This is a genomic window from Thermosynechococcus sp. HN-54, assembly GCF_023650955.1.
In the GTDB taxonomy this organism is placed as follows: domain Bacteria; phylum Cyanobacteriota; class Cyanobacteriia; order Thermosynechococcales; family Thermosynechococcaceae; genus Thermosynechococcus.
On the sequence record NZ_CP098039.1, the window covers coordinates 1,095,263 to 1,208,217 of the forward strand.

General features: G+C 53.1%; 114 protein-coding genes, 1 tRNA gene, 1 other RNA gene and 1 CRISPR repeat array (1 of these 117 cut by a window edge). Of the genes, 65 read left to right on the forward strand and 51 right to left on the reverse strand.

Going from position 1 to position 112,955, the window contains the following annotated elements; translation table 11 throughout:
- Positions 1-253: 253 nt before the first annotated feature.
- The 7 genes from NBE99_RS05230 to NBE99_RS05260 all read right to left on the reverse strand — a co-directional run bounded on the left by NBE99_RS05230 (position 254) and on the right by NBE99_RS05260 (position 5,735).
- Positions 254-856, reverse strand: a complete 603-nt coding sequence (locus NBE99_RS05230; RefSeq protein WP_250683427.1) for a hypothetical protein — start codon at positions 854-856, stop codon at positions 254-256.
- On the reverse strand, positions 825-1,544 hold the full coding sequence (locus NBE99_RS05235; protein WP_250683428.1) for a CHAT domain-containing protein: 720 nt from the start codon (positions 1,542-1,544) through the stop codon (positions 825-827). Before NBE99_RS05235 ends, NBE99_RS05230 begins: the two co-directional genes overlap by 32 nt.
- Positions 1,457-1,789 carry a hypothetical protein gene (locus NBE99_RS05240; RefSeq protein WP_250683429.1) on the reverse strand — a complete coding sequence of 111 codons (333 nt, stop codon included), beginning with the start codon at positions 1,787-1,789 and terminating at the stop codon, positions 1,457-1,459. The genes NBE99_RS05235 and NBE99_RS05240 overlap by 88 nt, the downstream gene beginning before the upstream one ends.
- The gene (locus NBE99_RS05245; protein ID WP_250683430.1) at positions 1,789-2,655 is read right to left on the reverse strand and encodes a transposase; all 867 of its coding nucleotides are present in this window, start codon (positions 2,653-2,655) and stop codon (positions 1,789-1,791) included. Before NBE99_RS05245 ends, NBE99_RS05240 begins: the two co-directional genes overlap by 1 nt.
- Positions 2,616-3,443, reverse strand: coding sequence for a transposase (locus tag NBE99_RS05250; RefSeq protein ID WP_250683431.1), 828 nt, complete (start codon positions 3,441-3,443; stop codon positions 2,616-2,618). The genes NBE99_RS05245 and NBE99_RS05250 overlap by 40 nt, the downstream gene beginning before the upstream one ends.
- Positions 3,440-4,519: a DUF1822 family protein gene (locus NBE99_RS05255; protein ID WP_250683432.1), complete on the reverse strand. Its 1,080-nt coding sequence runs from the start codon at positions 4,517-4,519 to the stop codon at positions 3,440-3,442. Before NBE99_RS05255 ends, NBE99_RS05250 begins: the two co-directional genes overlap by 4 nt.
- A gap of 67 nt (positions 4,520-4,586) precedes the next feature.
- Positions 4,587-5,735, reverse strand: coding sequence for a sigma-70 family RNA polymerase sigma factor (locus NBE99_RS05260; RefSeq protein ID WP_250683433.1), 1,149 nt, complete (start codon positions 5,733-5,735; stop codon positions 4,587-4,589).
- Between the two features lie 284 nt (positions 5,736-6,019).
- Here NBE99_RS05260 and NBE99_RS05265 point away from each other — a divergent pair, with 284 nt between their 5' ends.
- The gene (locus NBE99_RS05265; protein ID WP_250683434.1) at positions 6,020-6,907 is read left to right on the forward strand and encodes an MBL fold metallo-hydrolase; all 888 of its coding nucleotides are present in this window, start codon (positions 6,020-6,022) and stop codon (positions 6,905-6,907) included.
- A 5-nt stretch (positions 6,908-6,912) separates the two neighbouring features.
- Positions 6,913-7,617 carry a triacylglycerol lipase gene (locus NBE99_RS05270; RefSeq protein ID WP_250683435.1) on the forward strand — a complete coding sequence of 235 codons (705 nt, stop codon included), beginning with the start codon at positions 6,913-6,915 and terminating at the stop codon, positions 7,615-7,617.
- Here NBE99_RS05270 and trmB read toward each other — a convergent pair.
- Positions 7,614-8,255, reverse strand: a complete 642-nt coding sequence (gene trmB, locus NBE99_RS05275) for a tRNA (guanosine(46)-N7)-methyltransferase TrmB (RefSeq protein ID WP_250683694.1) — start codon at positions 8,253-8,255, stop codon at positions 7,614-7,616. The two genes, NBE99_RS05270 and trmB, sit on opposite strands and share 4 nt — an antisense overlap.
- A gap of 75 nt (positions 8,256-8,330) precedes the next feature.
- On the opposite strand from trmB, the gene NBE99_RS05280 reads away from it, so the two are divergent.
- Positions 8,331-9,128, forward strand: coding sequence for a glucose 1-dehydrogenase (locus tag NBE99_RS05280; RefSeq protein WP_250683436.1), 798 nt, complete (start codon positions 8,331-8,333; stop codon positions 9,126-9,128).
- A 145-nt stretch (positions 9,129-9,273) separates the two neighbouring features.
- Here NBE99_RS05280 and NBE99_RS05285 read toward each other — a convergent pair whose 3' ends face one another.
- Complete coding sequence (locus tag NBE99_RS05285) at positions 9,274-10,710, reverse strand: ammonium transporter (RefSeq protein ID WP_399370946.1); 1,437 nt, start codon at positions 10,708-10,710, stop codon at positions 9,274-9,276.
- 269 nt (positions 10,711-10,979) lie between these two features.
- On the opposite strand from NBE99_RS05285, the gene NBE99_RS05290 reads away from it, so the two are divergent.
- Positions 10,980-11,843, forward strand: a complete 864-nt coding sequence (locus tag NBE99_RS05290; RefSeq protein ID WP_250683438.1) for a Tab2/Atab2 family RNA-binding protein — start codon at positions 10,980-10,982, stop codon at positions 11,841-11,843.
- A gap of 13 nt (positions 11,844-11,856) precedes the next feature.
- Here the strand turns inward: NBE99_RS05290 and dapB are convergent, their stop codons facing one another.
- On the reverse strand, positions 11,857-12,672 hold the full coding sequence (dapB, locus tag NBE99_RS05295) for a 4-hydroxy-tetrahydrodipicolinate reductase (protein WP_250683439.1): 816 nt from the start codon (positions 12,670-12,672) through the stop codon (positions 11,857-11,859).
- A gap of 89 nt (positions 12,673-12,761) precedes the next feature.
- On the opposite strand from dapB, the gene NBE99_RS05300 reads away from it, so the two are divergent.
- Complete coding sequence (locus tag NBE99_RS05300) at positions 12,762-13,187, forward strand: cupin domain-containing protein (RefSeq protein WP_250683440.1); 426 nt, start codon at positions 12,762-12,764, stop codon at positions 13,185-13,187.
- 84 nt (positions 13,188-13,271) lie between these two features.
- Positions 13,272-15,863, forward strand: coding sequence for a M1 family metallopeptidase (locus tag NBE99_RS05305; RefSeq protein ID WP_250683441.1), 2,592 nt, complete (start codon positions 13,272-13,274; stop codon positions 15,861-15,863).
- On the opposite strand, the gene NBE99_RS05310 is transcribed toward NBE99_RS05305, so the two are convergent.
- Positions 15,829-16,572 (reverse strand): hypothetical protein, encoded by a 744-nt coding sequence (locus NBE99_RS05310; protein WP_250683442.1) that lies wholly within the window; start codon positions 16,570-16,572, stop codon positions 15,829-15,831. The two genes, NBE99_RS05305 and NBE99_RS05310, sit on opposite strands and share 35 nt — an antisense overlap.
- A 274-nt stretch (positions 16,573-16,846) precedes the next feature.
- On the opposite strand from NBE99_RS05310, the gene trpS reads away from it, so the two are divergent.
- Together trpS and NBE99_RS05320 are read left to right on the forward strand one after the other, a co-directional pair.
- Complete coding sequence (trpS, locus tag NBE99_RS05315; RefSeq protein ID WP_250683443.1) at positions 16,847-17,854, forward strand: tryptophan--tRNA ligase; 1,008 nt, start codon at positions 16,847-16,849, stop codon at positions 17,852-17,854.
- Complete coding sequence (locus NBE99_RS05320; protein ID WP_399370950.1) at positions 17,851-19,098, forward strand: hypothetical protein; 1,248 nt, start codon at positions 17,851-17,853, stop codon at positions 19,096-19,098. Before trpS ends, NBE99_RS05320 begins: the two co-directional genes overlap by 4 nt.
- On the opposite strand, the gene NBE99_RS05325 is transcribed toward NBE99_RS05320, so the two are convergent.
- Complete coding sequence (locus NBE99_RS05325; RefSeq protein WP_250683445.1) at positions 19,095-19,712, reverse strand: hypothetical protein; 618 nt, start codon at positions 19,710-19,712, stop codon at positions 19,095-19,097. The two genes, NBE99_RS05320 and NBE99_RS05325, sit on opposite strands and share 4 nt — an antisense overlap.
- A 437-nt stretch (positions 19,713-20,149) precedes the next feature.
- Between NBE99_RS05325 and NBE99_RS05330 the strand changes: the two genes are divergently transcribed.
- The 10 genes from NBE99_RS05330 to NBE99_RS05375 all read left to right on the forward strand — a co-directional run bounded on the left by NBE99_RS05330 (position 20,150) and on the right by NBE99_RS05375 (position 30,225).
- Complete coding sequence (locus NBE99_RS05330) at positions 20,150-22,384, forward strand: bifunctional diguanylate cyclase/phosphodiesterase (protein ID WP_250683446.1); 2,235 nt, start codon at positions 20,150-20,152, stop codon at positions 22,382-22,384.
- Positions 22,385-22,742: 358 nt separating this feature from the next.
- Entirely contained in the window at positions 22,743-24,077 is a 1,335-nt protein-coding gene (locus NBE99_RS05335; protein ID WP_250683447.1) for a CmpA/NrtA family ABC transporter substrate-binding protein, read from the forward strand.
- A 34-nt stretch (positions 24,078-24,111) separates the two neighbouring features.
- Positions 24,112-24,948 (forward strand): nitrate ABC transporter permease, encoded by an 837-nt coding sequence (ntrB, locus tag NBE99_RS05340; RefSeq protein ID WP_250683448.1) that lies wholly within the window; start codon positions 24,112-24,114, stop codon positions 24,946-24,948.
- 9 nt (positions 24,949-24,957) lie between these two features.
- Positions 24,958-26,934, forward strand: a complete 1,977-nt coding sequence (locus NBE99_RS05345) for a nitrate ABC transporter ATP-binding protein (protein ID WP_250683449.1) — start codon at positions 24,958-24,960, stop codon at positions 26,932-26,934.
- A 54-nt stretch (positions 26,935-26,988) separates the two neighbouring features.
- Entirely contained in the window at positions 26,989-27,810 is an 822-nt protein-coding gene (locus NBE99_RS05350; RefSeq protein ID WP_250683450.1) for a nitrate ABC transporter ATP-binding protein, read from the forward strand.
- A gap of 111 nt (positions 27,811-27,921) precedes the next feature.
- A complete protein-coding gene (locus NBE99_RS05355; RefSeq protein WP_250683451.1) occupies positions 27,922-28,161 on the forward strand; it encodes a hypothetical protein in 240 nt (79 codons plus the stop codon).
- Between the two features lie 3 nt (positions 28,162-28,164).
- The gene (locus NBE99_RS05360; protein WP_250683452.1) at positions 28,165-28,881 is read left to right on the forward strand and encodes an ABC transporter ATP-binding protein; all 717 of its coding nucleotides are present in this window, start codon (positions 28,165-28,167) and stop codon (positions 28,879-28,881) included.
- 18 nt (positions 28,882-28,899) lie between these two features.
- A tRNA-Arg gene (locus NBE99_RS05365) sits at positions 28,900-28,972 on the forward strand.
- Positions 28,973-28,991: 19 nt separating this feature from the next.
- Positions 28,992-29,468 (forward strand): DUF4164 domain-containing protein, encoded by a 477-nt coding sequence (locus tag NBE99_RS05370; RefSeq protein ID WP_250683453.1) that lies wholly within the window; start codon positions 28,992-28,994, stop codon positions 29,466-29,468.
- A gap of 40 nt (positions 29,469-29,508) precedes the next feature.
- Entirely contained in the window at positions 29,509-30,225 is a 717-nt protein-coding gene (locus NBE99_RS05375) for a DUF4079 domain-containing protein (protein ID WP_250683454.1), read from the forward strand.
- On the opposite strand, the gene NBE99_RS05380 is transcribed toward NBE99_RS05375, so the two are convergent.
- The 3 genes from NBE99_RS05380 to NBE99_RS05390 are packed head-to-tail and all read right to left on the reverse strand — an operon-like array spanning position 30,226 to position 33,532.
- The gene (locus NBE99_RS05380) at positions 30,226-30,831 is read right to left on the reverse strand and encodes a heme-copper oxidase subunit III (protein WP_250683455.1); all 606 of its coding nucleotides are present in this window, start codon (positions 30,829-30,831) and stop codon (positions 30,226-30,228) included.
- A gap of 19 nt (positions 30,832-30,850) precedes the next feature.
- The gene (gene ctaD, locus NBE99_RS05385; RefSeq protein WP_250683456.1) at positions 30,851-32,512 is read right to left on the reverse strand and encodes a cytochrome c oxidase subunit I; all 1,662 of its coding nucleotides are present in this window, start codon (positions 32,510-32,512) and stop codon (positions 30,851-30,853) included.
- A gap of 33 nt (positions 32,513-32,545) precedes the next feature.
- On the reverse strand, positions 32,546-33,532 hold the full coding sequence (locus NBE99_RS05390; protein ID WP_250683457.1) for a cytochrome c oxidase subunit II: 987 nt from the start codon (positions 33,530-33,532) through the stop codon (positions 32,546-32,548).
- 191 nt (positions 33,533-33,723) lie between these two features.
- On the opposite strand from NBE99_RS05390, the gene NBE99_RS05395 reads away from it, so the two are divergent.
- The 9 genes from NBE99_RS05395 (at position 33,724) to NBE99_RS05435 (ending at position 41,152) form a co-directional block, all read left to right on the forward strand.
- Entirely contained in the window at positions 33,724-34,722 is a 999-nt protein-coding gene (locus NBE99_RS05395) for a phosphodiester glycosidase family protein (RefSeq protein WP_250683458.1), read from the forward strand.
- Positions 34,723-34,788: 66 nt separating this feature from the next.
- Positions 34,789-34,941 carry a photosystem II reaction center X protein gene (locus tag NBE99_RS05400; protein ID WP_149818106.1) on the forward strand — a complete coding sequence of 51 codons (153 nt, stop codon included), beginning with the start codon at positions 34,789-34,791 and terminating at the stop codon, positions 34,939-34,941.
- Positions 34,942-35,044: 103 nt separating this feature from the next.
- On the forward strand, positions 35,045-35,902 hold the full coding sequence (locus NBE99_RS05405; protein ID WP_250683459.1) for a Ycf66 family protein: 858 nt from the start codon (positions 35,045-35,047) through the stop codon (positions 35,900-35,902).
- A 25-nt stretch (positions 35,903-35,927) separates the two neighbouring features.
- Complete coding sequence (locus NBE99_RS05410) at positions 35,928-36,713, forward strand: nuclear transport factor 2 family protein (RefSeq protein ID WP_250683460.1); 786 nt, start codon at positions 35,928-35,930, stop codon at positions 36,711-36,713.
- Positions 36,710-37,510, forward strand: coding sequence for a septum site-determining protein MinC (minC, locus tag NBE99_RS05415; RefSeq protein ID WP_250683461.1), 801 nt, complete (start codon positions 36,710-36,712; stop codon positions 37,508-37,510). Before NBE99_RS05410 ends, minC begins: the two co-directional genes overlap by 4 nt.
- A 38-nt stretch (positions 37,511-37,548) precedes the next feature.
- Positions 37,549-38,352, forward strand: coding sequence for a septum site-determining protein MinD (gene minD / locus NBE99_RS05420; protein WP_250683462.1), 804 nt, complete (start codon positions 37,549-37,551; stop codon positions 38,350-38,352).
- Entirely contained in the window at positions 38,349-38,669 is a 321-nt protein-coding gene (gene minE / locus NBE99_RS05425; protein ID WP_250683463.1) for a cell division topological specificity factor MinE, read from the forward strand. The genes minD and minE overlap by 4 nt, the downstream gene beginning before the upstream one ends.
- Positions 38,666-39,871 carry a 2'-O-glycosyltransferase CruG gene (cruG, locus tag NBE99_RS05430; RefSeq protein ID WP_250683464.1) on the forward strand — a complete coding sequence of 402 codons (1,206 nt, stop codon included), beginning with the start codon at positions 38,666-38,668 and terminating at the stop codon, positions 39,869-39,871. The genes minE and cruG overlap by 4 nt, the downstream gene beginning before the upstream one ends.
- 57 nt (positions 39,872-39,928) lie before the next feature.
- Positions 39,929-41,152 (forward strand): methionine gamma-lyase family protein, encoded by a 1,224-nt coding sequence (locus NBE99_RS05435; protein WP_250683465.1) that lies wholly within the window; start codon positions 39,929-39,931, stop codon positions 41,150-41,152.
- Here NBE99_RS05435 and NBE99_RS05440 read toward each other — a convergent pair.
- Positions 41,140-42,423, reverse strand: a complete 1,284-nt coding sequence (locus tag NBE99_RS05440) for a glycosyltransferase (protein ID WP_250683466.1) — start codon at positions 42,421-42,423, stop codon at positions 41,140-41,142. The two genes, NBE99_RS05435 and NBE99_RS05440, sit on opposite strands and share 13 nt — an antisense overlap.
- A gap of 312 nt (positions 42,424-42,735) precedes the next feature.
- On the opposite strand from NBE99_RS05440, the gene NBE99_RS05445 reads away from it, so the two are divergent.
- Complete coding sequence (locus tag NBE99_RS05445) at positions 42,736-43,035, forward strand: hypothetical protein (RefSeq protein ID WP_250683467.1); 300 nt, start codon at positions 42,736-42,738, stop codon at positions 43,033-43,035.
- On the opposite strand, the gene NBE99_RS05450 is transcribed toward NBE99_RS05445, so the two are convergent.
- Positions 43,032-43,460 (reverse strand): hypothetical protein, encoded by a 429-nt coding sequence (locus NBE99_RS05450; protein ID WP_250683468.1) that lies wholly within the window; start codon positions 43,458-43,460, stop codon positions 43,032-43,034. The two genes, NBE99_RS05445 and NBE99_RS05450, sit on opposite strands and share 4 nt — an antisense overlap.
- Before the next feature lie 33 nt (positions 43,461-43,493).
- Positions 43,494-43,826 (reverse strand): DUF760 domain-containing protein, encoded by a 333-nt coding sequence (locus NBE99_RS05455; protein ID WP_250683469.1) that lies wholly within the window; start codon positions 43,824-43,826, stop codon positions 43,494-43,496.
- A 150-nt stretch (positions 43,827-43,976) separates the two neighbouring features.
- Between NBE99_RS05455 and ebsA the strand changes: the two genes are divergently transcribed.
- The gene (gene ebsA / locus NBE99_RS05460) at positions 43,977-44,351 is read left to right on the forward strand and encodes a type IV pilus biogenesis protein EbsA (protein ID WP_250683470.1); all 375 of its coding nucleotides are present in this window, start codon (positions 43,977-43,979) and stop codon (positions 44,349-44,351) included.
- A gap of 57 nt (positions 44,352-44,408) precedes the next feature.
- The gene (locus NBE99_RS05465; protein WP_250683471.1) at positions 44,409-45,476 is read left to right on the forward strand and encodes a phosphotransacetylase family protein; all 1,068 of its coding nucleotides are present in this window, start codon (positions 44,409-44,411) and stop codon (positions 45,474-45,476) included.
- Here NBE99_RS05465 and NBE99_RS05470 read toward each other — a convergent pair.
- The 3 genes from NBE99_RS05470 to corA all read right to left on the reverse strand — a co-directional run bounded on the left by NBE99_RS05470 (position 45,473) and on the right by corA (position 48,859).
- Positions 45,473-46,540 (reverse strand): esterase-like activity of phytase family protein, encoded by a 1,068-nt coding sequence (locus tag NBE99_RS05470; RefSeq protein WP_250683472.1) that lies wholly within the window; start codon positions 46,538-46,540, stop codon positions 45,473-45,475. The two genes, NBE99_RS05465 and NBE99_RS05470, sit on opposite strands and share 4 nt — an antisense overlap.
- Before the next feature lie 9 nt (positions 46,541-46,549).
- Entirely contained in the window at positions 46,550-47,446 is an 897-nt protein-coding gene (locus tag NBE99_RS05475) for a Tic22 family protein (protein ID WP_250683473.1), read from the reverse strand.
- Between the two features lie 222 nt (positions 47,447-47,668).
- Entirely contained in the window at positions 47,669-48,859 is a 1,191-nt protein-coding gene (gene corA / locus NBE99_RS05480) for a magnesium/cobalt transporter CorA (RefSeq protein ID WP_250683474.1), read from the reverse strand.
- 168 nt (positions 48,860-49,027) lie between these two features.
- Between corA and NBE99_RS05485 the strand changes: the two genes are divergently transcribed.
- Positions 49,028-49,894 (forward strand): 4-hydroxybenzoate solanesyltransferase, encoded by an 867-nt coding sequence (locus NBE99_RS05485; protein ID WP_250683695.1) that lies wholly within the window; start codon positions 49,028-49,030, stop codon positions 49,892-49,894.
- Here the strand turns inward: NBE99_RS05485 and NBE99_RS05490 are convergent.
- The 4 genes from NBE99_RS05490 to ribBA form a co-directional block, all read right to left on the reverse strand.
- Positions 49,884-50,618 carry a 2-phosphosulfolactate phosphatase family protein gene (locus tag NBE99_RS05490; protein WP_250683475.1) on the reverse strand — a complete coding sequence of 245 codons (735 nt, stop codon included), beginning with the start codon at positions 50,616-50,618 and terminating at the stop codon, positions 49,884-49,886. The two genes, NBE99_RS05485 and NBE99_RS05490, sit on opposite strands and share 11 nt — an antisense overlap.
- A 19-nt stretch (positions 50,619-50,637) precedes the next feature.
- The gene (gene psb32, locus NBE99_RS05495) at positions 50,638-51,324 is read right to left on the reverse strand and encodes a photosystem II repair protein Psb32 (protein WP_250683476.1); all 687 of its coding nucleotides are present in this window, start codon (positions 51,322-51,324) and stop codon (positions 50,638-50,640) included.
- Between the two features lie 361 nt (positions 51,325-51,685).
- Positions 51,686-52,756, reverse strand: coding sequence for a hypothetical protein (locus tag NBE99_RS05500; RefSeq protein WP_250683477.1), 1,071 nt, complete (start codon positions 52,754-52,756; stop codon positions 51,686-51,688).
- 7 nt (positions 52,757-52,763) lie between these two features.
- On the reverse strand, positions 52,764-54,425 hold the full coding sequence (gene ribBA / locus NBE99_RS05505; protein WP_250683478.1) for a bifunctional 3,4-dihydroxy-2-butanone-4-phosphate synthase/GTP cyclohydrolase II: 1,662 nt from the start codon (positions 54,423-54,425) through the stop codon (positions 52,764-52,766).
- Positions 54,426-54,638: 213 nt separating this feature from the next.
- On the opposite strand from ribBA, the gene NBE99_RS05510 reads away from it, so the two are divergent.
- On the forward strand, positions 54,639-55,619 hold the full coding sequence (locus NBE99_RS05510) for a methyltransferase domain-containing protein (RefSeq protein WP_305879892.1): 981 nt from the start codon (positions 54,639-54,641) through the stop codon (positions 55,617-55,619).
- Here NBE99_RS05510 and NBE99_RS05515 read toward each other — a convergent pair.
- Positions 55,597-56,232 carry a YqiA/YcfP family alpha/beta fold hydrolase gene (locus NBE99_RS05515; RefSeq protein ID WP_250683479.1) on the reverse strand — a complete coding sequence of 212 codons (636 nt, stop codon included), beginning with the start codon at positions 56,230-56,232 and terminating at the stop codon, positions 55,597-55,599. The genes NBE99_RS05510 and NBE99_RS05515 overlap by 23 nt on opposite strands.
- A 380-nt stretch (positions 56,233-56,612) precedes the next feature.
- Here NBE99_RS05515 and NBE99_RS05520 point away from each other — a divergent pair, with 380 nt between their 5' ends.
- A complete protein-coding gene (locus NBE99_RS05520; RefSeq protein ID WP_149819488.1) occupies positions 56,613-57,032 on the forward strand; it encodes a photosystem I reaction center subunit II PsaD in 420 nt (139 codons plus the stop codon).
- A gap of 227 nt (positions 57,033-57,259) precedes the next feature.
- On the opposite strand, the gene NBE99_RS13430 is transcribed toward NBE99_RS05520, so the two are convergent.
- Positions 57,260-57,556: a dynamin family protein gene (locus NBE99_RS13430; RefSeq protein ID WP_250683480.1), complete on the reverse strand. Its 297-nt coding sequence runs from the start codon at positions 57,554-57,556 to the stop codon at positions 57,260-57,262.
- Positions 57,557-58,115: 559 nt separating this feature from the next.
- On the opposite strand from NBE99_RS13430, the gene NBE99_RS05530 reads away from it, so the two are divergent.
- On the forward strand, positions 58,116-58,418 hold the full coding sequence (locus NBE99_RS05530) for a DUF3181 family protein (protein WP_250683481.1): 303 nt from the start codon (positions 58,116-58,118) through the stop codon (positions 58,416-58,418).
- 2 nt (positions 58,419-58,420) lie between these two features.
- Here NBE99_RS05530 and acsF read toward each other — a convergent pair whose 3' ends face one another.
- A complete protein-coding gene (acsF, locus tag NBE99_RS05535) occupies positions 58,421-59,485 on the reverse strand; it encodes a magnesium-protoporphyrin IX monomethyl ester (oxidative) cyclase (protein ID WP_250683482.1) in 1,065 nt (354 codons plus the stop codon).
- A 274-nt stretch (positions 59,486-59,759) separates the two neighbouring features.
- Here acsF and NBE99_RS05540 point away from each other — a divergent pair, with 274 nt between their 5' ends.
- The 3 genes from NBE99_RS05540 to NBE99_RS05550 all read left to right on the forward strand — a co-directional run bounded on the left by NBE99_RS05540 (position 59,760) and on the right by NBE99_RS05550 (position 62,849).
- Positions 59,760-60,491: a heme oxygenase (biliverdin-producing) gene (locus tag NBE99_RS05540; protein ID WP_250683483.1), complete on the forward strand. Its 732-nt coding sequence runs from the start codon at positions 59,760-59,762 to the stop codon at positions 60,489-60,491.
- Positions 60,492-60,528: 37 nt separating this feature from the next.
- On the forward strand, positions 60,529-61,911 hold the full coding sequence (gene hemN, locus NBE99_RS05545; RefSeq protein WP_250683484.1) for an oxygen-independent coproporphyrinogen III oxidase: 1,383 nt from the start codon (positions 60,529-60,531) through the stop codon (positions 61,909-61,911).
- 89 nt (positions 61,912-62,000) lie between these two features.
- A complete protein-coding gene (locus NBE99_RS05550) occupies positions 62,001-62,849 on the forward strand; it encodes a fatty acid desaturase (protein WP_250683485.1) in 849 nt (282 codons plus the stop codon).
- On the opposite strand, the gene NBE99_RS05555 is transcribed toward NBE99_RS05550, so the two are convergent.
- Entirely contained in the window at positions 62,841-63,590 is a 750-nt protein-coding gene (locus NBE99_RS05555) for a DUF928 domain-containing protein (protein ID WP_250683486.1), read from the reverse strand. The genes NBE99_RS05550 and NBE99_RS05555 overlap by 9 nt on opposite strands.
- 357 nt (positions 63,591-63,947) lie before the next feature.
- On the opposite strand from NBE99_RS05555, the gene NBE99_RS05560 reads away from it, so the two are divergent.
- The 7 genes from NBE99_RS05560 (at position 63,948) to NBE99_RS05590 (ending at position 71,823) form a co-directional block, all read left to right on the forward strand.
- Positions 63,948-65,633 carry an alpha/beta hydrolase gene (locus NBE99_RS05560; protein ID WP_250683487.1) on the forward strand — a complete coding sequence of 562 codons (1,686 nt, stop codon included), beginning with the start codon at positions 63,948-63,950 and terminating at the stop codon, positions 65,631-65,633.
- 15 nt (positions 65,634-65,648) lie between these two features.
- Positions 65,649-67,130, forward strand: a complete 1,482-nt coding sequence (locus NBE99_RS05565) for a cobyric acid synthase (protein WP_250683488.1) — start codon at positions 65,649-65,651, stop codon at positions 67,128-67,130.
- 96 nt (positions 67,131-67,226) lie between these two features.
- Complete coding sequence (locus tag NBE99_RS05570) at positions 67,227-67,580, forward strand: hypothetical protein (RefSeq protein ID WP_250683489.1); 354 nt, start codon at positions 67,227-67,229, stop codon at positions 67,578-67,580.
- A gap of 27 nt (positions 67,581-67,607) precedes the next feature.
- Positions 67,608-68,627: an anthranilate phosphoribosyltransferase gene (gene trpD / locus NBE99_RS05575; RefSeq protein ID WP_250683490.1), complete on the forward strand. Its 1,020-nt coding sequence runs from the start codon at positions 67,608-67,610 to the stop codon at positions 68,625-68,627.
- Positions 68,617-69,483, forward strand: a complete 867-nt coding sequence (gene nadC, locus NBE99_RS05580; RefSeq protein WP_250683491.1) for a carboxylating nicotinate-nucleotide diphosphorylase — start codon at positions 68,617-68,619, stop codon at positions 69,481-69,483. Before trpD ends, nadC begins: the two co-directional genes overlap by 11 nt.
- 43 nt (positions 69,484-69,526) lie before the next feature.
- A complete protein-coding gene (locus NBE99_RS05585) occupies positions 69,527-71,170 on the forward strand; it encodes an iron ABC transporter permease (protein WP_250683492.1) in 1,644 nt (547 codons plus the stop codon).
- Positions 71,171-71,241: 71 nt separating this feature from the next.
- Positions 71,242-71,823, forward strand: coding sequence for a DUF1997 domain-containing protein (locus NBE99_RS05590; protein WP_250683493.1), 582 nt, complete (start codon positions 71,242-71,244; stop codon positions 71,821-71,823).
- A 20-nt stretch (positions 71,824-71,843) separates the two neighbouring features.
- Here the strand turns inward: NBE99_RS05590 and NBE99_RS05595 are convergent, their stop codons facing one another.
- Together NBE99_RS05595 and NBE99_RS05600 are read right to left on the reverse strand one after the other, a co-directional pair.
- Positions 71,844-73,019: an aldehyde dehydrogenase family protein gene (locus tag NBE99_RS05595; protein ID WP_250683494.1), complete on the reverse strand. Its 1,176-nt coding sequence runs from the start codon at positions 73,017-73,019 to the stop codon at positions 71,844-71,846.
- A 13-nt stretch (positions 73,020-73,032) separates the two neighbouring features.
- Positions 73,033-73,452: a hypothetical protein gene (locus NBE99_RS05600; RefSeq protein WP_250683495.1), complete on the reverse strand. Its 420-nt coding sequence runs from the start codon at positions 73,450-73,452 to the stop codon at positions 73,033-73,035.
- Between the two features lie 202 nt (positions 73,453-73,654).
- Here NBE99_RS05600 and NBE99_RS05605 point away from each other — a divergent pair, with 202 nt between their 5' ends.
- Entirely contained in the window at positions 73,655-74,557 is a 903-nt protein-coding gene (locus tag NBE99_RS05605) for a polyphosphate kinase 2 family protein (protein WP_250683496.1), read from the forward strand.
- Here the strand turns inward: NBE99_RS05605 and radC are convergent.
- The gene (radC, locus tag NBE99_RS05610) at positions 74,554-75,303 is read right to left on the reverse strand and encodes a DNA repair protein RadC (RefSeq protein WP_250683497.1); all 750 of its coding nucleotides are present in this window, start codon (positions 75,301-75,303) and stop codon (positions 74,554-74,556) included. The two genes, NBE99_RS05605 and radC, sit on opposite strands and share 4 nt — an antisense overlap.
- 455 nt (positions 75,304-75,758) lie before the next feature.
- On the opposite strand from radC, the gene NBE99_RS05615 reads away from it, so the two are divergent.
- The 5 genes from NBE99_RS05615 (at position 75,759) to NBE99_RS05635 (ending at position 81,428) form a co-directional block, all read left to right on the forward strand.
- On the forward strand, positions 75,759-77,363 hold the full coding sequence (locus NBE99_RS05615) for an iron uptake porin (protein WP_250683498.1): 1,605 nt from the start codon (positions 75,759-75,761) through the stop codon (positions 77,361-77,363).
- A 178-nt stretch (positions 77,364-77,541) separates the two neighbouring features.
- Positions 77,542-77,877, forward strand: a complete 336-nt coding sequence (locus NBE99_RS05620) for a hypothetical protein (protein ID WP_250683499.1) — start codon at positions 77,542-77,544, stop codon at positions 77,875-77,877.
- The gene (rsmG, locus tag NBE99_RS05625) at positions 77,864-78,544 is read left to right on the forward strand and encodes a 16S rRNA (guanine(527)-N(7))-methyltransferase RsmG (protein WP_250683500.1); all 681 of its coding nucleotides are present in this window, start codon (positions 77,864-77,866) and stop codon (positions 78,542-78,544) included. The genes NBE99_RS05620 and rsmG overlap by 14 nt, the downstream gene beginning before the upstream one ends.
- A 208-nt stretch (positions 78,545-78,752) precedes the next feature.
- On the forward strand, positions 78,753-79,043 hold the full coding sequence (locus NBE99_RS05630; protein WP_250683501.1) for a DUF1816 domain-containing protein: 291 nt from the start codon (positions 78,753-78,755) through the stop codon (positions 79,041-79,043).
- Between the two features lie 96 nt (positions 79,044-79,139).
- Positions 79,140-81,428, forward strand: coding sequence for a ComEC/Rec2 family competence protein (locus tag NBE99_RS05635; protein ID WP_250683502.1), 2,289 nt, complete (start codon positions 79,140-79,142; stop codon positions 81,426-81,428).
- Here NBE99_RS05635 and NBE99_RS05640 read toward each other — a convergent pair.
- Genes NBE99_RS05640 through NBE99_RS05650 form a run of 3 tightly spaced genes read right to left on the reverse strand, consistent with a single transcriptional unit; the run spans position 81,425 to position 83,243 of the window.
- Entirely contained in the window at positions 81,425-82,663 is a 1,239-nt protein-coding gene (locus tag NBE99_RS05640) for a GTPase family protein (RefSeq protein ID WP_250683503.1), read from the reverse strand. The genes NBE99_RS05635 and NBE99_RS05640 overlap by 4 nt on opposite strands.
- Complete coding sequence (locus tag NBE99_RS05645) at positions 82,602-82,883, reverse strand: DUF2973 domain-containing protein (RefSeq protein WP_250683504.1); 282 nt, start codon at positions 82,881-82,883, stop codon at positions 82,602-82,604. The genes NBE99_RS05640 and NBE99_RS05645 overlap by 62 nt, the downstream gene beginning before the upstream one ends.
- Positions 82,884-82,919: 36 nt before the next feature.
- The gene (locus NBE99_RS05650) at positions 82,920-83,243 is read right to left on the reverse strand and encodes a DUF2605 domain-containing protein (protein ID WP_250683505.1); all 324 of its coding nucleotides are present in this window, start codon (positions 83,241-83,243) and stop codon (positions 82,920-82,922) included.
- A gap of 635 nt (positions 83,244-83,878) precedes the next feature.
- On the opposite strand from NBE99_RS05650, the gene NBE99_RS05660 reads away from it, so the two are divergent.
- Complete coding sequence (locus tag NBE99_RS05660) at positions 83,879-84,328, forward strand: nucleoside deaminase (protein WP_250683506.1); 450 nt, start codon at positions 83,879-83,881, stop codon at positions 84,326-84,328.
- 6 nt (positions 84,329-84,334) lie between these two features.
- Here NBE99_RS05660 and alr read toward each other — a convergent pair whose 3' ends face one another.
- On the reverse strand, positions 84,335-85,486 hold the full coding sequence (gene alr / locus NBE99_RS05665) for an alanine racemase (protein WP_250683507.1): 1,152 nt from the start codon (positions 85,484-85,486) through the stop codon (positions 84,335-84,337).
- Positions 85,487-85,795: 309 nt separating this feature from the next.
- On the opposite strand from alr, the gene murI reads away from it, so the two are divergent.
- A complete protein-coding gene (gene murI, locus NBE99_RS05670) occupies positions 85,796-86,689 on the forward strand; it encodes a glutamate racemase (RefSeq protein ID WP_250683508.1) in 894 nt (297 codons plus the stop codon).
- An 88-nt stretch (positions 86,690-86,777) separates the two neighbouring features.
- A complete protein-coding gene (locus NBE99_RS05675) occupies positions 86,778-87,500 on the forward strand; it encodes a Bax inhibitor-1 family protein (RefSeq protein ID WP_250683509.1) in 723 nt (240 codons plus the stop codon).
- Here the strand turns inward: NBE99_RS05675 and aroC are convergent.
- The 6 genes from aroC to rimI form a co-directional block, all read right to left on the reverse strand.
- A complete protein-coding gene (gene aroC, locus NBE99_RS05680; protein WP_250683510.1) occupies positions 87,497-88,588 on the reverse strand; it encodes a chorismate synthase in 1,092 nt (363 codons plus the stop codon). The two genes, NBE99_RS05675 and aroC, sit on opposite strands and share 4 nt — an antisense overlap.
- Positions 88,589-88,603: 15 nt before the next feature.
- Positions 88,604-88,942, reverse strand: a complete 339-nt coding sequence (locus tag NBE99_RS05685) for an iron-sulfur cluster assembly accessory protein (protein ID WP_250683511.1) — start codon at positions 88,940-88,942, stop codon at positions 88,604-88,606.
- Positions 88,943-88,953: 11 nt separating this feature from the next.
- Complete coding sequence (locus tag NBE99_RS05690; RefSeq protein ID WP_250683512.1) at positions 88,954-89,892, reverse strand: TIGR01777 family oxidoreductase; 939 nt, start codon at positions 89,890-89,892, stop codon at positions 88,954-88,956.
- A gap of 9 nt (positions 89,893-89,901) precedes the next feature.
- The gene (locus NBE99_RS05695) at positions 89,902-90,342 is read right to left on the reverse strand and encodes a hemin-degrading factor (RefSeq protein WP_250683513.1); all 441 of its coding nucleotides are present in this window, start codon (positions 90,340-90,342) and stop codon (positions 89,902-89,904) included.
- Between the two features lie 78 nt (positions 90,343-90,420).
- Positions 90,421-91,596, reverse strand: a complete 1,176-nt coding sequence (locus tag NBE99_RS05700; RefSeq protein ID WP_250683514.1) for a transaldolase — start codon at positions 91,594-91,596, stop codon at positions 90,421-90,423.
- An 85-nt stretch (positions 91,597-91,681) separates the two neighbouring features.
- Complete coding sequence (gene rimI / locus NBE99_RS05705; RefSeq protein WP_250683515.1) at positions 91,682-92,224, reverse strand: ribosomal protein S18-alanine N-acetyltransferase; 543 nt, start codon at positions 92,222-92,224, stop codon at positions 91,682-91,684.
- Between the two features lie 61 nt (positions 92,225-92,285).
- Between rimI and NBE99_RS05710 the strand changes: the two genes are divergently transcribed.
- From NBE99_RS05710 to ald, 6 genes are all read left to right on the forward strand, one after another.
- Entirely contained in the window at positions 92,286-92,663 is a 378-nt protein-coding gene (locus NBE99_RS05710) for a DUF2996 domain-containing protein (protein WP_250683516.1), read from the forward strand.
- Between the two features lie 7 nt (positions 92,664-92,670).
- Positions 92,671-93,147, forward strand: coding sequence for a peroxiredoxin (locus NBE99_RS05715; RefSeq protein ID WP_250683517.1), 477 nt, complete (start codon positions 92,671-92,673; stop codon positions 93,145-93,147).
- 100 nt (positions 93,148-93,247) lie between these two features.
- Positions 93,248-93,976, forward strand: a complete 729-nt coding sequence (locus tag NBE99_RS05720) for a DUF928 domain-containing protein (RefSeq protein ID WP_250683518.1) — start codon at positions 93,248-93,250, stop codon at positions 93,974-93,976.
- A 7-nt stretch (positions 93,977-93,983) separates the two neighbouring features.
- An RNA gene (gene rnpB, locus NBE99_RS05725) (RNase P RNA component class A) lies at positions 93,984-94,348 on the forward strand.
- A 78-nt stretch (positions 94,349-94,426) separates the two neighbouring features.
- A complete protein-coding gene (pheA, locus tag NBE99_RS05730) occupies positions 94,427-95,281 on the forward strand; it encodes a prephenate dehydratase (RefSeq protein WP_250683519.1) in 855 nt (284 codons plus the stop codon).
- A 7-nt stretch (positions 95,282-95,288) separates the two neighbouring features.
- Positions 95,289-96,380 (forward strand): alanine dehydrogenase, encoded by a 1,092-nt coding sequence (gene ald / locus NBE99_RS05735; RefSeq protein WP_250683520.1) that lies wholly within the window; start codon positions 95,289-95,291, stop codon positions 96,378-96,380.
- Positions 96,381-96,639: 259 nt separating this feature from the next.
- A CRISPR array of direct repeats spans positions 96,640-98,310; the repeat unit is 36 nt; unit sequence ATGCTGAGACCTGTTCTCAGTAGATTGAATGGAAAC.
- Between the two features lie 89 nt (positions 98,311-98,399).
- Here the strand turns inward: ald and NBE99_RS05740 are convergent.
- Positions 98,400-99,257, reverse strand: coding sequence for a phosphatidate cytidylyltransferase (locus tag NBE99_RS05740; RefSeq protein ID WP_149821646.1), 858 nt, complete (start codon positions 99,255-99,257; stop codon positions 98,400-98,402).
- A 251-nt stretch (positions 99,258-99,508) separates the two neighbouring features.
- Between NBE99_RS05740 and NBE99_RS05745 the strand changes: the two genes are divergently transcribed.
- Together NBE99_RS05745 and NBE99_RS05750 are read left to right on the forward strand one after the other, a co-directional pair.
- The gene (locus NBE99_RS05745; RefSeq protein ID WP_250683521.1) at positions 99,509-100,174 is read left to right on the forward strand and encodes a sigma-70 family RNA polymerase sigma factor; all 666 of its coding nucleotides are present in this window, start codon (positions 99,509-99,511) and stop codon (positions 100,172-100,174) included.
- Between the two features lie 41 nt (positions 100,175-100,215).
- Positions 100,216-100,746 (forward strand): anti-sigma factor, encoded by a 531-nt coding sequence (locus NBE99_RS05750; protein ID WP_250683522.1) that lies wholly within the window; start codon positions 100,216-100,218, stop codon positions 100,744-100,746.
- On the opposite strand, the gene NBE99_RS05755 is transcribed toward NBE99_RS05750, so the two are convergent.
- From NBE99_RS05755 to proB, 8 genes are all read right to left on the reverse strand, one after another.
- Positions 100,736-101,662, reverse strand: coding sequence for an NAD(P)H-dependent glycerol-3-phosphate dehydrogenase (locus NBE99_RS05755; RefSeq protein ID WP_250683523.1), 927 nt, complete (start codon positions 101,660-101,662; stop codon positions 100,736-100,738). The genes NBE99_RS05750 and NBE99_RS05755 overlap by 11 nt on opposite strands.
- Positions 101,663-101,674: 12 nt before the next feature.
- Positions 101,675-101,995 carry a hypothetical protein gene (locus NBE99_RS05760; protein ID WP_250683524.1) on the reverse strand — a complete coding sequence of 107 codons (321 nt, stop codon included), beginning with the start codon at positions 101,993-101,995 and terminating at the stop codon, positions 101,675-101,677.
- A gap of 119 nt (positions 101,996-102,114) precedes the next feature.
- Positions 102,115-102,969, reverse strand: a complete 855-nt coding sequence (locus tag NBE99_RS05765) for a DUF6671 family protein (protein WP_250683525.1) — start codon at positions 102,967-102,969, stop codon at positions 102,115-102,117.
- A complete protein-coding gene (locus NBE99_RS05770) occupies positions 102,962-103,732 on the reverse strand; it encodes an ABC transporter ATP-binding protein (protein ID WP_250683526.1) in 771 nt (256 codons plus the stop codon). Before NBE99_RS05770 ends, NBE99_RS05765 begins: the two co-directional genes overlap by 8 nt.
- Complete coding sequence (locus tag NBE99_RS05775; RefSeq protein ID WP_250683527.1) at positions 103,733-104,770, reverse strand: serine hydrolase; 1,038 nt, start codon at positions 104,768-104,770, stop codon at positions 103,733-103,735.
- A gap of 26 nt (positions 104,771-104,796) precedes the next feature.
- Positions 104,797-105,549 carry an RNA methyltransferase gene (locus NBE99_RS05780; protein ID WP_250683528.1) on the reverse strand — a complete coding sequence of 251 codons (753 nt, stop codon included), beginning with the start codon at positions 105,547-105,549 and terminating at the stop codon, positions 104,797-104,799.
- A 500-nt stretch (positions 105,550-106,049) separates the two neighbouring features.
- Complete coding sequence (locus tag NBE99_RS05785; RefSeq protein ID WP_250683529.1) at positions 106,050-107,057, reverse strand: GntR family transcriptional regulator; 1,008 nt, start codon at positions 107,055-107,057, stop codon at positions 106,050-106,052.
- 166 nt (positions 107,058-107,223) lie between these two features.
- The gene (proB, locus tag NBE99_RS05790; RefSeq protein ID WP_250683530.1) at positions 107,224-108,333 is read right to left on the reverse strand and encodes a glutamate 5-kinase; all 1,110 of its coding nucleotides are present in this window, start codon (positions 108,331-108,333) and stop codon (positions 107,224-107,226) included.
- A gap of 78 nt (positions 108,334-108,411) precedes the next feature.
- On the opposite strand from proB, the gene NBE99_RS05795 reads away from it, so the two are divergent.
- From NBE99_RS05795 to NBE99_RS05810, 4 genes are all read left to right on the forward strand, one after another.
- Positions 108,412-109,215: an inositol monophosphatase family protein gene (locus NBE99_RS05795; protein ID WP_250683531.1), complete on the forward strand. Its 804-nt coding sequence runs from the start codon at positions 108,412-108,414 to the stop codon at positions 109,213-109,215.
- 34 nt (positions 109,216-109,249) lie between these two features.
- Entirely contained in the window at positions 109,250-109,699 is a 450-nt protein-coding gene (locus NBE99_RS05800) for a DUF29 domain-containing protein (protein ID WP_250683532.1), read from the forward strand.
- 124 nt (positions 109,700-109,823) lie between these two features.
- The gene (locus NBE99_RS05805) at positions 109,824-110,786 is read left to right on the forward strand and encodes a transposase (RefSeq protein WP_399371026.1); all 963 of its coding nucleotides are present in this window, start codon (positions 109,824-109,826) and stop codon (positions 110,784-110,786) included.
- A 972-nt stretch (positions 110,787-111,758) separates the two neighbouring features.
- Positions 111,759-112,955: the 5' end (the start) of an S-layer family protein gene (locus NBE99_RS05810; RefSeq protein ID WP_250683533.1), read on the forward strand. 3,081 nt of this gene lie beyond the right edge of the window; the window shows 1,197 of its 4,278 coding nt (coding positions 1-1,197); its start codon is at positions 111,759-111,761; the stop codon falls past the right edge of the window.

Genomic DNA, 112,955 nt, shown 5'->3' on the forward strand with positions numbered 1-112,955 from the left:
TCACCGGTTAGGGCGAAAGCCCACAGCGGGGAATCTGAGGGAGAGAGGGCAAGAGGGTGCTCGGCATCTTGGACAAACTTTTTCTTCGAGCTTATTGACATTTTTTCTCATCTGATTTAGGCTAAGTTTTAGTGTTCTCCTCTCTGAGGAATCGGCAGGCGGGGTCAGTCATTGCGACGACCCCATTTTTTCTTTGGTCGCTACGGTTGATCTTTAGAAAGTGCTCGATCCCACGCCCCTTAGGGGAAGCTAACTATTGCCAAAGATTTGCAAATTCTTGGTAGGGAATATGGCGGCTACAGTACCACAGCACGGTATAGGGTGGCATCAGGTAGGGTTCTTCTTGCGCCTTGAAAACTGCAATTTTCTGGCAAACCCACGGGATGACTGTGGTTGAGATGTAGGGGGTTAGGGGCTGTTGCAATTCATCGAGAGCTGCTAAGCCATAGTACAAGCCGAGAATATCTTGGGTGTCTTGAGCCTTCACCACTAGCGATCGCAGGGTTTCCAACACAAGCGGATCTTCAGGGGCAATGTGGTGGAGGGCACGCACAGCGGCCATTAGTGTATCTAGATCGTAGGCCTGCTGCTGAATAATTAACCTAAGGGTCTTCAGGGCTTGATCATGGCCAAGACTGACGATGCCAAGGGCGCAGGCGAGGGCAATCTGATGGGACTGCACTGTTGCCAAACCTAAATAACGTTCTAGCCGGGCAATGACCTCCCACTGACGAACCCCTGCAAGGTGTAAACACCGACTGGCAAGAATCACATCCTCAAGGTAGGAGGAGTGACGAAAAATCTCCAAGGTAGCATTCGTGGCTTCAACTGCCCAGTGTCCCTGCGCAGTGATCAAAACAGCGGCAGCTGTGAGTTTTAGGCGATGGGGCTGTTGGGGATGCTGGAGCAACCGCTGTAAAAATTGCTGCAAGCGTCCCCCGGTGGTACTTTGCCAGACACTCTGGATCATCTTGCAGCGCTTGGGGTCTCAGTTGTGCCAGTTCTAGTTGCCAGCGACACCAGTAGAGGAAGTTGGGGAATTCAGAGACTGTTGAAGAAGGGCGATCGCCCCTAGACACATCAACCGTAACAGGATGTGCTGCTGATCGGCGTAGATGGTGCCAGTGGGGGCAGCGCGCTTGGGGGTGACGACAAATTAGGGGCAGCGCCGATGTTCCTGGCAAATACTCATCACAGCGACTCAGTTCTCGCAATTGCGATCGCCCTTGCGCCACCGCAGCGTAGAGATCGGCACCCGCATGGAAACTCTGCAAAAAGTATTTCAAAAACAACTCAGCAGCAATATTGGGAACCACTTCGCGCATGACAATGGCATGGGGTAATCCCAGCTGAATCAAGAACCGCCCAAGAGGAATACTGTCGCAAGAGTTAAAGATGGCCAGTTGCAACCCCTGATCCACCGCATGTTGAAACGTGCGATAAAGCTGCTGGATCTCTAATTGTTTTTGCTCATCGTTGAGATGAAGGCCATTGCCCTGACTGTGCCCCGCATAGAAAAGAATGTCCCAAGACTCTCGCCACATGCAGGGGACTTCAGGGAGCGATACACCATCGGCGAAAAGACGACATCTACATTGGTGTGTTGGCGAATCGGTAACCAATCGTGCCATGGATAGTGCCATAGTTTAACAAAATCTGTCTGAACAAAAATGCGATGTACCTCGCTCATCGGCGGCAAGATAAAGTTACCTAGGCCAAAAAATGAGTTACTCTCCGCTTGGGGAAAACCGATGCGGGTATTGTTCAGCCAAGTGCCAAGGGTGGTCACTAGGGCAGTGTACTTTTGCGACAGCTCATACAGCAGATGGGGTTGCTGAGTGCCAATATTCGTAATTTGGTTACCGCTAGCCCCCAGACGCGCATTGCGCACATAGCCATGATAGCTGCCTCGCCACTGCTGATATTCCTGAGGGAGGTGGGGCATTGCCGGAAACTCCACAGAATACACCCCATACAGAAGTGTTGAATTCTGCAACAAAACTTAATCAGTTGCAAATATCGCAATTTGTCTAATAGCTTCCTGCCAAAGTATTCAGGTATCTCCATTAGCTCTAAAATTAAGTACCCAATCAAAACCATATAAATCTGATTTATCACCCCATTCAAACTCTTCGTAATCAGCTTGTCTAATGATAAATGCATCTTTAGAAACTTCCATAAGTTCTCAATCCCCCACCGATGCCGATACAGCTCACTCACTTCCTCATCACTTAGATGCATTAGATTCGTCGCAATACGAAACTCTGTTCCATGCTCATCAAAAAATTGAACCACTCGGTATCTCTCATGATTGAGCTTCATTCTCATGTTATTCTTGATACGCACAACAAATAAACACTTCCTCTCACTCAGCCGCTCTAAAAATCTCCAACTCGCAAACCCTCTATCCATGATGGCAACGGCATTCTCAGGGATCATTTCTAAAATCTCGTCTTGAAAGCTTAGGTCATGTCTCTCCCCAAAAGAGACTACTGCCTTACCCAGGATGTTCTCTGTTAAATCAAATCCTGTAATTAACTTCACTTGATGGTATTTGTAGAACCAAAAGAGCTTACTCGTCAGGGTAATGACGGTTGAATCAATAGGAAACAGCATCAGACTTGAACAACGATGTCTCTTGCGAGCTTGAGACATGAGATGAGTGTAAATCCTCTCAAATAAGGTGGTTGTTCGAGTTTTGTTCGCCTTGGATAAATTAAGTACCCAATCAAAACCATATAAATCTGATTTATCACCCCATTCAAACTCTTCGTAATCAGCTTGTCTAATGATAAATGCATCTTTAGAAACTTCCATAAGTTCTCAATCCCCCACCGATGCCGATACAGCTCACTCACTTCCTCATCACTTAGATGCATTAGATTCGTCGCAATACGAAACTCTGTTCCATGCTCATCAAAAAATTGAACCACTCGGTATCTCTCATGATTGAGCTTCATTCTCATGTTATTCTTGATACGCACAACAAATAAACACTTCCTCTCACTCAGCCGCTCTAAAAATCTCCAACTCGCAAACCCTCTATCCATGATGGCAACGGCATTCTCAGGGATCATTTCTAAAATCTCGTCTTGAAAGCTTAGGTCATGTCTCTCCCCAAAAGAGACTACTGCCTTACCCAGGATGTTCTCTGTTAAATCAAATCCTGTAATTAACTTCACTTGATGGTATTTGTAGAACCAAAAGAGCTTACTCGTCAGGGTAATGACGGTTGAATCAATAGGAAACAGCATCAGACTTGAACAACGATGTCTCTTGCGAGCTTGAGACATGAGATGAGTGTAAATCCTCTCAAATAAGGTGGTTGTTCGAGTTTTGTTCGCCTTGGAAAACGTGGACATATCCACTGTAATCCCCGAATGATTCAAGCGATAAAATAAGGCTCTCATGCTGGTTAATCCTTGGTCGAGAATGTAGGTCAACCAGATTTTGAAGAACAATTGAGAGTTGAGGACGGGGTAGTCGCAAGGGCTGAACGCAAGCCGTCATCAGCAGTGGTGGCAATCAGATCTTTGAGGAGGGCAACCGCTTGGCGGCAATCTTCGGTTTCTAAGGCTTGGCGTAATTGCGCTTGAGCTTGCATTGCCTGTAATGTGTCGTTGGAGCGCAATGCCCACTCTGGAGCAGTCCACCCTAGTTTCCAACTGATGTAGGGATTGAGCATCGCCCCCTCCGCAAGCAGCTCCTGCACCTCTTGCCACCCTTGATCCACTAGGTTCCGTATCCCCATGGTCTTGGCGTAAAGCCATAGACTCAACCGCTGCGGATGACAGGCCAAAAAGAGATCAAGGCGATGGCGAGGTGAACCAATGATTTGTAACCATTCCTCTAGGGGCAAGGTTAAACGGGGTAGGAGAATTTCACCACTGACGATTTGCTGAAAGGTGGCTGTGGGAATGGCAGTTGCCGCAGGTGATCGAACAGGGATGTGATGGCATGCCGGCAAGGCAGCAAGGAGGGGCACATCTTCGATCATGTCCTCCCGCTCTAGGCTATAGGTGCGACTGAAGGTGTCCACAGTAGCACGATTCACACTGCTGCTAGGGGCGTAGCCCCAGAGCCTGACTTGAGCCGCTTCAGCCAATACTTGCACGCCGAGAATGTAGTCGGGTTTCCATGCGGGAATGTTCAGCCATTCCAGAGGAATGCGGCACTCATCAAGATCTATTGCGGTATCGGGCACACTTAGGACATTTCCTATGGGTGTCTTCAGCAGGGTGCCGTTGACAAACTCCCAAAAGAGCGGCAGCTCAACAGTCGGCAGGAAGGGGTCGGCACTCATGCCCATCTCCGCAAACCAGTGCCGCACAGCTGCATAGGCCATGGCATTCATCTGAACGCTACCGCGACGATAGGCACGGGCAGCTGCGGTGATCTGCTCAATCCACTGGCGATCGCCACAATCGGCTAAATCAAGGTGAACATGTTCTATGTCTTCTATGGGCGCTATCGAGGGCGCATCTATGGTGGTTAGAAACGAAAGTGATGGGGATATCATGGTTCCTTACCCAATACAACAAGTTCTCAAGTTCATAGCGTTTTCAATGAAGGCAAGATTCAAGCCCCTAGCCGCATAACGAGCGCGTTATGTTACTCACCCGACCACACCGCTGACAAGACACTGCTGGCTCTTTATAGCCCTCCTCTAGCCATAGATTTACGACCGCTGTTACCTCCTTGAGGTGTTGAGTATTCGCGGGTTGATTAAAGGCGAGGAGCACTTCTTTCGCCAAATGACCACGAATCCGCTCCAGTTCGCGAGACACTTGATACTGTTTTTCAAACCCCAGTTGCCGGGCAATTTGTTCTTGACTGACCTGCTCGCAATAGTACAGACAAAACACCTGACGACTGGCGTCATCCAGTGCTTCAACCGCATTTTTCAGCATTTCAAAGACCCGTTTGAGGGTTTCCTGTTCTTCCTGTTTCAGGATTGCTTCCCAAGGGCTATTTGCTTCTCCTTCTAGTTCTAGGGTGTCCCAAAACCTTTGCTCAGCAGTATGCACCACCTGCGAGGCACGCAAGGCGGCGATCGCCTTTCGCAGTAGTGTTTCAACTTGGCTAGGAGCCAACGGGGGCAAATCACGGCAGCACTGGCTGTAGGTTTGGGCGAGTTGACCCAGAAGCCCCTGATCCGGAGGCGCAGGCTCAGCCACCAAGTTCTGCCAGAGGTAAACAAGGCGTTCAATTTGGCGGACGTGATGTTCTGGGTATCCCTGTAATTGCAGCGCTGAGGCAAGACGACGGCGGCCTGCCTGTTTGAGCAACCCCCAATCCGATTGCCGTGTCCCTACCAAGGCATCATAAACACGGTCATAGATACGGCGATAGGCATAGGTGGACAGCCGCGTACCGCGCTGGGGATTAAATCCCCGCAATAACTTGAGGGGATCGCTGGTGAGATAGCAGGCCTGCTGAAAACAGTCAGCGAGCTGATGTTCCCGTGCAACTTTGTCCCGCAGTTTCATCGCTACGGACCAACTCGTCTCTTGGAGGTAGCAAAACAGTGCCTGCCGCCAGTAGGGAGCAGCGGGATTATGGGGTTGATTCTGCAAGTTTTGGAAGAGCTGGATAGCGGTTGTGTGGGGTTCTCCTAACTCGTACCCCGCATTCGTGAGATATTTCTCTAGTCTGCGATCGCACAACCAGCGCCGGCGATCGCCAGTGTCCAATTGGAGAAAAGCAACGAGTTTATAGCACGGTTGGAGTGTCATCAATCTCTCATCCAATCTCAAAGGACAATCGTACGGGGAAGCTTGAGCGCCTGTGTTATTCACTGGCTATCCGCATACATCCTCCTGACACAACCCGCCAATGATTTATCCAATGCCGTTGGGGGAAATATGCACTCGTTCTGCCAATTCTAGAAAAATTTTTTTATGAAACTTGGATGATGGCTTGCAACCACTCTAGCAACTCCTAGCGTCACAGGGGAAGCATGATCTACATCACAGGGAAGTGGTGTGTTCTGTGGCACACTACAATCAAGATTTGCGATATGCCCATGTTTAACCCACTCACCATTCGGTTTTGGGGGGTGCGTGGCAGTATTCCCTGTCCAGGTTCCCACACCGTTCGCTACGGCGGCAACACACCCTGCGTGGAAATTCAAGCCAATGGCCAACGGATTATTTTTGACGGCGGCACTGGCCTACGGGTTCTGGGGCAACATTTGATGAGCCAACAGCCAGTGGCGGCACATCTATTTTTTACCCACACCCACTGGGATCACATTCAGGGCTTTCCTTTCTTTCAACCCGCCTTTGTACCGGGGAATCAGTTCCATATCTACGCCGTGCCAGGGAAAAATGGTCAGGGCATTGAACGGCGGCTGAATGATCAAATGCTCCACCCCAACTTTCCAGTCCCTTTGCAGATTATGGGGGGGGATTTGCGCTTCTATGACTTGGAAGTAGGCGAGCGGGTACACCTCGGCGGCGGTGTGGTAGTGAGTAATGAGGCTCTCAATCATCCGGGTGGGGGGGTGGGCTATCGCGTCAGTTGGCAGGGCATTCATGTGGCTTACATCACAGACACAGAGCATTTGCCTGATCGGTTGCATCCGGGGGCGTTTGCCTTGGCCGATCGCGCTGATGTCATCATTTACGATGCCACCTATACGGATGAGGAGTACTACCACCCGCAGCACAGCAAGGTAGGCTGGGGTCACTCCACGTGGCAAGAGGCAGTCAAGCTCGCCCAAGCCGCCCAAGTGAAGCAGCTGATTTTGTTTCATCATGATCCCAGTCATGACGATGACTGTCTGGATCGCATTGGCGAGTTGGCGCGCTCACAATTTCCGCAGACGCTGTTGGCACGGGAAGGACTCACCATTTCTGTTTATCCAAATGTGATACACTTTCCAGCGACTGCCCAAGCAAGCTAGAAGCCGTGTTACCTGTCGTTATTTTGCCGGGCTATTTGGCCGCGGCTGTCGATTACTATCCTCTGCGGGATCACCTACGGGATTTGGGATTTATCGCAGAAGTGGTGCCCCTAAAGGTACGCTCTTGGTTGCCGACCTTGGGGGGGCGATCGGTGGCGCCAATTTTACAGGCCTTGGATACCACCATTCAGAACGTTTTAAATGAGACAGGGGCATCCTCTGTGCATCTGATTGGCCACTCAGCGGGGGGCTGGATTAGCCGCATTTACCTAGGAGATCACCCCTATGATGGCCAAGTTTGGGCAGGACACCAATGGGTGCACACCCTGATCACCTTGGGCACACCGCATCGGAGTCAGGAGCGTTGGACGCGCCGCAATCTCGACTTTGTTAACACCACCTACCCCGGCGCCTATTACCCCAAAATTCGCTATGTCTGTCTGGCGGGAAAGGCAATCTATGGCACACTTGGTGGATCCTTGGCCAATTGGTTTACCTATCAGAGCTATAAACTCACCTGTGGTGAGGGTGCCTGTTGGGGGGATGGGGTGACACCGGTGGCAGCAGCCCACCTCGAGGGGGCAGAGAATCTGGTCTATGAAGATGTGCTCCACGCGCCTCGTAGCCGCTTGCGCGATCGCCCCGATGCCCCTTGGTACGGATCCCCAGCAATTGTCGCTAATTGGCAGCAGTATTTGAAGGTCAGTTAGAGGGCACACCGCTCAAATTGCCAGCGGTAAACAGGTAATCCTTTATTGAGGACACATTTTTCCCGTTCTGTCGCCACCGGCCAAGGACTCTGCGGTAGCCAAGTGTCGCAAGTTGAGATAAAAGCCGCATGGGCACGAAACTGCTGCACCATCGCCTCGGCCACCTCAAAAACATCGGATTGAAGGACAACGCGCCCCTTTGGCCGCAATAGCTCTGCAAGGGTAGCCACAAGTTCGGGGGTAACAACGCGGCGTTTATGGTGGCGGCGCTTGAACCACGGATCCGGAAATTGAATCGTCACGGTGTGCAGGGGGAGTCCCTCTAAAATTTTGCTCAGGTGCACATTGGCATTGCCCCAGAGGTAGTGCAGGTTGCGGAGCTGCTGGCGATCGCGCCGCTCATTGGCCGTTACCACCAGCGGATAGCGAATTTCTAGACCTAGAAAGTTTTGCTCTGGGTAAAGTGCTGCCATTTCTAGCAAGAACGTCCCCTTGGCACAGCCAATATCCAGATGTAAAGGCTGTGAGGGCTGCTCATAAATCGTTGACCAATCGGGAACCGTAATGTCCTGCTGGAATTTGTGACTGAGAGGGTTAACGTGTTGTCGCACCCGTACTGTCATGGCGCGATCGCTCATCCAATACTCCAAAAGGTACTCCTGCCATAGCGTAGCTTATACTAAGTTCAACCCACTGCATCTGAAGTTCATTGAATGCGTTTGCAAGGTAAAGTTGCTCTCGTCACGGGTGCTGCCCGCGGAATTGGCGAAGCGATCGCTAGAGCTTTCGTTGCTGAAGGGGCTTTTGTCTATGTCTCGGATATTGATCAAGACAATGGCTATGCGGTTGCCCAGTCCCTTGGTCATGCCGCCTCATTTGTGCTCCTCGACGTGCGCAGCGAAATGGCCTGGCAAGAAACAACTGAAGCAATTATCCAGAAGCATGGGAAACTGGACATCCTTGTCAACAATGCTGGGATTACGGGCTTGGAAGAGGGCAATGTCCCACACGATCCGGAGCATGCCTCGCTTAAGGCTTGGCGCGCAGTTCATGAAACCAACCTTGATGGCGTGTTTCTAGGGTGCAAATATGCGATTCGCGCAATGCGTGGCTCTGGTACTGGCTCGATCATTAACATCTCCTCACGCTCAGGTCTTGTTGGCATACCGGCAGCCGCTGCCTATGCGTCAAGTAAAGCTGCCGTTCGTAATCACACTAAAACCGTTGCCTTGTATTGCGCTCAGCAAGGGATGAAAGTGCGTTGTAATTCCATTCACCCAGCAGCAATCCTTACCCCCATGTGGGAACCGATCCTTGGCACTGGCTCAGAACGAGAGTCCAACATGGCCATGTTCGTTCAGGATACGCCCTTAAGACGGTTTGGCATGCCTGAGGAGGTTGCTGCGGTCGCTGTCATGCTCGCTGCTGACGAGTCCAGTTACATCACTGGAGCAGAAATCAATATTGACGGTGGTCTTCTCGCAGGCTCCACGGCACTTCCACCAGAGTAGGTTGTTCTTTACTTTTCCACCTGTTGATCGCCAAGAGCGAAGATACGAAAAAAACTGCCCTCAAAGGCTGAGGACAGCAAAAACCACCTAGGGCAATGGGATCGTCCAGCGGCGTGGTACGACCCCAAACTTGTTGACAGGCGAATTACTCCTTCAGGAAACCGCTGTAGGCTTCCATGCCATGCTCGCCAATGTCCAAACCTTTGAGTTCTTCTTCTTCAGAAACACGAATGCCAAGGGTTTGCTTCAACGCCAGCCAAAAGATACTGCTCAGCAAGACAGTGAAGCCGCCCACCGTCAAAATACCAATGATCTGGGCAATCAACTGAGTCACCCCATGCCCTGTGAGCAGGCCGAGATCTTTATCAAACAGCCCGAGGGCGAAGGTTCCCCAAGTCCCGCAAACGAGGTGCACAGAAATGGCGCCCACTGGATCGTCAATTTTAATGCGATCAAAGAAGAGAACAGAATAGACCACAATCACACCACCAATGGCGCCAATGATAACCGCAAACCAGTAGGAAACTGTGGCACAGGGGGCCGTAATGGACACCAAGCCCGCCAGAATGCCGTTAATGATCATTGAGAGGTCAGGTTTGCCGATCGCAATCCAAGCGGTAATTGTTGCTGCAATTCCACCGGCCGCCGCTGCCAAGTTTGTTGTAACAGCAATGTAGGGTACTGCCTCATCAGCCGCCAGTTGTGAGCCGGGATTAAAGCCAAACCAGCCAATCCAGAGGATGAGACACCCCAGCATGGCAAAGCCCATGTTGTGACCGGGGAGGGCTTGAGGAGTACCGTCAGCCGCATATTTGCCAATTCGTGGACCTAAGAAGGCAGCACCCATTAGAGCCGCCCAACCACCGACCGCGTGGACGACTGTTGAACCCGCAAAATCCTTGAAGGCCACGCCTTCCCCAAGGAAACCAATATTGCTGAGAAGGCCACCGCCCCATACCCAGTGGCCAGTGATGGGATAGGAAATCCCGGTCAGCAGCAAGCTGAAAATCAAAAAGTCAATGAACTTAATCCGCTCTGCCACTGCACCAGAGACGATCGTAGCTGCTGTCCCTGCAAAGGCAGCTTGGAAGAGAAACATTACGGGAATTGCCAATCCTTCCGGGAAAGGCTTCAAGCCATAGGTTTCTGGGTTTTCACTGCTGAGGAAAAAGCCCCCTAGACCGATAAAGGCATTGCCCTCGGCACCAAACATAAAGGAGAAACCGATCGCCCAATAGGCAAGGGTAGCCAAGGCAAAGACAATCAGGTTCTTAGAAAGAATGTTGACAGCGTTTTTCTGGCGGCAGAAACCGGTTTCCAACATCCCGAAGCCGGCATTCATGAAAATCACCAGAATTGCTGCAACTAACACCCAAATGGTGTTGAGCACCCCTTGGACAGCTTCAGGGGTGAGGGGTTGATCCTGTGCTTGGGCAGCAACTCCCCAGACAGCAACAATAATTAGCGCTAAGGGAATACAAGCGACGACTGCTGGGGACTTCCAGCGGAAATTGGGCTGCCAGTCGAGGTTAAGTAACGGGCGCTTTTGCCGTCTAGCACGTTTCAGTTTTAACTTGGACATCGCTTTCATTCTCAATGGTTAAAAGTAAAATTGCACATGGGTTGGGCGGAGGAGACATCGCAGTTGCGGCACCCTAGTACCGGAGCGCAATCTAGATCTTGCTGGGTTGGGGCTAAGCAAAGCATTGACCCACAATTAACTTCTGATTCCACCAGTTCTCACAGGCGAAAATCTGTATCAGGTTATACATTTACCTTGGCGACCAAAACCGCCTATCCTAGGAAGGGCAAATAGTAGCGGGTTTGCTGCTGACGTTCCTCTAGGTGTGAATGGATACAATCTGGGAGTTGGATTTTTATTCCCGTCCCCTCGTGGATGAGAACAACAAAAAAATCTGGGAGTTGCTGATTTGCGATCGCCAGCAACAATTTCAGTTCAGCAAAACTTGTGCTGGAGCTGAAGCCAATGCCCGCTGGTTAGAGGCCGCCCTCAAGGAGGCAATGGATCAGTGGCGGCAACAACTCGGTCTCGCAGCAGGGGTGCAACCAGAGCGGGTGCGTTTTTTTCGCCGCGCTATGACCAGTATTATCACGCGGGGAGGAGAAGCCGCCGGCTTAGTTATGGTGCCGAGTCGGCGCACGTTTGCGCTCTATAATTGGTTGCGCGATCGCGCCACGAACCTCTACCCCACTTTGCCCAACTACCAAGCGGATTTAGCAAAGCCACCCCAATTGATTCCCCCTGCACCCCAACCCCTGCCCTCGGCTCTGCGGGGCGATCGCTGGCAATTTAGCGCCCTGCCGCTGGGGGAGATGAAAACGGCTGCTGAATGGGAACTGCCCTTTGGTGAGGTACCGCCTCTGCCCTTTTTGTCCTTAAGCGACGAGACGCTGCTGCCGGGACTCATCATCTATTCGCAGCGGGCACTGCCCTTGGCGGGTTGGCTATCGGGATTAGAGCCGGCCTATTTGAGTTTTGAGGAGGAACCCCAGCCGTTGCTGGTGTTGGAAACGGGGGCGAGCGATCGCTGGGTGCTCATCAGTGGCCGCAATCCCCAAATTCAGAAAGAACTGGCCGCCTTTAGAGACGCCTGCACCGAAAGCCAAGGCCTACATTTCATTGCCGTGAAGGAAAGACCAGACCAAGAGGCTCTGCAAGGCTTTTGGCTGTTGCAGCAAACACCCGAGGTCTAAAGTTAAAGCGAAGTTAAAGCAGCTTCTCCAAGCCATAGATCAAGCGCTTGAGCTGCCGCACTTTGCGAATCGCTAGCAGTACCCCCGGCATATAGCACTGGCGATCGCTGGTGTCATGGCGGAGGGTGTAAATCTGCCCCGGTGCGCCAAAAATGACCTCCTGATGGGCAATGAGTCCGGGGAGGCGGACACTGTGGATGCGAATCTCCCCCTCCGTACATGCCCCGCGGGCACCCTTGAGATGTTCCGACTCCTGCACTTGCGGTGGGTTAAAGGTTTTGCCCAATTCTGCTAGGCGTTGCGCGGTTTGAATGGCAGTACCACTGGGGGCATCGGCTTTTTGGTTGTGGTGCAATTCAATGATCTCCACGTGGTCAAAGTACTGGCTCGCCCGAATGGCCGCTTCTTGGAGCAGCACCATGCCAATTGAGAAATTCGGCGCAATGACCACCCCCATATCGGCCTTGTCGGCAAACTCGGCGAGATCTTCAATTTGCTCTGGACTCAGGCCTGTGGTTCCCACCACCGGATACACCCCGTAGGCGATCGCCATGCGCACGTTCTCATACACCGCTTGCGGGTGGGTAAAGTCCACCATGACCACCGGCTCTTTTTCCTGGGCAGCGGCCACGCAGACCTCCTGCAAGCTGCCGCTAATGGGAATCTCTAATGTCCCTAGGCCTAAGACTTCACCAATATCTTCCCCCACCTGCTTGCGATCGACGGCGGCATAGAGAGCTGTGTCGGGAGCTTGGTGTACAGCTTTAACGACTTCGCGCCCCATTTTACCGAGAGCACCGACAACAATGACCGGGATGGGTGTACTCATTCAAAACTCCGACATAGGCCATTGGCTAGGATAGCGCGATCGCTTAGCGATACAATAACTCCGTGGTCAAGATTTGTCCTGAAAGTACAATGTTGGTTTTCTCTTTTCCTGAGTTGGTTGAGCGCTGTCAAACTTGGACACCCAAACGACCCGGCTATGCCGTTTGTCCATTGGATCACCACAACCCTGAGCTAGCCTCTAGCCTTTACCGCATTGACCCAGGACAAGCCAACTACCCCCACTATCACCATCGCGGCGATGATATTTTCCTGATTGTGTCGGGTGTCGGTGAACTGATTACCTGCCCGATGACCCCGCCTGCCAATTCTGTGGCTGCAACTGCGTTGACTCGTACCCCCGTGGAAACCGGCTCCTATGTCCATGTGGATGCCCAATGTCTGCATTGGCTGCGAAATTTATCCCCTGATCAGCCGCTGTATTACTTGAACATTGCACCCCTGTCCCACGAGGGCGATCGGGTAGATGTCAACATCGAAGGTTGGGCTGTTGATTAAGGGTCATACTCGTCGCCACAAAGTGGTTGAACTCCTCGATTGATGGCCTCTAGACTAGTAGCAAGTGCTGCCCAACCATAACTTATGACTCTTGATGTCACCTCGGCAAAATCCTTTGTCCTCAGTGGTGCACGTCCCCACTACAGTCCCGATCGCCCCGGACGAGTGGAACATATTTTCCTCGATTTAACACTTGATCTAGAGGCGCAAACCTGTTGGGGACAGTGCCATATTCACTTGCGTCCTCTGCACGCCCAAGTGCGCCAGCTGCGCCTCAATGCCGTGGGGCAACAGATCAAGGGGGTGACGGTGCAGCACCACCCCCAAGCCTTCCACTACGATGGTGAATTCCTCGATATTCCCCTCGCTGAGCACCTAGGGATTAGCCCCGATCAGGTGTTGCTGATTACCATTGATTATCGCCTCGAAAAACCCCAACGCGGGCTGTACTTTATCCCCACCCACCCGCCCCAAGCGTGGACCCAAGGGGAAGATGAGGACTCTCGCTATTGGTTTCCCTGCTTTGACTATCCCGGCCAACTCGCTACTTCTGAGGTACGAGCGCGGGTGCGCCAACCCCTACAGGCCATTTCCAATGGTGAATTGCGCGCCTGCTACAGCGAAGGGGACTGGCAAGTCTTTCATTGGTATCAGCCCCAAGTTCATCCCACCTACCTGATGACCCTAGCGGTGGGGGATTTTGCTGTTTTCGATGATGAGTGGCAGGGCAAGCCCGTCACCTACTATGTCGCCAAAGATCGTGCTGCCGACGCCCGCCGCACCCTAGGCAAAACGCCAAAGATGATTGACTTTTTTAGCCGTATCTATGGCTATCCCTATCCCTACCCGAAGTATGCCCAAGTCTGTGTCGCTGATTTTATCTTTGGCGGCATGGAAAATACCTCGACGACGCTGCTCACCGATCGCTGTCTGTTGGATGAGCGGGCAGCTGCCGAAGACTTTCGCAGCGAAAGTTTAGTGGCGCATGAGTTGGCACACCAGTGGTTTGGCGATTTAGTAGTCATCAAGCACTGGTCTCACGCTTGGATCAAGGAGGGCATGGCCTCCTATGCCGAGGTGCTCTGGTTTGAAGAGGAATATGGCGCTGATTTTGCCGCCTACTATCGCCTTGGCGAATTGCGCAACTACCTCAGTGAGGATAGCGATCGCTACCGCCGCCCCATTGTCACCCACATCTATCGCGAAGCCATTGAACTCTACGATCGCCACCTCTACGAAAAAGGTGCCTGCGTCTATCACATGATCCGCCAAGAACTGGGCGAAGAGCTATTCTGGAAAGCCATTCAAACCTTTGTCCAAACCTACGCCCACCAAACCGTGGAAACAGTGGATCTGCTGCGCGCCATTGAAACCGCCACTGGCCGCAACTTACTTCCCCTCTTTGATCAATACGTTTTTCGCGGTGGGCATCCTGACTTCCAGGTCAGCTATCGCTGGGAGGCTGCCGATCACTTGGCCGTGCTCACCGTCAAGCAACAACAGGTGACCGAGGGCGTCACCCCCCTAGAGCGCAACCTTTTTGATCTGCGCATTCCTGTTGGCATCGGTACGGTGGATGATCAAGGACAGGTATCGCTAAAAACCATCCCGCTGCACATTCATGAGCCAGAGCACACCTTCTATCTCCCCCTGCCACAGCAGCCCAGCTTTGTTAGTTTTGATGCCGGCAACCATACGCTAAAAACGGTAACGCTGGAGTACCCCCTGCCGGAGCTAAAAGCGCAGCTTCAGTACGACCCCGATGTTCTCGGTCGGATTCAAGCCGCCATTGCCCTCGGCAAAAAAGGAAACTTAGAGGTCGTCCAAACCTTGGCGGCGGCGCTGCAACGGGAACCCTTCTGGGGAGTGCGGCGTGAAATTGCCAAAGTGCTCGGCACAATTCAACTGGATCAAAGCTTAGAGGCCCTAAAGCTTGCCCTTGCAGACCACCATCCCCATGTTCGCGCAGCAGCCGTGGAGGCCATTGCTGGATTTAAGTCCACCCCAGCCTACGAACTCCTCAAGCCTATTGCCAAGCACGGCGATCCCAGCTATAGCGTTGAAGCGGCCGCCCTTAAGGGAATTGGTGTCATTGCCGCTGCCAAACCGCAGCCAAAACCCAAGCCCGAAAAAGTACTGAAACGGCTGCGCAAAGCTTTGGAAAGACGACAAGGTTGGAATGAAGTGGTACGCTGTGGGGCGGTCGCTGGTGTGGGGGAACTCAAGGATCTGCCTGAAGCCGTGAATTTAGTTCTCGACTATACGGCGGCGGCTGTCCCGCAACCCCTGCGCTTGGCAGCCATTCGTACCCTTGGCACCATTGGCGATCGCCACCATCCCCAACTAAAACAAATTTTGGAGCGCCTAGAGCAACTGAGCCACGAGACCTTTTTCTTTACCCAGATGGCCGTTGTCCAAGCCCTGAGTCAGATAGATCACCCTCAAGTTCTGGGGATTTTGCAACAGGTGGGCGATCGCACCACCGATGGCCGTATCAAGCGACTCGTTGATGAAGGAATCGCCAAAGTTCAGAAAGCCATTGGCAGCGATGACCGCCTCAAGACCCTCGAAACCACCCTTAGCGACCTGAAAAAAGAAAATCAAACCCTGAAAAGTCGCCTTGAAGAGTTGGAGGCACGTACTAAAGCGACCAATCAGGAATCAGCGCCAAGTTAGCCATATCGATCGTATAGACCCCTGCGGGCACCAAAGCCGTCGGTCGCGCACAGATCACACTGTCTGCCGGACCAAGAATGACCACTAGATTAGAAGTATTGCTGCAAGGCACCTGTACCAGTTCATAGCTACTGAGGAGTTGGCCGCCGGGGCTATTACTGACGACCACAACTTGGGGAGAATTGTTATTGGCAATACTACCCGCAATTGCACCGGCTACCGCCGCAGAAGTTAACCCAATCGCCAAATTGCCCCAGAAGCCCCCACCCCAATAATTGGGTGTTGGATACCATGGACGACTGCCATTCCACCACCAAGTGTTCCACCTTGGCCGCCAGCGCGGATTCACAATGATGTTGTTGTTATTCCAGCGATTATTTTGCCAGCCGCGGTTATTCACGTTATTCCAGTTACGGTTACGGCGGTCAATGTTGGCGTTGTTCCAATTGGGGCGGTTGATGTTGGCATTGCGGATATCGCCACGATGAATATTTTGTTCGCGGTTAGGACGGTTAATGTTACTGAGATTGCCGCGATCAATGTTGCGAATGGTGTTGGGTCGGTTGTTGCGATTAATGTTGTCGCGGTTGATCTGAGTCCGGTTGACGCGATTACTGAAGCTCCGCTCGCCATTAAAGGAGCCGCCACGCCTGCGATTGGCAAAGGCCGGCAGGGGATTCGCAAACGCTGCCAACAAGAGTGTAACCAAGAGTCCCCGCGTAACGGGGTGTTGCAGTGGAGAAAGTGAGGGATGGATATAGTGATTCCGCCGTATTGCCTTGGTTCAGGGTCTTCTGTTCCACTCTAGCTGATTGATCCCAGCGTCACTGCCCTGCTCCCGCCCTCTGTGATATTTCGACACAGGGTCATGTAAATGTTCATAATTGGGGACAGATAGGGGAGGGTTTGCACAGTTTTGAGTATGTTCCATCCACAGGAAAAGGGCTGTAGCATAGATAGGAACAGGATCAGAGGAGGTTTGGGTGACCAAAAAACGGGTGCTTTCGGGAGTACAGCCCACAGGTAGCTTGCATTTGGGAAATTACCTCGGCGCGATTCGCAACTGGGTGGCCGGTCAAGCAGAGTATGAAAACTACTTTTGCGTCGTGGATTTACACGCGATTACGGTGCCCCACGATCCAGCAGAACTGGCTGCCAATACCTATACGGTTGCTGCGCTCTACTTGGCCTGTGGTATTGACCCGGCCCACGCCACCATTTTTGTGCAATCCCACGTCAGCGCCCATGCCGAACTCACTTGGTTGCTCAACTGCATTACCCCCCTCAACTGGCTGGAGGACATGATTCAATTCAAGGAAAAAGCCGTCAAGCAGGGGGAAAACGTAGCGGCAGGACTACTGGACTATCCTGTTCTCATGGCAGCGGATATTTTGCTCTACGATGCAGATCTTGTCCCTGTCGGGGAAGATCAAAAACAGCATTTGGAACTGACCCGCGATATTGCTGCCCGTGTAAACTACCTCTTTGCTCGCAATCAGCCGCCGATTTTGAAGCTGCCGGAACCCTTAATTGCCAAGGCAGGGGCACGGGTGATGAGTCTTACCGACGGCACGAAGAAAATGTCGAAGTCGGATCCATCGGAACTGAGTCGTATTAATCTTTTGGACTCCCCCGATGAGATTCGCAAAAAAATCAAGCGTTGCAAGACCGATGCCATCCGCGGCCTGACCTTTGATGACCCCAACCGTCCTGAAGCCAACAACTTACTCAGCCTCTATCAAGTGCTAACGGGAAAAACCAAAGAGGCGGTGGCAGCAGAATGTGCCGATATGGGTTGGGGACAGTTTAAGCCCCTACTGACAGATGCGGTGATTGCCACCTTAGAACCGATTCAACAGCGCTACAACGAGATCATGGCGGATCCAAGCTATCTCAAGGATTTGCTGAAAAAAGGGAAAGAGCAGGCAACGAGTGTGGCCAATGCAACATTAGAGCGGGTGAAACTCGCCTTTGGGTTTACCCTCCCATGAATGTGACAAGACGGCTGGGACATTTCTGGCGGGCATTTTGGCGGCGATCGCGCCTTGTCAATAAGGAACCCCTGAATCGGGTGAGTCTAATTGTCATTATTTTGGTGGACATTTTTATCCTCATTAATGTTTTTAGTGGCCTCAGCGAAATTAGCAATTGGCCCTTAAGTCCCAGTCAAGCTCAGCCCTGCTATGCCCCTTGGTACGCCTATCGCCAAGATAAAGGGAGCGATCGCGCGATGCGGTTTCTAGAGCAACAGATGACTTTGGAGCAATCGCCCCAGAGTTACGTAGAACGCTTAGAGGAGAGTGCTAAAGGAAAGCTGGGAACCATCTCATCCCTTTGCTTCACCTATGCAGAGTACCAAGATGCCGTCAATCGCCCCACCAATCAGCAGCGACTCCAGCAACGGCAGCAGAAACAGGCGCAAATTCAAACGCTAGAGGCCACCAATGCCCGCATTCGCCAAGAGTATGACTCGACGCTGTTGGAGCAGCTGGCGGGGCAACCCCCGGATCAATCCATCAACTTGGTGGAAGCCGCTAAGGCGAAAGCTACCCTTGAGGCCAACGATCGCCAGATTGCCGCTCTGAAAAATGAAATTGCTACCCTTGAACAAGCGATTCTCCAAGAACCCGATAGCCAAGCCTTCCTCAACTTTCTAGAGGACACCACGAAATTTGCCCAGCTTGAAGGCGAATATCGGCACTCTCAATTTTGGTATCCCAGCCTGCAATTTATCCTACAAGCCCTCTTTTTACTCCCCCTAATTGGGATTGCCCTGTGGGTGTATCGTTTTGCCGATCGCCGGCGCTATGGCCTCCTCGCCCTCATGAGTTGGCACCTATTGGTGATCTTCTTCATTCCCTTGGTGCTGAAGATCTTTGAGCTGTTGCAGGTGGGGGCACTCTTTAAGTGGCTCTCCAATTGGATTCTTGCCCTCTTTGGTGGCTTGCTCTTTTTAGTGAGTTATGTTTATATCCTGCTGATCCCAGCCGTCGGGTTTGGCATTATCAAGGTCGGCCAAGCCCTTTTCCTCAATCCGCAGCGACAGGCGGCAGGGCGCATTCAAAAACAACGCTGTGTTCAGTGTGCCAAGCGGCTGCGGGAGTTGGATCAGTACTGTCCTCACTGCGGTTATTTACAGTGGCTGCCCTGTCCCAATTGTCAGCAGCCCACCTATCGCCACCTACCCTATTGTCGCCACTGTGGTGCCCTAGTCCACTCCAACTCCAAAGCTTAGTCCTTGCTGGGGCGGTTGAGCCAGTCCGCACACTCCCGCTGTAATCCCTGTAACGTCATATTCGGTACCCGCTCAGCGGCAAAGGCTTCAGCTTCAATAGGAATGTCATTGGGGTCATAGCCACTCTTGCGGTAGAGATCGGCCACTAGACTGGGACTGACGCGAATGCCCACGGGTACCAAGGAATCTAGATCTTGTTTGGCGGCAAAGCAGGCTTGAACAACATGCCAGCCCTCATGGCGCAGGGTTTCGATAAAAATCGGCCAATGGGCAAGGGCGCGGGGGCGCAAGATCAAGCGATCGCGACTAAAACTGTAGGAACCGTAGTTATCATCTTGGCGTTGACGGATATAGAGGGTCGTGCCCGTGCCCAAAATGGTGCGAATCAACTGATAGGCTTCTACCTCAGCACTGTTTTGCAGCCGAAAACGCGCAGGATCGCGGCGGGGATAATAGACCAAGTCAAACAGTAGCTGAATATCCTCATCGGAGCCATCAATGGGGATCAAATCCCGCTGGGCTAGACTTGGGGAGGGGGAAACAAAAAGGGCGATCGCGACCGTCAATGGAGATAGAGAAACTAGCAGCCAGCCTCGAAGTTGTTGGGTGAACACAAGGATACCCCCCTTCCTTTGGGGAATGCTGATTCTAAGCTAGCAACTTTCATCAAGGCCGAGACGTGTTCTAAATCACGATCCCGTAGCGATCCCCGTCAGGGGTTTCAACCTGTTTCATAGCGATGAATTGCCGCTAGAAAACCTCAAAATCGCTCTAGGGGATCATCCAATGACGCAGCACTCCCAATATCTTAGAAAAGGGCTGTATCATGGATTTAGAAAGAAGGAGTAGATAATATTCATTTATAAATTTTTGTAGAATTCTTACTTTTAATGTGTCTAACAATGCTTTGCCAATGATCGAAAAACTCCTTGTATTATCCACTGTTGATGACTCCCCTCAGCAATCGCTGGCCATTGTTGAAGCAGGGGCGGAGGATTCTTTGAAAAAAAATTCTCAAAAAAAGTGTGCATTGCCCTCCATAAATTTATTAGTGATTGAAAACATCACCCAATCAGGTGAAATTTTATATCCCTACCTTGCAGAGATTGATCACGTTTACTATCAAGTTCACACCTGTCGTTATTCTCACTTAACCCCCGGTGTGGTTGCTCAGGCTAAACCGCATCTCTTGGTTTTGATGGCTCAAGGGGATGGCCTGCTCAACACTGTCCAGACTCTCCAACAGCGTTATCCCCAGTTGCCCCTAGTCGTGATTGACACGAGCGATCGCCCTGAACTAGGGACGCAAGTGCTCCACAGTGGTGCTCAGGACTATCTGACTTTGGGTGAACTCAGTCCCAATTTGCTGGCGCGCAGTTTTCGCCATGCCATCGATCGCCATCAGGTGGAACAACAACTTTTGCGCCAAGCCCAGTACGATCGCCTGCTGGTGCAGATCACGCAGCACATTCACCAATCCCTTGATCTGGCCACAATTCTCGAAAATGCCGTCAAGGATGTGCGAGAACTCTTGGGGTGCGATCGCGTGCTCATTTATCGCTTCCTCGATGACTGGCGCGGCATTATGGACGTTGAAGCCGTGGTGCCGCCTTGGTTGTCAGTTCTTGGTGATGTCGTGGGGGATTCCTGCTTTACGGAACGCTATGTCGAGGCCTACAAGCGCGGTCGCATCCATGTGGTCAACAATTTAGACACCGCCTCTCTCGTTCCCTGCTATCGGGATTTGCTGGCGCATTATCAGGTCAAGGCCAATCTAGTGGTACCGATTGTTGTCGAAGGGCGACTCTGGGGGTTGCTCATTTGCCACCAATGTAGCCATCCCCGCGACTGGCAAGATAGTGAAATTGAACTGATCAAGCAAATTTCTACCCAGTTGGCGATCGCCATCCTCCAGGCAGAACTCTATCAAAAGGCGCAAGCGGAAATTCAAGAGCGCAAAGAAATGGAAGCTCAACTCCTTTACCAAGCTCGCCATGACCGCCTCACCCATTTACCCAATCGCTGGCTGTTTGAGGAGAAGTTGCGCCTCACCCTCAATTATGCAGCCGAGCATCCCAACTACCACTACGCCGTTCTCTGTTTGGATTTAGATCGCTTCAAGACCCTCAATGATAGTCTCGGGCACTCCACGGGTGATTTGTTCCTGCAAGCCTTTGCCCAGCGGCTGAGTCGGTGTGTGAGTCCCCAGGATGTAGTGGCTCGCCTTGGTGGCGATGAATTTGCGGTCTTGCTCAGCGATATTCAGGGGATAGAACACGCCCAAGCCATTGCCCAAAGGCTGCGCGATCGCCTCAACCATCCCTTTGAAATTGATCACTACACCCTCTACAGCACGGTGAGTATCGGTCTTGTGATGGGTGTTCCCCATTACACCAGTAGCGAGGAACTGCTGCGGGATGCCGACATGGCCATGTACCACGCTAAAACCAAGGGGCACAATCGCATTGATGTTTTTCACCCCCTGATGCTGCAACAGGTGCGCGATCGCCTGCATTTAGAAGTGGAACTGCGACAAGCAATTGAACGGGGCGACTTTGCCCTCCACTATCAGCCCATCGTCAAGCTCCGTAGCCAATCTCTCAAAGGTTTTGAGGCACTCCTCCGCTGGCAAAAAGGGGACACCCTCATTTCCCCTGGAGTCTTTATCCCGATTGCTGAGGAAACGGGTCTGATTTTTGAACTCTCCCGCTGGGTTTTGCACCATGCCTGCGAACAGTTACAGCGGTGGCAACAGCGCTATGCCAAGCTCCAGTCGGCGGCGTTTACAATGAGCATCAATCTTTCAGCCAATCAATTTTCTTTGCCCACCCTTGTGGCTGAGATTCAACAAACCCTTGAGCATTACCATTTAGCAGGGCACTTTCTAAAGATAGAAATTACTGAAAGTACGTTGATGCAGCACTTGGATTCTGCCCGCGAAATTCTCGCCGAACTCAAACCCATGGGCGTGCGCATTGACATTGATGACTTCGGCACGGGCTACTCCTCCCTGAGCTATTTGCGCAATCTTCCCCTCGATGGCATTAAAATTGACCGTTCCTTCATTTCCCAGATGGATCGCAGCCAAGAAGACCTAGAGGTAGTACATGCCATTTTGGTTCTGGCTCGCAACCTCCACCTCGACTGCATTGCCGAGGGCATTGAAAACACCACTCAACTGCAACTGTTGCGATCCCTCCGCTGTAACTATGGTCAAGGGTATCTTTTTGCCCCCCCATTGCCTCCTGAAAAAGCTGAGGTTTATCTACAGGAGCATATCCCCTAAAACCTTAGTTGCAAAAAATTAAGGAATCAACGCAGACGCTGACCATCAATCAATTAATGAACGTACGGAGAAGTTACTGAATTAGGCTACTTTCCTTGGGCGTTCCCCCAATCAAGGACAATCTTTCTAGTCAGGTAAGGTTTGAATAAAATTAGCTGGACTTATTTATTGAATAAAAAAAATTATCTGCGTTTATAGTATAGAGCCATATCTTTTCTGGCTACTTGAGTGATAGAGTTCTCTTAATCCAAGTTTCGGTCTTTCATCACCGTGAATTGGAAACATTGCCCCCAGACTCGGTGTTGGGGGTACAGGTTCTTTTGTTAATGAATTAGTTCTTCTCGATATAGGTTCCGCTATGTCTCAATTGTCGCGTCGTCGCTTTTTAATGACTGCCACTGCTACCGCCATGGGGGCGATCGCCCTCAAAGGATGTGCGCCTGCTCAAAATCCCCAAGGACAGCAACAGGGCGGGGGTACGACCGGTGAAGTAGAAACCGACACGATTAAATTAGGGTTTATTCCGATTGTTGAATCAGCCCCCCTGATTATTGCTAAAGAAAAAGGCTTCTTTGCCAAGCATGGCCTCACCAATGCTGAACTCTCGAAGCAAGCCAACTGGGCTAGTGCGCGGGACAACGTGGTGATTGGTTCTGCCGCCGGCGGCATTGATGGGGGTCAGTGGCAGATGCCCATGCCCTACCTGATCAGCGAAGGCATTATCACCCTCAACAACCAGAAAGTGCCGATGTACGTTTTGGCACAGTTAAATACCCAAGGGAACGGCATTGCTATTTCTGGTGCCAACAAGGGCAAGGGGCTACACCTGAAAATCGCCGATCCCGACTACATTAAAGGGTTTGCTGCCAACAATGGCCGCAAGTTCAAAGCCGCCTACACCTTCCCCAATGCCAACCAAGACCTGTGGATTCGCTACTGGTTTGCCGCCAATGGCATTGACCCCGATCGCGACATCGAACTCCTAGCCGTTCCTCCCGCTGAAACGGTTGCCGGCATGCGCAATGGGACAATGGATGCCTTCAGTACCGGTGATCCTTGGCCCTTCCGCATTGTCAGTGATGATATTGGCTTTATGGCCACCCTAACGGCACAGATGTGGCCCTATCACCCCGAAGAGTACCTAGCGGTGCGCGCTGACTGGGTAGATCAGCATCCCAAGGCAACCAAAGCCCTCCTCAAAGCAGTGATGGAAGCTCAGCAGTGGTGCGATGACAAAGCCAACCGCCCTGAACTCATTCAAATTTGTGGCCGCCGCGAGTATTTCAACATTCCAGGCAATATCCTCACTCCTCCCTACGAAGGCACCTACACCATGGGCGATGGCCAGCCGAACTTCAACGACTTTAACGTTGGCCCGCTCTATTGGCGAGATCCCAATGGCAATAGCATCTCCTATCCCTACAAGAGTCATGATCTCTGGTTCTTGACTGAAAACCTGCGCTGGGGCTTCAATGCCGACAAACTCAAGGATTTCGACAACATCAAACAAATGATTGGTCGCGTCAACCGCAGCGATCTCTGGCAAGAGGCTGCCAAAGAATTGGGGGTACCGGCGGCTGAAATTCCCACCACCGACTCACGGGGTGTAGAGACCTTCTTTGATGGCATCAAGTTTGATCCCGATAACCCCCAAGCCTATCTCGACAGCCTCAAAATCAAGGTCAAGCTCTAGCCATTGTTATTGTGATCTAAATTAGGAGACTTCCATGGCTGTTGCATCTGTGCGCCGTAATGGCAATGTCAATCCGCTGATAAAGTTTCTGCGCCAGCGGGGTGCGGATTTTTACCTACCAATTATGGGCGTGATCGGATTTCTCGTGGTTTGGCAGATTCTGTCGTCAACAAAAATCCTGTCGCTCCCTGGCCCGATTCAGGTGTTTGCCGATGAGCGTAGTCGCTATCTGATCTTTCATCCCTTTTACTACAACAGCCCCCTTGATCAAGGGTTGGCACGGCAGACGCTGATTAGTTTGACTCGCGTTGCCCAAGGCTATGGGTTGGCTGCCGTTGTCGGAATTACCCTTGGCATTTTGGTGGGCACGAGTAAAGTGCTGAATAAGTCCCTCGACCCCATCTTTCAATTTCTGCGCATGGTAGCACCCTTGGCGTGGGTTCCCATCTCCCTTGCAGCTCTGCGCCAAAATGAACCCGCCGCCATCTTTGTGATCTTTATTACCTCCATCTGGCCAATTCTCATTAACACCGCTGTGGGGGTACGGGAAATTCCCCAAGACTACAAAAATGTGTCGCGGGTACTGCGGCTCTCGAAGAAGACCTTCTTTTTGAAAATTCTTCTCCCCTCGGCACTGCCCTACATTTTCACGGGCTTGCGGATTGCCATTGGCTTGGCATGGCTGGCGATTATTGCGGCGGAAATTGTGATGTCGGGGGTGGCGGGCATTGGCTTCTTTATCTGGGATGCCTACCAGCAAAACTACGTCACCGAAATTATTGTGGCAGTGGTCTATATCGGCGCCATTGGCCTGATGTTGGATCGCTTGGTGGGCTTTCTACAAAGCAAAATTGCACCGGCAAATCGCTAGGAGGACATCATGGGCGTTTTTGTGGCTGTGGATCAGGTGGAGAAGGTCTTTGACCTCGCCAATGGGGGGCAGTATCTTGCCCTCAAAGGGATTGATCTGACGATTCAAAAGGGGGAGTTTATCTCGCTGATTGGTCACTCCGGCTGTGGCAAGTCCACGTTACTAAATATGATTGCCGGTTTAGACCTGCCCACCTCAGGGGTGGTGACGTTGGAGGGACAGCGGGTGCGCCAACCAGGCCCCGATCGCATGGTGGTGTTTCAAAACTATTCCCTACTGCCGTGGTTGTCGGTGCGGGACAATATTGCCCTTGCTGTAGATGAGGTTTTGGATCATCTCACCCCTGCTGAGCGGCGGCAAATTGTCGAGTCCCATATTGATTTGGTGGGGCTGCGTCCCCATGCTCACAAGCCACCGACAATGCTCTCTGGCGGCCAAAAGCAACGGGTGGCGATCGCCCGCGCCCTCGCGATCCAGCCGAAGCTACTGCTGTTGGATGAACCCTTTGGTGCCTTGGATGCCCTCACACGGGGCAATTTGCAAGAACAACTGATGAAGATCTGTGAAGCCCAGCAGGTGACGGCGGTGATGGTCACCCACGATGTGGACGAGGCGGTGCTGCTCTCGGATCGGATTGTCATGCTCACCAATGGTCCCGGCTCCAAAATTGGCGGCATTCTCGAGGTGGATATTCCCCGGCCGCGGCAGCGAATGGCCGTTGTCGAACACCCCAGTTACTACAGTCTGCGCAGTGAAATCATCTATTTCCTCAACCAGCAAAAACGGGTGAAACAGTTGCAGGCGCGGCGCAAACCGGCCATTGCCCGCCATGGTCTCGAAAAAACGAACTTGGAAATTGGCTTTGTGCCCTTGACCGCCTGCGCTCCCATTGCCATTGCCTACGAAAAGGGGTTCTTTGCCCACCATGGCCTTGAGGAAGTCTCGCTTGTGCGGGAGAGCAGTTGGCGGGGAATTGTGGATGGGATTGCCGCAGGCTACCTCGATGCCGCGCAAATGCCGGCGGGGATGCCGGTGTGGTTTACCTGTGGCGGTCATGAAGAGCAGCCGCTGCCTGTGGTCAGTGCCCTCACCCTCAGCCGCAATGGCAATGGCATCACCCTGAAAAAGGAATTTGCTGAGCAGGGGATTCGGACGCTCAATGACTTTCACCGCTACTTGCTGCAAACGCGCGATCGCCCCCACCGTTTGGGGATGGTGCATCCCTCCTCCATGCATAATCTCCTATTGCGCTACTGGCTAGCGGCAGGGGGTATTCACCCCGATCATGATGTCCACCTCCAGACGATTCCACCGGCACAAATGGTGGCGGATCTGCGCTCTGGCAGTATTGATGGCTATTGCGTCGGTGATCCTTGGAATCTGCGGGCGGCTAAAGAGGGGGTGGGCTTTACGATTGCCAGCGACATTGACATTTGGGCAGGACATCCGGGGAAAGTCCTAGGCGTGCGCGAAGATTGGGGGATGGCCTATCCCAATACCCACATTGCCTTGGTCAAAGCCCTACTGGATGCCTGTCGTTACTGTGCCGACCCTGCCCACAGTGAGGAGATTAAGCAAATCCTCAGCCGCAAGGCCTATGTGGCCACCAACCCTGAGTATTTAGAACTGGGGGTGGATCAAAATGGTGGGCCTGTGCATCATCTGTTCTTTGGCGACGGTGTGAATCGTCCTAGCCGCACTGAGCACCTGTGGATGATGACCCAGATTGCCCGTTGGGGCACGATTCCCTTCCCACGCAACTGGGTGGAAATTCTCGAGCGGGTGTGTCGAGTGAGTGTCTTTAGTACAGCGGCGCGGGAGTTGGGACTCTTGGATATTAAGTATCGCACTGGGCCGATCCAACTCTTTGATGGCACCACATTTAATGCCGATGACCCCATTAGCTATCTCAATAGCCTAGAGATCAAGCACGAGGTGTATATGGCAGAAATTCCCTTGAATTTGCCCCTGCCACGCGCCGCCTAAGCCCAATATGTCAGACGATTGGAGTTACCCATGATTAGCCAAGGAAACCGAGCCATGACTACCCCCGTTGCCGTAGTCTCCCCTGAATCCTTTTTGCGCCTAGAGCAGGTGAGCAAAGTCTATCCCACCCAGAAGGGGCCTTTTACCGTGCTGACGGATATTACTCTCGATATTCAAGCGGGGGAGTTTATCTGCGTCATTGGTCACTCTGGCTGTGGCAAAACCACCTTACTCAATATGGTCTCGGGCTTTGTGCGTCCCACCACCGGGGAAGTACGCCTCAAGGGACAACCTATCAAGGAGCCGGGGCCTGATCGCATGGTGGTATTTCAGAACTATGCCCTCTTGCCGTGGTTAACGGCCGCTGAAAATATCTATCTGGCAGTGGATGCTGTCTGGCCGCAGAAGTCTCGTCCGCAAAAGATGGCGATCGTCCGTGAGCACTTGGCAATGGTGGGCTTGGCGGAAGCGGCCAATAAATATCCGGCGCAGTTGTCAGGGGGGATGAAACAGCGGGTGGCGATCGCCCGTGCCCTTGCGATTCGACCCGAGATCCTCATTCTGGATGAACCCTTTGGTGCCCTCGATGCCATCACCAAGGAGGAACTGCAAGAGGAATTGCTCAACATTTGGCAGGAACACCGCTGCACCGTGCTGATGATTACCCACGACATTGATGAGGCGCTGTTTTTGGCCGATCGCTTGGTGATGATGACCAATGGCCCTGCTGCCAAAATTGGTGAAATCATGACCATTCCCTTCCCACGTCCGCGCGATCGCGAGCGCATCCTCGAAGATCCCACCTACTACCAACTGCGCAACGATGCCCTTGACTTTCTCTATCGTCGTTATCATCTCGACGAAGAGGCAGAGTAGATCTTTTCTACCTGCCCTGCAGGAAGGAAAGAAAACAAAAGTCTGCGCCACCACTGGCCATGGGTGTGCGTATAGGATTTAGGATAGTGGCAGTGCTCTTGGATTTCTCAGATGGCCAGCTTATTTGACCAAAACTTTCGCTATACCGATCGCGCCCGCGCCATCTTCAAAGAACTGCAACGCAATCTCTATCCTATCTATATGGAGCTACTCGAAGAAGGGTTCTCTCCTCGGGAAATTACTGCCCTCGTCACCAGTGCTGCTGCCCAAACCGAAAATGCCGCCATTGCTGAATGGGAAGAGGCGAGGGGTGGCTCCCCCGAACCGGAGGAATCACAGACCACGGCCTAGGGGATGAGTTCTCAAGCGCGCATTTTGGAAATTGAGTCCCTGAGTGTCCACTACGGTGGCATTTGTGCTCTGCGCGAGGTGAGTCTGGCCATTGAAGCCGGGGAGTGCATTACCCTTGTGGGTGCCAATGGTGCTGGCAAAACTACCCTCCTGCGAGCCATCTCTAAACTGGTTCCCAGTAAAGGCATTATTCGCTTCGCCGGCCAATCCATTGCAGGGCGATCGCCCCATGAATTAGTGCAGTTGGGCATTGCCCACTGTCCAGAGGGGCGTCAGGTACTCGCTCGCCAAACTGTGCGGGATAATCTCCTCCTTGGTGCCTACTGCCGTCGAGATGAGGCCGAAATTTACAAAGACCTAGAAGAACAACTCACGCGCTTTCCCAGACTACGGGAGCGGCAACACCAACTCGCAGGCACCCTGAGTGGCGGTGAACAGCAAATGCTGGCGATCGCCCGTGCCCTGATGAGTCGTCCTCGCTTACTGCTCCTTGATGAACCCAGTTTAGGCTTAGCACCCAATTTAGTGCGGGAAATTTTTGCCATCTTGGCTGAACTGCGGGAACAGGGGATGACAATGTTACTGGTCGAGCAAAACGCTCACCTAGCCTTGCAATTGGCCGATCGCGGTTATGTCCTTGAAGCGGGTCAAGTGACCCTCAGCGGTAGTGCAGCAGATCTCCTGCATGATCCACGGGTTCAGCAAGCCTACCTCGGTTAATGCTATGATTAGAGGGTTGGACGTGTGGCTCAGTGGATAGAGCATCAGATTCCGGTTCTGAGGGTCGGGGGTTCGAATCCCTCCACGTCCGTTAATCAAGCATCAGCATCATGACTGAACCCGTTACCCGTTCCGAATTGAGCCAAGTCTTGGATGCTATCCAAGGAATGCAAGGGAATTTGCAGTCAATGCAGGCTGCCATTCAAGCTATAGACAAAAAGCTGGATATTCACATCGCCACTAGTAACGAGAAATTCCAAAGGCTTGAGGACAAAATTGATACCGTCGAGGCCAAACTTGAACAGCGTATCAACGCCGTTGAAGCCAAACTTGAGCAGCGCATCAATGCTGTCGAAGCCAAGCTGGAACAACAGATGAATGCTGTGGAGGCCAAACTTGAGCAGCGTATCAATTCCATAGAGGTACAGTTAGGGCAGCGGATTGATACGGTAGAGTCCACATTGCAGGACATTTCTAAGCGACAAGCGGGCACGGATGCACGGCTATGGGGATTCCTAGTGACTCTGTTGGTGGCCACGGTTGGATTACTGACAAAAGTGCTGTTTTTTGATTTGCCTCGCCCCTAGATTCGTTACCTTAAAGCTGGCCTTATCGTTCTTAGCCAGTATGTTTCTCAACCTCAAAGACATCATTTTGCTGTTGCATCCCATCTTGGCTTGCACATTTGTCTTCCCCGTAATTGGTATCACGACGTTCTTTGCCCTGCAAACGCGGCAGCGTCGCCTCAAAGACACCACCTCAATTCCTGCCACAGTCGGCAGTTTGCACGTGAAATTGGGCAATCTCTTAGCCGCTGCCGTCATTGGTATCACATTGGTTGCCTTGGCCTATTCAGTGGTGTTTGGATTTCAGGGCTTCTTGATGCAGGCGGAGAATCAGAGACTGCAACCACTCTCTGTTGTTCTCGTGGCGTTGATGTTTATTGTCACCATTGCTGCAACGGTGCTTCTGTATCGCGCTCAATCGAAGCTATGGCGTGCTGTTTTTGCCACGCTCTCAGGGATGGGGGTGATCATTCTGGCCTTTCAGCCGGGGGTCTTTCGCCGTGATGATGAGTGGTGGGTGTCCCACTTTTACTTTGGCTTGGCGGCTGTGATGCTGATGATTTTTTCTGTGGCCATTGTGCGAGAGATTTACCAAGATCGATCGCTCACGTGGCGGCGAATTCACATTGGCTTGAATTCCCTTGCTTTGGTTCTCTTTTTATTGCAGGGGATTACGGGTACCCGTGACCTCTTGGAAATTCCCTTGAGTTGGCAAGCACCCGTGGTCTATCAGTGCAACTTTGATCCGCGATCGCCCCAGTTCAAGACCTGCCCTTAACTAAAAGCGCGTGAGGATGTACAGCAGTGTGAAGAGGATAATCCAAATCACATCGACAAAGTGCCAGTAGATCTCAGCCATGGCCACCCCCGTATGCTTGTGGGCGTTGTAATGTCCGGGGCGGCGCGATCGCCAGATCACCCCCAAAATCAGCAAAATCCCCACAAAGACATGGAGGCCATGGAAGCCCGTCATCACATAGAAACAGTTGGCAAAGACATTCGTGCGTAGGCCATAGCCAAGGGTGAGGTACTCATAGATTTGACCACCCAAGAACACCGCTCCCATCGCCGCCGTGATCCAGTACCACTTGCGCATGCCCCGCACGTCATTCTTTTTGATGGCGACATCACCGTAGTGGATGACAAAGCTACTGGAGATGAGGATGATCGTGTTAATGGTGGGCACAAGAAGTTCCACCTCAGTGCCTTCCGGTGGCCATTGCTCATGCATCCCCCGCAGGAGGAGATAGGCGGCAAAGAGACCCCCAAACATCAGGGATTCAGAAATCAAAAAGACCAGTAACCCCAAGACCCGAAAATCAGGGTGCTCATGGACATTCTCGACGGTGATAGCCGTCCCTTGAGAGTCAACGGTACCTTGCATGGCTTGCTCCTAAAGTGTCCTACTCTTCCTCATCCTCATCCTCATCGGTGCTTTCCTTGCGCTGCTCAATGCCGTAGTCGTAGGGACCTTTGGTGACTACGGGGAGCACTTCCCAGTTTTCAATCAGCGGCGGTGAACTGGTCGTCCACTCTAAGCTCAGACCGCCCCAAGGGTTATCACCGGCAATTTTGCCCTTGTTCCAACTCCAGATGATGTTAATCAGGAAAGGAATGATTGAGAAGGCCAAGACAAAAGCACCAATCGTGCAGATCAGATTAATTGGCTCAAACTGGGGGTCATACATCGCTACCCGGCGGGGCATCCCTTTGAGGCCCAACTCATGCATCGGCAAAAAGGTCAGGTTCGTGCCAATGAACGTCAGTACAAAGTGGAGAATCCCCAGCCGCTCATCGAGGAGCCGTCCCGTCATTTTGGGGAACCAGTGGTAAATCCCCGCATAAAGACCAAACACCGAACCGCCAAAGAGCACATAGTGGAAGTGTGCCACCACATAGTAGGTATCGTGGACGTGAATATCCACAGGAGCAGTCCCCAAGGTCACGCCACTGAGGCCACCGAGGACAAACATTGACAGTAGACCAATGGCAAAGAGCATGGCACTGTTGAGGCGAATTTTGCCGCCCCAGAGGGTGGCGACCCAGCTAAAGATTTTCACGCCCGTCGGCACGGCCACAATCAGCGTCGAGATCGTGAAGAACATCCGCATCCAAGGGGGCGTACCGCTGGTGAACATGTGGTGTACCCAGACAAAGAGACCCACGCAGCAGATGGCCAAACTGGAGTAGGCGATCGCCTGATAGCCAAAGATGGGCTTACGGGCATGAACCGGAATCACCTCAGACATAATGCCAAAGATCGGCAAAATCATCAGGTACACCGCCGGGTGAGAGTAAAACCAGAACAGGTGCTGGTAAATAACAACGTTCCCACCGGCATCCGGTTTGTAAAACGAGGTGCCAAAGTTAATATCAAATAGCAGCAAAATCAGCCCCGCCGCCAGCACGGGAGTTGACACTAGCGCCAGCAGGGAGGTCGCTAGCATCGCCCAACAGAATAGGGGCAATTGATTCCAGCGCATACTGGGCACTTTCATTTTCCAGATGGTGACAATGAAATTCACCGATCCCATAATCGAGGAGGTGCCCACAAGGACGATCGCCAGAATCCACATACTCTGAGCAGTGGTGGCCGTGATCGTACTCAAGGGGGGATAGGAAGTCCAACCCGCTTGGGCACCCCCAAACAGAAAACTGGCCAAGAGTAAGGCTCCCGCCGGCGGGTTCAGCCAAAAGGCTAGGGCATTCAAGCGGGGAAAGGCCATATCCCGCGCCCCGATCATCAAGGGCACCAAGTAGTTGCCAAAGCCACCAATGGCGGCGGGCACCACCCACAGGAAAATCATGATCGTGCCGTGGTTGGTGAGGAAGGCGTTGTAAAGATTCGGGTCAAGAAAATCAGAGTTTGCCGTTGCTAGCTCCGTGCGCATGGCCACTGCCATCAGGCCGCCAATCAAGTAAAAAATAAAGGCAGTGACCAAGTATTGAATGCCAATCACCTTGTGATCAACATTGAAGGTGAAATAGTCGTACCACTTCCACACCTTGGGATGCTCAGGGAGCGACAAGGGGGTATCTACTAGCGGCAGTTGTGCTTGCGCCATAACTCTCTCAAGAATGCAACAGTAGGAAGAAAACTAAAACTTTGCCGGAGACGGGTGGTGGGTCATTGCTTGCACCTGTGCCACCAATTGGGGGGTTACCCCCATCTCCTCAACGTGGCGATCGCTCAGGGAGGGGACCACTGGAGCCGTTGCGATCGCTTGGTTTTGACTGCGCCACGTTTCAAAATCATCTGGAGTATGCACGATCACCTGCGTGCGCATGGCACCGTGGTAGCCACCACAGAGTTCAGCACAGACGACGGGGTATGTCCCCACTTTAGTGGCCTTAAAGCGCAGTTCAGTAGGCACACCCGGAATCGCATCCTGCTTCAAGCGAAACTGGGGCACCCAAAAGGAATGGATCACATCCCGCGCGGAGATATTTAATTGAACATCCTTGCCCACTGGGATATGCAATTCGCCGGAGACAATGCCACTGTCGGGGTAGGTGAAAATCCACGCATACTGCATGCCCGCCACGTCCACCACTACATCTGGGGCTTTGCCTTGAACATCAGGACTGGCACCAATGCCAATTTCAGGGGTTTGCGCTGCTGCTAAGAGGGCAGTTGCATCGCTCGTGGTTTTCGAGGGAGCCTCGGCCACAACCGCCACCGCTGGTTTGGGCGTATGCATTGAGTGCATGGCATGATCCCCTGGATTCAGTCCCCCCATGCGCTGGAAAATATCCACGCTGTAGATACCAAGGAAGATCACAATCAGGGCAGGAATTGCTGTCCAGAAGGCCTCTAGGGGTAAGTTGCCCTCTACGGGTAGGCCATCCCCTTCCTCACCGGCACGGCGGCGATAGCGAATGACAAAGAGGATGATCGCACCCTGTACCACCAGAAAGAGGGCAGTACCAATTGTGAGCATAATGTCAAAGAAGTTATCCACCAAGGGAGCCTGCTCAGAGGCCTGTTCCGGCAGCAGGCCATGGTGATGTCCAACCCAAAAGCTAATCAGGGTGACAACAACGCCAGCGGTGAGTGTCCAAATTGAAGCGGGTATTTGTTCCATGGTGCCAAAGCGTCCAGAAAATCCCACCCTGATCCTAGGCAGATTCCCTGAGGATGTGGGTTAAAAGAATCTAAAGATTTATGTTGATTTATTCACTATCCTTAAAGCAGCTTGGGGATAGAATCAACTGTTTTTGCGTCCTAAGTTAGAGATAGCCCACTGAAACTGAAGGCTGTGCCGGAGGAAAATAGATGCTGAGTGTGCTGCCTTGGGTTAGCGTCTCATTAGCCACTGTCCAGTACTCGACCCATAGAGTGGATCAAACGCAGGTATACATGGTGGCTGCGCCGATGGCGGACTATCGGGTCGTCATGACAGAACCGGCACCCAATGGCCAAGATACCTATTTAGAAACGACAGCAGCTTTTGCGCGGCGGACGGGAGCTGTGGCAGCGATGAATACCAATTTTTTCCGCTGGTTGCATGCTCAATCCCTGCCCTCTTTTCAGGATTATCAAAAATGGATCATGGGGGAGTCCCATCCTGAGGGCATTAGTTACCGAGCACTGCGGCAAACATGCTTGAGCGGTCGAGGCAGTATTCCAGCGGGGGTTCTCGGAGCCTACATCGTGAATGGTCAGGTGGTGCGTCCCTATGAGGGGGGCTATTCAGGAGTGGTGCATTTTCCTGCCCAAGGAGGGATTGAGTTTTATCACGGTAGGTTGCCAGAGCAGCCCTTTAATGTGGTCAGTGGCTCGCAGCAACTTTTAGAAGGCGGCAGGAAGCTACCCGTCGATGGGAGCGATCGCACGTCGCCAAAGGCGATTCTCGGCAGACGGGGCAATGAATATATTTTCGTCGTCAGCGATGGGCGGGGCAATGGCGGTTCGCCGGGGGTCTCCTTTCCCCAGCTTCAGGCGTTTTTACTGGAGCAGGGTGTAACTGATGCAACGGCGGTGGATGGTGGCGAATCAGCAACATTGGTGGTGCAGGGACAAGTCAAAAATCATCCCCGCGATCGCTACTGTGAACTGGCTCGTTGGCTCCCCGCTCCCACGCTCACGTGGGTCAATCCGGAGGAAGAGGCTCGCGAAGCGGCGATGGCCATGGGGCGATCGCTCAGACCTGTTGGCGCCAATATCGGCTTAGTCCCACGAGAACAAACCCGAGGTGCCCTTTCCTTTGCGTTTTGGGAGCGGATTCAGCAGCGGCTACTGACGCGATTGCGGGCTTGGCGGCACTGGGTCTAATTCCTGAGAAGGGAAGCCAGATTTTGTTAAAATCCTAGTGTTCACTTTGACCTGCAAGCAACAGCCATGATTCACTCTGCGTACCCTCTACTGTTGACGATTACCCCTTCCCTCAAAGGGTTCTTTATTGGGCTATTGTCTGGCGCAGTGGTTTTGGGTTTAACCTTTGCTGCCTTGATCACCATTAGTCAAATTGACAAAGTGCAGCGTTCTTCCTAGGCGTTAGACCAACGGGTGCAGTTGCGCATTGTCGCTAGAATAGGGTCATGGCCATAGAGCTGTGACTCTGGCTTTTATTTTGCCCCTTCAGTCAATGGGTTAAATGACTTATCTTTTTTTCTCCCCTCTCCTTGGTCAAATTGTTAATGTCGGGCTTGGGCCTGCGGGCATCTTGGGAATTGGCCTAGCGGTTGCTGGAGCGCTCCTCTATTTTCTGCGCTCGATTCAGCCAGAATTAGCCCGAGATCACGATATCTTCTTTGCGGCAGTGGCGCTGCTCTGCGGTGGGATTCTCTTTTTCCAAGGGTGGCGCCTTGATCCAATCCTCCTGTTTGGCCAGTTTTTGCTGACGGGCACCGCTGCCTTTTTTGCCTACGAGAGTATTCGGCTGCGACGGGTGGCCACCGAGCAGGCACGGCGAAATACCCCGATTGTGGATGAAGAGCGACCCGTAAGCCGTAGCTACACCTACCGTGCAGAAATAGAGGAACTCGAACCCTACGAGGAGGAAGAGGAAGAGGAGGAGGATTACCCCCCGCTGCGGCGAATTCGCGGTAGCCGTGATGTGTCGCGATCGCGCTATGAAGACGAGGATGTAGAGGATACCCCCCCGGTAGGACGTTTACCCTCGCGGCGCAGTAGCCCACCCCGTCCTGAACCCCCTAGCCGTCCCAGTGTACGTCGTCCCCCTTCAAGGCGTCCGCGACCGACCCCACCACCGGCAGATGAGATTGTGGATGAACCCTATCGTCCGCCAACACCAACCACTCGCCGGCCCACCCGCCGACCCCCGCCGCCCATGACGGAAACCGCAGAGGTGAGCGATCGCCCGGTTCGACGGCGACCTCCTCGCCCCCGTCCGGAAGGAACAGCGGATAGCAGTGAATATGTCCCCTATCAACCCTTGGATCGTCCCCCCACTGACGAGCAGGATAACTCCGCCAATTTTGATGATGAATAGACCCTAGGAGCAAAGGCGGTTCACAATGCGTCGCTATTTTCTGGTTTCAGTCCTTGGCTTGGCAGCCATTTGTGGAGATGTGCCGGGACAGACTTGGGCGGCTCCCCTAGCGCAAGGTACTCCGGCTGTCTTGCCGCAATCGGTGCAAGCAGTGGTCAATGGCTTGGATACAGCCGCTAGTCAAAAGAATTTAGACGCCGTCTTAGCGTTCTATGCCCCTGAGTTCAAAACAGGGGATGGCCTCACCCTTGAGATATTACGCAAACAACTGCCGACATTTTGGCAACCCTATCGCGATATCCGCTACCGTACAACCGTCAACCGTTGGCAACAGCAGGGCGATGAGTGGCTTTTAGACATTAGCACCACTATTGAAGGCACGGGCGGCACCAGCGATCGCCCGCAAAACATTCGTGGCAACCTGCAAGCCACCCAAGTCATCCGCAACGGCAAAATCGTCCGCCAAGATATTACCAACGAGAAAACCACGATCACCATTGGTGCAACACCACCCACAGTTCAATTTTCGCTCCCCCAAACGGTGCGTACGGGTGAAGAGTTTAGCCTTGATGCCATTGTTCAAGAACCCATCGGCAATGCCATTCTCCTCGGTGCCGCCAGCGATCAGCCCATCAATGCCCAAACCTACGCCAATCCCAGCCCCGTGAAATTGGAACTTCTCTCTGCGGGTGGCATTTTTAAGGTGGGACGTGCCCCCAAAGAACCTGGTAACCGTTGGGTCTCTGTGGCCTTAATTCGGGATACAGGCATGGTCTTGATTACACAGCGACTACGGGTGGAAAAACCATGAGTGAGGCGGAGTCAGCCCCTGTAGAGGAACCTGCCTCGGAAGGTACTGAAAGCTCTGAGGTGACTCTTGAGGTTGAGCAAAGCACACTAATTGTCAGCGGCCTTGCTTTAGAACACTGTGAAGGGCGTTACCGACTCACGTTGCCCCCTGATTTGGACTGGATTGATCTGTGGCCACAGTTGCAACTCTACCTTGTCGGTCAAGAACACCTCTGGTCAGAGACCTTATCCGTAGATTGTGCCTGTGGACAGCGGCTCTTAGATCAATCCCAACTGCAACAGTTGGCAGAAGCACTCAGTGAACATCAGTTGCGGCTCGATAAAATTATTACCGAACGACGCCAGACGGCGATCGCCGCCGCTACCCTTGGCTACAGCGTCCAGCAGGGAGAAGTGCCGCCTTTAATTGCCAAGGACACGGATAACAACCCAGAATCGACGGCCAACCCCCTCTACTTGAAAACAACTCTGCGATCGGGCATGGAAATTCACCACGAGGCCAGTGTGGTGATTGTTGGCGATGTCAATGCGGGAGCCAGTATCATTGCTGCCGGGGATATTATCGTCTGGGGGCGCTTACGCGGTGTCGCTCACGCTGGTGCTACGGGCAATCGGGGGGCACGGATTATGACCCTTGAAATGGCAGCCACCCAGTTGCGGATTGCTGATCTGTTGGCACGTACCCCCGATCCCCCAAATCCCCCCTATCCAGAGGTTGCCTACGCCACGAGCCAAGGCATTCAGATTGCCCCCGCCTATACTTGGGGACGATCTTTCGCTGTATCCGAGGCGCCTTGAGATAATCTATTCTAGTAAGCCAATTCCTAGGGAGTTCAATGGGGCGCACGATTGTCATTACCTCGGGGAAAGGGGGCGTGGGTAAAACTACGGCCAGTGCCAATATTGGTGTTGCTTTGGCTAAATTGGGGCGATCGGTGGTGCTCATTGATGCAGACTTTGGCTTACGCAACCTCGACCTACTACTCGGCTTGGAAAATCGGGTCGTTTACACCGCCATTGATGTGCTGACCGGGCAATGTCGCTTGGATCAAGCCCTTGTGCGCGATAAGCGCCTCAATAAATTGGTATTGCTGCCCGCCGCCCAAAGCCGTAATAAGGATGCCATTACCCCAGAGCAAATGCGACAGTTGGCCTCAGCCCTGAGCAAGCACTATGATTACGTGCTCATTGATTGTCCAGCGGGGATCGAGGCGGGATTTCGCAATGCCATTGCCCCCGCTCAGGAAGCCTTGGTGGTGACCACCCCAGAAATTGCCGCAGTGCGGGATGCCGATCGCGTGATTGGCCTGCTGGAGGCCTACCGCATTCGTAATAGCCATCTCATTTTGAATCGGTTACGCCCCGCAATGGTGGCAGCCAACGACATGATGTCCGTCGAAGATGTCCAAGAAATTCTTTCCATTCCCCTGATTGGCATTGTGCCGGAGGATGAAAAGGTAATTGTTTCCACCAACAAAGGGGAGCCTTTGGTCTTGGCAGAATCGCCGTCACTGGCTGGGCAGGCATTTATGAACATTGCCCGTCGTTTGGAGGGGGAAACGGTTGAGTTTCTCGATTTAGAGGCAGCAAGCGGGGGATTATTTGGTCGCATTCGACGCTTGTTTGGGGCAAAGGGATGATCAGTGAACTGCTAGAGCGGTTGTTTACGCGCACTCCCCCCAGTCGCACCACCGCTAAAGAACGCCTGAAGTTGGTGTTGGCCCACGATCGCACCGCCCTGACACCCCAAATTTTGGACAATCTGCGGCGCGATATTTTAGAAGTGGTTTCCCGCTATGTCGAGCTAGAAACGGAGGGGCTAGCGGTTTCCCTAGAGTCGGATCAGCGGACAACGGCGTTGATTGCCAATTTACCGATTAAACGGCTGAAACTGTCTCCAGAGGAGCTTCCCCCCCCCGAGAATTCCCCATCAGAGGACGAGGCAGAAGAACGTTGAGTACCCTTGCAGTTGGGCTAGCAGCGATCGCCAGCGGCGTGATCGTGATACAGGCACCTTGGGTTGCCATTTTAATCGCACGCTTAGGGTCGGGTTGGAAACGACCATCTCTCCTAATCCCCCAGCCTTCACGCCCAGAAAACTTGGCCAAGGTGTCAATTGTCGTGCCCACCCTCAATGAAGCCCAGCGGTTACAACCCTGTTTAGAGGGGCTAATGCGCCAAGGCTACGAGGTGCGGGAAATTCTGATTGTGGATAGCCATTCCCAAGATGGCACGGCTGAGATCGTGCGGGCAGCGCAACACCGCGATCCGCGCCTCCGCCTTGAATTTGATCCACCGCTGCCGCCGGGTTGGGTCGGTCGGCCTTGGGCATTACATACGGGCTTTTGTCGTGCCCATCCTGAGAGTGAATGGATTTTAGGGATTGATGCCGATACACAACCGCAGCCCGGCCTTGTGGCTAGCCTTTTGGAAACAGCGGAGCGGGAGCAATTGGATCTGATTTCCCTCTCACCTCGCTTTGTTCTCAAGACGGGGGGTGAATGGTGGCTGCAACCAGCGTTGCTCTTGACGCTAATCTACCGCTTTGGCGCAGCGCGTGCCGTGGAAAGTCAGCCCGAACGGATTCTGGCCAATGGTCAGTGCCTGCTGATTCGGCGATCGCGCCTCGAGGCGATTGGCGGCTACCAAGTTGCCGCTTCTTCCTTTTGTGATGATGTGACATTGGTGCGAGCCATAGCGGCTGCGGGGGCACGGGTGACCTTTCGGGATGGCTCAAAGGTGCTGAAGGTGCGCATGTATGAGGGCATGGCGGAAACATGGCGAGAATGGGGGCGATCGCTCGACCTCAAGGATGCAACTCCAGTAGCCCAGGTGTGGGGCGATGCCTATTTCCTCTGGGCAGTACAGGGATTACCGTTGCCCCTGTTGGTTTTGGGCTTGATGGCACTGGCAGTGACTACTCCCACCCTACCCCTAGAGATGGCGACATTGCTCAATGGTGTGCTGGTGCTGATCCGCTGGGGCATGACACTGGCGATCGCCCCCGTGTACGATTGGCAAGTGGGTCAAGGGCGCTGGCTCTTTTGGCTGTCTCCCCTTGCGGATCCCCTAGCCGCACTGCGGATTACCCTTTCCTCTTGGCGACGCCCCAAGCAGTGGCGGGGACGAACTTACGGTGCACCCGCTCAGGGTTCCTAGTTTAGGATTGGGTTGGTATTCTCTATTAGCAGCGCTGGCTCGATTACTGGTCTCAACGTGAAAACATCACTCTTGACTACTGCCCAAGAAGCACTTGCCTCAACGTTTGCCGAAATTGATGGCCGTGTCAAGGCCAACTTGCAGCGGATTTTGGGTGCCTTTCGTCAACAGCGGTTGGGAGTGCATCACTTCAGTAGCATGACGGGCTATGGCCACGGCGATCTAGGGCGCGAGGTACTGGATCGGGTGTTTGCGCAGGTGATGGGGGCTGAGGCGGCTTTAGTGCGGGTGCAATTTGTCTCTGGTACCCACGCGATCGCCACTGCACTATTTGGTGTGCTCCGCCCCGGTGATGAACTAATTTCCCTTGCGGGTGCTCCCTACGACACCCTAGAAGAGGTGATTGGCCTGCGGGGTCAAGGACAAGGCTCCCTCAAGGACTTCGGCATTCACTATCGCGAGATTCCCCTGCTCCCCATGGGTGAACCCGATTGGGGGGCGATCGCCACCTGTGTCCAACCCCAAACCCGCATGGTGCTGATTCAACGCTCCTGTGGCTATACGTGGCGCCCTAGCCTCAGCCTTGCGGACATTGGCAAGATGATCCACCTGCTCAAGGCACAGAATCCCGCTGTGGTGTGTTTTGTGGATAACTGCTACGGCGAATTTGTCGAGACCCAAGAACCGCCCCATGTCGGCGCTGATTTGATTGCGGGTTCCCTGATTAAAAATCCCGGCGGCACGATCGCCACAGCGGGAGGCTACTTAGCGGGACGTGCTGATCTCATTGAGCAGGCCAGTTATCGCCTGACGGCACCGGGGATTGGCCACGAAGGGGGTGCCACATTTGATCAACATCGCCTCCTCTTTCAGGGGCTGTTTCTAGCACCGCAAATGGTCGGCGAAGCCCTCAAGTGTGCCCATCTACTGGCCTATGTTTTTGATCAATTGGGCTATCCCGTCAACCCCGCCCCCCTTGCCCCCCGTCGTGATGTCATTCAAGCGATTCAATTGGGCAGCCCTGAGAAGCTGATTGCCTTTTGCCGCACGTTGCAACGTTATTCCCCCGTGGGTTCCTACTTGGATCCGGTGCCAGCACCAATGCCTGGCTATGCCGATGATCTGGTGATGGCTGGGGGCACGTTTATTGATGGCAGCACGTCGGAACTGTCTGCCGATGGCCCTTTGCGTCCACCCTATATTGTCTTTTGTCAGGGGGGAACCCACTGGACTCATATGGCCTTGATTTTAGAGGCTCTCCTAGAGGATCAGGCTTTTTGAGGCCAGCCGTAGGCTTGGGCAACCGCTTCCCATTGGCATAAAATGCTCTGCTCAAAGGCGTCCTGCCACGTGGGGCACGTCCCTTGGGTGATCCGGTGTGCCTGTGTCCCCATCCGCTGGCGATAGTGGGCATCGTCTAACAGTGGGGTGATGGCGGCTGCCCAATCTTGGGGGTTGCGACTGTAAACCACTACCCCATCCGCCCCTGAGGTTTGGACATATTTGCGTCCGCCATCAAAACCAGAAATAACGACGGGTAATCCCGCTGCCCGTGCTTCCACCACCACATTGGGGCCTGTTTCCGACTCTGAGGGAAAGACAAATAGATCACTGCTGGCATAAATCGCCCCTAATTTTTCTTGGGGTACCTTGCCTGTGAGGGTGACGCGATCGCCCAAAAGATCTTTGACAAGGCTAGCCTGTGCCCCTTCCCCTACTATCAAGACATGGAACGCCTTTCCTTGATTGGCTAACACTTGAGCCGCCTGTGCCAACAGGAGCACATTTTTACTGGCATCCACCCGACCGACAAAAAGCACGATCGGCACCTCTGGTAGGTGATACTCCTCCCGTAGCCATTGGGGATTGCGAAAGCGTGGATGAAAGCGATCGCGATCAATGCCCCGCTGAAACCACGCCACCCGCTCAGGGGGCAAAAACGTGAGCAGCCAATCGGCATCCTGCTGCCGCGAGACCAAGACGCGATCGCTAGCACGCATAAAGCTCGCTAATTTACGTTCGGCTCGGTCACCAAACCACTGATCCACTTGCAATTTCTCCAGCCATAGCCAGCGCCAAAACTCCCGCCCCCAACTGCGGCCACTCATGCGCCAAATAATTTCCCGCGAATAGGTGCGGGTCAATAACGGCAAATCCGTGTGAATCGAACTGAGGAGCGGACGATGGTACTGGCGACAAAAGCGGCGCACCGTTTGAGCAAAGCTAAAGGTATCCGTAATGTGAAACACCTGATGTTGAGGTAAATAACGGCGCAATGCCCAGTGAAAGGGAGCCACATCGGTCATGCCTGCCCCTTGGCGCATAATTTCCAGTGAGTGCGTGCTGAATTGAGGCGGGAGCAGCTGGTAGCGAACATTGCCTGCTACCTCTAGGGTTTGCTGGTTTGCACCAAGGAAGTAAAGGGTCAGGTCAACGCGGTCTGGGTAGTGGCTGGCAGCTTCAGCAAAGCGTTCCCAACATTTGACATGTCCGCCCGCAGTAGGTTGCCATTCAAGGCAAATAAAGACAGCAACGGATAGGGGCTGTGGCAAACCGAACTCCTCAAGGTTGCATTTGCTAAAGAGTACCCCAAAAGCTGGGTCTAAAGTCTTGCCCTTCGGGGCTACCTTAATATTTAAGGGCAGATGGACGCAGGCAATATATTCAACCTAGATAAAAACCTAGCTCTCTAACCGACAGACCCACGTTGCACTCGGGATATAGCGAATTCTGGGTGAGAAGGCTCGACAGGTAAACTATCCGAGGCTGAACTAGAGATGCAAAACAGTAATATATTGGAGAATCTTCGTCGCTTGCAGCGAAGTGTAGGTCATATAGCATTGTACGGTCATTCGTGGTTTTAGATGGTGGGTTATCGTAATCGCGCGATCGCCATTCTCTTGGCATTGGCAGGCATCTGTGTCCCTGGACTTCATAAGTTTTATTTGCGCCAGCCTTGGTGGGGCGGCGTTTACCTGCTGCTAGGGCTACTCTTTTCAAACGTCCCCCACGGTTCCCTTGGCAGCATTGCCCGCGTTGCCTGTGTGATTGAAGCCGTGTGGTATTTGTTTCAGGGGGCCGATGCCTTTGATGCCACCTTTAATCCGCAAATTAGTGCAGTGGTGCCGAAGCTTTCCTCCCCTACACCTGAAAAATCAACTTAATACCGCCAGTAGCGCCGGCCTTGCCAAAAAATCCCAATGGCTGACCCAATGAGGAACACGTCTGTGAGGGGGAAAAAGACTGCCCGCAGTCCTAGGGCTGCGCTAAAAAAACTCAAGACCCCACTGGCCACTAGGACACACAAAAACAATGCCCAAAGGGTGCCGCTGTAGATCGGTGCCGGATTAAACCATGCCTCAAGGGAGAGGACTGCCACCATGCCAAGGCCCATACTGAGGCCAAGGCGGATCAATAGCGCTAAAGGCGGCTGAAGCAAAATGATCAGCACCTCCCGCACCGCGGCAACCGTACTGGCAATATAGTAAATCCCCGTGTCAAATAGCGCTGCCATCAGGGCGACAAGAACACCCGTCGGCACTAGCGATCGCCAAGGCAGTGCCTTAAACTGTTGCCAAGGATCGGACACAAGCAACACTCATATCAAGTATGTTGGCAGAACCTAGAGCGTGGGCAGATCGCCGAGGCTCATTTCCAGTTCCATGCGCTGCTCCATCTGGCGCAGAAAATACCCCGTCATCATGGCTGAGGCCAATAACCCCGCAAGGTTGTCGCGATCGGTGGCAATTTGGACATTAAACTCCTCGGAGGGAAGGCCACCCACCAGACCTTGGACATTTTGGCTGATAATTTGGCGAATTTCTGGACTCACGGAACGGGCAATACGGGTCAACACCTCTGGCGATTGGCTTTGCAGGTACTTCAGCAGCAGATTGGGCTGCCCATCCTCCGTAGAAGACTGGTAGAAATTAGCGTTTCCAGGATCAAAAACCATAGGCATTGCTCGTTGGTTATGTTAACTATTATGTTACCAAAACGAAATGCACTCCTAGGAGGAGATGCAGCTAAGGTGACTGTGCTACGTGCTCTAACTGTAGAATAGACTTCAGCATTCGGTGAGACTGAATACACTAAGGATTCTTGCATGACCGCCCTCGATCAGCTTCAGCCTGCTAACCCTCGGGAAGTCAATATCTTTGCCCCCTATATGCGTGCTGAGAAGCGTCCGCTCCTGCCCTTGGGCATCGCACTCTACCGTCTGGGGAAGTTGGAGGGACAACGGGGGATTGAAGGCGGTAACAATGTTGATTTTGTTGCCACATGGACGATCGCCAACCTGCCCGCAGATCTATCCCGCTGCACAGTGACGTTTGACAACTCTCCTGATCTCCAGTACGAAATTTCCATCACCACGTTTGAACTGGTGGATCATCTCATTGACGTCATCATTAATTATAAAAAACATCATATTGCTGATTTCTCCAAAGCGTTTTATCGTAAGCTGTTACGGCTTGAATAACGCTCGAATAAAGTATAGGGTGTTTCGGGTTGGGGTTGCGGGAGGAGTAACTGAACGGTGGCAAAGCATTTATTGATTGGTTCAATTGTGCCCTATAGTGGCAAGTCAGCAACGGTTTTAGGCTTGGCCAAGCTCTGCCGCGATCGCCATCTGCGCATTGCCTACGGTAAACCCTTGGGCACGTACCAACCTGCAACCGACAGCGAAGAAATTGAAGCGGATGTTAGTTTTTTACAGAAAACCCTCAACCTAGAGAATGTGCGACCCACATTGCTCACGCTGACACCCGATGCCATCAAAGCACGGCTCACAGGCACAGATCAGCAAGATTATCGCCAAGCCCTAGCCGCCTACCACACCATGGACAGCGAGGATTTGGTGCTCCTCGAAGGCCCCGCTACCTTAGCGGAGGGGCAGTTGTTTGACTTGGGGTTAGCCCAAATGGCGGCAGTGCTGGATGCACCGATTTTACTGGTGGTGCGCTATGAGTCGCCCTTGGTGGTGGAATCGCTTCTCCTAGCTAAGTCGGAATTGGGCGATCGCCTGCTGGGGGTGATTCTCAATGATATTCCTCAACCAGAAACGCAACCGTTAGCGGCAATTCGCCACTATCTGGAAGCACACCAGATTCCTGTTTTTGGGATGTTGCCCCGCAGTCAGTTGCTGCGCAGTGTCAGTGTCAAGGAATTGGTCCGCCAGTTAAATGCTGAAGTCCTGTGCCGTCCGGATCGCTTGGATTTACTAGTGGAGGAACTCACGATTGGGGCGATGAATGTCAGTGCCGCCCTGAAGTATTTCCGTAAAGCGAACAACATGGCCGTGATTACCGGCGGCGATCGCACCGATATTCAATGGGCGGCCTTGGAGACCTCCACCCACTGTTTGATCCTCACGGGACATTTGCCGCCTTCCCCGGCCATTCTTGCCCGTGCCGAAGAGTTGGAAATTCCCATCCTCTCGGTGGATCTGGATACGCTGACGGCAGTGGAAATTGTGGATCGTGCCTTTGGTCAAGTGCGCCTCCATGAAGTCGCCAAGGTGAAGTGCGTCGAGCAGATGATGCAGGAGTATGTAGAGGGCGATCGCCTGCTGGCTCAGTTGGGACTCTTGACGGTTGAGGCCTAAGGTTTAGCGGTCAAGGCAAAAATCAGTACTTGGGTCGGCGTTTTGCCATCAAAGTTGTTATCGCCAATGATGTAGAGCGATCGCGCCCCATCGGCCAAGGGTGGGCCAAAGCTCATCCCCTCCAAATTGGTGAGGGGAATCCCCAGCGTCTTGAAATCCAAAATTAAACGTTTTTGCACAGGGCGGATTGGGCGCAGATCAGCTGGTAACGTGGCCATGCCAAGGGTATCTGTCGCCCCTGCTAGGGAGACCTCAAAAAGCTTGATGCCATGCCCCATATCCGGACTATAGGTGCGCTCCAAGCTGAGGAAATGGCCGCCGTTGTCAAGGGCGAGTAGCTCCACGAGGCCATTAAACACAGCCTCTGAGGGATCCAGTGGATACAGGTGCTCCGCCAACAACACCGGCGCTACATCCCCCCGCAGGTAGTGGAGGAGGCGGCAGTAAAGGGGGACATTGGGGCGGACATCTTGGGCAAGGGCAGATTCAACCCCAACAAACAGGCGATCGCCCGTCGGAGAAAGTGTCAGTGCCTCAAAACCGAGATTATTGCGAATGCCCTGCTGAGCATTGGGGAGATAGTACTTGGGAATAGGTAGAGCTGCAATGGTTTGTCCATTCTCGCGCTCAAACTCTTTGATCCAAGGGGGGCTAGCCGTCGCCGTTACCCCCTCACTGCTAATTACAAGCTGCCCCTCAGCCGTCAGCGCAATTCCCTCAGTGTCGGCAGTGTTGAGCGGATACACCTCACCATTAGGCTGCTGGAGAAAGGTCACCCCCTTGGGGGCAATGGTGTCAGGCGTAATCTCTAGGGTATAAAACCGAGGTTGCTGGCGATCGTCGCTAATGGCATAGAACTGTTGTTGACGCGGATCGTACGTCAAACCCGACAGCCCTCCCACCTCGGTATTTTGCCACTGGCTGCCGGCGGGTAATTGGACTTCGCCACGAAATTCCACCCCGACATTCAGAAACAAGCGCTCCTCTGCTCGCACTTGAGGAAGAGCACATCCCCATAGAAAGCCGAGGAGCAGAATTCCTGTCAAGAGGCGTCGCCAAGGCATGGGTGTGTCTTAGCGGTTGCGGTTTGTGCCTTGACCACCCCCCTGTTGATTGGAGCGTTGGGGAGCAACGGGTTGATTGGCTGGATTCGGACGTTGGGCACTACCACTCTGTTGCACGGCAAATTGAATGGCTTCGGGGGTTTGCACCAGTTGAATTTGACCAGCCACGGGATCGTTGGTGCTCAACATGGTTGCTACCAAATTATCCAGCATGACGACGCGAATCCCCGTATCCTTGGCCAGTTCAGGACGCTGCTGGCGGGCTTGATCCACTTCTCGTTGCAGTTGCGTTTTATCAAAGTAAAAGGGAATAAACCGCTGGGTGCGGGTCTGACCGTTTTCGCGCATTTGGGCTTCTACGGCGATGGGGTTGCCTGTTTTGCTATCTGCTAGGAAAAAGAGGGGGGTACCGCCCATAAACGGCCTACCATCCTTGGTGAGAATTTTGCCATCGCGCTCGACTAGATCGCCACTTTGTTTGAGCAGATTCACCGCTGCTTCCAGTTGCGGTCTGGAGGGGATAATGTCCACACCAATGGCAGGATTTTTTTGGCTTTCGAGGGCAATTTTCACCGCCCCACTGAGGGCGGCTGCGGAGACCCGAGCCACGCGACCCACATCCGGCTGTTGCGTTTTAATGGTGTTAAGCGCCGTTTGGGCATCCTGCTGATTGATAAAAAAGGTAAAGACTTGAATCTTCTTGTTTTGGTCTTGAGGATTGGGAATTTCAAACGTTAATGGCTCCCCCTTGTCGTTGGTGATCATAAAAACGGGCACATTGTTGAGAATGCGCAGCACTTGTTCTTCCGGCAAGGCGGTGGCAGTGTCATAGCGGCTGATGGCGGGTGCTAGCCACAGGCTACTCACTAACCCAGCCAAAACACCCAAGTGTGCCAATTTTTTCATACCGTCTCCTAATTCATGCTTTATTGCAGTTAAGTCAACTCTCCGAATCCCATCCTTCACTTGTGGAGAGGGGGGGCGATCGCAATGTAGTACCTAACTCACACCGAAACTTATGCACTTAGCAAGTGAGTATTTTTACATATGAAGTACTCCCTTTGCTTTCCCACCGTAAGCCAATTTGACGCAATGGACAAGGGGCAAGTTTCTATACCCTTTTGGGAACTAGCGTTCAGTCTCTAGGGAGTCTAAGCTGGTGGTGCTTTTGAACCAGCCCTTGCGCCAGAAGAAGAAAAATAAACTACCCGCTACTGTTAGCATGACCGCCCAGCAGGCCGGATAGCCCCAATACCACTCGAGTTCCGGCATATTCCAAGGGGAGGCGTCCGGATCAAAGTTCATGCCATAGATACCGACAATAAAAGTTAGTGGTATGAAAATCGTCGAAATGATCGTCAGAATTTTCATAATTTCGTTCATTTTATTGCCGACAGAAGAAAGATACACATCCATCAAACTGGCTGCCAGTTCACGGTAGGTTTCCACCATATCTAGTACCTGAATGGCATGGTCATAGCAATCGCGTAGGTAGATGCGCACTTCCTCGGAGAGAAGGGGACTAGGATCTCGAATCATGGCATTGATGGCATCCCGTTGCGGCCAAATGGCACGGCGCAGCGCCAGTAATTCGCGGCGCACTTGGTGGACTTCTTCGAGAATGGCGCGACTGGGACGGGTGACCACAGCATCCTCTAGCTCTTGAATGCGTTCGCCATAGTTCTCCAAGACAGGATAGAAGCCATCAATAATCGCATCAAGGAGGGCATAGGCTAGATAATCGGGGCCGTAGCGGCGAATAATGCCACGACTCGTCCGAATCCGCTGCCGCACCATGTCAAAACAGTCCCGTTCGGGTTCTTCTTGGACAGTGAGTAAAAAATGTTGCCCCAAGACGAAGCTCACCTGCTCGGTATAAAAGCCGTGTTCATTTTCTTTGGGAGTGACCATGCGGGTAATCAGCACCATGTAATCGTCATGGTCTTCAACTTTGGGACGCTGCGGAACGTTGACAATGTCTTCAAGGACAATGGGGTGCAGGTGAAAAACTTGGCCAAGTCGCCGCATCACGTCTTCATCGCCAATCCCTTGAACATCTATCCAACTGATGGAGGGACTGCTGAGGTAGGGTCCACATTCTTCCGGCGTTTCTAAAATGCGACGGCTGGCCTGATCCGGCTGATAGTCAATGAGAATGATGGTCGGTGGTGGCGCATCAGCCTCGATGCTGAGGGTACCGGGCATGGCGCCGGGTTGATCAAAAAAGTAATCTTCGAGATAGTTATCTTCTTCCTCGGCAGGGGGTGTGGGGTTTGGCGGGGCGGCACTCCGGAAAAAGTGAAAGGGTTTTCTGGCCATAAAGGGGAGATATACACAGCGTGCAAACGGGCTACTAGAAACCTAGGGTAAATGGGGCGGCAACGTCCCAAAATCGCCTCAAAAGTTAAGATTTTTAAGTGTAGTGGCATTCACGGTGGGAGCGGTGTGGTGAATTCTCAAGTCTCGAGAACCTCAGTGCCAACTTGGATGGCGATCGCCCAACTGTTGCGGTGGCATAAGCCTGCGGGTCGCTTGATTCTCCTCATTCCTGCACTGTGGTCGGTAACCTTGGCCAGTGAGGGCTTGCCGTCGTTGAAGTTGCTCCTAATTATTACGGTGGGGGCGATCGCCACCAGTGCCGCGGGCTGCATTGTCAATGACTGTTGGGATCGCAACATTGACCGCCATGTGCAGCGGACTCAAAACCGCCCCCTAGCCAGTCGCCGCCTTTCCCTCGGTGTCGCCTTGGGCTTGATGGTGATTGCCTTGCTCTGTGCTTGGGGATTGACGTTTTACCTCACCCCCTTGGGGTATTGGCTAGCGGTGGCCGCAGTGCCGGTCATTCTCCTCTATCCCTTGGCAAAGCGAGTGTTTCCGATTCCGCAACTGGTCTTGGCAGTAGCTTGGGGGTTTGCGGTACTCATTCCTTGGGCAGCGGTACAGGGACGCTTAACTTTGACCACCGCGTGGTTGTGGGCGGCAGTAGTGATGTGGACATTGGCCTTTGATACGGTGTATGCCATGCCCGATCGCCCTGACGATCGCCGACTGGGGGTAAATTCCAGTGCCTTGTTTTTCGGTGCCGATGCGCCCTTGGCGATCGCCCTGTTTTATGCGCTGACGGTGGTGTTCCTGATCATTGTTGGCTGGAGTGCGGGACTCACTTGGCGATTTTGGCTGGCTTTGACCGTGACCACCTACTTTTGGCTGCGCCAATCCCTACAAATCTATACCCATGAACGCCGTGATACCCAAACAACAACACTCCCCATTCAGGCCTATGGTCGTTACTTCAATGAAAATGTCTGGTTGGGCTTTTTGCTCTGGGTGGGGATGTGGTGCCCTAGGCCTTAGTCAAGAGCTTGGGGGAAACCTGCCACGGCACAATGGCCAGAATATCCACTTGGGCACAATATTTGAGATCAGCTTCATTGCCAAGGTTGAGCAGGCGCTGCCCGTGGCTGGAATGGTGAAAGAGGGTCAATAGATCGTCTTGATAGTAGCGGTACAGAGCAGTGGCAGCAATCGTTTCGTCATTACCCGCAAGGGTTTCGAGGGGGGCATCCTGCTGACCCCAGAGGTGATGAATCAGTGCTCCAGCACAGACGGTATCTTCGAGGGAATAGCTGCCTTCCCAGCCTGAACCAACAATCCAGATGGTTTCCGGTTGATGTTTTTGGACAAACTCGGCAACAGCAGCACGATTGACAAGGGCGGCGGCGAGAACGAGGGGACTCGCTTGAATCCGCTCAAGGGAACGGGTGCCATTGGTGGTGCTCATAAATAAGCGGCATCCTTTGACCCGCTCCGGTAAGCACTCAGCAGGGGAATTGCCCATGTCGAAGCCTGCAACTTTCTTGCCCCCCCGTTCACCGACGCGAATCCGCTTGGCTGCCGGCCACTGCTGACTCACTTGTTCGAGTTCTGCTAGATCACTAAAGACTTGAACGGCTTCTGCGCCAGCAGCAAGGGCAGTGGCGATCGTGGTGGTTGCCCGCAAGACATCAACCGCAATGGCGCAGTCAGGTTGCCAGTCGGCTGGTACACGCTCTGGTGTGTGGTAGGTATAGATTTTCATAAATGAAAGGGGAGCTTGGCTACGATGATCCTTGATACATAAAGTATGTCACCATTGGGATCACTGTAGCGGCGATCAGCAGGGCAACCACGATAATCGTGGCGGAGCGATCGTCTGTCTCCTCTTTGCTCTTGTAGGTTTTTTCGACAACGGCTTCCCGAATCACCGGTGGTCCCGGATCAGGCTCACCTTTGAGGACTTTAGCGAGGCGATCGGTAGTATCGAAAATGGACTGATTGTAGTTCCCTTCCCGCAGAGGCACCCGCATTGTTTCTTGGACAATACTTTCGGCAGTTTCAGGATTCAAGCGTTCGGCCACGGCCTCCCCATAACGAATCGCTGTACCGTTGGTAACAGTATCGAGGGCAATGATCACCTGATTTGCTTGCGACTGCGGATCGGGAAACCACTGGTTAAAGAGATCATCAACAAAGCTCTGGGGCGTTTCGCCATAGTCAAGGCGGTGCAGGGTTACAAAATGAACATTGATGCCCGTTGCCTCAGCCACCTCTTGGAGCGATCGCCGGACACTGCCTTGGGTCACGGCGCTGAGAACATTGCCCTCATCAATGACACCAACCTCACTGCCTGGAAATGGGATGTCGATCGCACTGGTTGCCCAGACGGGGGTGATCCAGAATGTACTAGCGAGCAGTACCAGCAAAAGATAGCGAATGCCATTTTTCCAAGCCACTTGCCAATGCATGTGTTCCTAGTCCTGTGTGTTTTAATGCAATTTTCTCAGATGTTGCCTGCAAAAATGAATTTCCTTCTAAAAAATCTTAATAATGATTCCCATGAGACTGCTTTACCAAGGAGCGCCTCGAAGGGTAAACCCTGCTCACAAGTAAGGCTCTTAGAATTAGGGATTTCTGAGTGTGAAGTCTAATTGACCGTGCTGCAACGCAGAAACTTAGCTATAACAGCGGTGTAAATGCTCATAACAATGCTGTAAAAGCAGTTCTAGAGGACTACACCAACGTCACCAACCTGTGGAGCGCTTTTGGCGCCTGAGTACAAATCCGTCGCAACATCAGCAGACTTTAGCTCTGCGCGGTCATTGTTAATCAAGCTCCATATTCGCCAATTCGCCATTGAAGCGTTTTTTTAAGAGGAGACGTAGTAACTTCCAATGCCATTTGAATAATTTTGTTCATTGATTGATGATTACAGTTCGTACCTAACCACCAGCCGGGGATAATTTGCTCACAATTTCCCTTTATTAAATCTGGACGCCCTGGGTAGAGGTCTGTTTTGTTCCGGGCAACGTACCGACGCTTACGGCCATGCTCTTGAGCAGCGAATCGTTCCAAGAATTCAGGGTCATGCGTCGCCAGTAGTTGGAAGACTCTGAGCATAACTTCTCGTCCATGTTTTGCAGGATAAACTTGACCTTGAGACTTAACCCAGAATTCTCCATTGTGTATTTGGCGATGAGTAGATGGGGGCGTAATTACAGGTTGTGGTCGCTCAGATGAATTGCACATTTTTCTGATGAATTTCTGGCAAGTACCTAGATCTGGACGATGGCCACAAAGACTCTTTGTTTTGTCTGCAAGTAGCTCAACCAGTAGTTCATCGGGTTCAGCTAGCAGTGCCTCCCAAGCTTGGGGTAATGTTCCAAGAATCTGGCGATCGCGGGCAACATGTTGATAATCACTACGAGCTGCCTTTAAGGCCTCTCCAGAGGACACACGCTCATATTGGAGATAGCGAATAAAATGCTCAACCACTGTCTTAAGATCGGACTCTAATAAATTGAACTTGCAAAAGCAGCATTCTTCATAACGGCTCTGCTCATTGAGCACGTAGAGGCTGCACTGACTTCCATCAGTGAAAATCACCATCGGCACGCCATGATACAAAGTATTTTCAAGCAGCTGATAATCAATTGTCCCAAAGCTATTTAGTTTGACTTCAATAAAAATACTGGGACGTTTAGCCGGATGGCAAAGGGCAAAACTAACAAGATGACCGGCAACGGAATACTCAGGGATCACAACTTGAGTATCAAACACTGGCCAGCCCAACGCCTGAAGTGCCGGTAAGAGAATCCCTTGAGACACCATTGCCTCTGAGGTAAATTCTCCTTGCCGCAAGCGATCGCGAACCTGCTGCAAGTGTTCCAAGATTTTCATTAATCCTCTAACCTGCTACTGCTGACCATGAATAAATGAGATGGGGTTGCCATTCACTGGGAGACTCTTGGTTATAGGCTTGGCGATCGAGGTGCATGGGTAGGTTCAGCATTGGATCGGTACCCGTGGCAACCAGAAACTCAAATCCCCTGAGATTCGGCCATTGGCAAAATTGGCGTAGCAGGGTTTGCACCGCAAGGACGTAGGGATGTTCCGGCTGCTGATACCACTGGCGATCGGCCAAATCCGGTTGATCAAAGCCAAAGTGAACAATGAGATCCGGATGACTAAAGACCGCTTGAGCCACAGGGCGGGCTTCCTCGCGCACCAGCAAATGGACACCTGCGGCCAGATGACGCAGTTTTTCTAGCCGTTCATAGCGATCGCTGGGGTTCAACTCCGACTCCCGCCAGCGAAAGGCCACGGTCATCAGATAAGTCTGTAGCAGCAAATGCCCCAGTTTCTCAGCCTTGGTCGTTAGATAGGGGGTGTTGTAGGGGGTTGCTTCAATCAACAGCGGTACCCGATCCACGACTTCGAGGCCATAGCCCTTGAGGCCAGCAATTTTGCGGGGGTTGTTGGTAATCAGGCGAATCTGCTTTACCCCCAAGTCATTGAGAATTTGGGCGCCAACGCCATAGTTACGCAAATCTGCCGGGAAGCCAAGGTGCTCATTCGCCTCTACCGTATCCATCCCTAAATCTTGCAGGGAATAGGCGCGTAGCTTGTTGACTAAGCCAATGCCTCGACCCTCTTGGCGCAGGTAAACCACGACCCCCCGCCCGGCGGCGTTAATCATTTTCAGCGCCGCTTGCAGTTGCATGCGACAATCGCAGCGCAGTGAACCAAGGGCATCACCCGTCAAACATTCAGAGTGCACGCGCACCAGCACGGGTTGCTCGCTAAAGGTGGCAGGAGCCCCTTTGACAATGGCAACGTGCTCCGATTGATCGAGGGAATTGCGATAGCCATAGATTTGAAATTCACCGAACTCCGTCGGTAGCTTGGCCACGGCCTCACGGCGCACAAACCGCTCATGCTGGAGACGATAGCTAATGAGGTCAGCAATGCTAATGATTTTGAGCTGGTGGGTGCGGGCATACTCCATGAGTTGGGGCAGCCGCGACATAGTGCCATCGGGATTTTGAATTTCGCAAATCACCCCCGCTGGATACAACCCTGCCAATCGGGTGAGATCCACTGCGGCCTCGGTGTGGCCGGCGCGCTTAAGAACCCCCCCAGGGCGCGATCGCAGGGGAAACACATGGCCGGGACGACGCAAATCTTGAGGTTGAGTGGTTGGATCAATCAAGGCTTGAATGGTGCGGGCGCGGTCTTCGGCAGAAATCCCTGTGGTTACCCCCCAACGCGGGCCGGCATCCACACTGACCGTAAAAGCGGTTTGGTTGCTATCGGTGTTTGTTGTTACCATCAAGGGTAGATCCAGTTCATCCAAGCGATCCCCCTCCATGGCAAGGCAAATCAGGCCTCGGGCATGAACCGCCATAAAATTAATCATGGCTGGGGTTACTCGTTCGGCGGCACCAATGAGATCCCCCTCATTCTCACGATTCTCATCATCTACGACGACAATGACTTCACCCCGCCGCAGGGCATCTAACGCAGATTCAATCGAGTCAAACACAGGCACATCCGCCAAGTCAGTCATTTGTAGAACTATTAAGGCTTCTGATTACTAAGTTACCGCCTTTTTCACAAGGATTGGGTACTGGCGGCATTGGCCAACATATCACACCAGTTTTTAGTGGCAATATCGAGCCACTGCTCTCTTGTGAGGAAACGCCTCGGCAATTCTTTACCCTTGTGAAAACGCTGAAAATCTCGTCATCATAGTGAAAAGTTTCGCCCGCAAATCCTTGGCATGTTGAATCTGTTTCTCATACTGGTTGTGGCTTTGGTGGCGATCGCCCTCTTGGGGGTGGTGCTTTACCTGCTGTTTCCGCGCAAGTACGAGTCTGCCCGCTCCGTTGCTGATTCCTACGACACTTGGACCAATGATGGCATTCTTGAGTTTTACTGGGGTGAGCATATTCACCTTGGTCACTACGGCTCGCCCCCTCGGCGCAAAGACTTTCGCCAAGCCAAAGCAGATTTTGTCCATGAAATGGTGCGTTGGGCCGGTCTCGATCGCTTGCCGCCGCGAACCACCGTTTTGGATGTGGGCTGTGGCATTGGTGGCAGTGCTCGCATGCTTGCCCGTGACTATGGCTTTCAGGTCACGGGAATTACGATTAGCCCTGAACAGGTGCGCCGTGCCCGTGAACTCACCCCCCCTGACCTTAATGTGCAGTTTCAAGTGGATGACGCCCTTGCCCTCTCCCTTCCCGACGCTAGCTTCGACGTAGTCTGGTCGATCGAAGCCGGCCCCCACATGCCCGATAAGCAGCAGTTTGCCAAGGAGTTGCTGCGGGTTCTTAAACCAGGGGGCATTCTTGTCGTGGCCGATTGGAACCAGCGGGACGATCGCCAGCACCCCTTGAACTTCTGGGAGCGACTGATCATGCGGCAACTGTTGGATCAATGGGCACACCCCGCCTTTGCCAGCATTGAAGGCTTTGCCGAAGCGCTTGCGGCCACCGGTTTAGTGGCAGGAGAAGTCATCACCGCCGACTGGACTCAAGAAACACTGCCCTCATGGTTGGATTCGATTTGGCAGGGAATCGTGCGGCCAGAGGGGTTAATTCGCTTTGGTTTACCAGGGCTAGTGAAATCGTTGCGGGAAGTGCCGACCTTGCTGCTGATGCGGATTGCCTTTGGCATGGGACTGTGCCGCTTTGGTATGTTTCGAGCCGTGCGGGCGGAAATTCCTGCGGTGTCTCTCAAGCCGACTGCTGATAGATGATCGGGTACATCATGCCCCAAATCGCCGGCTGTACCTCCTTGAGGGCGTGATCACTGTCTAATTCCACCCGACTCACCCAAAGGCGACCTTCACAGTAGCGACGAGTAGCGTCAATGGGAATCACTTCATCTTGAATGCCATGGAAAATCAGGGTGGGTACAGGGCGCTGGAGCTGGCGATCGTCATACTCCAGTAAATCCTTGGCAAAACCATAGCTGAGGGGGAGCAGGCGCTCTTCAGTGTAGTGATAAACCTCCAACACCCCTGTTTCTTGCCAGCGGCGATATTGATCGCCCAAACGCGGCAGCCAATGGATCGCGAACTCAAAGGCAGGCGCGAGGAGAAACAGTTGCACCACTTGAGGATGCTTTTCGGCTACCCAAGCAGCGGTCAAGCCACCAAAACTCGAACCAATCAAAGTCACGGGTTCATCCGCAGGGAGCAGTGCCTCTACCTGTTCAATTTGGCGACTTAGGGTCAAATGAAAAAAATCCCCTTGATTGAGATCAGGAATGAGTAGCGGTTGACCGAGTTCTTCAAAGCGATCGCGAAAATACTGAGCCTTAGCAGAGCGGGGGGATGAGGCAAATCCATGGAGGTAGAGATATTGCATTGCTCAACACTTCCTTGTGAGGAGTGGACATATTTTTGTTGCACTTTGTCAACAATCTTAACAAATCTGCCCTGCAGGCAGGGGTCTAAGACCACCCACAATTGAGGAGAGCTGAGGATTTCTATGGAAAAACCTTATGACGAGCGCTCATCTTGACAGAACTGTTACAGTTTCTCACAACTCGCATCAACCCAGCGATTTCAGTGCTACGATGCCGTTGAATCTGGCTACAGCCCTTTTCGCAAGGATGGCAAACGCTCAAAACTGCGAAGGCCCCTATAGGAGAGGATTGCATCCCCTTGATGTATCCCATATCCAAGAAAAGGGTTGTATCTAGCCAATCTTAAGGATGAAAACGTGAGAGATTGAGGATCGAACGCATGACAACACTCACTGGGCAACCTCCGCTCTATGGTGGCAGCACCGGCGGCCTCCTCAGCGCAGCGGATACCGAAGAGAAATACGCCATCACTTGGACAAGCCCCAAAGAGCAAGTTTTTGAAATGCCGACGGCTGGGGCTGCTGTTATGCGTGAAGGTGAAAATCTCGTTTACCTTGCCCGTAAGGAGCAGTGCCTTGCCCTCGCTGCCCAACAACTGCGTCCCCGCAAAATCAATGACTACAAAATCTACCGCATTTTCCCCGATGGTGAAACGGTGTTGATCCATCCCAAGGATGGCGTTTTCCCTGAGAAAGTGAACCAAGGACGCGAAGCGGTTAACTCTGTGCCCCGCTCCATTGGCCAAAATCCCAATCCCTCCCAACTGAAGTTCACCGGCAAGAAGCCCTACGATCCATAGGTCGGTGCTGAACTATCTCTTGGTGACCCCCTGTGGATCAACCATGGGGGGTATTGTTTTTAGAGCAATTTGTGATTGAGCAAGGCAGCTGTGGAGTGCTTCAATTCGTGGCGATTGAGCCGTGCTGCCGTAGAGGCCTTTAACTCTTCATCGGTTTGGCGAAGGGTTCTCAGGTTCTGCGCAAGGGTGAAAATCGGCTCAATCGCTGCCTTGGCATCGGCATATCCCTAAGCTTGCAGGGCGGCAATGCGATCGCCCCGAAAATCGAGCAAGCTCTCTAGACTTCCGAACAAAAGAGTATTTGAGGTATTGAGCAGTGCTTGCGGTCGAATTTCAATGATCGTTAAGTTAGGAAACTCATAGCGATTCCAAGGCACCCCATCCTCAAGGTGAATGTTGATATCTAGAATAATTTCTGTTGCGATAGCGGTCATGGCAGTATTGCGGGCTGGTAGAAGCGGCTGACCGACAATTGCATTGATAATCGTGGATTTGCCTGCTTTGATCGGGGCGACCACGGCCATGCAAAGGGCCATTTCCTCAACATAACTAGGGCTTGCTCAATTAAGCGTGCAGCCGAAAATTCTGTCTTTTCAGAAGGTTGGCCACTGTCAGTGTGCTGATTGAGAGCGTTGTGGTGCCTAACAATCTCAACGGCCTGCTTCAGAGTATGAATGACATCCCGACACAAATCTTCCATCAGAGTCTGACTAGGCTTAACGTCTTCGGGAGTAACCGTGGCCATGGAATGAGCAGTTAGCAGTTACAATAGCATAAAAAATAAAAAGTGTTGGCACTCTACAGTACAGCCTTTTCCTAAAAAAAGGGTAAATGCTCCCTGTAAACATTGATCTTGGCTGCTTTGAGCGCATTCAGGACTTGGCGGAAAAGCCTGTTGGGATTTTGCGTCTTAACAAAATTTAATGACCAACTCTCTCTGGACTAGCCCTCAAGGGGAGGAGACTGACGCCTTGTCCACGGGTCTTTACCAGCTTTCCATAAACAGGGTCATCCTTGGCCTGTTCTAGCGATCGCCCCCCTTGGCTGATACAAATAGAGTGAGTGAAAAATCGGTAACCTTCGATGAGTCGTACCCCTATAGTTGAACGCCTTGCCGCTGAAATCGGTCGTGATATCTATATTGATGTGGCCAAATGGCATCTTTATCTTGCTGATGCCAAGCTGGCAACCCCCCTTGCCGAAGCCTTTTTGCCCCTCTTGGAGCAGGGGGAGGTGAATTCGGCTCAAGTCACGAGTGTCTTGCAAGAGGTTTCAGTTCCCCTTGGCGGGGGTCAGCAGTCTCTTTCCCTCGATCGCCTGATTCCCAAAGCCAACCAAGCGTTGCTGGTAGAACTGCTCAACCGTTTTCGCCAAGAGGAGTTTTAGCTTTAGTGGACGGTGCCCCATGCCTGTTGAGCATTGACCGGCGGCAAGAGATAGAGGCGCAGCAGATGGCCGGCGATCGCCAACTGATGGGGAATTTTCCGTAGTGCTTTTAGCCACTTGGGTTGATTGCTGGCTTCAAGGGCTTGGAGTTTTTTATGGATTTCGACACAACGTTGTAGCCGCGGATAAAAGTCGGGGTGATCGACATTGAGCACCACAGAGAAGGTGCGAGCCGCCGTTTCATTGGTTTTGGCAATGACCTCGCGATCGAAGGCCGTCGGATCAAGACCTAAGGCTTCATAGAATTTGCCCCGCTCATGCACCGTCAACGTATGGGTCGCAAACACCGTCAGCAGGAAGAAGCGCATCCATAGTTTGGCGCCCCAGCCTTGAATCAATTGGGGTTGGGAGTGGATCAAGGCCTTGAAAATGTCGCCGTGGCGGTTTTCGTCCTGACACCAGCTTTCAAAGTAGTTAAAGAGGGGATAGAAGGAATGTTCGGGGTGTTTTTCCAAATGGCGATAGATGATGATATAGCGCCAATAGCCAATTTTCTCCGATAGATAGACGGTGTAAAGCACCCATGGCAGAGGGAAAAAGGTGTACGTGCGCGCCTTGGAAAGGTAGCCCAAGTCCATGGGATGGCCAAAGTCCATCATGGCTTTGTTGAGAAACCCTGCGTGCCGCGCTTCATCCCGCGCCATCAGGTGAAAGATTTCTGCCAAGAGAGGGTTGCGATTCTTCAGCTTACGCGAGAGTTCCTTGAAGAGCAAAAACCCAGAAAACTCAGAGACACAGGAGCGTTCGAGGTAGTCAATAAAGGCCTTGCGGGTGTCTGCATCCAATGTGTCCCATGTACCTTGGAACGACTCATCGCGGACAAAGTGATGGCGGTTGTAGTCTGCCCGCATTTCCGCCAGCATTGCCTCTAACTGTTGCTGCTGCCGGCTAAGGTCAAGTTTTGCTGCCTGTTCAAAATCTGTTGTGTAAAAGCGGGGGGTTAAAAGGTTTTCACGAATGGTTTTAACGCTCTGGCTGGAATCGGGATTGGGGGCGATCGCCACCATAAGCTGTTCACTCCTATAGAACTAAACCTATGCAGGTCATACCGTTTTACTATACTATATTCCTCAGGATGGTCAATAATCACCTTGACGATGTTGCAAAAGTAGGCAGTTTTGTAATGTTTTTTGAAGTTTCGCTTGACACCCATATGGTTAAAAAGTAATACTCACCCTTAGTTTGTCGTTCTGCCACCATTCAGCCCACGGACATGCCCCGTTGGTAGAGTGACTTTATTTCAAAAAGGATTGTTAAAAATTGATGTCAGGAGTCAGAGGTATGACAGTGCTCTCCCTTGCGCTGCGTGAAGGAACTGCCGAGGCTCACACCTTGGCCGAACACACCGCCTTCATGAAATGTTTTGTACGTGGATTCATTACCCCTAGCCTCTTCCGCCAGTTTTTGGCCAATCTGTACTTTGTGTACACCGCTCTCGAAGCCGCCTTAGCCAGTGCCGCGAGCGATCGCCTGCGGGCGATTTACTTCCCCGAACTCAACCGCAGTGGCCAGCTGGCAGAAGACTTGGCCTTCTACTATGGCGAGGATTGGCGGAATCAGATTACTCCCCGCACGGCCACCCGCGTTTACCTCAGTCGCATTCATGACGTGGCCAACAGTGATCCTCTGTTGCTCATTGCCCATTCCTATACTCGCTATATGGGCGATCTCTCTGGGGGGCAAGCCCTCAGCAAAATTGTGCGTTCGCAGTTGAGCCTCCCCGACGGCAAAGGCACTGCCTTTTACGAGTTTCCAGCCCTGCCAACCCCAGAAGACAAAAAAGCATTCAAGCAGCGCTATCGGGAAACCTTGGATAGTCTTGGCCTCGATGAGGTCGCGATCGCCCGCATTGTTCAGGAAGCCAACTTTGCCTTTGCCCTCAACTGCAACCTCATGCACGCCCTTGAACCCGAGTTAAAAGCCACCGTTGGCGATCAGGTGTGGCAGTCCGTGGTGATTGAGAACCAACCGAGTCGGCGGGAGCAACCCCGTCCCGAAGCCGTTGCCGTCTAAAGCCTACTCTTGACCTGTTAGGAGCTTGCAAAAACCCATGAGTGTGGTTCAGCCAATTCAATTTGATGGGGCATTGCTGCAAAAATACGATCGCCCCTTGCCCCGTTATACCAGCTATCCCACGGCTGCCGAATTTACTGCCGATTTTGATAGCCATTGTTTCCAGCGGGAGCTACTGCGGAGTAATGAAGGGCACCTGCCCCTCTCCCTATACGTACATATTCCCTTTTGCCAGACCGCCTGTTATTTTTGCGGCTGCAACGTCATCGTCACCCAAAGCCAAACTATTGCCAAAACCTACTTGGATGCCTTGGCAGAGGAAATTGCCCAAGTGGCTGCTCGGCTGGATCGCACTCGTCCGGTGATTCAAATGCATTGGGGCGGCGGTACCCCCAACTATCTCACCATTGACCAAGTGGAATCCCTGTGGCGGACGCTCACCCACCACTTTGAATTTGCCAACGATGCCGAAATTTCCATTGAGGTCAATCCCCGCTATATCAACCGCGAGTACCTCTTTCGTTTGCGAGATCTAGGCTTCAATCGCATTAGCTTTGGCCTGCAAGACTTTGACCCTCAAGTGCAGCTTGCCGTCAATCGAGTGCAACCGGAGGCATGGCTGTTTCAAGTGATGGAGTGGATTCGCGCTGCTGAGTTTGAGAGTGTCAATATTGACCTCATCTACGGCCTGCCTTTTCAAACGGTGCAATCCTTTGAAACCACGATTGCGAAAACGCTGCGCCTTGACCCCGATCGCATTGCTGTCTTTAACTTTGCCTATCTGCCCAATCTCAAACCCATCCAAAAGCGAATTGATCCCGCTACCCTACCCGATGGCACCACCAAATTAACCATTCTGCAGCGGGTGATTGAAACGCTGACTAGCCAAGGTTATCAGTACATTGGCATGGATCACTTTGCCAAGCCCACCGATGAGCTGGCGATCGCCCAAGCGGCAGGAACCCTTAAGCGCAACTTTCAGGGCTATACAACGCTACCAGCGGCAGATCTGATTGGCTTTGGTCTCACCTCAATTAGTATGTTGCAGGAGGCCTATGCCCAAAATCAGAAACACCTAGCCACCTACTTTAGTGACGTTGCGGCCGGTCAACTGGCCACCGAACGCGGCATTCAACTGCACCCTGAGGATCTGCTGCGCCGCACAATTATCATGGAGCTGATGTGCCAATTTACCTTAGACAAAGGGGCGATCGCTCGCCAGTTCAATCTCGATTTTGATACCCACTTTGCCTCCGAGTTAGCTGCGCTGCGGGACTTGGCTGCCGATGGCCTGATTCATTTGGGGCGCGATCGCTGGGAAGTCACACCTACAGGTCGGCTCCTGATTCGCAATATCGCTGCCGTCTTTGATGCCTACTTGCAACAAAAATCTGGTAGGACATTTTCTAAGGCTATTTAGTCGAGGATTACCTTTAGGATTCTTTTGGGGGTTCAGATCGCCAGATCTCAACTCGCGTCTAGACCTGTAAACGGTGTTGAGGAGTGCCTATGTCATCATCCTTGGAATTGCAACCGCAGACTGCCCGCCTCAACTGGGGCTTTGTCCTCTTTCTCGCGGCGATGCATCTGTTCGCAGGGTTTGCCCTCTTCTTTTTCTCTTGGTCGGCGTTAGCCGTCACGATCCTTCTGCACTGGCTCTTTGGCAGTATCGGCATTTGCTTGGGATACCATCGCCTTTTGAGTCACCGCAGTTTCCAAGTCCCCCAGTGGTTGGAGTACGTCATTGCCGTTTTGGGCGCCTTGGCCATGCAGGGAGGCCCGATTTTTTGGGTGGCAGGGCACCGCTTGCACCATGCCCACACCGAAGATGAAGTCAAAGATCCCTACTCAGCCCGGCGGGGCTTTTGGTGGAGCCATATGCTGTGGCTCGTCTATCCGCAGCGCCAATTTTTTGAGGCGGAGGAGTATGCCCGCTTTGCCCCCGACTTGATGCGGCATCCCTTTTACCGCTGGCTGGATCGCTACTTTTTACTCCTGCAACTTCCCCTTGCCCTGCTCCTCTATGGCCTTGGGGGTTGGTCGTGGCTGCTGTGGGGGATGTTTATGCGGGCGGTCTTTCTTTGGCATAGCACTTGGTTGATTAACTCTGCCACCCACAAGTGGGGCTATCGTCGCTTTGAGACCGATGATAACTCTCGGAATCTTTGGTGGGCAGCCCTCCTCACTTATGGTGAAGGTTGGCACAATAACCACCATGCCTATCCCCACGTGGCCAAGGCCGGCTGGTACTGGTGGGAAGTGGATCCCACTTGGTGGGTGATTCGCATACTCCAAGGACTGGGGCTTGCCTCCAAGGTACAGTTACCGCCACCCACAGCTCTGTCTGAGTTACCGTAAATTGCGTTGGCTGCGTTGGGCGATCGCCAAATTGCTCAGGCGATTGAGGCCGACCTCCTCGGCGGTCATGAGCTCTGTCCACAGGGCATTGACTTTGGGGTCAGTTGGCTGCTCCTGCCGCAGCTTGACCAGCGTATCGAGGGCGTCGTACCACAGACCATTGCTTGCCAGCAGGCCATAGCGTTGCAGCGGACTCGCTTGGCGAAGTTGCTTGTTCAGGGACTCTGGGAGGGTTACCCGCTGTACCCAGCCTTCCACAAAGCGAATCTGCGAGGGATCGGAGTCATTGGGGTTGCAAATGAGACTCACCGTCCAGCGGTAATCCACACCCTCCTGTAGCGGCGGCACGTCACCCGCCAACGTAATACTGTCTAGGCGCCGGCGATTGACCATTGGAAACTGCTGCTTGTAAATTTGCACTTGCGTCCCATCGGCAAGGGTTTGAAACAGGGCAAACTCTAGCGCTTGGTAATTGTTAGCAGGCAAATACCAATAAAATGTGGGGCGATTTGCCACCGTTAAACCAATATTACTGGCTGGCACCAGCGTGGTTAAATCAGGTTCGTTCGTCCCTGTTTGCACTCTACAGATGCCGCGTGTGGCCGCCCCCTCCCGATTCCCCGGCCGGGATAGGTTTTTGGGGGGAGTAAATCCCGCCCAACTCAGACCCGCATTGAGGATGAGTACGGCCAAGCTCCAAGGAACGAAATATCGCAGTGACGTGAAAATAGGGCGTTTCATAGGTCTGCATCCTTCATGAAAAGCGGTAGTGGGGAGTGTCAGGGTGTCTGATGGTGAATTGTCGGTCATTTCCCTACCTGCCACACTACTACCATAGGCGTTTGGGCTTGGCGGCGGCGTGATAGCCTCAACCACATTGTCATGATGTTCGTCACGGATCGGTATTGCGCTGGCTCACACCCTAAGTAGTCTTCAGGACGAGAACACTCAGCGAGCGGTTCCAAGGCAGCACTCCCATTCCCATGATTTCAGCAGCGGCTCTCTATACTGAGAGGTATCTGTGGCGTTTTTGGCCGAGCAACGTTCCCGCTCCTTTTCTCAGTTTTTTGATTTAGTGGTATCGCGTGACTCCTCGCTGTGAACCATCTCTCGCTTAAGTGGCGTCTGTGGCTCCCTCTCAGTGTCGTGGCAGGGCTAGCTATCTTTTTCGTGGGTTCTAGGGGGCTATCAGCAACCGCCGCAGAACGCATTATTTTTCGCTATGGCCTCTTCGAGCGATCGCTTCCCATTCGAGATTTAGAAATATTTGCCACCACTGGCCAAGCCTCAGCAGCACTCGCTAGCTATTTACGATTCTTACCCCCTACCCGACAGCAACAATTGCGATTGGCCTTGCAAGAACGTCTGCGCCTCTCGCCGGTGGCCGTTGCTCAACTCCTGTACTCCCCCCTTGGTCAAGAATTGATGGTGCAAGCGGGGCGAATTCTCGAAACCCAAAGCCGCCAAGAAAATGCCCGTGCCCTGCGATCGGCTTTGATTCTCGCTGCCACTGATCCCGCTGGCCTCACGGCCTTGAGTGTGATGCGCCACTATCCCTCTCGCAGTATCCGCTTTGATCTTAAAGAAGGATTGGCGATTCTCAAGAACTTCCAGCACACGATCCGTGAAACGGAAACCATCCTCAGCGTTGTCCGTCAACAGGCGCTAGAAAATCAGACCGGATCGATACCCACAGGGGTTCAATCCCTGCTGCAACCAGGACCATGGCGATGGCTAGAAATGCCTTGGGCAGCGGTGGATGAATCGCCTCGCCGCTTGCAGTTGACCGGTCATGCCCGCCCCATTGAAGCGGATCTCTACCTACCCATTGTGCCTGCGGGGCAGCGGGTTCCAGTGGTCATTATTTCCCATGGACTGGGGGCAAATCGCTACAGCTATCGCTATCTCTGTCAACATTTGGCCTCCCATGGGTTTGCGGTGATTGCCCTTGAGCACGTGGGTAGTTCGACCCGCCAGTTGCTGTCGTTTCCCATGGCCTATGTCAGTCCAATGATGGCGGCTCAAGAATTTCTGGATCGCCCCCTCGATGTTACCTTTGTCCTGAATCGTTTAGGAACCTTTCCGGAGCAGCTCTATCCTTGGGCAGGGCAGCTGAACTTGGAGCGGGTGGCAGTCATTGGTCAGTCCTTTGGGGGATATACGGCGCTCGTCCTCGCAGGAGTCCCCTTGGATTTTGAACAATTGCGGCGTTACTGCCTTAAAAGTGTTCTACACTCGTTTAATGTGTCGCTGCTGCTCCAGTGCCAAGCGCAAGCATTACCACCAAAGGTCTATTCCCTACAGGATCCCCGTGTACAAGCGGTAATTGCTGTTAACCCGATTACCAGTGCTGTCTTTAGTCCTGAATCCTTGAGTCAGTTGAAAATTCCCGTTATGTTTGTGGCTGCCAGTGACGATACGATCACCCCAGCGGTCGAGGAGCAAATTTATCCTTTTACATGGCTGACGACGCCCGATCGCTACCTTGTGTTGATCGACGACGCAACCCATTTCTCAACCATTGGTGAGGCGGGTCAAAATGAACCAGTACTGCCTGTGCCCCAGTCACTTGTTGGTGCCACCCCACCGCGATCGCGCGCCTATCTGCGAGGATTAAGCTTGGCCTTTTTGCGCTTGCACCTCCTAGGGGACGAACAGGCGCGGCAGTGGCTAACCCCCTCAGGAGCGATGGCGTTAAGTGCCCCCACCTATGGCCTCAGTTTACTCCAATCCTTGAGCCAGACTGCTTTGGAGGAGCAGACAGTCACCCGTCGCGATCGCTAGGAGGGATTGATCTCGATGACTGCTAAAGCCTTAATGGTGGTGGGCACCACCTCCCATGCCGGTAAATCTCTGCTCACAGCAGTCATCTGTCGCTGGCTAGCTCAACAGGGTTATCGCGTCACGCCCTTTAAGGGACAAAACATGGCTCTCAATGCCTACGTCACCCGTGATGGTGGGGAAATTGGCTATGCCCAAGCAATGCAGGCCTGGGCGGCAGGTATTGAACCTGAGGTGGCCATGAATCCCATTCTTCTCAAGCCCCAAGGCAACATGACCTCCCAAGTGATTCTCAAGGGGCAGGTGGCGGGGGTCACCCAAGCGGCAGACTACTATCGGGATTATTTTGAACGCGGCTGGCAGGCAATTACAGAGGCCTTGGCGGATCTGCGGCAACGGTTTGACTGGATTGTCTGTGAAGGGGCAGGGTCACCGGCGGAAATCAATCTCAAGCACCGCGACCTGACGAATATGCGGGTGGCGACGTCTCTTGGGGCACCGACGATCCTTGTGGCGGATATTGATCGGGGGGGGGTGTTTGCCCATATTGTCGGGACATTGATGCTTCTTGACCCCGCTGAGCAGGCCTTGATTCAGGGGATTGTGATTAACAAGTTTCGCGGCCAGCGATCGCTCCTTGAGAGTGGTTTGCAATGGCTAGAGGAGACCACGGGAGTACCAGTTTTAGGGGTGATTCCATGGCTAGAGGATCACTACGCTGCTGAAGATTCCCTTGATCTATGGGATCCGCGTCCGCAACGCCAAGGCGCCGACTTAAAAATCACTGTCATTCGACTGCCGCGCATTGCCAATTTCACGGATGTGGATCCCCTCCTAGCAGAACCCAGTGTCTCCCTTGAGTTTCTGCTGCCCCATCGCCCCTTGGGTCAACCCGATGCTGTGATCTTGCCCGGCACGAAAACCACGATTGCCGATCTCCATGTCCTACGAGAAACGGGGATGGCAGATCAACTCCAAGCTTACGCTGCCCAAGGGGGGACGATTCTCGGCATTTGCGGTGGGTGGCAGATTTTGGGGACGACCATCAGCGATTCCTTGGGCTTAGAGGGATACCGAGGCACCCACACAGGACTGGGACTCATGCCCTTGCATACTGAATTGGCAACAACAAAGTGCACCCAGCAGCGACAAACCCAATCCGTGTACTTTTCCTGTCCGGAGCCTATCCTAGGCTATGAAATTCACCAAGGCCAAAGTAACTATGACCCTGACCTCAAGGGTTGGCAGCCCCTGTTTGCCGATGCAGCCCTAGGAATTGTGAACGAGGCGGCGACCCTCTGGGGCACCTATCTGCACGGATTGCTGGAAAACGGGAGTTGGCGTCGCCATTGGCTCAATGTGTTGCGATCGCGCCGGCAGTTGCCGCCCCTACCCACAGCCATTCCTCACTATGCCCAGCAACGAGCTGTCGCACTGGATCAACTCACAGCAAGCGTCATGGCTCATCTGAACCTAGAGGGCATTTGTAAATTATGTTGATGTAAAAATTTCAAATTGTTAGCAATTGTCATGGCTGGCAAATGACTCCCCTAGACTGAGGAACGATGTGCTGATGATAGGGAGTGCAAAAGGACAATGACAGTGGCTGCTTCTTGGTCAGTGGGAATACTAATTGTCTCGGCGATCGCCGCCCTGAGTGGCTTAAGCTGGCTCTTGTACACGGATTATCAAGAGGAAAAACAATTTCCCCTGCGGGAGCATTCCCCCCAAGAGGCCTATGGTGAAACCCTCTGGCGCATGATCTTCGTCTATTGGCTTGTCTATTGTGGTGCGCGGGGTCTGCAAATCGCTGTACCATTAGAAGGCACAGATTTAGGTCAAATGTGCAAAATCACCGCACTCTTGGCCTTTTTACTCACCACTTCTTCGCTGCTTTGCTTACCGATGCACTATTGGCAGGCACGTCAGCGGCAGCAACAACTCAATTAAGTCTCGAGTCTCTGCCTCCAAGGTTCAATGTGGTCTGACCTGCTCCAACAACTCCTCGATCGCCAAGCCCTGACCCAAGAGCAGGCCACCCAGTTAATGCAGGGATGGCTGGCAGGAGACATTCCCGATGCCCTCTCCGGTGCCATTCTGACGGCACTTCAGTTCAAAGGGCTGACGGTTGAGGAACTCACGGGGATGGCCAATGTATTGTTGGCTCAGTCCGCAGGTGCGCCGCTGGATTTGGCCGAACCCCTCATTGATACCTGTGGTACGGGGGGCGATCGCGCAGGTACATTTAATATCTCCACGGCAGTGGCCTTTGTTGTGGCAGCAGCGGGGGTCAAGGTGGCCAAGCATGGCAATCGTTCAGTCTCTAGCCGTGTCGGTTCAGCGGATGTCCTTGAGCGCCTTGGGGTCAACCTTAGCCACAGTGATCCTGCATTTCTACTCAAGGAAGTGGGGATTACATTTCTCTTTGCCCCCGGTTGGCATCCCGCCATGAAAGCCGTCGCTCCCCTGCGCCGTACCCTGAAAATTCGCACGGTCTTTAATCTCCTTGGTCCTTTGGTGAATCCGCTTCATTCCACGGGGCAGGTGATTGGTGTTTTTAGCGATCGCTATCTTGAAGCCATGGCCGGTGCCCTCCAACGCCTTGGACGCCAACGGGGAATTGTCCTCTATGGTCGTGAAGGGGTGGATGAAGCCACCCTTGGTAATATGACTGATCTAGTGATGTTTAGCAGTCCGGCGGAGTCGCTGCGCCAAGAAGTTCTCGATCCCCAAGCCTTGGGACTAGCCAGTGCCCCCCTCAGTGCCCTCGCTGGTGGTGATGTCCAAACCAATGCTGAAATTCTCACCCAAGTGCTTCAGGGAAAGGGCACGACTGCCCAGCAGGAGGTGGTGGCCCTCAATGCAGCATTGGCTCTTTATGTGGCAGCAGCAGTGCAGGATTGGTGGGAAGGGGTGGATCGCGCAAAGGCAATTCTGGCCAGTGGCGCCGCATGGGACAAGTTACAGGCATTGGTGACGCTTTCCAATGAGTCCTAGGGTGTCTGCCTATTTGCCGCCGTGGTGTGTCTTGGATCCGTTGCTGGATCAATGGTTACAGGAGGACATTGGTCGGGGCGATCGCACCACCCAAGCCCTGCATCTCCAAGATCGCCAAGGAAAAGCCCACATCCGTCTCAAAAGTCAGGGAGTGATTGCCGGTCTGCCCATTGTGGAGCGGGTGTTCCAACGCCTGACAGCAGCAGTAGTGTTTACCTACGAACAGGCCGAGGGCACCCTTTGTGAGGCGCCGACAATTGTTGCTCAAATTGAGGCTCCCCTAGAAACCTTACTCTTGGGTGAACGGCTGGCTCTCAATTGCTTGATGCGCCTCAGTGGCATTGCTACCCTCACCCATGCCTATGCCCAGCAAATTGCTGACTTGCCAACGCAACTCGTCGATACCCGCAAAACAACGCCCGGACTGCGCCTGTTAGAAAAATATGCAGTGGCGGTGGGGGGCGGTGTCAACCATCGCTTTGGTCTTGACGATGCGATCCTGATTAAGGACAACCACATTGTGGCAGCGGGGGGAATCACAGCTGCGGTTGAGAAAGTGCGCCAAGCCAGTCCCTTTCCCTTGGCCATTGAAGTGGAAACCGAGACCCTTGAACAAGTCCGTGAAGCGGTTTCCCTAGGGGTGGATGTGATTATGCTCGACAACATGCCGATTGCGGAGATGACCAAAGCCGTGGCCTTGATCCGGGCTGAAGCTCCCCAGATTAAAATTGAGGCCTCTGGCAACATCACCCTAGAAACCTTACGAGCGGTGGCCTTGACGGGGGTGGACTACATTTCCACCAGTGCAATGATCACGCGATCGCCGTGGCTAGATTTTAGTTTGACGATTCTTTGAGTCGGCTGTCAGAAGTTGAGTGCCTATTTTCGGAGGTTGCCCCGTGTCAAAATCCATCAGTATTCCGCGGCGAGTTCGGCTCAAACCTTGGGAGTTGCTGGTGGGGCTGATTGCCCTCGTGATTGCCGTGCCCATTCTTGTCATTCTCAGTCAAGTCTTTGTGAATACGGGGGACACTTGGCAGCATCTCGCCACAACGGTTTTGCCCGACTACTTGCTGAACTCCCTCTGGTTAATGTTGGGCGTAGGGATAGGCGTTGTGGTCATTGGTGTGAGTACGGCATGGCTGGTGACCAACTGTCAATTTTGGGGCGTGCGCTGGTGGCAATGGCTACTCTTAACCCCCTTGGCAGCCCCTGCCTATGTGTTGGCCTATACCTATACGGAATTTTTGGCTTTTGAAGGACCGATTCAGGGATGGCTGCGGGAACTAACGGGTTGGGGTTACGGTGACTACTGGTTTCCTAATATCCGCTCCTTGGGGGGGGCGATCGCTATGCTCACCCTCGTTCTCTATCCCTATGTCTTTCTCTTGGTGCGAGTGGCATTTTTGGAGCAGGCCACCTGTAGCTTAGAGGCCAGTCGTTCCCTTGGCTGTGGACCTTGGCGCAGTTTTTGGACGGTGGCGTTGCCCCTTGCTCGGCCAGCGATCGCTGCGGGTACCAGTCTTGCGCTCATGGAAACCCTCAATGATTTTGGTACTGTGCAGTACTTTGGTGTCGATACCTTCACCGTCGGGATTTACCGCACTTGGTTTGGCATGGGCGATCGCGTGGCAGCGGCACAGCTGGCCGCAGTGCTGGTGGTCATTGTCTTTGCCCTACTGCTGTTGGAAAAGTGGTCTCGCGGCAAGGCGCGCTACTACAATCGCGGGGGCGATCGCCCCATTCCCTATGTACTCAAGGGCTGGCGAGCGGCTTTGGCTTGGCTGGTCTGTGCCCTACCGGTGTTCTTTGGTCTCCTGCTCCCTGGAGGACTGCTGCTTTACTTGGCCATTAGCTATCAACAGCTTCAGCTCAGTCAGGAGTTTCTAGAGCACGCCAGCCACAGCCTGATTTTGGCTACCCTATCTGCAATCCTTGCTGTTGGCATTGCTCTACTGCTGGCTTACGGGCGTCGTCTGCTGCCGACGGCTTGGATGCGCTGGGGAACACAGGTGGCGGCGATGGGCTACGCCATTCCCGGTACAGTCATTGCGGTGGGGATTCTCATGCCCTTGGGGTGGCTAGACAACGTCATTAATGATGTCAGTGAGCGGCTGTGGGAGGTGGAAGTGGGCTTGATTCTCAGTGGCACGATCACCGCCCTGATCTATGCCTATTTGGTACGTTTTTTGGCGGTTTCCTTGGGCAGTGTTGAAGCCAGTCTGGTCAAAATTCGTCCTTCCCTCGATGAGGCGGCGCGTACCTTGGGGCGATCGCCCTGGAATATTCTGCGCACCGTTCACCTGCCTTTGATGGTACCCGGCCTTTTTACTGCTGCCCTGATGATCTTTGTGGATGTGATGAAGGAACTGCCCGCCACATTGGTCATTCGCCCCTTTAACTTTGATACCCTAGCAATACAGGTTTACCGCTTTGCCTCTGATGAGCGACTTCCCGAAGCCGCCTTAAGTGCTTTGGCCTTGGTGGTGGTGGGTCTCATTCCTGTCATTTGGCTGGGACGGCAAACCCGCTGGGCTGACTAGGGGGTTCGGTTTACCGTTTACCCTTTTCTTAATAATTCGTTACATTAGAAACAATGTTCGCTAGGTGTGCCATGTACTTAGAGTTTAAGGCTAGCCAATCTGTCCGCCTTAGCATTGAAACGCCCACAGCTCTCTTGCAGCACTACCTGCGCCAGCCCCAGCGGCTTGTCTATGCCCTAACCGATCCAACACGGGTGGCATTTTTGGGGAGCGATCGCTTTCGCCTGAAGATGCGTCCTCTGAATTTTCTGATGGTGAGCCTACAACCCACCGTTGACCTTGCCGTCCATGCCAATAGTGAGGGCTGTGTGCAGTTGCGCTCCCTTGGCTGTGAAATTCGCGGGGTGGACTACATCAATCGCCGCTTTCACCTCGCCCTCGAAGGTTACTTGTCTCCTCAAGCAACGGCGAACGGTACGGATTTGATGGGGCTAGCTGACTTGCAAGTGGGGGTAGATATTCCGCCCCCCTTGGATCTGACACCGCGCCCGATTCTCGAAGCCACCGGCAATGGCTTGCTCAAGAGCGTCCTCTTAACAATTAAACAGCGTCTCAGTCAGCATCTTGTCGCCGATTATCAACGCTGGCTCACCGAAGTGGAAACCAAGGGCAGCGGTGATTGGCTCGTCCCTCTTTCCGCGAGTTCGACCTAAGCGTTTGCGAAGTTGATCCCTTAGAGGTAAACTTGCTTGGTGCTCAGTAACTGAGCAAGGCCAAAGAGTCCTCGCTGGAAACCCCTAGCAGCAACACCAATGGCCAAGGCATCCCAGCGTTCTAGCTGCGGGGGGCGATTGACAAAGACAAGGGGGGTTTGCGCCTGCTGATAAAAAATCCGGCAGTCTTCGTAGCTGCTGGCAACAATCCCACTGGCGGCGCTGCCGTACTGGTGAATCCAATTCAAAGCTGCAGCTAAATCCTCTTCGTAGTGCCACGCCAAACGTCGATCTAGATAAGGAAGTGGCCACTCACTGGCATCCACAAGGGGAAGTTGCCCATAGTTGCGGTGTAAGTGCTCATCCACCCCCTGTTTGTAGCCGGCTTGAGTCAACTCATTGATCACAAACGTGAGATGGGAGGGATTGACATTACTGAGGACAATGACCTTTTCAATGGCAAGGGCGCGATCCGGATTGGCTTGGTGGCTGTGCTGAATACAGTGGAGGACGCTCTCTGGGGAGACAGAACCATCCCAAACCAAGTAGGTATTACCAAGGGAGAGAGACACCAAGGGGCAGCGAGCAGCAGCGCGTTGCTCGGCCACAAAACGAGAGCGGCCATAGACAAGGGCTAAATCAACAGCGGTGGCATCCGCAAGCCAACTGGCGGGCGTTAAGGAGAGGGTTTGAATGGCGGTTTTCGGCAAGCTGGTTTTACTCAAAGCAGCCTCGATCAGGCTGGCGATCGCCCTAGCGGTATAGCGACTACTTTCACTGCTCCAGAGCACGAGTGCGTTTCCTGTTTTCAGAGCCATGCCCGCCAACATCAGACTCAACGTCGGTAGCCCTTCATAGACCAAGGCCACGACTCCCAAGGGAACGGCATACTGGAACCTCTCTGGCCGCGTTGGCAACGGCTGCTGCCACGGATCTGCCGCCTGATAAAGGTGCTCTAGCCACTGCCGAATGCGGTGGAGGCGCTCATGGGTTAGCCGCAGCCAGCCCAAAACAATCTGAGAAACAGCCAAATCGCGACTGGATTCAAGGTCAAGAGTATTTTGCTCCAACAGGAGAGGTTCTGCTGCCTCTAACTCGGCAATCAATCGCCCTAGAGCTTCCTGACGCAGGGCATAGCTGGCTTGGCTAAGGTGTGTACTGGCGACCCGCGCCCCCCTCAACGGATCGGGCAACATAGCGGAGCGTGGCTCAACGGCGGGAGAGGGCAATCCACACTAAAAATGCGGGCGTCAGTGCAATCAGCAGGGAGGCAATAATCCATAGCAACCCTTCAGGTTTTAAGGACAATTGTAGAAGCAAGGGCAGCCACAGGAGAATTGGCATCAACAAAAAGAAGCTGAGGCCAATGGCAAAATACCAATAGCCGTCTGAGAAGCCCCGCTGCAACTGACTCCACTGCAATCCCGTCCAATACCACGCTCGTTTGTAGGGATAGGTGGTGGCCAATTGCTCAATCGAATAGCCATCCGGACGGACGACAAAAATTTGTTGACAGCGCCGACACCCAAAAGCTTCCGTAAGGGCGATCGGCATCAACTCCCCTTGGCGACGACAGGGGCAGGGGTAACTTGCATCGAGATCCAGTTTGTGAGGTTTAATCGGAGCCACGGTGGCTGTCCAAAAGGCAAACGACAGGAAATGATTCGATTGAGGGCGATCGCCCGCCTACTGATACAGCATACAAACAGAATTCTGTTTTGCCCGCGACTTATACAATTTGTTAAAGAGAGACGGGAAAGCTGCATATTTCGATTTTTATCCACTGGAAGAATGTAGGCTAGGATACAGTTCTGCCGCAAACTCGCTAAGCATGATTCCTCAAGATTTTCTCGACCAAATTAACCCCGATCGCTACATTGTCCCTGTGGGGGAGAAATTTCACTGGAAGCACTACGATCCCGATGATACCGCTGGTCTCAAAAGCAAGGTCGAAGCTCAAGAACTCCTTGCCGCTGGCATTAAGAAGCTAGCCGCCTATCAAGATGTTCTCTATGCCCAGAATATCTATGCGCTGCTGATTATTTTCCAAGCCATGGATGCAGCGGGCAAAGACAGTACCATCAAACACGTCATGAGTGGCATTAACCCCCAAGGCTGTCAGGTGTATAGCTTTAAGGCACCCAGTGCGGAGGAGTTGGATCATGACTTTTTGTGGCGAGCCAACCGGGCATTGCCAGAGCGGGGCTGCATTGGTATTTTTAATCGCTCCTATTACGAGGAAGTCCTAGTGGTGCGGGTACACCCAGAGTTGCTCAATCGCCAGCAACTGCCCCCCGAAACTAAGACCAAGCACATCTGGCGCGAGCGCTTTGAGGATATTAACAATTACGAACGTTACCTAACCCGCAATGGCATTCTCATCCTCAAGTTTTTCTTGAATATTTCCAAAGCTGAACAAAAGAAACGTTTTCTAGAGCGCATTAGTCGCCCAGAAAAAAACTGGAAATTTTCGATTGATGACGTACGCGATCGCGCCCACTGGGACGACTATCGAGAAGCCTATGCCGATGTCTTTCGCCACACCAGTACCGAATGGGCACCGTGGCACATTATTCCCGCCAATCACAAGTGGTTTGCCCGCCTCATGGTGGCTCACTTCATTTATCAAAAATTGGCGAGTTTGAACCTGCACTATCCGATTGTCAGTGAAGCCCACAAGCAGCAACTCCTAGAGGCAAAAGCGCTGCTGGAAAATGAACCGGATGAGGATTAGGCACTGACATCTCCTTGGGGCACGTCTTGCCAGAGGGGGGTGATCTCCCGCAGACTTTGGTAATCCCCATTGCCGAGAATCAAATGGTCAAGTACCGGAATCCCCATGAGCTGTCCTGCTTGCAGAATTTGTTTTGTCAAGTCCAGATCCGCTTGACTGGGAGAGAGATTGCCTGAAGGGTGGTTGTGGGCAATGATCAGGCGGCTAGCATTGCGGCGCACCGCTTCACGGAAAATTTCGCGGGGATGGGCAAGGGTTTCTGTAGCGGTTCCCACCGTGATCACATGAGACCCCAGCAGGCGATGGCGCACATCCAGCAATAGAACCGCAAAGCGTTCCGTCGGTTGCCACATGAGATCGGCACTGAGGACAGCGGCGGCAAGGGCAGGATTGTCAATGATCGTTTGCTCCCCCGGCCGCGACTGAAACACCCGCTTCCCCAGTTCCACCGCAGCTAGAATCGTGGTGGCTTTGGCAGGGCCAACACCGGGGATGGCCATCAATTCCTCTGGGGTAATGTCGCGTAAAACGCTCACGGCATCGGTACTGTCACCACTGCGCTCCCCCAACTGTTTGAGGATGAATTGTCCTAAGCCCACGGCTGAGAGTTTACCGGCCCCTTGACCTGTTCCCAGTAAAATCGCCAACAGTTCTGCCGAACTCAGGTAGCGGGCGCCTTGGCTGAGCAACTTTTCACGGGGGCGATCGCCCACGGGCAGATCAGCAACACGGAGCGAGTAGGACATGACAGCAGCGATCAACGGAGTTGCTAAAAAGCATACCAAGGTTTCCTCACAACAGCATTGAGGCTGACTCAGAGAATTCGCAAGAATCAGTTGACTTTTATTTGCAATTAGTTCAAGCTAAAGAAAGCAAAGAAACCGTTTTCCTCTGTTCAGCCTCAATGAACTTATTGCGAATCTACTCCTGACTTTTTCTAGAGAGCAGGTGATGATTGCCTGTTCAGAATCGGTGGGGGCGATCGCCCGATTGCCCTTGAAGACTCTATAAATCGAGGCTTGCAGGTACTTTGATCATTATTGAGGAGTGAATAATGGCGAGATCGATCGCGGTCTGGCTGGGGCTAGCTTTGGCTCCTGCTTGGGGAATGTCAGCGGCACTAGCTGCGAATCAATCGCAAGATACATCCCATGCAAGTGATTTAGATGCCTCTAGATTTCTTGATTCTGAGTTGCAACAAATGACTCATTCAGTAAAATTACCCTTTCAAGTGGCACAAATGCCAGCAGTGGCGGACTTAGAGGCAGCAGTTCCCCGACTCCCTGCCCCCGAGCAGTCTTTGGGAATGCAGCGGACACTGCCCCAAGTGACCTCGGTGAATCAACTCTCGGATGTGCGCCCCACCGATTGGGCCTATCAAGCCTTGGCGTCACTGGTGGAGAAATATGGCTGTATTGCCGGCTATCCCGATGGCACCTTTCGCGGCAACCGTGCTGCCACACGCTTTGAGATGGCTGCGGCGTTGAACGCTTGCTTGGATGTGATCAGCGATCGCTTTGCCAGCAAGGAAGATCTGGCCACGCTTCAGCGGCTAGCGGAGGAGTTTAGTAGCGAATTAGCCGTGATCAAGGGACGGGTGACGAATCTAGAAGGCCGCGTTGCCAACCTCGAAGCCACCCAATTTGCCACCACCACTAAACTACGGGCTTCAGCAATTTTTAGTGTGTCCGATGTCCTCACGGGCACCGAAGCTGCTCCTGCTCCCGGTCGCGGGTCAACTATTGAGGACAATCCAGTTGCCACCTACCGCGCTCGGCTGAACTTTGACACCAGCTTCTATGGCAGAGATGTCCTGCGGGTGCGCATTCAGGCCGCCAATATGCCCAACTACGGGAACGTTACAGGCACCAATATGGCACGCCTCAGCTACGACACCAATACCGGTGGCCAATTTGCCATTGATGACCTCTACTATCGCACCCCCTTGACCAACCGCCTGTTCCTTGCCTTTGACGCCGCAGCAGGGAACTTTGATAAGAATGTCTTCACCTTTAACCCCCTCTTGCAGTCCGATGAAACGGGAGCCATTAGCCGGTTTGGTCGCTTTAACCCCCTCTATCGCTTCGGTGGCGGTAACAGTGCCGGTCTGACCCTCCGTTACACACTCCTCGAAAATAGAGAGCAGGGCACGAGCCTCGTCCTCAATCTTGGCTATCAAGCGCCCAATGCCAACAATCCCAACCGCAATACCCCGAATACCAATGGTTTGATTGGGGGAGCCTATGCAGCCCTTGCTCAATTGGATTGGCGTCCTGTGAAAAACTTAGCCCTAGGATTGACCTATGTACGCTCCTTTGGGACTGGTGTTGCTGGCGGCACAGGCAGCAGTGGTTTTATTGGCTCTGCCGCTACTCCCATTGGTAATAATGCCAATGCAGCAGCCGATAACGTGGGGTTTCAGTTTACCTATCGCCCCATTCAGAAGTTCAATATTGCTGGCTGGGTGGGCTACTCCAATGTCTATCAAGTACAAGGGTTCACTGGACCTCGGGCAGAAGCAGAGGTCTTGAACTGGGCAGCCACCTTTGCGGTACCGGATATTTGGCGCAAGGGCGATGTTCTTGGCTTGATTGTCGGCCAACCCCCACAAACCATTCGTGTTCGTAATGTGGCCGGTGCCCCGGCTGCAACGTTTAACTCCTACCACATCGAGGGGTTATACCGCATTCCCATTTCGCCAAATATCTCGATCACACCAGGGGTCATTGCTTTGGTCAACCCCAACAGCAATAGTAACAATGCCCCTATCGTCTTAGGGGTGGTGCGGACAACTTTTAGCTTTTAGTTGCCGCTGGGCAATTCTAGCTAACCTACCCCCTGCCCAAAGGGGTGGGGGTTCTTGTTACTTTCGGGGGTGCTGAACATCAAAAACGGCATCTGCTAAGGTAGGGGTAGCTCTCTGAGTTGCGAGAGTCACGACCGCTTGTTGAAGTCCTTAACCATTGAATTGGGAACATGCGTCTATGTCTGAAGAACAAACCCCCACAACCATGTCCGAAGAACCAGTTCCGACACCAGAGTCCCCGACTTCTGAACCTGAAACGGAAACCGTCAGTCCTGAAGAAGTGACCGAAGCAGCAAAAGCTCTTCTTGCTGCTCTGCAACGGTTTGCCGCCGCTCAAATCAAAGCGCTGCCAGCGGATGTGCAAAAGGCTCTTGAAACAGCGATCGCAGAGCTAAAGTCGAATGCCGATACGGTCTCTAGCCATGTCAAGGATTTTGAGGAGCGACTCAAGGCGGCGTGGGAGGTGCTAACGGCGAAGAAAGAACTGCCCAGCGGTGGTGATGGCGAATCCTAGCCCGTTGACATTGGAACCCTTCCCTTGGCACCCCACCCTCAATTGGCAGCCTACCCCCCAGCAACACCGACAGTTGCAACGCTTCTATGAAGCTATTCTGGAAGCCAACCGCCGCGTTAATCTGACCCGTATTACTGAGGTTGATGACTTTTGGGAGAAGCACCTTTGGGATTCCCTGAGGGGAATTCTGCCATGGCTTCAACCTACTGAAGGAACACCTTGGGGGACAAAGATTCAGCAGGTGATTGATATTGGCAGTGGGGGTGGCTTTCCGGGGGTACCGGTGGCGATCGCCCGCGCGGATTGGTCAGTAACGCTTCTTGAGGCGACCCAAAAGAAAGTCAAGTTTTTGCAATCCCTCCCTCAAGTACTTGATTTAAGGAACATTCACCCTGAATGGGGACGGGCGGAAGCCCATGGACGCCGCTATGATTTGGCTCTCATTCGAGCTGTGGGAGATATTCGTCGTTGCTGTGCCTATGGTTTACCGCTATTACGGTCGGGGGGCATTTTAGTCCTGTATCGAGGCCAGTGGAACGAAGAGGATGCGCAGACTTTAGAAATGCTCCTCCCGCGATACCACAGTCAACTACTGGAGATTCAAGCATTCACGACCCCCTTGAGCCATGCCCAGCGGCACTGTCTTTATGTGCAGCGTCGGGCCTGAACCACTGATCTAGAGAGATCTAGAGATCATCAGCGGCGTCTGACTTGTCCTCATGGGGAGTCTTGATGTAAATAAATATGACAATTGATGGTTTGGAATTTTCGCCATACACATTTAGGGGGGGATCAGTTATACACAAATAGAGAGCAAACCAAGAGATGCATGGATTGGTTGGGGCAAGTTGGCAAGTCTCGGAGGAATATGGTCAATGTTTAGCGATAACAATACAAGTTTTACAAGCTGGCTGGCGGATCTCGTCAATGGCATGGGTCTCGCGTGGTGGGTGAAGATCGAGACGAAAACGCCCGCCTGCACCTACTATTTTGGTCCTTTTCTGACGCAAGCTGAAGCGGAGAAGGAGAAGCAGGGCTACATTGACGACCTTAAGGCTGAAGGGGCAGAGGACTTGGAAGTGACGGTCATGCGCTGCCGTCCTGAACAGGTCACCATTGAGGCTGAAAAAAAGACGCGGGTGCCCCTTAGTGTAGGCACGACATAGTCACCCGAAAATTGGCTCTAAAACTCTCTCTTTGAGGGCGACGCGGCCTTCAGTTTTTTCCTAAGCGGCTCCCCAAGGCGACCACCCCCCAAGGCTATGTTCAGCACCATTACCAAGGCGGAGGTAATTCTCTGGGCGATCGCCTTTATTACGGGGTGTATTTTCAGTCTCTTTCAGTGGGGCTGGCTGGGGGTCTTGGCTCTCGGAGGGATGCTCTACGGGGGGCGGCGCTGGGGCGGTAAGGTTTGGCTGCGACTGCCTGCGAGTCAAAGTTTCGCGATCGCCACCGTGGTTGCCCTCTTGGCAATCGCCTATGTGTGGCTGCGCACGCCTCAGCCGGAGGTGAATGACATCAGCAGTTTAGTGCCGCGGCTTCAGGCTTTGAACCTACCGTCCACCGTCCTTGTCGAAGGCCGAGTTGAAACCACCCCCCTGCCCAACCGCACAGGACGACTCCGCTTTTTCCTAGGGGTGGAGCGCTATCAAAATCTCAGTCAGGTACCTGCCCAAAGTGGGGTTCTGCAGGGGAGAGCAAGTGGCCGCCTCTATGTGACACTGCCGGCAGAGGAAGGGGCAAAGCTGCATCCTAGTCAACGGGTTCGGATTGCGGGACGGCTCTATCTTCCCCGCGCTGGAGGCAGTGAATTTTTTCGTGCCTTTAACTTTCGGCGGCAGTTGCAGTTGCAGCACACCTTTGCAGGTTTGGCAGCCAATAAGATCACGGTTTTGGATCAAGGGTCGCCTTGGGGGTTGTGGGCACTGCGGCAGCGGATTGTCCAAGTTCATGCCCAAGGTTTGGGCGATCGCTATGGTGCTGTCGTCTCGGCAATGGTGTTGGGCAACCGTGCGGTGGCCATTCCCTTTGAGGTGCGCGATAGCTTTCGGCGGGTCGGGCTATCCCATGCCTTGGCGGCCTCAGGGTTCCACACAGCCATTCTTTTGGCCGTTGTTCTGACGCTGACACGTCCCTTGCCGCAGCAGTGGCGCTATGGTTTGGGGGCTGGCGTCTTGGTGCTCTTTGCCTGTTTAAGTGGGTTTGCGCCCTCAGCGATTCGCGCTGTGCTGATGGGCTTGGCGGGGTTAGTGGCTTTAGTGCATGGCCAAAAGGGTCAACCTCTTGGGATCCTGCTGGCGATCGCCACTGCCATGCTGATTTACAACCCCCTGTGGATTGAGGACATTGGCTTTCAGTTAAGCTTCTTAGCCACATTGGGTCTAATTGTCAGTGCCCAACCGATAAGCGATCGCCTCGATTGGCTGCCGACGCCCCTGCGCAACCCCGTCGCTGTACCCTTGGCGGCCACCCTCTGGGTTCTTCCCCTCTCCTTGGCGATCTTTGGCATTTTTCCCGTGTATGGTCTATTCGCCAATGTTGTTGCCAATCTGCCCCTTGTTCTGTTGACGGTTGGCGGCTTCATCAGTGCAATGGTCGGTCTCCTCATTCCCCCTGTGGGATCCGCTCTTGCTTGGCTCCTCTACTATTCCACGGCCTTCCTCCTGTGGCTGATTCAAACCATCGGTCAGTGGCCGGGAGCCACGATCTCCCTTGGGAGTTTGGGCTGGCTTCAAGTCGTCGTTCTCTATAGCCTGATTGTCCTTGTGTGGCTAAGTCCTCGCTGGCGGCGGCGCTGGTTTTTGCTCTTTACCTTTGGTGTCACTCTTGTCCTTGTGCCCTTTATTCTGCGCCAAAACACGCTGTTTCAAGCCACCGTTCTCGCCAATACCCAGGTTCCCACACTGGTGATTCAGCAACCCGCAGGTACGGTGGTGATCAATGGGGGGGATTCCCAAGGGCTAACGGCTTTCTTGGCTCAAGAGGGCATTAACCGCATTGATTGGGCGGTGGCCAGCGATCGCCAGTACCCTCAACAACAGGGCTGGCCTGAGATTCACGGGATGACACCCATTCGCCAATTGACAGATGTGCCGACGGCCAAGAGTGACCCTGCCTACCGTGAAATGCTGACCACCCTCAAGGTGCCCCATCAATCGCTACCTCTGCAACAGCCTGTTCAACTGGGTCAAGTGAAAATTAGGGTGTTGCGCGCGGATCCAGCAATTTTGGAATTGCAGATGGGCAGCGGTCGCTGGCTCTTTGTCAGTGATCCAAGTCGCGATGCTGCTCAAACGGATTGGTTGGCCGTGACGCCCGTGGAGCCGCCGCAGGTGCTCTGGTGGTGGGGAAGAAAGTTAACCCCCCGCCTGTTTGAGATTGTCAAGCCGCGCAGCGTCATTCTGAGTCGCCACACCCTTGATCCAGCGATCGCTCGCTATCTGAAGCAACAGCAAATTCCCTATTTTGTGGTCGGGGAAGTGGGTGAAGTGCGCTGGCAGGCCGATGGCTCCCTGAAGGCCAATGCCCCTCAAAACGATAGCTTGATTTAGGACTCACTTTGTCGCAATCGCAAGTGCGCTGTTACCAATGTTTCCTGTAGCACCTGCTGGATGCGCTGCGGATCGGGGGTTTTGCCCCCCATCAAGTCGCCAAAATAGACACAGGCGGCTTCCCCCAAGGCCCAAGTATAGGCTGCCGCCCAAGAAGCAGAAAGCACCGACCCTAAACCCGGAATAAATTTAATCAACTGTTGCCCCACCAGGCGCGCCACAAATCCACCGCCAATTGTGGTCAAGATGCCCCCGGCTTGGGAAGGCGACAGGGTTTGACCATACAACTGTCCCAACAGTACCACCATCACCACCTGCACAGCGACTAGGAGCGGCATTGTGGCAAAGGGCAACGGTACTGCTGCCAAGGTTCCCGCCATCACTGCAAAGGGGGCAATGTAGCGTCGTCCCACTTGGCGATAGAGAGGAGCCAGTTGATCACTGAGGTTCGATTGTGCGATTAGCTCGCGGAGCAGTTGGGCTTCAGCTTTGGGCAGCACCGCCTCTAGGGTTTCCGCAAGGGCATCAAATCCATAGAAAACAGGGGTGTAGCCGTCTTCCTCCAATGTAAAGTCAAGGGGAATGACGCGATCGCTAATGTCAGCAAAGCGCTCCTTATGGCTCGCGATCGCCAAGTTGACCTCTGGAATGTCTGGCGGGTAGGGAGGATGATTCTCTTGGTTGGGGGGATACAGCTCGTGCAGACAGGTAATGGCCAAAATAAAGGGAATCGCTGGATGAGCTTTCTTCAGTGCCTTTGCCACTTGATGCAGGCGATCGCCCGCAAAATCCGTTACCTTGACCGTCAAAATAATCACCCGTGCCCGTTGACTTTGCTGCAACAGGTGATCCAATTCCGCCACCACCTCAGCTGTTTGCGCTGGCGTTTCCCCTAGGCCGACTGTATCTGTAAACATGAGCATCGGTAGTTCGGCAGTGGGATAGTCATAGCGCTGGGTTTGCCGCGTATGGGGACGAAACCCCGCCCCGACAATACTGGCATCGGCACCCGTCATTGCCCGCACAACCGAACTTTTCCCCGATTGGGGTTTGCCAATCAGCAAGACCTCCGTTGCCGGTAACTCCTGCCGTGCCCTAGCCAAGACCTCCGCCAACGCCGTTGTATCCACCTGAAACCAGCGGCTGAGGAACTGCCCATAGGAGCCGAAAAACCTAGGCTTGGGTATCTCCACGGTAGTCGTCGCCGTAGCTGGGGGATTCGCGGTAGATTGCATCCAGTTGGGCACGGGCATCCTCCACACTGAGGGAACGCATCACCAACAGGGGTTCATCAATGACGTGACCCTCGCTGTCTAGCAGTTCCGGATGGGTCACCCGTTGCGGCGAAAATTGCCGTTGCGATTCGATACCAAGGGTCAACAAACTGCGAATGAGATTGGCCATCGCCAATAGTGCCAAGACCGTAAAAGCAACAATATAGATCAACTGCAACATGAAGAGAGCACCTCCGAGCCAAGCGCCGAGAATGGTTTAAGCGTCACAAGATTTAGATAGGCGATAGTGGTGGGCAACCTGCCAGCACTCCATCAACAGCGTATGCCACTGCATCAACACCTGTGTATCAACGCCCACTTGGCCATCCGTTGCCCGAAACAGGCTTTGGGTGGCAACGACATCGTTGAGGGCAGTCTCCACCCGTTCAAGGAGGGCTCGCTGTTCCACCACGCTCAAGAAGGGAATCACTTCTGTCTGCAAGAGCGATCGCGATCGCGTGAACCAGTACTGAAAATCTTCGAGTAGCGGTTCCAGCAAGACCTTAAGCAGTTGAGGTTCAGGTAAATTTGAGTGCAGCATAGGGGTTAATGAGGGCGACCTACTTCTATCTTAAATCTTAAACTCGTTTACATATCGTTACATTTTTAATCTTTGACTGCATCTTTCCTCGGCCAAGGCAAACGCATACTGGAAAAGTAAGCCAATCGTTGGTGGGAATGCCACCATGCCTCTGCCCGCCTGCTCGACCATCAACTCCTTGACATCATTGCTCTAACCATCTGTACCATCCTCTGTGGTGCAGAGACTTTGGGGGCAAGCCGTGGCTCAACTGCGAGAAGGAGAAGTCATTGCCATCGATAGCAAGACCCTGCGGCACTCTTACGAGCAAGGCGGAAAACGAGGAGCAATTCACAGGGTCAGTGCTTCGGCCAGTCAGCACGTCGGTGTTCTGGACACGCACCAACTATCGAGCGACGCTACTCTCTGCTGAGTCTTGACGGTGGGGTAGAGCGGTTTGCGCAGGTGGTGCGTTGGGGGATTGAAAACCAAGGGCATTGGGTGCTGAATGTGGCTTTTGGGGAGGATGACTGCCTTGCTCGCCTCCTTGCTACTGCCTGAGTATGCGTTTGCCCTGCTTGAATCATATTAAAACTAGACACCCGTTCAAAAAAAAGATGTTTACTAGGAATGAACATTTGCTCAGGCAGACAACCATGGATGAATTTATGGCAGCGGCGATCGCCGAAGCAGAGCAAGGACTCAGAGAAGGTGGCATTCCCATTGGCTCAGTCTTGGTGCGCAATGGTCAAATCATTGGTCGTGGTCACAACCAGCGGGTGCAGCGGGGCAGTCCGATTCTGCATGCGGAGATTGACTGTCTGGCTAATGCGGGTCGCATCGGTTGCTATGATGATACGGTGCTGTACTCAACCCTGATGCCCTGTTATCTCTGTGCCGGTGCGGTGGTACAGTTTGGCATCAAAAAAGTGATTGCTGGTGAATCCCAGACCTTTGCCGGCGCGCGGGAGTTTATGGAAGCCCACGGGGTTGAAGTCATTGACTTGAATTTGCAGCGATGCCAGCAGTTGATGCAGGACTTTATTGCGCAGCATCCCCAGCTCTGGTTTGAGGACATCGGTGAACTTGCCCCTGAAGGAGAGTAGCAAAATTTAGGACACGGGAATACGCGGCAAGCGGTTCTTGAAGCCGCAGAGAATTTCCCAAGTAATTGTGCCTAGGGCGTCCGCCCAAGTCTCCACGGTTAGGCAGTCCTCGCCATCTTCGCCTAGGAGCGTGACGACATCCCCCTCTTGCAAGCCATCAATGTCACTCACATCAATCATCAGTTGATCCATCGTAATTGCCCCCACTTGGCGCACCCGTTTTCCCTGGACTAGGACTTCGAGCTTGTTGGAAAGAAGGCGCGGCACCCCATCGGCGTAACCAATGCCAACAACGGCAATTTTCATCGGTTTCGGGGCAATGAATTGGTGGCCATAGCTAATGCCCGTATGGGCGGGAATCTCCTTCAAAAGGGTAATGCGCGATCGCACCTGCATGACTGGTCGCAGCGGCACCACATCTCGTAAATGGGGGGCAGGATACACGCCGTAGAGACTCAAACCAATCCGCACCATGTCATAGTGGCTACTGCGATTGGCCAAGGTGGCTGCTGAATTGGCCATGTGACGGCGCACAGCGCCTAAACCTAGGGCTGAAATTTGTTCCCACACCTGCTCAAAATAGGCCTGCTGCTGCCGCATCAAAGTGGAGTCAGGGTCATCGGCACTGGCAAAGTGGGAGTAAATGCCTTGGATGCGCAGGTGGGGTAACCGCTGCACAAATTGCACAAAACCCACCGCATCCTGCCACGGACAGCCCAAGCGAGACATGCCCGTATCAATCATCAAATGCACATCAAGGGGTTCCCGCAGATGATCGGCGTAGTCGGAGAAAATGAGTGCCTGCTTAGGGGTTGAGAGGGTAGGCTGGAGTTGCCACTCGGCCATCATCTGTACCTGCACGGGCAAGTTGACCGATCCCAAGACCAAAATTGGTGCTGTCATCCCCGCCTGCCGTAGAGCAATCCCTTCGGGAATGGTGGCTACCCCCAACCAAGTGGCTCCATGGGCTAAAACCGTCTGTGCTACCGTGACCGCGCCATGACCATAGGCATCTGCTTTCACCACGGCTAAGAGTTCCGTTGTCGGTGCCAGCCACTGGCGGAGATGTTGGGTGTTGGCTGCCAAGGCGGCCAAATCAATTTCGATCCACGCGCGCTCACACTCATGGGAACTGGTGAGCTGTTCCTGACTGAGCATTGTTTTTCCTATCCTCACACCATAATTCCCTAGTAGGGGGTGACCAACCCTACAGCCACTGACGGTCTGTGATTCAATGTATAGCACTCTATGTTCAGTCTTAGCGTCAATCATTCGGTTCTTAGCAAAACCTGCTAGAGTGGCACTACAGCTCTTTTCTAAGACCTAGGGCCTATCAAGGGGATGCCTTGTGGCTCTCACGGTTTTTGAGCGTGTTCCATCTCCGTAAAAAGGGCGGTAGATTGGCTGTGGTTGCCCTCTGTCTGAACGGGGCAATGTCATTTTTGTTGGTGTGAGGTCGAGGTTCGAGTGGACAACTGGCACAAGACATCCCTAGGGCTAAATCCTCTGGGAGCGATTGGCGTGTTTGACAGTGGGGTGGGGGGCTTAACGGTTTTACAGGCACTCCAAAGCCTTTTACCCCAAGAATCGTTTCTCTACTTTGGTGATACGGCACGGTTGCCCTATGGAACTCGCCGCCGCAGTGAAATTCTCCAATATGTGCGGGAGATTCTAACGTGGATGCATTCCCAAGGCGTCAAGATGGCGGTGATGGCCTGCAACACCAGTTCAGCCCTTGCCCTGGCACAGGTGCGTAGTGAGTTTCCCTTTCCGATCCTTGGCTTGATTGTCCCCGCTGCCAAGATGGCGGTCACTCTAGGAGAGCGCATTGGTGTCATTGCTACCCCCGCAACGGTTAAAAGCGGTGCCTATGCACGGGCACTTCAGGAACTCTCACCCACAGTGGCGATCGCCCAAGTGGCTTGCCCTGAGTTTGTCCCCCTTGTGGAAAGTAACTGCTTAGAGGGCGATCGTGTCCATCGCATTGTTCGTCAGACCCTAAAACCTCTAGTTGACTTTGACCCCGATACCCTCATTTATGGTTGCACCCATTACCCCCACCTGCGCCATGTGATTGAACAGTATTTGCCCGCAACGGTTCATCACCTTGATCCTGCCCATGCCGTTGCCCGTGCAACAGTGCGCAAACTAGAGGCCATGAATTTAGCGACTCCCTGCCCCCAAGGCCAAGTGCAATTTTATGTCAGCGGCATACCCGAACAATTTGCCCAATTAGCGAGCCAGTGGCTGGGATACTATCCAACAGTGGAGCATCTCCCCTTGAGCCTCTTGACCCAGTTCTATCCGCCATTAGAGATAACCGCCCCCCATCCAGAAGTGCCGATTGTTGTTGCCAGCTAGGTGCTCTTGGGAATTTTGGCACAATGGAACTATGCCAGAAGTATGCTATCTGGCTGTGTTGTCTATTCACCACCCTTGGAGGATTCCCGTGAGTAGTACCAGTAATTTTCAAGAGGCGATTCGTGAGGCGCGCAGTAGTGCGATTGTCGGCGGCAATGTGATTCGCAATGCCTTGCCCTTTGTCGGGGGGGGACTCATCCTCACTGCCATCGGTAGCTGGGGTGGTCTTGGGATAATCAGCGCTGCGCCTCAGCTGTTCATGCCCACGTTTATCGTGGCGATTATTGCGGAGCTGGTGCTCTTTTTCGTGGCTCAGGGAGCGGCTAACAAAGGGAATAATGGGCTGGCACTGCCCCTGTTGGCCACCTACAGTTTGCTGTCGGGCTACACGCTCTCCGGGTTGATTGCCCTCGCCCTCAGTAAGGTGGGCATTATGGGAATTATCATTGCCGCTGCTGGTTGTGGCATCACATTTATGGCCGCCAGTCCGATTGGCTCTAATCTCTCGGAGCGCGACGGCTTTGCCCTTGCCAAGACGGTACAACTAGGGATTATTGCCCTGCTGGTGGTGCTGGTTCTCCAGTTAGTCTTCAGCTTCTTTGGTGTCTTTACACCCACGTTTCTGGAAATTGCGATTTCTGGCATCGGTGTCGTGCTCTTTGTGGGGGCTGCGGTGGTGGACTTCTTTGTCCTGCCGCGGACATACCGCGATGATCAGTATCTCGCTGCTGCCCTTTCGATGTACCTCACCTACATCAACCTATTCATCTTTATCCTGCGGTTGCTCATTGCTCTCAATCGCAGTCGCTAAAACAGCAGGTGACATTGGGCATGATCCCGTAAGAGGTGGTCGCAGAGAACTAGAGCCACCATTGCTTCGACCATCGGCACTGCCCGTGGTAGCACACAGGGATCATGCCGCCCTTTGGCTGCAAGGATGGTTTCCTCGCCAGCTTGATTAACGGTTTTTTGCGGTTGACCAAGGGTTGCGGTCGGCTTAAAGGCGACCCGCAGGATAATGTTTTCACCATTGGAAATCCCCCCCTGAACACCGCCAGAGCGGTTGGTACGGGTACGAATTCGCCCCTGTGCATCGGTATAAAACTCATCGTTGTGCTCTTTGCCAGTGAGCAGGGTACCGGCAAACCCAGAGCCAATTTCAAAGCCCTTACTGGCGGGCAGCGACATCACGCCCTTGGCGAGATCGGCTTCCAGTTTGTCAAAAACGGGTGACCCCAAGCCCACAGGCACATTGCGAACCACGCACTCAATGACGCCACCAATGGAGTTGGCCTGCCGCCGAATCTCATCCACAAGGGCAATCATCTTTTCGGCAGTGGTGGCGTCAGGACAGCGCATGATGTTGGCTTCCACCGCAGCCGCTTCTACGGTGTCGGGATCAACTACGGCTTCAATGTCCTTGACCCGCTTGACGTAGGCAATGATTTCAGTACCCGCTACCTGAGTCAGAATTTTGCGGGCGATCGCCCCCGCTGCAACCCGCCCAATCGTTTCCCGTGCCGAGGAACGCCCACCCCCTTGCCAGTTACGAATTCCATATTTGCCCTCATACGTGGCATCCGCATGGGAGGGACGATAGACCTGTGCCATTTCGGCATAATCTTCAGGACGGGTATCCTTGTTGCGCACCAGAATGGCAATGGGCGTACCGAGAGTTTTGCCCTCAAAGACCCCGGAGAGAATTTCACAGCGATCGCTCTCTTGGCGAGGTGTGGTTAAACGACTTTGGCCGGGGCGGCGGCGATCCAGTTCCTTTTGAATATCGGCTTCCGATAGCTCCAGACGGGGAGGGCATCCATCCACAACCACCCCCACACCGCCCCCGTGGGACTCCCCAAAGGTGGTGACACGAAACAGATGCCCAAACGTATTGCCCATAACGATTCCTGAAACCTACGATCCGCTCACCCGAAAGGCCATGCCACAGCCACAGGTTTGACTGGCATTGGGGTTGTGGAAGCGAAAGGCACCCCCCATCAAATCCTCGATGTAATCCACCCGCAAGCCCCGCAAAAGATCAGCTGCTTCAGCGGCGATCGCGATCGTCCAGCCTTGGGACTGAGTGAGCACATCCGTCGGCTCAGGTTCAGCCACAAGGGCAAGATCATAGCGCCAGTCACTGCAATCACTGGGTTGCACCTGAATCCGCAGAATGGTTGCTTGGCCTCGACTGACGCCGTGGGCTTGGAGACGTTCCAACTCTTGAATGGCTGCGGGGGTCAATTCCACCATTTTGCACAAAACTAACGGGAACCATTAGTATATCGTGGTTTGAGGAGCTTAGTTAGAGCCGCCTTGGCGTTGGCATAGTCAAATTGAAAGCCCGTAGCCAGCGTCCGCTCCGGCAACACTCGCTGACCCTTGAGAACGACATCGGCGCCCTCCCCAAGCAGGAGTTGGAGGACGGGAGCCGGCACAGGCAACCACGAGGGGCGTTGCATCACCTCTCCTAATACACGGCAAAAGTCCGCCATCGTCAGTGGCTCCGGGGCGGTGGCATTGTAAACCCCCTGCATTCCCGCTTGATCCACTGCGGCCAGAATCAGGCGCACTAAGTCCTGCTGATGGATCCACGAAAACCACTGCTGACCCGATCCAAGGGGACCCCCTAGATATAACTGAAAGGGCAGTAGGAGCTTGGCCAGTGCCCCCTGCTCGCCGAGGACAATGCCAAAACGGAGAATCACTAACCGCACCCCCAAGTCTGTCACCCCTTGGGCAGCCGCTTCCCAGTCCACACAGACCTTGGCGAGAAAATCATTTCCCGCTGCATGGGTTTCGACAAATGTTTCTGTATCACTGGTGCCGTAGTAACCAATGGCAGAGGTGGAGACTAACACCTGCGGTCGCTGTTGACATTGGGCGATCGCCTGCACCAACTGCTGTGTCCCCACCACGCGACTATCGTAAATCTCTTGCTTGCGCTGAGCCGTCCAACGGCCATTGGCTAGGGGTTCACCCGCTAGGTTAATCACGGCATCCGCCCCCTCAAGGGCAGCAAACCAGTCCCCAGCGGCTTTGGGGGTGTAGCCCACCCATTCAACCTGGGGAATGCCAGCGAATTGTTTGGCCGCTTTCGCAGGGGAGCGTACCAAGGCAACCACGTGATCACCGCGATCGCTGAGGGCTTTGACCACGTGTTGGCCAACAAATCCTGTGGCACCGCTAACAACGACTCTCATAGGTGGGGATCAATGGGATACACTGGACGTTGCAGCCTCAAGGGATTCGACAAGGGGTTGCCACTCTGTACCGTAGCGCTCCCGTAGGGCTTGCCAAGCAGCCACCTGACCCTCTGCATATTCACCGGGTTTGCCCCACTGCAAAAAAGCACTGAGGACAGATTTTTCGTTGTCATCAAGAAAGCGAATGGCATAGGTGGGGAAGTTGCCCCGCTTGGCTTGCCCCTCCTCGAAGCGAATTTTGGCCACCTGATCCATATTCAGGTGAAACTCAAAGTCCTCCGTGTGCATGTTGGCATAGCGCCCCTTGGGCAGTTCAGCATAGAAGACCTTGGCGAGGGGCGATCGCACCTCCAAAACTGCAACATCGTTGGTGACGACAAGGCGCAGTAGCCCCAATTGCTCACAATCTTTGAGAAATTGCTGAAAGGAGGGAGAGGTATCGGACATGGTTGGTGCATCAGCTATGAACGCTTCTTCCACTGTGACGCACAGGGGATGCCGATGCAAGCCTGCCAAGATGGCTCTCTATTTCGCCTTAGCCAAGTGCAGGACAACTCCCAAACCCGCGCCCATATCCTCTGGCGTGACTTTACCATCGTGGTTGGCGTCAAGGGCATCAAAGACCGCATCGGTTCCCAGCCACTCTTCGCGGGTGATAATGCCATCGCCATCGAGGTCATAGACATGGAAGAGTTCTTCCGCTGCATGGGTGAGGGTTTCTGCCCCTTCAAGGCGCGCCAGTCGCTGCGTCAAGAGATCCTCAAGGGTCTCCAGTGCCTTGGTGAAGCCCTTAATGCCCTCATCCAGTTTTTCACTGGCCATCTCATCAGCCGCGTGCATCTTGCGGAAGGTGGCCTCATCCATCGGGATTTTTTCAATGTCAAGGGTGGCAGCGATCGCCGGATCCAGTTTGCGTTTTAGTTCGCCCGTCGTATTTTGTAGCTCTTGCAGCAGTGCCGGCGAAATGGTGAGCAGATCGCAGCCTGCGAGTTCAATGATTTCGCCAATATTGCGGAAGCTGGCGCCCATCACTTCGGTGGGATAGCCAAATTTCTTGTAGTAGTTATAGATTTTGGTGACGGAAATCACCCCCGGATCCTCAGACCCCGGATACTCGGCACGACCGGTTTTTTTCTTGTACCAGTCAAGGATACGACCCACAAAGGGAGAAATCAGGGTCACACCCGCCTCAGCGCAGGCGATCGCCTGATGCAGGCCAAACAGCAGCGTGAGATTACAGTGAATGCCCTCTTTTTCAAGAATTTCAGCAGCGCGAATCCCCTCCCATGTCGAGGCAATTTTAATGAGCACGCGATCGCGCCCCACGCCAGCGGCTTCGTACTGGGCAATCAAATCCCGCGCCTTTTGGACTGTGGCTGCCGTATCGTAGGACAGCCGTGCATCCACTTCCGTTGAGACCCGACCGGGAATAATCTGCAAAATTTTCAGGCCAAAGGCCACCGCCAAGCGATCCACAGCGAGGGAGACAATCTCACGCGAAGTCGCACCAGACCCCAAATCAGCTTTGGCCTTGAGCAGGGTTTCATCCACAATGGGCTGGTACTCTTTCATTTGGGCGGCAGCCGTAATCAACGAGGGATTGGTGGTGGCATCACGGGGGGTAAATTTTTTGATGGCGAGGATGTCTCCCGTATCGGCGACCACGACTGTCATTTGTCGCAACTGTTCCAGCAAGTTCATGAGACAGGTCTCCCAAACGTGTCCCTTTCATTATCGTTCGCCCGGGGAAAGCAGCGTAACAAAGCGCAATATCAAAGCCCAGTCTCTAGGTGCGATCCGTCACTGACCACCCCTGAGCCTCGACCCGCGATCGCCAGTGCTGCCATTGTTGCTGTAGCTCCCGACCCGTTGCCGGCGTATTCAGGTGATTGCGCCAAAGGATCAGCGCGTCTTCGGGGGGGTTCTCGTAGTAGTGGGAACGCCGTCCCACCAGTTCAAAGCCAAAGTGCTGATAGAGCCGTTGCGCGGCTTCGTTGCTGGCCCGTACTTCCAACGTTGCCCACTGGCGATCGCCCCTCTGATGCCCCAGTTGCAAGAGCCGACACAGGAGCACCCCCGCCAAGCCCTGCCGCCGGTACTGCGGATGCACCATCAACAGCACAAGGTGCAATTCATCAGCAATCCCCCAGCTGACACCACAACCGCAAATCTGATCCGGTGTGGCCACCACCAAGAGGGTGTGGTGCGGATTCTCCAACTCACGGGCATAGCTTTGGTGTGACCAAAAGCCCCCCAGACACACCTGATCCAGTTGAACGATGCTATCTAGATCCTTAATCGTTAGGCGTCGTAATTCTAATTGCCCCATGGCCGTTGCCTGCAAGGGAGAGTGCTATCATGCAGAGGAAATGGTACCGTGTAGCAGTGCTATGGCAGAAGAGACGCCCACCCAAGCCCCCAAAAAAGAAAAACCCCCGGCCATTGAGGATAAACCCTTTGCTGAGTTTATCAACGAGGCTTTTTTACCTGCTCTCCAGAACGCCCTCAGCGCCAAAGTGGGGGATGTGAGTCTGCGCCTAGAGGAGAATACCGTGATTGGTGAGTGGGGCAAGGGAATGTATCAGTTTCGCCTCTACTTCCTAGAGGGGGATATCCAAGGGCCGAAGGCCTTTGTCTGTAGTAGCGGCGGTATTGTGCCGAGTACCATTGAGCCATTTTTGGGGGATGAGCGCAAAGTGACGCTGGATCTGCTGGTCTTTGGCGTGATGCAGCGCCTGAATGGCCAAAAGTGGTTGGGAGGCAATTAGAAAGCGTATGGGCACCGCCATTCAAGTGGGCGATCGCGCCCCTGATTTTGAACTGACCGCCGCCGATGGCCGCAGGGTCAAGCTCTCTGATTTTCAGGGGAAAAAGAACGTGGTTCTCTACTTTTACCCCGCTTCAGAAACCCCCGGCTGCACCATTCAAGCCTGTGCCTTTCGTGATGCCTACAGCATCTTCCAAGAACTTGGTGCCGAAGTCATTGGCATTAGTGGTGACCCCGTGGAGCGACAGCAGGGCTTCCAAAAAAATCACCAACTCCCCTTTCTCATCCTCAGTGATCCCGGCAATAAAGTGCGCCAGCAGTACGGGGCAGCTACCCTGTTTGGCCTCTTCCCCGGACGGGTCACCTATGTCATTGATAAAGCGGGGGTGGTACGCTACGTCTTTGACTCCATGCTCAATTTCAAAGCCCACGTGGACGAAGCGCTCAAAATTCTGCGGCAGTTGGCCAATGCTGCTGCCTCATAGGGAGGGGGCGATCGCGATCACAGCTCAGTCGTAAGCTAGTTCACTGTTCAAGACTGCCCCATCGGACTATGGTGGAGCCAGCATTTTTAGGAGTTTGGCCATGCGTCGCCTTGTTGCCCTTGTGCCCACCGTCACTCTTTGTCTGTGCTCCGTTGGCATCGCCCATTTGAGTCTGGCTCAAGGGGGAGCAGCAGTGCTTGCCCAAAGCACGAGTTTTGCCGCCCGCCTGCGCGCTAACCTGCCCGAGCGCGGCGTTCCCGGCAGTCGTTTTGGGGGTGCCACTCGCGGCGCTTGTGTCACAGGTAATCAGCGGTTAACGGCTCTTGTGCCCTCGACTAACGTGGGTCAAACGACCTTGGCGGCGCCGACTCTCTTTGTTTTTGTTCCTCCCAGCAAGGCTCGCCAAGGGGAACTGGTCATCACAGATGCTCAGGATCAGCCATTGGCAACAATGGTGGTGGATTTGCCCGCTGAACTGGGAGTTATGGCGCTGAAGCCCAAGGTGCAGCTTCAACCCGGTCAAGACTACCGCTGGACATTCACGTTGCTGTGCGGTGCCGATGCCGATGATCCGTCCGCCTTTATCTCTGTCAGTGGGGTTGTTTCGCGGGTGCAGCCAAGCACAGATTTGGCCAAAAAACTTCAGGGCAAGAGTGTTGGCGATCGCCTTGGCGCTGCGGTTGATGCCGGTCTTTGGTATGAAACCTTGGCGATTTTGGCGGAGCTACAGCGGGATCAAACCACACGGGAGATGGCTCGTCGTGAATGGGTAGCGGTGCTCTCGGCTGTTGGTCTCGATGGTCTTGCCCAAGCGCCCCTAGTACAATAAAACTGAATGAGTTAGCGCGGTGGTTGCGGGAGTGAACTGCTCCTGAGGAAAGTCCGGGCTTCCGAAAGACCAAGCTTGCTGGGTAACGCCCAGTGCGGGTGACCGCGAGGAAAGTGCCACAGAAATAAACCGCCGATGGAGGGCAACCTCACAGGCAAGGGTGCAACGGTGCGGTAAGAGCGCACCAGCAACATCGAGAGGTGTTGGCTCGGTAAACCCCGGCTGGAAGCAAGGCGTGCTAGCGCTAAGGAACCAAGGTTGGTCTTTTCCCCAGTTCTTTGCTAGCCAGAGCCGCTAGAGGCACTTGGTAACAAGTGTCCCAGAGAGATAACCACCCTTTGAACAGAACCCGGCTTACGTCTAACTCATTCATTTTTTTTATGATTTTTAGAAGTGACGTGTGAGTAACGTGCCCTTGACCCTTTGCCGCCTGTGTACTGAAGCTCGTCTATGGTGAGGCTGGGTTACCTTGGCCCAGTGGGCACCTACAGCGAAGAAGCCGCCCAAAGCTACGCCCAATGGCAGCAACAACAGGGAGCCTGCCTTCGCTTGATTCCTATGGTCACGATCGCCAGCTGTCTGGAGGCCTTGGCGGCGGGAGAGTTAGATTTAGCCCTAGTGCCCAGTGAAAACTCCGTTGAGGGCAGTGTTAACATCACCTTGGATTCTCTGTGGCGACTAGATACCCTCCACATTCAGCACGCCTTTATTCGCCCCATTGTCCACGCTTTTATTGCTCAGACAAGGGATCTAGCCCAAATTCAAGCTGTCTATTCCCATCCCCAAGCCCTTGGGCAGTGCCAGCGTTGGCTACAACAATTTCTCCCCCATGCTCGCCAGTGTCCAGTGGCTTCAACCGCCGAGGGCTTGCAATATGCGGCTCAATCGGATCAAGCGGGGGCAATCGCCTCCATTCGGGCGGCGCAGTTGCATCAATTGCCCATTGTGGCCACGGAGATTCAGGATATTCCGGACAATTGCACCCGTTTTTGGGTGGTGAGTCGCCAACAGGGGGAAGGCTGGCCGCAAGCGGGAGATACCCACACCTCGATTGCCTTTAGTCTCAAGGCCAATGCCCCCGGTGCGCTGCTGAAAGTGCTGCAACTGTTTAGCGATCGCCAGATTAACCTCAGTCGCATTGAATCGCGTCCCAGCAAACGTGCCCTAGGAGACTATTTATTTTTTGTGGATCTAGAGGTGAATCATCGGCCTAAGGTAGTTGTAGATTGTCTGTTGGCGCTCAAGGAGACCACAGATGTGCTGAAAGTGTTTGGTAGTTATCGATTCCTCGACCTCGGAGAATAGGTTGGTCATGCGCATTGGTGTCCCCAAGGAAATCAAGGATCAAGAATTTCGCGTCGGTCTCACCCCAGCGGGAGTCCAGAGTCTGCGGGAGCGGGGTCATGAGGTCATCATTGAAAGTGGCGCCGGGGTTGGTTCGGGCTTCCTCGATGAGGCCTATGTGGCAGCAGGGGCGCAAATTGTGGCTACGGCCCAAGCGGCGTGGGATGCTGAACTGGTCATCAAAGTCAAGGAACCTTTGCCCTCAGAATATCGTTACCTGCGTTCTGGCCAAATCCTCTTTACCTACCTCCATCTCGCCGCTAGTCGAGAGCTGACGGTGGCGCTTCTGCAATCGGGCACGACCGCGATCGCCTACGAAAGTGTCGAAGAAACCCACCATCATCAACGCAGTTTCCCGCTGCTGACCCCCATGAGCATGATTGCTGGTCGCTTGGCAGTGCAGTTTGGTGCCCGCTTTCTAGAGCATACTCAAGGGGGGCGGGGGGTGCTCCTCAGTGGCCTGCCGGGGGTGCGGCCAGGGCGGGTTGTCATTCTGGGTGGCGGTGTTGTGGGGACAGAGGCAGCACGCATGGCTGTTGGCTTGGGGGCACAGGTGAGCATTCTTGACATTAATTTGGAGCGTCTAAAGTACCTTGAAACCCTCTTTGGTGCACGGGTGGAGTACCTCTACAGCAGTTCTCATCTCATTGCCGAGCTACTGCCCCAAGCCGATTTGGTGATTGGTGCTGTTCTTGTGCCGGGTCAACGTCCTCCTTGTCTTGTGCCCAAGTCGCTGGTGCAAAGGATGCGCCCCGGAGCCGTGATTATTGATGTGGCTGTGGATCAAGGGGGCTGTGTGGAAACCCTGCGACCCACTACCCATTCCAACCCCACCTACACGGTTTTTGGCGTCGTGCACTATGGCGTTCCCAATATGCCGGGAGCCGTGCCTTGGACAGCAACCCAAGCCCTAACGAACAGTACCTTGCCCTATATTCTCTGCCTCGCCGATCATGGCGATCGCGCTCTCGAACTTTCCCCTGCCCTTGCCAAAGGTCTAGTGGTCAAGCAGCACTATTTAGTCCATCCCGATGTCCGGGTTGTCTTTCCCGATCTTTAGGCGGAGGATCAAGCACCTCTGGACAAAAATATCCTCCCATCTCAGCAATTTTGCCAAAGCCAGATGCAGTGAGGTTTTGAGGAATTTCTAACAGATTTGGAGGTGCTTGAATTTTCCTGAAAGTCGCCTCTGGAGGGCATTTGGCATCTCCACCAATCAGAGATCCAAAAATTTTACCGCAACAAATAAATCAAACTCAGTAGGTGCTTGAAAATGATCTGTGCTATAGTAGTCAGGGACAGCTTCCTAGGGGGGCGGTATGCTGAGACCTGTTCTCAGTAGATTGAATGGAAACGAGTTATGCTGCCTGGCTTCGCTAATACCATACCATGCTGAGACCTGTTCTCAGTAGATTGAATGGAAACTTCGAATTGTAATAATCCTCAAAACGTCCCTCCCATGCTGAGACCTGTTCTCAGTAGATTGAATGGAAACGTTATCGCTTACTTACCTTTGGCCCCAAATTGGAGGATGCTGAGACCTGTTCTCAGTAGATTGAATGGAAACGGGCCCCAGGGGACTTTGGGTGAGAGAGACTGATAGGGATGCTGAGACCTGTTCTCAGTAGATTGAATGGAAACCGTCAAACGGGATTCAAGAAATCTCGACAACTCCGCTATGCTGAGACCTGTTCTCAGTAGATTGAATGGAAACCTGGGGGGTGGGAGAGTTTTAGGAATTAAAATTTATGCTGAGACCTGTTCTCAGTAGATTGAATGGAAACGGCTCGGCCGCAGATTGGCTCACATTTACAAGAAATGCTGAGACCTGTTCTCAGTAGATTGAATGGAAACTTGTCAAATTCGCGAAATCTAAGATTTCGTCGCTTATGCTGAGACCTGTTCTCAGTAGATTGAATGGAAACACGCTAACAAAAGTATTTGGGTTAATTTCAGCAAGATGCTGAGACCTGTTCTCAGTAGATTGAATGGAAACACGAAAATTCAAACTAGCGCCAACTATCAGCCGGTATGCTGAGACCTGTTCTCAGTAGATTGAATGGAAACTTTCGGTAGAGGCGGTCACGCGTAGATGGTACAGATGCTGAGACCTGTTCTCAGTAGATTGAATGGAAACTTAACTAAAAGGGGAGGTCTTCGTCGATAGATAGAATGCTGAGACCTGTTCTCAGTAGATTGAATGGAAACTGGCCGGTTTCGAACTTGCGTCCACCCGCCAGATGCTGAGACCTGTTCTCAGTAGATTGAATGGAAACATTCAAAATCTTGGGGTTTGGTTACTGGGAAACCATGCTGAGACCTGTTCTCAGTAGATTGAATGGAAACTTTACGAGTGTAGCGCTGCTTAAGTAAAAGTAAACATGCTGAGACCTGTTCTCAGTAGATTGAATGGAAACAACAGACCTCCATCAGTCTCTCTCAGCCGAAGCCCATGCTGAGACCTGTTCTCAGTAGATTGAATGGAAACCGAAATTGCGATTCCCTTTTGGCTCAAAAACAGCAAATGCTGAGACCTGTTCTCAGTAGATTGAATGGAAACGTAAAATTATATTTGTGCCTAAGTTTTTAGAGGTAAATGCTGAGACCTGTTCTCAGTAGATTGAATGGAAACAAGCGGTTTGGGAGCAGGTTTCACTAGGAATAGAATATGCTGAGACCTGTTCTCAGTAGATTGAATGGAAACTTCTTTGTCAACCAAAGAAAAACCCGGATTCCGGTTATGCTGAGACCTGTTCTCAGTAGATTGAATGGAAACAGATAGCGGCATCGCAAAGGGTAGCTAGCTTCGAATGCTGAGACCTGTTCTCAGTAGATTGAATGGAAACGAAGCCTACTGAGGTTGACCTAGCTCTACCTAGGATATGCTGAGACCTGTTCTCAGTAGATTGAATGGAAACTTTCCTTGCCAAAGGTGCGCTCAATTTGCGTCAGGGATGCTGAGACCTGTTCTCAGTAGATTGAATGGAAACTAAGTAGATTGAGTGAAAACATGGAAATATTGAAACCTATGAGTCTTTTTTTGGTGCGTTTAATCACACGGGAAGGGACGCTGTTTCTTTTATTGACACAGGGGCAACAGCAACGTCACAAAGTAAAACACAAGGGGTGCCGTAAAAACATAGCTATCGGCGCGATCCAAAATGCCGCCATGCCCCGGAATCAACTGGCCAGAATCTTTGACCCCAGCATCCCGTTTCATCATTGACTCCGTTAAGTCCCCCAATAGACTGGCAATGCCAATCATGAGGCCAAACATTGCACCCAAAAGCCAAGGGAGTGGCCAGCCAAGGGAATGTGCTCCCCAAAGAGCGACACCTAAACTCCCTAGAACGCCAAACACTGCCCCTTCTACGGTTTTCTTGGGGCTGATGTGGGAAAGCCGCGTCCGGCCAAAGAGCTTACCAACAGCATAGGCACCAATATCTGCCGCCCAAATACAGACAAAGGCCAAGAGCGTCACCTGTAACCCCAAGGGCAAAGCGGTGAGTTGAAACTGCTCTGGCCAAAATCCCCCCAAAGGTAATGTTGCTTGCTGCTCTAGTCCCCGCAGGCGCACCCAATAGCTTGGCAAATAGCCGCCATAAAACAGCCCCATGATTGAGGTGGAAATATCGGCGATCGAGGCCAGCTTGGGTTGAAATAGCAAGTAGAAGCAAATGAAGGTACCCGCCACGGGAAAGACAGCATCCGCAAGGTCTGGACGCAGCAGTGAGGTGATGAGGAGCACTTGACTGACCACGAGGGTAGTTTTAGCGGCTGGTGCACTCCCTTTGGCACGCGCCAGTTCAAAGTATTCTAGTTGACCCAGATAAATCAGTGCTCCAATGCCCAGACAAAAATACCAACCACCTAGAAAGGTCATCAGCAGCGCGAGAGCGATCGCGACAAGTCCACTGGCAATGCGGATCCAGAGCATGGTGGTGAGGGGCGGTGATAAGGGGTTACATTGAGCCGCGCGTTGAGTGTTTGCGTAGCGCGTCCAAAGAAAGAACGATCGCCGCTACAATAAAAAGTTTAATCTAAATTCACCAACGTTAAGGGAACATTAACAGACTCGCATCCAAAACAGGATGCATGGCAATGTCCTTGGCAAGCTATAACGGATCAGGGAACATCATGGGGGCAAGGGCGTCATGAAAAGCGATTGGTCTGAGGTCGATTGTATCCATGACATCCAGTCTTCCCCTTGCTTGGACGTGTGTTGAGGAGACCAGTGCTCGGGTGACGCTGCCGCTGACAAAACTTACACCCCAAGAGTTGGTTGTCCGCTGTCAGGCTGGCAAAACCCCAGATCGCGCTGCCTTTACAGAGCTGTTGCGCCGCTATCAACCCCATGTGGAGCGAATTATCTATCACCTCGCGCCCGACTGGGACGATCGCGCTGACCTTGTTCAAGAAGTCTGGATTCGGGTGTATCGCAACATTCACAAATTGCAGGATGCCAGCAAGTTTCGCGGTTGGCTCAGCCGCATTGCCACCAATCTGTTTTACGATGAATTGCGCAAACGCAAACGCCATCAACCGCCCCTGTCACTGGATGCACCCCTGAAAACCCAAGAGGGGGAAATGAATTGGGAACTTGCTGCCAATAACGCCAGTCCTGATGACTTACTGCACACGGATGAGTTTTATGACCAATTGCGGCGGGCGATCGCCAACTTGCCAGAAACCTTTCGGACAACGATTGTCCTGCGGGAAATTGAAGGCCTCTCCTACGAAGAAATTGCCCAAATCACCGGGGTTTCCCTCGGAACCGTGAAATCACGAATCGCCCGTGCCCGACAGCGACTCCAACTAGAACTCCAACCTCACCTCGATCTTCCTTCAACCTAATGCGAATCACCCCTACCCTTTTCCTGCAAGGACAGACCCCTATGATGGACGAACTGGATCACTGCAAACGCGATACCTTTGAACTCCTGAGCGCCTATCTCGATGGTGAAGTGACGGCGGCGGAGCGGCAACAGGTGGAAGCATGGCTGGCCACTGACCCCGAAGGCCAACGCCTCTATCAACGGCTGCTCATCCTCAAGCAGCAAATGCAGGAGCTGCCCGTGCCGTTGACCCCCTGTTCAGCCGATCATTTAGCCGCGCAAGTCATTGCTAAGGCCAATCGCCCCCGTCGTATTTGGGTCTTAGGGAGTGCGGGGGCGACCCTAGCGGCATCCTTCGTGGCAATGCTGACGGGTCTAATTCCCAATCCCTTCCCCAGTCTGCCTGTGGCTATCACAAGTCCTGCCGGCATTGAGCCAGAGGTATCTCCTCTACCGATTGAGCCAACGGCAGTCGGTTTGATGCTCAGTCTTGATCGTCCGCCTGTGGCTATTCCTGTGAGTGAAACGGCTCCTGCGGCGCTGCCGGCGCCCCGTGCAAGTTCACAGCCAAGGACTGAAGCTACTGACTAGGAATCATCTCCGGCTTGAAGGGACGCTCCAAAAGACAGTTGAGGGCAGCTTGGGGAGTGAGATGGCCACCGAGAACAGCATTGACCATGGTAGTAATCGGAATATCTAACTGGTGCTGCTGGGCATAGGTGCAGAGCACCCAAGCGGTGTTCACCCCTTCAGCCGTCCCCTTTGTCAGTGCTAGGGCTTGGGAGAGGGACTTACCGTGGGCAAGATGCCACCCCACTTGATAGTTGCGACTGAGGGCGCTGGTACAGGTGGCGAGGAGATCCCCTAACCCTGAAAGGCCGTAGAAGGTTTCCACTTGTCCGCCCCAGTGGGTACCCACCCGCACCATTTCTACGAGTCCTCGAGTAATCAGGGCAGAGCGGGCATTGACGCCAAGACCTAGACCATCATTGACCCCACAGGCGATCGCAATCACATTTTTGAAGATGCCCCCCATTTCAACACCCCGCCGATCCTCATTGCTATAGAGGCGAAACGTGGTACTGCCCAAACAGTGCTGCACTTGCTTGGTGGCTGCTGGCTTTCCCCCCACCACTGCGGCTGCCGGTAGTCCCTGCTGAATTTCGCTGGCTAGGTTGGGTCCTGAAAGCACCACAAGATCGTGATGCGGGCAGTAATTTTGCCAAATATCCGCCGCTGTGGCAAAGGTTTCCGATTCTAGACCCTTCGTGGCACTGACAAGGATCATTCCTAAGGGGGGTTGAAGGGCAGCGACTTGGGCAGCCACTTCCCGTACCGCTTTGATGGGGAGAGCCGAAACCAGTAAATGAATGTCTTGGAAAAGAGCAGCCGAGAGTGCCCCCTGGGATCGCCCCCAAGAAGAGACCGTGCACCCCTGTTGCTGGAATAGGTAGGCTAGTGTCTGTCCCCAATGCCCTAAGCCCAAAATCAATACCCTTGGGGACATGGCACCCCTGTCCTAGGGCGTAACTGTCAAATTTTGGAATTGCTGCTGCTGCCGTTGGCGAAAGGCCTCCGCTTGAGCATTAAGATTTTCCATTTGATCGGTCACCACTTCGTTGGGATCGCGGCCATCCATGAGGCGCAGCCGATTCATCAGTCCCGGCACGGAAAAGTTGCCATTCTGGGGATTGAGAATACTTCCCAGATCGTTGGCAGTGCCGTTTTGCTGCCAGCCCTCCATGGGGTTATTGGCGCCTGCGGTTTGAGCGAGAGCGACGTTCCCTAGACTGAAACTGAGTACAGCAAGGGTAAAACCAGCCAAGTAGCGAGGTGCCATGGGTCACTCCTCAAAAATTTGCGCTATGTATGAGTTTAGACGAAACAATGCCTCAACAAGTGTCTAACCTAACCACCGGAATGAGCGTTTGAATGCAAGAAATTATACCAAGTCTTTACCTAGGGGTTGCAGAAGTAGCATTGACTGGCATCGGCAACGGTTTCAGGGACGGGTAGAGTCAGTTGGTGCAAACAGCGTTGACAGCGGTAGCGGCTGGCTTTGATGGCACTAGTGGGGGCGCCACACAGTTCACAGGGTAGCCCCGGTAGTTTCTCACGAGCCACAAACCCCGGCCAACCACACTGGGGACAGCCTTGAGTCATGGCTTGCACGAGTTGCGCAGCCGCTTCAGCAATGACCCGCATGCGCGTCGGGTTCATGTGGGCTCGCATATCCGTTTCGAGGTGAATCGTGGGGCGATAGGTTTGCAAGGTGGCGATCGCCTGCGCTAGTTGTTCCTCGGTTTGCAACCCCTTGAAGATAGGGGTGTTGGCCGGTGGCTCTGCACTTACCATGGCAATCAAAGCATGATCTGGAAAACCCACCCGTGCTGCAAAGGCTAGAGCCTCTTCCAGATTCCCCACCGTCGCATGGTTAAAGTTGGTTTCTAGGGAGATGACTTCGCCCCACAGCGTCAAATTGTGGCGGCGATCAAGGAGGAGAACAAGTTCGCGATCGCTCGGGAGCATCGGAAACTGGGGATGGGGACCAAAGCTCCCCTCACTGGCAAGGACTAACTCTGCCTCCGTTTGCGCGAGAACTGCTTCGGCCTTCGCCAGCGCTGCCTCCTCTTGGGTACCGCAGCGGGGAATTTCCCGACTAAAGGTGCCAAAGCGATCGCTATCAAAGTCGTTTGCGACCACGACTGTTACCCCTAGGGGGGCAAGCGCGGGGGCAATCACCTGTTCTTTGCCGTGCTTCGTAGCCAGAATCGCTGTTCGTCCTTGAAAGTAAGAATCCGTTGCCTTAAACATCGCCGCCGAGGTATGCCTCAATTACCTTGGGATCATTTTTAACCGTCAGAGGATCCCCTAAAGCAATGAGTTGACCAAAGTCCAATACGGCCAAGCGATCGCACAAACTCATCACAAGGGGCACATGGTGCTCAATGAGAATCACCGTCAGGTCGAATGTTTCCTTAAGGCGACGAATCAACTCACAAAGGTCTTGCTTTTCCTTGGGATTCATGCCGGCGGCCGGCTCATCCAGTAATAGCAGTCTGGGTTGCAGCGCCAAGGCACGCGCCAGTTCAAGGCGGCGTTGTTCGCCATAGGGCAAGTTTCCTGCTCGCTCGTGGCGCCGCTCGTAGAGATCCACCCAGTAGAGGAGTTCCTTGGCCCGATTCTCCAAGCGCTCCTGAGCATGGCGCACTGGTGGTGCGCCCCATAGGTTTGCCCAGAAGTTCGAGGGGGCATGGAGATGCTGTCCCATCCGCACATTCTCCCAAACACTCATTTCTGGAAAAAGGCGGATATTTTGAAATGTGCGAGCAATACCCAAAGCAGCAATCTGGTGAGGTTTGAGGCGGTGAAGGGACCGCTGCTGAAACTGAATGTTGCCGGCGGTAACAGGAATTAATCCCGTGAGCAAATTAAAGAGGGTGGTTTTACCGGCGCCATTGGGGCCAATAATGCCAAAAATCTCCCCCGTTGCCACGCTAAAGGACACGCGGTCAACCGCCTTGAGGCCGCCGAAGTAGCGGCACACCTGATGGAGGGTAAGGAGGGGCTGTGACATCTAAGGCTGAGGAGGGGGAAGTTTCTCAAAGGCTTGGTAGGCCATGCGCGAGACTTGGCGGATCAGTTCACTACCTCGGGGATCGTTGTAGGGGCGTTTCACCATCATGGCGGCCACATAGCGTTGGCCATTGGGCATATCCACCATGCCAGCATCCCCCACCACAATACCAATATCCCCGGTTTTGTGGGCAATCGTCGCTCCTTTGCCGAGGCCAGCCGGTAAGAGCGTATTAGTTACCGTTCGCCGCATAATGTCCAGCAGGCGATCGCGACTACGGGGGGAGACAATTTCCCCCTGACCAATTTTCAGCATCAGCGTTGCCAAGTCGCGGGGGCTAGTGGTGTTGGTGCCCTTCATATCCGGTAGCAGATTGTTGATCACCGTGTTTTCTAACCCCCATTCCTGAAACTGTTGGTTCAGCACGGCTGCACCCCCGAGGCGATCAATGATCATATTGGTGGCCGTGTTATCGCTAATCGTAATCATTAAATCTGCCACCTCAAGGGCGGGGTACTGGGAATTGGGCTTTTGATACTGTAACGTACCGGCCTCAGGCGCAATGAGATCGGGGCGCATCGTCAGGCGTTCGTGGAGTGTGACTCGTCCCTCATCCACCGCCTTGAAAAAAGCAACCAAGATCGGAAACTTAATCGTAGAAGCCGCCGGAAAGACCTCGTCCCCGCCCACATTCAAAGACGCTCCGGAGTCGAGGTTAAAAAAGTACAGCCCCGCCGTCAGATTGGGTTGACGGCTAACCAGTTGTTGAATTTGCTGTTGCAGGGTGGGGAGGGGACGTTCTGGGGGCAAGTTGGGGGTTGGTGTTTCAGGGGCGATCGCCTGACTGGCAGTCGTCTCTAAGGCAAGTTCCTGAGGCTGTAGCACCGACAGGAGAGTGCCTACTATCGTGGCAAGCGCCACCCCACTGACGCCAAAACGCAAACTAATTAAGAACAAATTGGGACGGGGCGGCGTCGTGTTAGGAATCGGTGGTGACGCCGGACGAGGCAGTGAGGAAAAACTAGAGGACGGAACCATTGACCGAAACCGAGCAACCATGCCATTTACTTTAGAGGGAAGGTGTCTGAAGCGGTAGTGGCTGCATGCTGAATCGCCCACTCCACCTGACGAACCATACCCCGCAACAGCGCTACTTCAGCAGCCGTGGGGTAGGCGCGCCCGAGGAGCGATCGCACCTTGGCCATACGACTCGCAGCAGTATGGGGATACAAAAAACCAATCTGGAGCAACACCTGCTCTAAATGGTCATAAAACCCCTGCAACTGCTCAAAGGGGACGGCAGCCCCTTGGGGAAAAGTTCCCCTGCTGTCGCTGGCACTCAACCACAACTCATAGCAGCATACGGCAACAGCTTGCGCCAGATTCAAAGATGGATAGGCATTGGCCGTAGGAATTTGCACCAAGCCATGGGCAAGCTCCAATTCAGCATTCGTCAGCCCCCGATCCTCACGACCAAAAACCAGTGCTGACTGCGGCACAGCCAACAGTTGAGGAGCCGCTTGACGCGGTGTCCAAAGCGGTAGCGCTAAATCCGCCACCTCCCGCCCCACTGTGGCAAAGACCCGCTGACAATTCGCCAGCGCCGTCTGGAGGGAATCCGTCACCCTAGCGTGCTGGAGTACATCCTCGCCATGAACAGCCCAGCGCTGCGCTAGCTCTCCCTTGGGATCACAGCGGGGACTGACAATCCACAACTGCTGTAACCCCATATTTTTCATCACACGGGCAATGCTACCGACATTGATTTCCCCTTGGGGTTCCACAAGAACAATGCGCAGCGAAGCGATGGTATCCACCCTGATTTGATCAGTCAAAATGAAGAGATAATTAAGATTTTCTAGATGATTTTAGAAGACTTTTACCAATCACCTCAACCCCTGAGTAATTCAGGACTTTCCCACACATTTCATAAATTTAACAAGTGTAACGTTTTGAGGTGTGCTTCTCAGGGAAATCATTAAAATTGGAATTAATTTTTTAGGTGTGACCCCTACTGGCAAACCATTTTCCCTTGATGAGGAGGTTCCGAAGAATGCTCCTAGGGGTTCATTGTGTTTGGTTGCTAGCAGGGGGCTTGGCCTCGTGATCTATGTTGTGGCGATGAGGAGTTGACTGATGTGGCGTTTTATGAGCTTGCATTGGCCAAAACTAAGTGCTGTCGGCATTCTGTACTGTGGTCTTGCGGCCGGTCTAGGATATCTTACGAATCTACAATTGGACATAATGCACAATCAAGCCAAAAATCAGGCTATCACTGTGCAATTGTCCCAGATGTTGAATGAGATCAATCCCTGAGTCAAGAGGCTTTGGCTTCAAGGGGCAGATCATCAGTGAGGCCGATTTCCCGTTTCAGGAGTTCTACCGACCGCGGATCAATGTAGCTTTCACAGCAAATGAGACGGGGGATGCGAATTAACTCATGGCGAGCCGCTGCAATGGCTGCTTTGACTCGTTCCCCACTGGCGCGATCGCTAATGATTGTGTGGGCACGGTGCACTAGGGCATTGAGCTTATAGCTATCGTTGGCTTGAGCGGTAACCAAGAGTAGCTCATCCCCTCGCAAACTGTGGATCATGACCTCTGCCACGCCGAGGGTACCAGAACTAAGACTCACCAAGCCCAAGCAGGAGCCTTTTGGCAATTGCCGCACCACTTCCAGTTCGCGCTGGTAGTTGTAGATGTCAATAAAGAAGACCCGCACATCCTTATCGCGGGTAATGGCTTCCGTCATGCTGGCAAAATAGCGCACCGTAACAACCGTTGCAGAGGTATCGCCATCGAGAACCGCTTCCAAGTCTTCGAGAAAGACGAGTTCTACGGGAATTGGCAGCAATTGTTGCAATTCCTGAACAATCAGTTCGCCAGCCCCTTGATCGTGGCGGGGCACTGTCACCAAAACCCGCACCCCGGCTTTTTGGCGGGCGTCGATCTCGGCAAGGAATAGCTCGCGAATTTGACTTAGGGAATAGCCCATCTCGAGGAGGGTATCAACGCTTTCTTGGACAATGCGATGTACAGGCACAACAGCAGGTCGCCGTTGCCGCGGTCGGGTTTCCTCTTGGCCAAGGGCACGCACATAGATGCCAGACCCCACTTGGGGGACAACTAAACCAGCGGCTTCAAGGCGTTCGTAAACTTTGCTAATCGTGTTGCGGTGCAGTCCGGTTTGCATGGCCAGCTGCCGCGTACTGGGCAAACGATAGCCTGGTGGAAATTGCCGTGCAGCGATCGCAAAACTAATTTGATTAAAGAGCTGAGTTGAAGCAGGAATTTCGCTGTCTGGTTGGATGTGGAATTGAACCATAGGTTTCCTTTCGCCCATCAGGTACTGTCCTAGAGGGATACGCCCTCCTTGGTGTGGCTATGCCAGATGCAAAACCTACCCCCAATCGCTGCATAAACCGTCACAGTTAGTGAGTAATTTTACCGCACTTGCTACCGATCGTTCTTTTGATGGCGATAGAGCACTCTTACAGGGTCACCACCAAGTTATCGCGGTGGACAATTGTATCGGCACCGGCATAGCCGAGGATGTTGGCTAGTTCACTGGACTGTTGCCCCTGCACACGGCGGATTTCCTCACTGTTGTAGTTGACTAGGCCGCGGGCAACTTCAGTTCCTGTAGGATCACAGAGCCTGACGGCATCTTGGGCTTGGAACTCCCCTTCGACGCGGGTAATGCCTGCTGCCAAGAGAGACTTGCCCCCAATGGTAATTGCTTTAACAGCACCGTCATCCAGCCACAACTCACCTTTGGGAATTAGGGCACGGGCGATCCAGCGTTTACGGGCATTGATGGCTTTGGGACGGGGTTCAAATTGGGTGCCTAACGGTTCTCCCTCTAGAATTTTCAGAATGTTGGTGGGCGATCGCCCATCGGTAATCACGGTGCGGACGCCAGCTTCGGTGGCAATCTCGGCAGCCCGAATTTTGGTGGTCATGCCCCCGGTGCCCCAAGCGGAGCCAGCAGCACCAATTTGAATGGTTTGTGTTAACTCGGCTAAGGAGACCACCCGCTCAATGGGAACGGCTGTTTTATCAATGCGCGGATCCGCTGAGTAGAGGCGATCGACATCCGTGAGCAAAAATAACCAATCGGCTTCCACAAGGCTCGCCACAAGGGCTGAGAGGGTATCATTGTCGCCAAACTTGAGTTCATCCACTGCCACCGTGTCGTTCTCATTGACAATGGGAATGACGCCCAGTTCAAACAGCGCTTGGAACGTGTTGTAGATATTGAGGTAGCTCTGGCGATCGACAAAATTTTGCCGCGTCACGAGGATTTGGGCAATGGGCTGGCGCAGCACAGAAAAGAGATCATCGTACATGCGCATTAGGTGTCCCTGACCCACCGCAGCCACTGCCTGTTTGTGGGCTAACTGTTGGGGACGCTCTCTCAAGCCTAGACGGACGGCACCTACACCCACAGCACCAGAGGAGACGAGAACCACGCGATCCCCCCGCCGTTGACAGTGACACAGCACCTCCACCAGTTGGGCAATGGTTGCTAAGGCAAGATGCCCTTCCTTACCCCCCGTCAGGCTTGATGTGCCAATTTTCACGACCAGTGTTTGTGCCATGGCAAGTGAGACGAACCTGCAGCAGCAGTATTAGGATGAGGGGCGACGTGCTCATTTTATCGCGGTGGGAGACAGTGAATGAACTCAGGGTTTTGGTCTGAGGTGCTAGAAACCTGTCAACAGATTCAACAGGTGGTCGCCCCCCGTTTGTTGGAGTGGGCGGGGCAATCCCCGAGCGATCGCAAGGCCGATGGCAGCCTTGTCACCCGTGCCGACCTTTGGGCGGATCGGAAAATCACCGAGATGCTTCAGGAACGCTTTCCCCACCACGGCTGCCTGAGTGAAGAGGGAAACCATACCTACGGTGGTGAACCGTGGTGTTGGATTATTGATCCCATTGATGGCACCACCAACTATGCTCATGGGTTGCCCATTTGGTGTATTGCCCTCAGTTTGCTATACCAAGGCACACCTGTATTTGGCTATGTCCACGTTCCCGGCTTGCAGCAAACCTTCCATGGCTTCTATCAAGCCCCTGACCATGCTAACGGTGCCTATTTAAATGAGAAACCCATTCGCGTTAAGGTCAGTGAGCCAACTTTGCAGACCTTTTTTAGTCTTTGTGCTCGTAGTACTGATGTGCTCAAGCGTTCCTTTCCTTGCAAAATTCGTATGTTGGGATCCGCCAGTTACAACTTGCTGACCGTTGCTGCGGGTTATACCCTCGGTGCTGTGGAGCGCACACCTCGCATTTGGGATGTTGCCCCCGCTTGGCCAATTGTCCATGCTGCTGGTGCCCACTGGCAATGGTTAGACCCGCCAGAACCGTGGCAGAGAATGTTTCCCATTCAGCCGGGGCATGAAGCCGGGAGTCGTATCTTTCATACACTGGTGAGTGCTAGTCCTCACTTGGGGCAATTTTTTGCGGCGTACATTATCTAAAATGCAGCTTGAGGGGATCAGCTCATCAAAAATCATGCACAGCAATCTTTATGAAAGCGACTTTTATGCTTGGATCCTAGAGCAGGCGAACTTGCTCAAGACAGGAGACTTTAGCCACCTTGATATTGCCCACTTAGTAGAGGAAATCGAAGCCTTGGGACGGCAGGAGCGGCAAGAACTGAAAAACCGCCTCGGTGTTTTGATTGGGCATTTGCTGAAGTGGGAGTATCAGCCAGAAAGACGCAGTAAAAGTTGGCGAGTCACGATTCAGATGCAACGACGTGAGATTAAGGATTTATTGGAAGAAAATCCTAGCCTTCAGTCTTATCTAACGAAGGCGATCGCCAAAGCCTACTTGGCAGGGCTAGACTTAGTATGCTTGGAAACGCCCTTGGACTATAAGGATCTCCCCCCAACTTGTCCCTATACTCCGGAGCAACTGCTGGGTTCAGAATTTCCTAGAGATTTGCATGTCATTGAATAGTTCACCATCAAAGACCATGACTCAGCAATAGGCCAGAAGTGTTGAAAGATAGTTTAAGAGGCTAGAAAAAAGGGAAGAAATGTCGTATTCTTCCCTCAAAAGAAGAAAAATTAATCAGCTTACTATGGCATCTTTTTCAGTTCTTGTCAAGTCTATTCTCAAGCAGCTCAGCCCTTGCGACTACCCCGTCCTCAACTCTCAATTGTTCTTCAAAATCTGGTTGACCTACATTCTCGACCAAGGATTAACCAGCATGAGAGCCTTATTTTATCGCTTGAATCATTCGGGGATTACAGTGGATATGTCCACGTTTTCCAAGGCGAACAAAACTCGAACAACCACCTTATTTGAGAGGATTTACACTCATCTCATGTCTCAAGCTCGCAAGAGACATCGTTGTTCAAGTCTGATGCTGTTTCCTATTGATTCAACCGTCATTACCCTGACGAGTAAGCTCTTTTGGTTCTACAAATACCATCAAGTGAAGTTAATTACAGGATTTGATTTAACAGAGAACATCCTGGGTAAGGCAGTAGTCTCTTTTGGGGAGAGACATGACCTAAGCTTTCAAGACGAGATTTTAGAAATGATCCCTGAGAATGCCGTTGCCATCATGGATAGAGGGTTTGCGAGTTGGAGATTTTTAGAGCGGCTGAGTGAGAGGAAGTGTTTATTTGTTGTGCGTATCAAGAATAACATGAGAATGAAGCTCAATCATGAGAGATACCGAGTGGTTCAATTTTTTGATGAGCATGGAACAGAGTTTCGTATTGCGACGAATCTAATGCATCTAAGTGATGAGGAAGTGAGTGAGCTGTATCGGCATCGGTGGGGGATTGAGAACTTATGGAAGTTTCTAAAGATGCATTTATCATTAGACAAGCTGATTACGAAGAGTTTGAATGGGGTGATAAATCAGATTTATATGGTTTTGATTGGGTACTTAATTTTAGAGCTAATGGAGATACCTGAATACTTTGGCAGGAAGCTATTAGACAAATTGCGATATTTGCAACTGGAACTGAGTCGCCGCTGCTCGATAGTGCATTGGAGCTTTGATTGGCAGCCAGAGCTACTTGTCACTTAGGATGTTAAGTTTTGTTGCAGAATTCAACACTTCTGGCAATAGGCCTATTGACATTCAAAAAAATCCAAGCTATTCTCGCCTAGGAAATTATAGGGGGATCCGAAGAAGATTAGCATTTCCTTGGTTGTAGTTCCCAGTTAACTTGGGAAACAAGGGGAGAGCATTTCTTCTTGGGTAGAGTAACTGCGACTGTAGGAAAAACCGAACTTTCTTGCTTAATAGATTCAGGTAGGTAGTGTGATGTTCTCTAAACGATTACACCCCCTTTTAGCGCTTTTGGCGAGCACGTTAGTGCAAATCATTTTGAACAGTTTACCAGCGCTGTCGCAAACTACAAACGATTGTGGGAATCCCGGCTCTAGCTTTTTCAACTCTACCGTCGGTACAGCTAATGACAACTTAATTTGTGGCTCACAAAATAGCCTTCTTGTCACACTCGAGCGATCTATTGCTATTGGTATTAGAAACACAGTAAATACTCCTGCTACTCTTAATCCTCCTGCGAACCATGCAATTGGCAGTGATAATGAGATTCAAAACATGAATACTCAAAACACCGCTGTTGGTGATAACAACACAATTAACGGGGTTAACGCCCAAAATCATGCTTTTGGTTCTAACAACACAATTGGTCTTGGAGGTTCCGATCCAGACCCTAGTACCGCTCAAGACCGAGGGAACAATAACACTGCTTTAGGCGCACAGAATACAGTTGGCACAACTGGCGTACCCTCAGGGATTGGTGCTTTTCCTAACGCTGCTAGAAATAACAACACTGCTGTGGGTTTCAATAATGTCGCTGATGGAACTGCTGTCAGTACTGGCAGCAACAACACGGCTGTAGGCATGCAAAACCGAGCAGAAGGTGAAAACAATACTGCCATAGGTATGCAAAACCAAGCTCGAAATGTTAACAGCACAGCCATAGGCATGCAGAACCGGGCTCAGGCTGATAACAGTACAGCGGTGGGCATGCAGAACCAGGCTCAGGCTACTAACAGCACTGCTATGGGGTTTGTCAATACTGTACAGGGCGATAACAGCACTGCCGTGGGGTTTGCCAACCAAGCTCAAGGGGTAAATAGTACCGCCGTCGGCTTCGTAAACGTTGCACAGGGCGATAACAGCACTGCCCTGGGGTTTGTCAACCAAGCTCAAAGGATAAATAGTACGGCCGTCGGTTTTGCGAATACGGCACAGGGCGATAACAGCGCTGCCCTGGGGTTTGCCAACCAAGCTCAAGGGGCAAATAGTACGGCCGTCGGCTTTGTAAATACTGCACAGGGCGATAACAGCACCGCCATGGGGTTTGCCAACCAAGCTCAAGGGGCAAACAGTACGACGGTAGGCATGCAAAATTCAGCGAATTCGGACAATGCTACTGCTCTTGGCATGCAAAATAACTATGACGGAAGCTACCTTACTCCAGGTCAGCGCAGCACTGCTGTCGGTTTCCAAAACCGAGCATTAGGTGATGACAGCACCGCCATGGGGTCAGGTAGCCAAGCCCAAGGGGCAAGGAGCACCGCCATTGGCAACAACAGTATTGCGACCCCCGATGACAGCATTGCCCTTGGGTCATCTGCCACCGTCGCTGCTGGAGCTGCAAACGGCATTGCCATTGGTCGGAACACGCAGGCGAATGGTGTGAGTAGCACCGCCATGGGGTCAGGTAGCCAAGCCCAAGGGGCAAGGAGCACCGCCATTGGCAACAACAGTATTGCGACCCCCGATGACAGCATTGCCCTTGGGTCATCTGCCACCGTCGCTGCTGGAGCTGCAAACGGCATTGCCATTGGTCGGAACACGCAGGCGAATGGTGTGAGTAGCACCGCCATGGGGTCAGGTAGCCAAGCCCAAGGGGCAAGGAGCACCGCCATTGGCAACAACAGTATTGCGACCCCCGATGACAGCATTGCCCTTGGGTCATCTGCCGCCGTCACGGCTGGAGCTGCAAACGGCATTGCCATTGGTCGGAACACGCAGGCGAATGGTGTGAATAGCACCGCCATGGGGTCAGGTAGCCAAGCCCAAGGGGCAAGGAGCACCGCCATTGGCAACAACAGTATTGCGACCCCCGATGACAGCATTGCCCTTGGGTCATCTGCCACCGTCGCTGCTGGAGCTGCAAACGGCATTGCTATTGGTCGGAACACACAGGCGAATGGT

Excerpts from the sequence above, each read along its gene's own strand:
- NBE99_RS05765 (WP_250683525.1), bottom strand. The coding sequence starts at position 102,969 with ATGTTTAAGGCAACGGATTCTTACTTTCAAGGACGAACAGCGATTCTG.
- NBE99_RS05520 (WP_149819488.1), top strand. The coding sequence starts at position 56,613 with ATGACAACACTCACTGGGCAACCTCCGCTCTATGGTGGCAGCACCGGC.
- NBE99_RS05745 (WP_250683521.1), top strand. The coding sequence starts at position 99,509 with ATGACATCCAGTCTTCCCCTTGCTTGGACGTGTGTTGAGGAGACCAGT.
- NBE99_RS05605 (WP_250683496.1), top strand. The coding sequence starts at position 73,655 with ATGATTCCTCAAGATTTTCTCGACCAAATTAACCCCGATCGCTACATT.
- NBE99_RS05510 (WP_305879892.1), top strand. The coding sequence starts at position 54,639 with ATGTTGAATCTGTTTCTCATACTGGTTGTGGCTTTGGTGGCGATCGCC.
- NBE99_RS05760 (WP_250683524.1), bottom strand. The coding sequence starts at position 101,995 with ATGGCACCTCGCTACTTGGCTGGTTTTACCCTTGCTGTACTCAGTTTC.
- nadC (WP_250683491.1), top strand. The coding sequence starts at position 68,617 with ATGAGTCCTAGGGTGTCTGCCTATTTGCCGCCGTGGTGTGTCTTGGAT.
- NBE99_RS05715 (WP_250683517.1), top strand. The coding sequence starts at position 92,671 with ATGGGCACCGCCATTCAAGTGGGCGATCGCGCCCCTGATTTTGAACTG.
- NBE99_RS05685 (WP_250683511.1), bottom strand. The coding sequence starts at position 88,942 with ATGGTGGAATTGACCCCCGCAGCCATTCAAGAGTTGGAACGTCTCCAA.
- NBE99_RS05405 (WP_250683459.1), top strand. The coding sequence starts at position 35,045 with ATGACTTATCTTTTTTTCTCCCCTCTCCTTGGTCAAATTGTTAATGTC.
- NBE99_RS05800 (WP_250683532.1), top strand. The coding sequence starts at position 109,250 with ATGCACAGCAATCTTTATGAAAGCGACTTTTATGCTTGGATCCTAGAG.
- NBE99_RS05650 (WP_250683505.1), bottom strand. The coding sequence starts at position 83,243 with ATGCTGCACTCAAATTTACCTGAACCTCAACTGCTTAAGGTCTTGCTG.
- NBE99_RS05755 (WP_250683523.1), bottom strand. The coding sequence starts at position 101,662 with ATGTCCCCAAGGGTATTGATTTTGGGCTTAGGGCATTGGGGACAGACA.
- NBE99_RS13430 (WP_250683480.1), bottom strand. The coding sequence starts at position 57,556 with ATGGCCGTGGTCGCCCCGATCAAAGCAGGCAAATCCACGATTATCAAT.
- NBE99_RS05345 (WP_250683449.1), top strand. The coding sequence starts at position 24,958 with ATGGGCGTTTTTGTGGCTGTGGATCAGGTGGAGAAGGTCTTTGACCTC.
- trpD (WP_250683490.1), top strand. The coding sequence starts at position 67,608 with ATGTGGTCTGACCTGCTCCAACAACTCCTCGATCGCCAAGCCCTGACC.
- NBE99_RS05485 (WP_250683695.1), top strand. The coding sequence starts at position 49,028 with ATGGCGATCGCCCAACTGTTGCGGTGGCATAAGCCTGCGGGTCGCTTG.
- NBE99_RS05660 (WP_250683506.1), top strand. The coding sequence starts at position 83,879 with ATGGATGAATTTATGGCAGCGGCGATCGCCGAAGCAGAGCAAGGACTC.
- ntrB (WP_250683448.1), top strand. The coding sequence starts at position 24,112 with ATGGCTGTTGCATCTGTGCGCCGTAATGGCAATGTCAATCCGCTGATA.
- NBE99_RS05475 (WP_250683473.1), bottom strand. The coding sequence starts at position 47,446 with ATGAAAAAATTGGCACACTTGGGTGTTTTGGCTGGGTTAGTGAGTAGC.
- aroC (WP_250683510.1), bottom strand. The coding sequence starts at position 88,588 with ATGGGCAATACGTTTGGGCATCTGTTTCGTGTCACCACCTTTGGGGAG.
- NBE99_RS05350 (WP_250683450.1), top strand. The coding sequence starts at position 26,989 with ATGACTACCCCCGTTGCCGTAGTCTCCCCTGAATCCTTTTTGCGCCTA.
- NBE99_RS05400 (WP_149818106.1), top strand. The coding sequence starts at position 34,789 with ATGATTCACTCTGCGTACCCTCTACTGTTGACGATTACCCCTTCCCTC.
- NBE99_RS05260 (WP_250683433.1), bottom strand. The coding sequence starts at position 5,735 with ATGACACTCCAACCGTGCTATAAACTCGTTGCTTTTCTCCAATTGGAC.
- NBE99_RS05500 (WP_250683477.1), bottom strand. The coding sequence starts at position 52,756 with ATGAAAATCTTGGAACACTTGCAGCAGGTTCGCGATCGCTTGCGGCAA.
- NBE99_RS05555 (WP_250683486.1), bottom strand. The coding sequence starts at position 63,590 with ATGAAACGCCCTATTTTCACGTCACTGCGATATTTCGTTCCTTGGAGC.
- hemN (WP_250683484.1), top strand. The coding sequence starts at position 60,529 with ATGAGTGTGGTTCAGCCAATTCAATTTGATGGGGCATTGCTGCAAAAA.
- NBE99_RS05355 (WP_250683451.1), top strand. The coding sequence starts at position 27,922 with ATGGCCAGCTTATTTGACCAAAACTTTCGCTATACCGATCGCGCCCGC.
- NBE99_RS05265 (WP_250683434.1), top strand. The coding sequence starts at position 6,020 with ATGCCCATGTTTAACCCACTCACCATTCGGTTTTGGGGGGTGCGTGGC.
- NBE99_RS05620 (WP_250683499.1), top strand. The coding sequence starts at position 77,542 with ATGTCTGAAGAACAAACCCCCACAACCATGTCCGAAGAACCAGTTCCG.
- corA (WP_250683474.1), bottom strand. The coding sequence starts at position 48,859 with ATGGCCAGAAAACCCTTTCACTTTTTCCGGAGTGCCGCCCCGCCAAAC.
- NBE99_RS05595 (WP_250683494.1), bottom strand. The coding sequence starts at position 73,019 with ATGTTGCCCGATCCGTTGAGGGGGGCGCGGGTCGCCAGTACACACCTT.
- NBE99_RS05540 (WP_250683483.1), top strand. The coding sequence starts at position 59,760 with ATGACAGTGCTCTCCCTTGCGCTGCGTGAAGGAACTGCCGAGGCTCAC.
- NBE99_RS05255 (WP_250683432.1), bottom strand. The coding sequence starts at position 4,519 with ATGATATCCCCATCACTTTCGTTTCTAACCACCATAGATGCGCCCTCG.
- NBE99_RS05695 (WP_250683513.1), bottom strand. The coding sequence starts at position 90,342 with ATGTCCGATACCTCTCCCTCCTTTCAGCAATTTCTCAAAGATTGTGAG.
- NBE99_RS05635 (WP_250683502.1), top strand. The coding sequence starts at position 79,140 with ATGTTCAGCACCATTACCAAGGCGGAGGTAATTCTCTGGGCGATCGCC.
- rimI (WP_250683515.1), bottom strand. The coding sequence starts at position 92,224 with ATGGGGCAATTAGAATTACGACGCCTAACGATTAAGGATCTAGATAGC.
- NBE99_RS05285 (WP_399370946.1), bottom strand. The coding sequence starts at position 10,710 with ATGTCCAAGTTAAAACTGAAACGTGCTAGACGGCAAAAGCGCCCGTTA.
- NBE99_RS05360 (WP_250683452.1), top strand. The coding sequence starts at position 28,165 with ATGAGTTCTCAAGCGCGCATTTTGGAAATTGAGTCCCTGAGTGTCCAC.
- alr (WP_250683507.1), bottom strand. The coding sequence starts at position 85,486 with ATGCTCAGTCAGGAACAGCTCACCAGTTCCCATGAGTGTGAGCGCGCG.
- NBE99_RS05375 (WP_250683454.1), top strand. The coding sequence starts at position 29,509 with ATGTTTCTCAACCTCAAAGACATCATTTTGCTGTTGCATCCCATCTTG.
- ribBA (WP_250683478.1), bottom strand. The coding sequence starts at position 54,425 with ATGACTGACTTGGCGGATGTGCCTGTGTTTGACTCGATTGAATCTGCG.
- NBE99_RS05530 (WP_250683481.1), top strand. The coding sequence starts at position 58,116 with ATGAGTCGTACCCCTATAGTTGAACGCCTTGCCGCTGAAATCGGTCGT.
- NBE99_RS05550 (WP_250683485.1), top strand. The coding sequence starts at position 62,001 with ATGTCATCATCCTTGGAATTGCAACCGCAGACTGCCCGCCTCAACTGG.
- NBE99_RS05565 (WP_250683488.1), top strand. The coding sequence starts at position 65,649 with ATGACTGCTAAAGCCTTAATGGTGGTGGGCACCACCTCCCATGCCGGT.
- NBE99_RS05645 (WP_250683504.1), bottom strand. The coding sequence starts at position 82,883 with ATGTTGCAGTTGATCTATATTGTTGCTTTTACGGTCTTGGCACTATTG.
- ebsA (WP_250683470.1), top strand. The coding sequence starts at position 43,977 with ATGACCGCCCTCGATCAGCTTCAGCCTGCTAACCCTCGGGAAGTCAAT.
- NBE99_RS05290 (WP_250683438.1), top strand. The coding sequence starts at position 10,980 with ATGGATACAATCTGGGAGTTGGATTTTTATTCCCGTCCCCTCGTGGAT.
- NBE99_RS05590 (WP_250683493.1), top strand. The coding sequence starts at position 71,242 with ATGTACTTAGAGTTTAAGGCTAGCCAATCTGTCCGCCTTAGCATTGAA.
- NBE99_RS05750 (WP_250683522.1), top strand. The coding sequence starts at position 100,216 with ATGATGGACGAACTGGATCACTGCAAACGCGATACCTTTGAACTCCTG.
- NBE99_RS05490 (WP_250683475.1), bottom strand. The coding sequence starts at position 50,618 with ATGAAAATCTATACCTACCACACACCAGAGCGTGTACCAGCCGACTGG.
- NBE99_RS05690 (WP_250683512.1), bottom strand. The coding sequence starts at position 89,892 with ATGAGAGTCGTTGTTAGCGGTGCCACAGGATTTGTTGGCCAACACGTG.
- NBE99_RS05775 (WP_250683527.1), bottom strand. The coding sequence starts at position 104,770 with ATGGTTCCGTCCTCTAGTTTTTCCTCACTGCCTCGTCCGGCGTCACCA.
- NBE99_RS05245 (WP_250683430.1), bottom strand. The coding sequence starts at position 2,655 with ATGTCTCAAGCTCGCAAGAGACATCGTTGTTCAAGTCTGATGCTGTTT.
- NBE99_RS05515 (WP_250683479.1), bottom strand. The coding sequence starts at position 56,232 with ATGCAATATCTCTACCTCCATGGATTTGCCTCATCCCCCCGCTCTGCT.
- psb32 (WP_250683476.1), bottom strand. The coding sequence starts at position 51,324 with ATGCATTGGCAAGTGGCTTGGAAAAATGGCATTCGCTATCTTTTGCTG.
- proB (WP_250683530.1), bottom strand. The coding sequence starts at position 108,333 with ATGGCACAAACACTGGTCGTGAAAATTGGCACATCAAGCCTGACGGGG.
- minC (WP_250683461.1), top strand. The coding sequence starts at position 36,710 with ATGAGTGAGGCGGAGTCAGCCCCTGTAGAGGAACCTGCCTCGGAAGGT.
- minD (WP_250683462.1), top strand. The coding sequence starts at position 37,549 with ATGGGGCGCACGATTGTCATTACCTCGGGGAAAGGGGGCGTGGGTAAA.
- NBE99_RS05410 (WP_250683460.1), top strand. The coding sequence starts at position 35,928 with ATGCGTCGCTATTTTCTGGTTTCAGTCCTTGGCTTGGCAGCCATTTGT.
- NBE99_RS05785 (WP_250683529.1), bottom strand. The coding sequence starts at position 107,057 with ATGGTTCAATTCCACATCCAACCAGACAGCGAAATTCCTGCTTCAACT.
- trmB (WP_250683694.1), bottom strand. The coding sequence starts at position 8,255 with ATGAGCGATCGCGCCATGACAGTACGGGTGCGACAACACGTTAACCCT.
- NBE99_RS05380 (WP_250683455.1), bottom strand. The coding sequence starts at position 30,831 with ATGCAAGGTACCGTTGACTCTCAAGGGACGGCTATCACCGTCGAGAAT.
- radC (WP_250683497.1), bottom strand. The coding sequence starts at position 75,303 with ATGTCCTACTCGCTCCGTGTTGCTGATCTGCCCGTGGGCGATCGCCCC.
- NBE99_RS05280 (WP_250683436.1), top strand. The coding sequence starts at position 8,331 with ATGCGTTTGCAAGGTAAAGTTGCTCTCGTCACGGGTGCTGCCCGCGGA.
- NBE99_RS05700 (WP_250683514.1), bottom strand. The coding sequence starts at position 91,596 with ATGAACTTGCTGGAACAGTTGCGACAAATGACAGTCGTGGTCGCCGAT.
- pheA (WP_250683519.1), top strand. The coding sequence starts at position 94,427 with ATGGTGAGGCTGGGTTACCTTGGCCCAGTGGGCACCTACAGCGAAGAA.
- NBE99_RS05320 (WP_399370950.1), top strand. The coding sequence starts at position 17,851 with ATGAATGTGACAAGACGGCTGGGACATTTCTGGCGGGCATTTTGGCGG.
- minE (WP_250683463.1), top strand. The coding sequence starts at position 38,349 with ATGATCAGTGAACTGCTAGAGCGGTTGTTTACGCGCACTCCCCCCAGT.
- NBE99_RS05570 (WP_250683489.1), top strand. The coding sequence starts at position 67,227 with ATGACAGTGGCTGCTTCTTGGTCAGTGGGAATACTAATTGTCTCGGCG.
- ctaD (WP_250683456.1), bottom strand. The coding sequence starts at position 32,512 with ATGGCGCAAGCACAACTGCCGCTAGTAGATACCCCCTTGTCGCTCCCT.
- NBE99_RS05390 (WP_250683457.1), bottom strand. The coding sequence starts at position 33,532 with ATGGAACAAATACCCGCTTCAATTTGGACACTCACCGCTGGCGTTGTT.
- NBE99_RS05445 (WP_250683467.1), top strand. The coding sequence starts at position 42,736 with ATGGTGGGTTATCGTAATCGCGCGATCGCCATTCTCTTGGCATTGGCA.
- NBE99_RS05335 (WP_250683447.1), top strand. The coding sequence starts at position 22,743 with ATGTCTCAATTGTCGCGTCGTCGCTTTTTAATGACTGCCACTGCTACC.
- NBE99_RS05370 (WP_250683453.1), top strand. The coding sequence starts at position 28,992 with ATGACTGAACCCGTTACCCGTTCCGAATTGAGCCAAGTCTTGGATGCT.
- ald (WP_250683520.1), top strand. The coding sequence starts at position 95,289 with ATGCGCATTGGTGTCCCCAAGGAAATCAAGGATCAAGAATTTCGCGTC.
- NBE99_RS05305 (WP_250683441.1), top strand. The coding sequence starts at position 13,272 with ATGACTCTTGATGTCACCTCGGCAAAATCCTTTGTCCTCAGTGGTGCA.
- NBE99_RS05710 (WP_250683516.1), top strand. The coding sequence starts at position 92,286 with ATGGCAGAAGAGACGCCCACCCAAGCCCCCAAAAAAGAAAAACCCCCG.
- rsmG (WP_250683500.1), top strand. The coding sequence starts at position 77,864 with ATGGCGAATCCTAGCCCGTTGACATTGGAACCCTTCCCTTGGCACCCC.
- NBE99_RS05630 (WP_250683501.1), top strand. The coding sequence starts at position 78,753 with ATGTTTAGCGATAACAATACAAGTTTTACAAGCTGGCTGGCGGATCTC.
- NBE99_RS05640 (WP_250683503.1), bottom strand. The coding sequence starts at position 82,663 with ATGCAATCTACCGCGAATCCCCCAGCTACGGCGACGACTACCGTGGAG.
- NBE99_RS05740 (WP_149821646.1), bottom strand. The coding sequence starts at position 99,257 with ATGCTCTGGATCCGCATTGCCAGTGGACTTGTCGCGATCGCTCTCGCG.
- NBE99_RS05615 (WP_250683498.1), top strand. The coding sequence starts at position 75,759 with ATGACTCATTCAGTAAAATTACCCTTTCAAGTGGCACAAATGCCAGCA.
- NBE99_RS05795 (WP_250683531.1), top strand. The coding sequence starts at position 108,412 with ATGAACTCAGGGTTTTGGTCTGAGGTGCTAGAAACCTGTCAACAGATT.
- NBE99_RS05455 (WP_250683469.1), bottom strand. The coding sequence starts at position 43,826 with ATGGTTTTTGATCCTGGAAACGCTAATTTCTACCAGTCTTCTACGGAG.
- NBE99_RS05805 (WP_399371026.1), top strand. The coding sequence starts at position 109,824 with ATGGCATCTTTTTCAGTTCTTGTCAAGTCTATTCTCAAGCAGCTCAGC.
- NBE99_RS05770 (WP_250683526.1), bottom strand. The coding sequence starts at position 103,732 with ATGTCACAGCCCCTCCTTACCCTCCATCAGGTGTGCCGCTACTTCGGC.
- dapB (WP_250683439.1), bottom strand. The coding sequence starts at position 12,672 with ATGAGTACACCCATCCCGGTCATTGTTGTCGGTGCTCTCGGTAAAATG.
- NBE99_RS05395 (WP_250683458.1), top strand. The coding sequence starts at position 33,724 with ATGCTGAGTGTGCTGCCTTGGGTTAGCGTCTCATTAGCCACTGTCCAG.
- acsF (WP_250683482.1), bottom strand. The coding sequence starts at position 59,485 with ATGGTGGCGATCGCCCCCAATCCCGATTCCAGCCAGAGCGTTAAAACC.
- NBE99_RS05300 (WP_250683440.1), top strand. The coding sequence starts at position 12,762 with ATGTTGGTTTTCTCTTTTCCTGAGTTGGTTGAGCGCTGTCAAACTTGG.
- NBE99_RS05235 (WP_250683428.1), bottom strand. The coding sequence starts at position 1,544 with ATGTGGCGAGAGTCTTGGGACATTCTTTTCTATGCGGGGCACAGTCAG.
- NBE99_RS05470 (WP_250683472.1), bottom strand. The coding sequence starts at position 46,540 with ATGCCTTGGCGACGCCTCTTGACAGGAATTCTGCTCCTCGGCTTTCTA.
- NBE99_RS05720 (WP_250683518.1), top strand. The coding sequence starts at position 93,248 with ATGCGTCGCCTTGTTGCCCTTGTGCCCACCGTCACTCTTTGTCTGTGC.